We start from the raw sequence: 115,343 nt of genomic DNA, 5'->3' as shown, positions 1-115,343 counted from the left end.
TGTGCGGCATACTCGCGTATCGATTTATGCGTGTTCTGTGCAGCAAAAAGTTGCGGTGTACGTGCACGCATTCGACTGTGTTCGCCGTCTAAATCATCCGACAATTGCATGTTGTCGCGACTGTCTGGCTGATAACGTTGAGCAAAATCTAGTGATTGGGAAGTCTGGATATCATTGTTCTGCGCCTTGGTCGCAGCGCTGCGATTGCTCGTGGCCATATGCGTTGATTCAACTGGCTGTGCTGTTTCATCAGGTGGATCAAAAACCGCCATCATTTTATCGGTAATAGCACAACCGGTGAGCAACCCACAGCTTAAAACAAAAGCGTAAACATTCACTAGACGTCCCATTGCACTTATCCTCGCGTCAATCTTACGCCATCCTGCATTTCATCTGATTGACGTTCGCTGGGGATCAGCGCATCAACCACATAAAAAGGCACCAACGATTGTGCACTAGCGACTACCGCCTTAGAGCGCAACCCCAAGATCCGCGCATTGACCAAATACCCCCCTTGGTGCTTCGTTAGCGTACCAGTCAACACGTATTCCATTGGCAAGTTCGCGCTAAGTTCTAGATAATCGCGCGTTAGTAAAAAATCGCCTTGTTCAGTAACACGCACATAATCGGTAGCTTTAAAGTCAATCACAGGGATCCGGAATTTGTGCAACTCATGCACAAATGATTCAGCCATTTGATGCCCCAGTAAATTGGTTTCCTGTAAATCACTATCCAGTAATGCAAAGTGAGTTACCGCAATCGGGGTTTTGGTCGTGATGTATTCCATATTACTGATCATGTCCTGCGTCATGTTCTTGACATAATCGCCGATGTGCTTGGTCAATGGACGTCCTTTATAGGCCCCCTGCACACTTGAATACACTGGTGGCTGACCAAATGCGCCAAAACTATCGGCTTCACCAGAACTCTCCCCCATCGTATCATCAGCTGGCTGAATTCCAGTTATATCAATCACTTGCATATTGGCTGGCGTATCACCAACACGCTGCATGGCCGTAGTCTCTTGCTCTGAGCTAAACATCGAGCAACCGCTCACGATTGCCGTAAGTGCCATCATCGCGACCCAATTGCGTGCTGTATTTTTCATAGAAACACCATTCTTTATTCGTTGTACTGCTATGCACTGACTTTTCATAAACTTGCCTCTGTGCGATAAATCCTGCCATTACGCGTAGTGACTTGCTCCCGTTGCCAAAAAAGCTCCGCGGGGAAAAAGCGTGTTGCAGCAGCGATGACATCTTTATTCTGTGCATTAATGATGCGGGCGTTGACCACTGCGCCTTCTTGCTGATAAACCAGCGTCCCGGTGATGTAGTAGTCCACCGAATTTGATGAAGTCAGACGCTCAATATCGCGAGTTAGTACCCGATCAGAAGTATCATTAATTAATATATCGTTGGAAAGCTTAAACTCTTGAGTGATAAAGCCACGCCGCGCTGCCTCTGTCATCATCCCCTGCTCGAGTTGGTGGCCCAAATACATCAATGGACTTTGCCAATCGGGATCATGTTGTAATGTGTCGACGGGCACAAATCCCACGACTGCGTAGCGCGAGTTACGGTTACTCCGTACCCTACTGAATAATTCATTGGCTAATTGATGGGTATGCAGCTCAACATTACCGAGAGCGGAAGAAATTGTCGGGGCTGGATCCACGAGATTATCATCTGGCGTTTGTGAGCAGCCATAAAGGAGGTACAGGCTACATAAAACCAGCAGTATGTGTTTTTTAAGCGCGGCAACGGGTAACATAATTTTGCTTCTGGTTAACTTTCCTGACGTAATCTAAGCAAGAAGTTAGCCAAAGCGCTTATCAATAATCTTCTTTTGGCGTCCCGCTGGTATGGCGAGGGTTAGCTGATATATGCCAACGGCTAACGTACAAGCTGGATACGTTCAGCGGCAAGTCATTGCCGCTTAGCCACTGGTTGTTAGTAGTGACTGCCATAATGCATACACCTGACCTTGCTCAGTTAACGCTAATTCATCATTGCTAAATGCAGCTTTTAAACTGGCTTGCATAAATTCATCCAAGTGCACAATGCTTGCGTCTGGCAACTTTTCAGTTTGACTCACCACTATATCAAAGTGGCCATGCAGATAACTTGCGATAAATAACTCATGATCATCAGCATGATTAACTGCATCAAGCAGTTTGTCTTCAATTTGATCAATTTTATGCTTTAACATTTGGTTTATTTTCCGTTGATTGTTGGCCAAGACTTTGGCGCATCAATGTATGGCCTTTGCCAGCCCGTTAATCATCGACCTGTAATCGAGGATTAACTTAAACTGTTCCAGCAACCGGATAAAGTACGTGATCTCGATAACCGGTCGTTACGCGGATGGTTCCAGCTAATGCCTGATCAAGCGATACATCGCCCGTATCAACCTGAATAGCTCTTCCCTGCAATCCCTGCAACTTGCTCTTACTGGCGAGCACAATGATGTTTGCCTGACCTGCATGGCGAATCAGTGGTGCCGAAATTTGTTGGTTTCCACGCCCAAAAATATGCCCTTGGCCACCGATCAAAGTCACTACGATTTTGACCGGTTTATTGCCTATCGCGGCGAGTAATTCCTGCGCAGAGAGATCCTTACCAATCACTGCATTGTTGAGCACCAAATCAATCCCTAGCAACGAATTATCCAAACCAATACTCTGCATTGCACCATTGATCGTTGAGCCTGAACCGATCACAAACATATGTTCAGGAAATTCATCAAAGAGTTCCTGCAAGTAATCGCCAAATTCCATAATGAGTAGTTCATCACTTTCCTTACCCCCCATTTTTACTGCTTGAATGTATTGCAGTTCTTCAGGGACTTGCATTTCCCCCACATGTTTAGCAATCACTTGACCTTGCCGAAAAGCAATTTCATCTATATCGCGAACCTCAGCTTCTTTTACGCTGACTAATTCGCCATTGACTAGCTTTTCTAGCACAACACCTGCTGCACTTGGTGAAACGGCATAAACGCCAGAATGAATTTTACACCCCGCAGGGATCCCCAAAACTGGCAGTTTATCGCCAATTATTTGATAGATATCGGTTGCGGTACCATCCCCACCAGCGAAAACCAAAGCATCGATGTTCTCTGTTAACATACGCTTAGCTGCCGTTTGCGTATCTTGGGCTTCGGTTTGTGCAGTTTGCGGCGAATAGATGACCTGTACTGCAAAACCCAATTCACGCGCCGTGTACTCGCCCATATCTCCGGCAGCGGTTACAATTTGCACCTTATCTGCGCAGGGTTGTAATCGCTCCAGCGCTACGGCTGCACGGCTATTGGCCAAGGGAATGGCACCTTTGGCTAATGCCTGTTCGCGGGTCGCTTTGCCATCACTGCCTTTAAGTGCAGTCGCACCGCCAATACCGGCAAACGGATTGATAATTAAACCCAATCTAAACTGCTGTGGCATGGACGAGATCCTTACTCAAAGCGAGGCAATTTTGCAGCGTTAATGGCGGTGTTTGATAATACTTATGTAGTGCCATTACGAGTCGCTGTGCGCGCGGTGGAAAACCACCCAACAGGTAGCTTTCTAACTGTTTTTTTACCTGTTGAGCGAAGTTGAAACGATCAGGTTCAGCGCCATTTAAGTTATCGGTACTGACCCCAAAACATCGCCCACAAGCGACGCTAAACGCCCATTCTAGTGCCTGCGGCTTTACTTCTACTTTTTCAAATTCAGCTTGCTCGTGTGCGTTGCGCCCATCAGGACAATACCAGTAGCCATAGTCAATTATTTCGCGACGCGCGCGACCCGCAATACACCAATGCGCAATTTCATGCAAAGCACTGCTAAAGTAGCCGTGGGCAAATTCGATACGATGATAGGCACAAGAAGCGTCAGCAGGTAGATAAATAGGCTCACCTTTACCGCGGACTAAACGCGTATTCTCGCTTACAAAGAGCGCATTAAAGAGTGCGATCAACTCATCAACGGCTTGCGTTTCGTTGCCAATCGATGAATTGTGCATGACGGGCCCTAATTCTGCCTGCCACTCAGGTGCCACATTTAAACTTTTCACGATACTTTCACGTCATTTGAGAATGCCGCGCAGTGTACCAGAAACAACGTGATGCTTGTAATAGGACATAACTTGCGCCAACCTATAGCCATGTTTCATTGTCGCTATACTATCCAGTGTCATTAAGTGCAGACAAAATTATCCAACATATTCATACGGTAAACGCTCGGCGAGACCTTGCGGCCAAAATGGGCAAGCTTGATACGGTCATGCGTTTACAAGAATGGCAGTGTCGTCGTTTGCTTACCACACATGCAGATTTGCGCGCCGAGCCGACCTTTGCCGATGCCATGCAGTTTTTTGTTGATGAACTCTACGGCCCTAAGGACTTTAGTCAACGCGACAAAGATCTCACTCGTGTGATCCCAAAGCTCGCAGCAGTGCTGCCGGAAAAAGCACTCAAAGCATTGGATGATGCACTGCGTTTAAATGCGCTGTCATTCGATCTCGACCTCGATATGGTTGATGCTTTAGACCAGATTGGCGTGCATGAAGCGCTCAACGGCGGCACATTATCAGCGCATGACTATGCGTTGGCCTATCGACAAGTGGGGCGCCCAGAACAGCGTGCTGAACAAATTGATATTGTTGAGCAACTCGGCTTGCAATTAGCCGACGTAGTGCATGTTAGAGGGATTAGTTTATTGATCAAAATGGCGCGCAAGCCTGCTGAGCTTGCAGGCGTTTTAGCGCTCCATGAATTTCTTGCTGAAGGCTTTTCGGCATTTAAACAATTAGGCGATGTTCGCGCTTTTCTCGATCCGATTGTGTCGCGTGAAAGAGCCATTATGACGCAACTATTTGCTACGAATTTCAGTAGTGAAAACAATCCATTACCGCAGAATGTTCACGTATGATAGCAAGCGACTTATGGCAATTGCCTAATCCATTTATTGAATCTTGGCACATACCGTCAGACGTAATTGACCATTATGGTCATGTCAACAACGTCGCCTATATCAGCCAAATTGAAAAACTGGCTTGGGCACATAGTAATGCTTTGGGGTTAAGTATTGAGCAGTATCAAGAGCTGGACCGCGGTATGGCGATTCGCCGCCATGAAGTTGATTACCTTTTACCCTGTCACGAAGGCAATACCATTGCCTGTGCAACATGGATAGTAACCTGCGATCGTCGCTTGACGTTATCACGCCGTTTTCAATTTATTTGTACGACTCGGAAAAAAACGGTATTTACTGCCCAAACTGACTTTATCTGCATTGCATTGTCCACGGGTATGCCAAAACGCATGCCTGAAGCCTTTCAACAGGCTTATGGAGGCGCCATGATAGCGCTCGAGCAAACGCAAGGTTAAGCACAGATGACTTGGGGAATAAGGGTTGTTTATTGTGCACTCATTGTTTCGTTAGCGCTTAACGTCTATCTATTGTTCTTTACTGGCTCCCCCCCAAAAAAAAGTGAAACCCTATCTGCGGTGCAGGGAGAGGCTTCCCCTCAGGCAACGTCAGCCCCTCAAATAGAGGTTGACGTTGGTGCGCCCTCCCCCGGGAAAACGACTATTTATGATGAGCCCACCGTCACACCATCGGGTCCCTCCTCGACTGTAACTCTCGCTGATCTCAATGCCTATTTTCGTGCGGAGGACTGGCCGCAATTAACTATCGCACTGCGCGAATACTTGCGTGACAATCCAAATGATTTAGAGGCGCATCTACTAGAAGCTGAAATGATTGCGCGTACCAAACCTCTGAATGTTGCGTTAGTCAATTTTTACACGCTCTTAGATAAGCCATTTGATACCGAGGTCCGCGCTTCATTACAAGAGAAAATCGAGCAATTATTTGAAAATGCAACAGAACAACTGCGATTCGACCGAGCCTGGGACTTATTAGCTGAACTACTTGAGCCTTTGGTACAAATTGCTCCGAATGAGCGCCGCTACTTGATCTTGTTGGCTGAAGCTTATGCCCAACAAGCCAACGAAGTCATGATGGAAAATGCACTGGCAGGCCTGCCATTTGACGACCCAGCAGCTGACGCCGTGCGGCAAATATTGGCGCGTAAGCAACAGTTCAGCAATGACGGCAGTGAACTGGCTGGCACAGATGCTTTATCTGAAGCCGTCGACTTTGGCCGGGCAACACGGATCCCGCTTGAGCGGATCGGTAATCAATATATGCTTGAACTATCCGTGGATAGTAACCCGGTCAAACTGATGATCGATACGGGCGCGTCTACTACGGCTATTACCACTCGTACCTGGTCACGCTTAAGCCGCAGAGTCGCGGCGAAATACATTGGTATCTTTCGGGTCAATACTGCAGCGGGTTATATTCAGGCGCCCATGTTTTCAATTAAGAGTGTACAACTAGGGCCGTTGCAATTTGATGATGTGTCAGTCATGGTGATACCGTCCAGAATGATGGGCGATGACCCAGCAATGTCGCCGCAAGGATTGTTAGGCATGAATATTTTGAGTCAGTACAATTTTCAAATTGATCAGCAAAATGCGGTCTTGCTTTTACGTAAACGCATTATAGACTGAAATAAAAGCTTGCGGGTTGCATCTGCTCGCTTTGGTCGAATTTCGTCGCCCCAATTCTCTGAGAACATTTATTATGCAAGCATTTGTCTTGGTCATTTTTATAAGCTTTTTCAGTACTTTTAGTTGGGCGAATATCAACGCTAAAAAACCATCATTTACCCAGCTTTCTCGCGCAGTCTATAAAGACCAACTCGAAGGGTTTTGGTTAGGGCAAAGTCTGGCAAATTGGACTGGATTAGTCACTGAAATGGACAAAATTGGTGGCTCTGGCATACACGGTATTTTTTACACCCGTGATGATTGGGGGGCACCTGACCAGCCAAGCATATGGGGACAAGGAGTACCCAGTAATTTATCCGATACCATTAACTGGGTATTTGTCAGCCCAGAGGGGATCTGGGGGGCAGATGACGATACGGATATTGAATACATGTATCAATTTCTATTAGCTCAACACCAAGCAACTGTGCTTACCCCTGAACAGATTAGCGCTGGCTGGTTAAGTCACATTTATTCAGAACAAAACACACCTTTTTTAACCCCTGAGGGCACAGCTGAGAATTACTTGTGGGTTTCAAACCAACGTGCGCACGAGTTGATGCAAGAGGGCATTCTTCCCCCAGCAACAAGTTCACCTGAGTTGAACGAACATTTTGAAATGATTGATGCGCAATTAACCACTGAAATTTTTGGCTTATATGCGCCAACAAGACCAGACGTTGCGCTGATATTGGCTCACTTGCCGATCCGCACTACGGCGCGAGAAAATGCGGCTTGGGCAGCTGAATTTTATGTCATTATGCATGCTCTTGCGGCGTCCCTCCCGCCGCAGCAATCGCCGAAAAAAAATATTCACTTATTAGCCAATCAAGCGCGAAAACATCTACCGAATGATTCATACACAGCGGCGATGTTTGATTTTGTGAAATCCCAATATGAGCGAGGGAGTTCGTGGGAAGAAGCGCGTGACAGTCTCTACCAACGTTACCAGGTCGAACAACAGGATGGCTATGATATGACAGCTAGAAATCTGTATTGCAACGGATGCTTCGCTTCTGGCATCAATTTCGGCGCTAGTATTATTAGTCTGTTATATGGGGAGGGAGACTTTAAAAATACCATAAAGATAGCCGTATTATGTGGTTGGGACTCGGATAACCCTGCTGCTACGTGGGGAGGCTTACTGGGTTTCATACTCGGAAAACAGGAAATAGAGCGTATCTTTAAGCAAACATTTTCCTCGCGCTTCCATATTCATCGCACTCGAGGAAATTTTCCTAACGATGGAGTTGATGACTTTAGCTCAATGGCCGACGTTGGTGTGGCCATTATAGACCGGGTTGTTGAGCAAGAAATTGGCGGGTATATCGATAACGATTATTGGTTTATACCCGCTTTGCAGCATGCACATTAGCGCAGTAAATCGCTGCCCTCAGCCAAGCGCTTCGAGCTGCCCCCGATTAAAACGCAGCGGCCAATCTTGTTCCCTGATCAATAGCGCGCTTAGCATCCAGTTCAGCCGCTTCGTCTGCGCCACCAATTAAGTGATACGGTTTCTGCAATCCATCAACTAACGCCCGTAAAGGCTCCTGACCGGCACAAACGATGATATTATCAACCGCTAACACTTGCGGCTCATCATTGACTTTAATGTGTAAGCCTGCGTCGTCAATTTTCTCGTAACTGACGCCGGCTAGCATGTGAACGCCTTTCATCATGAGACCCGCTCGATGTGCCCAGCCGGTCGTCTTACCTAGGCCGGCCCCCACCTTGCTGCTTTTACGCTGCAATAAATAAATTTCGCGCGGCGACGGCTCTGGTTGCGGCTGCATACCTTCTACACCACCACGAGCCTGTAGGCTCATATCAATCCCCCACTCGCGCATAAATTCAGCAATGTTTTGACTTGGCGAGCGTTCGCCATGGGACAAAAACTCTGATGTATCAAAACCAATGCCGCCAGCTCCGATAATGGCAACGCGTTTTCCGACCGGCTTTTTGTGCTTAATAACATCGATATACGACAATACACTCGGATGCTCGATACCTTCGATGGCAGGTGTACGTGGAGAAATCCCTGTCGCCAGAATGACTTCATCAAAACTACCGTCATTCAAATCATCAACCGATACGCGCGTATTTAAGCGCACATCAACCTTGTAGATTTCCAATTGCTTCTTAAAGTAGCGCAGCGTCTCGTAGAACTCTTCTTTGCCGGGGATCTGCTTGGCGATATTAAATTGCCCGCCAATTTCCGAATCAGCGTCAAACAAGGTAACTGAATGCCCGCGCGAGGCTGCTGTTGTCGCAGCCGCCAGCCCCGCTGGGCCAGCACCGATGACGGCAATGTGCTTGGGGCTGGTCGTCGGTTGGATCACTAATTCAGTCTCATGACAGGCACGCGGATTCACTAGGCAACTCGTCATCTTGCCGGCGAATACATGATCGAGACAGGCTTGATTACACCCAATGCAAGTATTTATTTCATCTGCGCGCCCTTGTTCAGCCTTGACTACAAACTCCGCATCGGCCAAAAATGGCCGCGCCATTGAGACCATATCAGCATCACCGCGCGCCAAAACCTCTTCGGCGACATGCGGCATATTAATCCGGTTAGACGTGATCACCGGTACATTTAGAGCCTCGCGAAATTTTGCAGTTACCCAAGTAAAGGCTGCTCGTGGAACCTTAGTCGCAATAGTCGGGATCCGCGCCTCATGCCAACCAATCCCAGTATTGATAATGGTTGCGCCAGCTGCTTCAATGGCCTTACCCAAAGTCACCACTTCTTCATAAGTTGAGCCACCTTCTACCAGGTCGAGCATAGATAAACGGTAAATGATAATGAAGTGCTCACCCACAGCCTCACGCACACGACGCACAACTTCGATAGGCAGGCGGATCCGATTCGCATATTCTCCGCCCCATTCATCATCGCGGTGGTTGGTGCGTTGGGCAATAAACTGATTGAGGAAGTATCCTTCAGATCCCATGATTTCAACACCATCGTAGCCAGCACGTTGGGCTTGCTTGGCGGTGTAGACAAAGTCATCGATCTGCTTTTGTATCCCTGCTTCGTCCAGCGCTTTCGGTTTATAAGGATTGATGGGCGCCTGCACAGCACTTGGCGCTACGAGCGCTTTGTTGTAAGCGTAGCGACCAGTATGCAGAATTTGCATGCAGATTTTACCACCAGCCGCATGCACAGCGTCTGTCACCTCTTTATGATTGGCGACCGCTTGATCAGAATCCAAACGCCGCGTTACCGCATGTGTGGCCCCTTCATCATTGGGCCCAATACCGCCAGTTACAATAAGGCCAACACCGCCACGCGCCCGCTCAGCGAAAAACGCTGCCATGCGCTTGTGTCCATCAGGCAATTCTTCTAACCCTGTATGCATGGACCCCATCAATATCCGGTTCTTGAGCGTGGTAAAACCTAAATCTAAAGGCCGAAACAAATGTGGGTAATGAGGATTGGGTGTTGCCGTAGCTGTTGATTGCATAAAAGTGTTCTCTTATTGCGAAATTTCAAAATAAATTACGTTTAGATTCAGTTATTCTGCATGCGACTATGCAGCGGATGAAGTTCATCAAATGAGGCAGCCTCGCCCGATTTTTGTGCATGCATCGCTGCTTCGATGTCAGGCATTTGAAACATTCCCGCTTGCCAAGTTGCCATGTGATTTAGGCTGTCTTGCACATTGTGGTCGCGCGCGTACGTGATCATGTGTTTACACCCATGCACGGCAAGCGGTGAATGCTGAGCGATTTGTTGAGCTATCGCCATAACTCCCTCTAGCATCTCCTCTTGTGAAGCAAATACTTGGTTAACCAAGCCACAACGCAAAGCCTCTGTCGCCGAGAGGTTGCGCCCCGTATAGGCAAGCTCGCGCACGAGCCCCTGTGGGATCAAGTGCGGGAGGCGCTGTAAGGTTCCCACATCAGCGGTCATACCAATCGCAGTCTCCTTAATACAAAAAAAGGCATCTTCGGTGCAATAACGCGAACAACACGCACTGATCATATCGACCGCACCGCCAATAACGCCCCCTTGAACCGCGACTAACACTGGCATTCGCACCTCTTCAAGTGCGTTAAAAGCATCTTGCAGCTCAAACACCATTCGCCGTAAACGCTCAGCGCGACGTGCCGGCTCGCCTTTAAAATCCTTGGCCATATTGGCAAAAACAGCAAGGTCCATCCCAGCACTGAAATGGCGGCCTTGAGAGGAAATGACAATGACTCGCGCTGCAGCATGCTCATCAATCTGGCGCACGGTTTCAGGCAATTCCTGCCAGAATCTCGGTACCATGCTATTGAGCTGTTTAGGACGGGCTAATTGAATGTGTGCAATGTGTTCGTCAATACTGACCTTCAGCGTGGTCAAATGACTAAAATCGAGTTGCGTAGATTCGCTCATAAGGCTGCTCGCTATAAACTAGACAGCGTCAAGATAGAGGGTTATATTGACAGTGTCAAGATCAAGCTTAGCCAGGAAATAATAAGCACATGTCACAGGTGCATAGTAAAGCAAACTATCATCACGGTAATTTACGCCAATGTTTGGTTGAGCATGCATCCCGCATGCTCAACGAAGGGGGCGTTGAGAGCCTCTCAATGCGCAAATTAGCCGATGCAGTTGGGGTTTCTCGGACGGCGCTTTATCATCATTTTGCGGATAAAAATGCCTTACTTTGTGCGATTACGGAGCAAGGTTTCACACGTTGGCGCGAAGAAGCTGAGCGTATTTTTTCCCGCGACGACTTATCTGCACACGAAAAAGTTCGTCAATTTGTACGCGATTACATTTACTACGCGGCTGATAATCCCCAACTGTACGAGCTCATGTTTGGTCGTACTATTTGGAAAAATGCCAGTCCAACAGACTCGCTGAAAGCGGTGGCTTATCCAAGCTTTCAACAACAGGTCGAAATGACGCGTCACTGGCAAGCCATAGGCATAATGCCTGCCAGTGAAGATACCCTGCGCCTAGCACAAGTGACCTGGGGAACCATGCACGGGATTGCGCGACTATTAATTGATGGGATATACGCTGATCGCTCTCACATCGATGAAATGTGCGATTGTGCAATGCATTTATTTACCTCACGTACCAACCCGGTATAGTAAACAAAAAAGCTCTCTGCTGAGACCACTCGAATATGCCCGATAACCTAGTAAAGCAGCTGCGAACAATCGTCGGCCAACGCCACGTGCGCACGGGTCGCGGAGAAACCGAGCATTTTCGCCGCGGTTGGCGCTCGGGTGGCGGTCATGCTTTGGCCGTGGTTTTCCCGCAAGATTTCCTCGCTCTTTGGCAAGTATTGCAGGCTTGCGTTAACGCCAATGCGATTATCATCATGCAGGCAGCTAACACAGGATTAACCGAAGGCTCTACCCCAAGCGCTGATGGATATGATCGCGAAATTGTCATTATTAACACCCTCGCCATGGATGGACTGACTGTGCTTGGCGAGGGGCAACAAGTGTTGTGCTATCCGGGCACTACTCTGCACCACCTGGAGACAACCTTAAAGCCCTTGCGACGAGCCCCCCATTCTGTGATTGGTTCGTCTTGTTTGGGCGCTTCGGTGATAGGCGGCATTGCGAACAATTCGGGCGGTGCTCTGGTACAACGAGGTCCCGCTTACACCGAAATGGCACTATTTGCCTGGGTTAATGAGCACGGAGAGTTGCAGCTCGTCAACCATCTGGGTCTTGATTTAGGCGCAACCCCTGAAGAAATGCTTAGTAATTTGCGCGCTGGCAACTTCTCTACCGCGATCGCAGCACATACTGAAAAGGCATCAGCTACTGATTATCCGGCCCGTGTGCGAGACGTTAATGCCGACAGCCCGAGTCGCTTTAACGCTGATCCAACTCGGCTATATGAAGCCAGTGGATGTGCTGGAAAAATTGCAGTATTTGCTGTTCGTGTAGACACTTTTGCCGTTCCTGCCAAGGAACAAACCTTTTACATTGGAACCAATCGTGCTGATGTGTTGACCGAGCTCCGTCGCCACATGCTCCAGCATTTTTCTGCATTACCGGAAGTGGCTGAGTATTTACATCGAGATACGTTCACAATAGCTAAGCACTACGGCAAGGATACCTTTCTCAGTGTGCAACACTTGGGCACCCAACGATTACCGAGCCTCTTCGCGCTTAAAGGGCGGTTAGACAGTACCTTAAACAAACTGCCATTGCTGCCGGATTGCTTAACCGATCGTGCGATGCAGTATGCTTCCAACCTGTTGCCGCAACATTTACCGCCACGTATGCTGGCATTTGAACATGAGTTTGAACATCATTTGATTATAAAAATGAGTGATGCTGGGATACACGAAGCTGAGCTGTTTTTACGTGACTATTTTGCTGACGAGTCGCATGGCGCCTACTTCGAATGCTCTGCTGATGAGTCTAGCAAGGCCTTTTTACATCGCTTTGCCGCCGCTGGTGCTGCAGTTCGCTACCAGATGATGCATGCTGATGAGGTGGGTGACATCCTAGCCTTGGATATTGCGTTACGCAGAAATGATCGTGACTGGGTCGAACAACTACCCAGTTTGTTAGATGCTATGATTGCGAAAAAACTGTATTACGGCCATTTCTTTTGTCATGTATTCCACCAAGACTATATCTTAAAGCCCGGCGTCGACCCTAAAGTCGTGAAAGACTTGCTATTAAAAGAACTTGATAAACGCGGGGCCAAATACCCTGCTGAACACAACGTGGGGCACTTGTACCAAGCGGAATCGAGTTTACAAACCTTTTATAAGAGCCTTGATCCCACCAATACCTTTAATCCCGGCATTGGTGGATTAGATAAACACAAACGCAACTGTGGGTGCTGCTAGCCGTACCTAATTGCTTAAAGCGCCGTTTCCTGTTGAATAAACTCTGCCGCACGCTCTGCAATCATGATAGTTGGGGCATTGGTATTACCACCGACTAGGCTTGGCATTACTGATGCGTCGACGACACGCAAGCCTTTAACCCCATAGACACGAAGTTGGGGATCCACCACTGCCATAGGATCTGACTCTTGCCCCATTTTACAAGTACCAATCGGATGATAGATGGTTTCTGATTTTTCCCGAATGAAGGCCAGGATCGCTTCATCACTCTGCGCCTCTGCTCCTGGTGCATGTTCGGTACTCTCAAACTCTTCAAATCCGGCAGAAGCCATGATTTCCCTAGCTTTACGCACACCTTCGATCATGACTTTTTGATCATCAGGATGAGACAAGTAATTCGGTTCAATTAGTGCATGGTCGGCTGGATGATTGCTCTGCAATCGGATCTCTCCTCGGCTTTTAGGGTACAAGCAACATACGTGCACGCCATAACCGTAACCTAATACAGAATGACGACCGTGGTCTTCTAGAATTGCAGGTAAAAAGTGAAATTGAATATCTGGACCGGATTGCGCCAATGAAGAGCGCATAAAACCACCAGCTTCAGCAATATTTGAGGAAAATAGCCCCTTACGTTTAAACAAGTATTTAAACGTTGCAGCGATATACTTAGGTAGTGCAGAGAATGCCACAGCATATCCCTCGCGTGCTTTACACTTATGCTGCACAATCGCGTCTAGGTGGTCTTGCAAATTTTGCCCTACCCCAGGTAAATCAACCTGTACGTGGATCCCCTTTTCACGCAAATGCTCAGCCGGTCCAATCCCTGAAAGCATCAGCAATTGTGGCGAATTAATCGCGCCACCGCATAATATAACTTCCTGACTTGCCTTAAGACGTTGAGCTTTGCCGCCAATACGCGCTTGTACGCCTGTAGCCTGCCCATCCTTTAACAAAACACGCTCAACCATCACGCCAGTCATAACCGTAAGATTATTGCGCTGTAAAGCGGGTTTTAAAAATCCTTTTGCCGTCGAGCAACGCTGTCCACCCACTTGGGAAACTTGATAAAAGCCTAAACCTTCGCGCTCTTCCCGATTAAAATCATCCAGAATATTGAAACCGACAGCATCTGCGGCGGCAACAAAGCGATGCGATAATTTATCCTTATGCCGTAAATCATCGACATTCAGTGGACCACCGACACCATGATACTCGTCAGCCCCGCGCTGGTTGTTTTCGGACCGTTTGAAAAACGGCAATACTGAGTCCCAGTCCCAACCCGTCGCACCCTTGGCGGCCCAATCGTTGTAGTCGTTTATATCACCGCGAATGTAGCACATCGCATTAATGGAACTTGAACCGCCTAACGTCTTGCCACGCGGCCAGAATAATTCTCGATTATTTAACTGCGCTTGTGGTGCTGTGTGATAGCCCCAACCAATCCCCTCGACACGGGAAAGCAGTGATAAACCAAATGGAATGTGGATTAACGGGTTACGGTCTTTACCACCCGCCTCTAATAGACACACTTTGCACGCAGGATTCTCGCTCAAACGCGCCGCCAGCGTGGCGCCAGCTGAACCTGCACCGACAATAATAAAATCAAAGGCGTCAGTTGTTGTTTGCATCATTTTTACTACCTAGAACTGGATCCCGAACTGCTCGGACATCGTACCAGTGTACCAAAATTGTTTATCCAAGAGTTAGCAGAATGTTAATAAAAATTAGAAAAAACAACCTAACTAAAAACACATATATAGCAAACGATGAGCGACGCAATTATTAACCTGCAGCTCATCGCGAGCTGTTTTATTCTTTCGCCAAAAAAGAAATAAAAATCATTGCGTTCATAGCGGTTGTCGTTTTGAGCATTAATGATGCTTAGTTGGTTATAAACTGAAGATGCTACTGCGGTTACATCGATACCGTTGCACGCAGGATCTGCGCAAATTATCGAAATTTCAATATCAATTGCGCATTGCGCACTTGGTCAAAGGTGTTCTACACTTAGCGTAACAAGTCATTCAGCGTGATTGTAGTGTTCAAAACTCTCGTTTTTATCATCTTCAGCCTGCCTATTTTCTGCCTTACCGCGAAAGAGTTTACAATTGCTATCAATGAGCGCCAAATCTATCGCTATGTCGATGCACAAGGCTTTTGGCAGGGCCAAGATATAGAGTTAATTCGTGCTGTGTTTAAACGCACTCCATACACGCTCACTTTCGTCGCTATGCCTTGGTCGAGGGTATTAAAAAGCATTGAGTCAGGCTTAGTCGATATGACACTGGCAGCGAGCATATTACCTGAGCGACAAAACTATGCGTACTTTTCCTCGCATATTTTTAGACACAGCCACTACGTACTTTTTGTCAATAAACAACGAATGGACTCCTTTGCAGGTATCAAATCGTTGGCCGATGTTGCTGCCTCAAACGTGTTGATTGGCGCATTACGTGGGGCAATTTACTCCGACTCATATGCACACTTAGTGGAAGACAAAAAATTTCTGGAGCGCATGGTTTTTATCGACAATGACCAAAACCTACCCCAGTTAGCGGCTCTAGGACGTGTGGATGGCTATATTGAATCAGAGATTGAAGGCCGCCACTATTTACAAAACTGGGATTCAAAACAACACCAGATGGTGCCACTCTTTCGTATCACCAGTGATCAGGAGGCGAGCAATTATCTCATGTTTAGTAAACAAACGATTGACTTGGCTACGGTCGCCGAATTTGATGCAGCGCTCAGCGACTTACATGCGAGCGGTGAATACCTCAGTATCGTTGCCAAATACTTACCTAGCGTGCGTCACTGAGTCTCGTTCTATACCATCACACGCAAAATTTACTCAAGAAGCATCCGACCGACAACCCGCGTGAAAAAAGCAAGAGCACCAAACAGTCTCAATCAATCGCTATCTAATGATGAGTGTCAACTTTCTTTACATTTATCGATTTTCGGCCAAACTAGAAACCACGTAAATAACTGATTTAAATAGACCAATTAACGCAGGCACGGTTTATGCAAAGCACAAAATGCGCAACTTTTATTTAACTCGCGCAGAACCACTCAACAAGGAACAGGTATGAAAAAACTTTTAACAAAAGCATTTATGCTAGCTGCTATGTTCAGTATTGCGCAAAGTGCTACTGCTGCAGTTATCTATTTGGACTTCGAGAATATCGCGCCTTATCCCAATGACAGTACTGTCCAAATTGCAGGGTATTACAATGGCGGCACTTCAAGCTTTGGCACCACAGGAACTAATTTTGGCGTAGAATTTAGTAGCGGTGCTACGCTATTGTGCCTGAATAACGTCGGAGAAACTTGCAGCAATACCTCGCGCGGCGATGTGGGTATTAGCACTTCACGCAATGGAGCGTTGTATTTCCCTACAACTAATCCGTTTATGAATGTTGCTGCTGGTTTTACTAACGGTTTCTCGTTTGTCTACTCAGATCCGTTTGCAGCCGGTAGCTTCTTGAGTATATTCGACGGCTTGAATGGCACAGGCAACTTACTAACTACAGTCGTGTTACCAGGAACATTGAATGGTAGGTCCGGTGGATGTGATGCCGCGTATGACGCAAGCTACTGCCCATTCAACAGTTTTGGCGTCAGTTTCTCTGGTGTTGCTCAATCAGTATTATTTGGCGGCTCAGTGAATAGCCAAGTTTTCGACGATATTACTTTTGGCAGCTCGACGGTTGGAGGAACTACGGTTCCTGAGCCATCGACCCTTGCCATTTTGATGCTTTCTGTATTAGGTCTTACGTTAAAACGTAAAAATCGCTAGGCAGCACGCAACAATTCTACTCAAGACTATTGCGCCTGAATACAGGCGCAATTACGTTTTGGAGTCCATAAATCTGAAACTCTACTCCCTACATTTTTTGTAGCCTACAAACAAAACTATAGGGGAAGCAATACTTAACATTTATCCGGTTAACAGTTAGCTCATCCTCTATCAAAATACCTTGCAATCGTAAAAACCAAGCCTCTGGTCTAGTACAACTTATGTAGGACTATTCATAACTGTCAATTGACTCTGCCTAGTTCTGATTTAATCTACTGTCAAGTTCTCAGTCACAAATACAAATGATTGGATTTTCGTAATTCTAGGCACTTAACCGGATGATCGCAGTATGCAAACAAAAGCTTTATTCAGCCCCTTTATACACCCCAAATTAACCCTCAACAATCGCGTCGTTATGGCACCTATGACGCGTCAGTTTTCACCTAATGGGATCCCAACAGAAGCTGTAGCAGGCTATTATCAACGTCGGGCGCAAGGTGGCACCGGGTTGATTATTACTGAAGGTACTACTGTTAATGATCCGGTAGCAACTATGGCTGAGAGCATCCCGCAATTCCATGGTGAAGCAGCATTACAAGGTTGGCAACAGGTAGTGAATGAGGTGCATGCTGCGGGCGCTAAAATAATGCCACAACTATGGCATGTTGGAATGGCACGTGTGGCTGATAAAGCTCCCTTCCCTGAATTACCGAGTGCCGGTCCATCGGGCCTTTTTAAACCAGGTAAGCAAGGAGCTGAACCAATGACCGTTAAGCATATCGAGCGCGTCATTGCGGCCTTTGCCAGCGCTGCCGCTGATGCCAAACGCTTAGGCTTCGATGGCGTTGAAATACATGGTGCGCACGGCTATTTAATTGACCAATTTTTCTGGGAAGGTACCAATCAGCGCACTGATGCATGGGGCGGCGATATGCAACGCCGGTCACGCTTTGCAGTGGAAATAATCAAAGCGATCCGCGCCGCGACCGCCCCCGACTACCCTATTATTCTGCGTTATTCACAGTGGAAACAGCAGGACTATGCGGCCCGCTTAGCTCACTCCCCCCAAGAACTTGAAGCATTCCTGACACCGCTTAGTGATGCTGGAGTGGACATTTTCCATTGCTCACAACGTCGCTACTGGGAACCTGAATTCGAAGATAGTGCATTGAACTTAGCCGGATGGACTAAGAAATTAACGGGGAAGCCAACCATCACTGTCGGCTCTGTGGGTTTGGATGGTGACTTCTTTGAAGCATTTCAAGGCAAAGGTTCAGGTACCCGCTCAATTGATGACTTGCTGGCTCGCATTGAGCAAGGCGAGTTTGATTTAGTCGCGGTCGGCAGAGCACTACTGCAAGACCCTAACTGGGCTAATAAAATCAAGAATCAGCAATTAGATGAGCTCGAACAATACTCCGGTGATGCATTAGCGACCTTATCTTAAGTTACGCTTAGAGGTAGCGTGCTAGCCAATCCAGAGTTTCTGCTAACATGGCTTGTCGATTTTTCTGCAAGCCATGATTATCGTCAGGATAAATCACTAATTTATGCGCATGTTCATGCTGTGCAAGAGCCTCTGCAAGCATTTCAGACTGTTTAACATTCACCCGCTTATCTGCGCTACCATGCATGAGTAGCACCGGCGCTGAGGGTAATTGATCAATCCAATGAATAACTGAGCGCGATTGCAGTGCTGCGGCTCGATTGTTAGCAAAATCTGGTACGCGTTTTTGATACACCTTTTCCATTGCTGGCCGCCATGCCAGCGCTTGCTCTGCGTCAGCATCTCCTGCAATAGCGACAATCGCCTTGAGGTTTGGCATCTGTTTGGCCGCTAAGTAACTTTGCATCGCACCGCGGCTCCAACCCATCAATGCAATTCGCGTTGGATCAGCTGCCGGGATCTCGACTAATAGCTGAGGTAGCGCCAATACATCATTCACGTCCTTACCGCCGAATTCATCGGCACCGTTGTTGGCAATAAAACGGGTACTTGCGCCCCGATATTGACTGCCAATAACCACGTAACCAGCCAGAGCTAAATCAGCTAAGAGACTGATTTTCTGAGCGAAAACCACTGCACCAAAATCGGCATTTCCGCCACGATTGAATATCACTACGGGCAGAGAACCCGTTTCTGCAGATTTGGGTTTAAGGTAATACCCTGCCACGGTCAACCCATCAACGCTATAGGTAAAGTCGACACAATCAAGCTGTTGTTTCTTGGTGTCAAAGTCTGCCTGATTAAAGCGGATGAGAAAGCGCTCTTTATTAAACTGCTTTTTATTGGCTTGCAACGCGTTTACCCATGAGTCAAAGCTTGTGAAGCCTCCTCTGAAACAAGTGTTTTGGGTGAGTAATTGGGTCTCTGCAGATACATTAGCAGTGGTCAAAAGACCAAAGAAAAGTAACCAAACGGTTTTCATAAACATCCTTGTGTTTTTAATTATAAGTTCTGTGGGTAACAGTATACTTAACATTGTTTTGCAGATATACGGTCAATCACCAAGCGCTTCACCAGATATGCTTAAACAGCATACCTCCCAACACGAGCTAATGTTGCATTGCAAAAAATAAAAATTAAAAAATATTCAAAGCTTAAGTTTTCCATAAGGTTGACAACTTAACCTACCTCTGAAATTTATGCGAGGTAGTTACAATGCATTCACTTTACAGTCAGCCAGGTAACACAACTTTAAACTCCCTGAGTGAACAACCAGCGCAAGGAAAAAAATATCATTTTGATATTGCAACCTATGCCATTGGTGATGCGGGGCGAATAGCCGCCGAGCGCTTTATTGAAAGAGGTTTTCAGGGTGCTTATAACGCCTCGGTTAAAGTATCAACACCGTGGATCTTGGCCATAAATAATGGTGCCTTTAAAGCTGCTTTGGGTATTCGTGCAGCGAATGCCCCCTTGTTCTTAGAGCAATACCTGGACGTACCCATCGAAACCCTGCTCAACCAATACTTGCCCGTGCAACGCGCAGAAATCGCTGAGATTGCTCACCTATACAGTAATTCAAGCAAATTTACCTTACCGTTATTTTTAATCAGTGCGGTTTCACTGTTTACGAATGGTTTTGCCGCAATGACGTTTTCTGCAACATCTCAAGTAAAGTCATTGATCCAACGTGCAGGGATTATCACCCATGAACTGGCTGATGCAGATCCTAGCAAATTACAACAAAGCACTGCTGACTGGGGTAGTTACTATCAAACCGAGCCCAAGGTTTTAGCGGTATCTTTGAGCAACGTAATGCAGGTAATAAACCGTTCCGAGCGTTACCACAAAATGTTTGAACTGCTTACAGATAAGATCGCACAAACCGCGAAGGCACTGCCAGCTGGAGCTGTCATATGAATTGGCTCGCCCAACAGATTGAAAGCCATGGTAGCAAGGTTGCGGTGCAAGATTCGGTAACATCCTTAACCTACACGCAACTGGTTGACCATAGCAACGAACTAGCAAAATGGTTAGTTTCACAAAACGTGCGTTCTGTCGCTTTATTAGCCGATAATTCGGTTGCTTGGATAGTGGTTGACCTTGCCTGTCAAATAGCTCAGGTTATTTGTACGCCAATACCCGTTTTTTTTACCCCAGCACAAAGCCAAGCCGTTATCGCATCGGTGGCTGCAGAGCTAATCTTTAGCGACCAACACGATACTGAACAGCCATCACAATCCTGTGCTTATACCTCTCTGAATGTTACTCGCCTGCATCCCACAAATACTATTTATGCGCCTGAAAAAACGTCAAAAGTAACCTATACCTCAGGTAGCACGGGAACGCCCAAGGGCGTTTGCTTAAGTACCGAGCAGCAACTTACCGTGGCTCACTCGCTGGCTCAGTTTATCGACGTAAATCATCCAAAGCATTTATGTCTTTTGCCATTACCGGTGCTACTAGAAAATATTGCAGGCGTTTACGCACCACTGTTAGCTGGCGGCACGGTTATTTTAAACTCTCAAGAGGAAAAAGGGTTTGCCGGCAGTACGCTGGCAAACCCACTGGCATTAATACAGTGCATTGAAACACACCAACCCAACACTCTGATCCTCGTACCCGAGCTTTTACAAGTGCTCGTAAATGCAGCAGGGCATGACTGGCGGCCACCAAAATCACTCCAATTTGTTGCCGTAGGTGGTAGCCGCGTCGCACCAACACTAATATTGCGCGCACGCGCACTCGGCATACCCGTGGTGCAAGGGTATGGATTATCCGAATGTGCATCCGTGGTGAGTTTATGTGCACCAGACGATGACGTGACCAGCGTCGGTCATATTCTCCCTCATTTGAGTGCGCGCCTTGAAAATAATGAGTTGGTGGTATCGGGTAACACCTTTTTAGGTTATCTAGAACAACCCGATAGTTGGAGTCAACAAGAGGTATACACCGGTGACCTGGCGCAATTAACCGGTAATCATTTACAAATAATAGGACGGCGCAAAAATACCTTAATTAACTCACTGGGGCGGAACATTTCTCCCGAATGGGTAGAGGCCGAAATTCTCGCGACAGGCTTATTTTTACAAGCAGTTGTTGTGGGTGATGCAATGCCATTTTGCACGGCAATCTTAGTTCCAGCCCGTGCCGATCTGAGTGCTGCACATATCACCCAAGTGATCACAATGGTCAATCAGAGTTTACCGGATTACGCCAGAGTATATCACCCCATTATCCTGCCCAATGCAATGCGGCCTGATGAAGGATTGTATACGCAAAACATGCGCCCCCGCAGAGCCGCAATACAAAAGCATTTTAAACAACGAATTGAACAAGTGTACGCAAGTGCATCAAATGTGGAGTTGACATTATGAAATTATTTGAGCGTTTACAAACTGAAACTATTCAAGAGCGTGATTATTTACTCTCTTCGCCTATCATCGCGCGGTGTTTTCAGGGCGATATTGTTACCCAAGACTATGTCGCTTTCTTGACCCAAGCATTCCACCATGTCAAGCACACAGTACCGTTATTGATGGCAGTAGGTGCCCGCTTAGGTGACGATCAAGAATGGTTGCGTGAGGCCGTGGCTGAGTACATCGAAGAAGAAATTGGTCATCAAGAATGGATCCTGAATGATATTGCTGCATGCGGCGTAAACAAAGCTTCCGTGCGGGTCAGTCAGCCGGCCTTGGCGACGGAATTAATGGTCTCATTTGCCTACGATCAGGTCAATCGCGTTAACCCACTAGCATTCTTTGGCATGGTGCATGTGTTAGAGGGTACAAGTATTGCTATGGCAGACAATGCTGCTGATAATATCCAGCAAGCCCTAGGATTGCCGAACTCAGCATTTAGTTATTTGCGCTCGCACGGCGCTCTTGACCAAGAACACGTGAAGTTTTTCACTGACTTAATGAACAAAATAGAGTGCCCAGTAGAGCAAGACCTCATTGTGAATAGCGCGAAAAAGTTTTATCGCTTGTATGCTGAAATTTTCCGCACTTTGCCGGTCTCTACCAGTCAACAGCAGGCGGCTTAAGACAATGACTGAGCAAATTAAGCGTTGTCTGGTAACTGGGGCCTCCGGCGGTATTGGTGGCGCTATTGCCCGCGCTCTTGATGCGTCGGGTTACAGTGTGATCATTCAGGGGCGCAATCAGCAAAAACTGACTGCCTTGCAGGCAAGTATGAGCGAGCGCACGACCATCGTCACTGGCGACTTACGATCAGCTACAGAGTGTGAATCTGTGCTCAAAAATGCATTTTCAGATGGTGATATTACGCTGCTGATTAATGCCGCTGGCGTGTCAGAGTTTAGCGCTTTTGCAAAGCAAAGTGCTGAGTCAATTGAGGCGCAGCTGAGCACCAACCTTGTTGCGCCGATTCTATTCACACAAGCCTTCTTAAACCATGCACAGCAAGATCCTTCTGCAACACAAGAGACGATTATCGTGAATGTCGGCTCTGCGTTCGGTTATATCGGCTACCCCGGTTTTAGCACCTATTGTGCAAGCAAGTTTGGCCTGCGTGGATTTACCGAAGCTCTGGCCAGAGAATACGGCGATACTCGTTACAAATTCATTTATTTTGCCCCGCGCGCAACCCAAACGGGTATCAATTCTGCCAACGTCGATGCCATGAATGCAGCCCTGGGGAATACGGTTGATGCCACTGAAACTGTTGCCGCAGCACTGATCCAATTACTTAAGAGTAAACGAAGAGAAACTGTTGTTGGTTGGCCAGAAAAACTGTTTGTCCGAATTAATGGTGTGTTACCTAACATCGTTGATAACGCCATAAACAGCAAACTAGCAACTATAAAGCGCTACCTACACGCTTAACACGTAATGCTTTTAAACGAGGTTAAATCTATGCAATTTAAAACAATATTCTCCCTAATTTTAAGCCTGAACATGCTCGCAAGTGTTGCTGACGCGGCTGATCCTGTTAGCTTTGATGCACAGTTGCTTGCACTGCAAAAACAATGGGCAGTAGTGAATTATACGTTATCCGATAACGCACAAGAGGCTGCTTTTGAGCAATTGGTCAATGATGCAAAATTGCTATCTGAACACTATCCGGATCGCGCGGAACCCTACGTTTGGTTAGGCATTATTCAAAGCAGCTATGCCGGTGCTAAAGGTGGCATTGGCGCGCTATCATTGGCAAAAGAAGCGAAGAGATCGCTAGAGCAGTCAATAACCATTGATCAAACTGTGCTGCAAGGTTCTGCATATACCAGCCTTGGTACGTTGTACCATAAAGTGCCCGGGTGGCCGCTAGCCTTCGGTGATGATGATGATGCAAAAGCATTTTTGGAAAAAGCCATTGCACTAAACCCCGATGGTATTGATCCCAATTATTTCTATGGCGAATTCCTATTTGATGAGCGTCAATACAGCGCAGCGAAGGCCCACCTTGAGCATGCGCTTGAGGCTCCTGCACGAATAGAGCGCCCCTTAGCAGATGAATCACGACGCGCGGAAATTCAAATGTTGTTAGCTAAAGTGAATAAAAAGTTGGCTAAGCAGAAACACTAATTCCCGACTGTAATTAAATTATGCAAACCACTGCATTGTGAGCAGTGGTTTTGGATTTTCGGCTTGACTCTCAGAGTGAGCCCTGCATTATTTAGGGCAACGTCCCTCTTCACTGTTTGTGCATGCATATTCCTTGGCACCCACTATCGTTTTCCGATCGCTTAAAAGTCGCCGCGGCGTTAGTCTTGGTTAAGTTAGGAAAGCTCAAATATGACCAGTTTACCGAGCAGGAATTAAATGAGCTGCTTACACCTTACTTCCCGCAGCAGATGCCTATTCCGGTGCCCATTGGCAAGGCGACTTTAAGTCTACTTGAGGGCGAATTACGTATGCCTGAATCCACCAATCGTTTGCAGTTACAGCTACTCTGTGGCATGGAAGTGCGCGCTCTCGGCAACCCGATATATCGGGCCCATTTAATAGTGGTTGTTTCAGCGTTACCGCATTACGACATTGCAACGAAGACGTTAAGCATCGATAATATCCAAGTCGATGATATTGCGCTTGTACACGACGAATATTCACTTCTCAAAGACACCACAAAAATCATTGATAGCTTATCTCCTGTGCAGTTAAGTAGTCTCTTTACTAGTCCAGTCAAATCGGCGTTAAGCGTATTAACCGCCGGTTCATCAACAACCGCGATGGGATACCTCAACCTGTATATCGGCGGCAGCAAACAGCGCATTCTCGACTATCACAAACCACAAATTGAGGAACACATTATCAATGCGGTGACTGAGGCTGATCTCAATTTTACCCTAGACCCAGCTGAATGGCGTCAAAACTTATTCTCACGCAAAGGCAAGACTGTGGTTGTAGAAGGTCGAGAACTGCGGTTTTATTTTTGATCAGGCACTGCGTTTTAACATCTCCCGCGCATGATGAGTGAGAGATACCATAGCTTCTCGAACTTTGCTAACAGCGTTCAAGGGTTGTTGAAAAGGAATAAACACCACGCCATCTTTGTGCTGAACATGGAACCCTTCAGCAAAGACTGTCAACATTTTCACTTCGTCAACCTGAGCATAGTTGCCACTGTATTCTTGCAGTATCACGTGTAATGCCTCTTCATGATCCTCCTGCATATGAGCAACCACATTTGCCTCACTTTCTCGCATATCAGCAAAATTATCCTGCCAATCGGATGCACTAAACCAATAAATTTGTCCAAATCCACCGATATAACGCACCCGCTGTGTGGTTAAACGATAAAATCTAAAATCATGCGCTTCTACATATTGCTTAGCTTGTGGGAACAACCGGAAATAGCGTTGCTGTGATGCATGATCTACACAATCTGCCTGCGCCTTTGCCAATACGGTCACACGAGCACTGGCTTGGCTATCTGTTGCCGTATTATCGTATACACACAAGCTGACATGCGCATCGGCTTGCATATTGCGTGAATGCTGAGCGATATCGGAGGCATAAATCACTAAATCGCCATCATCCGTTAACAGAAATGGCGTTACGGAACCAAACGGAAAGCCTTTGATAGACAAGCTTTGAGTGGCAAGAACACCTGAGTGTAAACGTCTTAGCAAAAGCCGTGCTGCATGAATATGATATTGTTTCTGGGTATTTTCCATAGCAAATTTCTCCTAGCTAATAAGTGGTTGGTAAAACAAACGGGAGAGCGTGTTGTTATGCGCAGAATGACTTAGCACGGTGCCTTCAGTCGCAAAACAGGCATTAATATTGGTTGTAGTAAAAACCTGTTTGGTTGGGCCGTGGGCAAGCACTTTTCCACCGGACATGAACAACATGAAATCGCTGATGCGCGCAGCTTCATTCAGATCATGTTCAATCAGGATGGCACTTCCGCCAAGCCTTATGAAATCGCGTAAATGGGAATACAAGAGCTGGCTTTGGCGAATATCTAACGCACTACATGGCTCATCTAAGAGCAAAACACAGCCCTCATAATCTGCTCTTTGAGTAAGCTGTACTAACGCCCTGGCATATTCAACCAGTTGGAATTCTCCCCCCGACAAGGTAGTGATATCACGCATCAATAAACGGCTCATCTTTAGGGCATTAATAACATCCACAATATGCCTGTCGCTCTGCTCGCGAGTTTCAGAAAACTGACTACGCGCTAAGCGCAGATATTCAATAACCGATAAACTAAATGAAGGACGTGCAGCTTGCTCAACGTAAGCTCGACAGCGACTCAGTTCTAACAAACTGAAGGTATGCAGTGGGCGACTGGACAATGACACAGTACCACTGCTCAAACTTTCTGGTTCTAGTAATACCCGCATTAAGGTTGATTTTCCGGCGCCATTGGCACCGACTATCGTGGTGAGTGCGGCACTGGTAAACCGTAAAGTTCCAATCTGTAAAAGTGTACGCTGACCTTTGCAAAACTGAACATGCTCGAGGTTAAACATGCCTTCCTCCTATTTGTTGGCGCCAAATCAGGTAAATAAAAAACGGTACTCCTAGGGCTGAGGTGAGCAAGCCAACGGGTAATTCAGCGGGAATAATGAGTGTTCTTGCTAAGGTGTCTGCAGTCGTCACTAATAGGCCACCAGTGACCGCGACTACTGGCATGAGTCGCCCGAGGTGACCACCTAGCAATAGCCGGCATATATGCGGAACCACTAAACCAACAAAGCCCACGATTCCGGTAAAACTTACGCAAACAGCGATCACTGCCGCGCAGATCAGCAAAGTTTTGCGTTTCAACAGAGTGACATTAATCCCTTGGCAACGGGCCTGTTGTTCACCGCAACTCATTTGCATTAAGGCGTGGCGTTGCTTAAACAAAAAAGCAAGACTCAAGGTAACCGTCAGCAGAGTGAGCCAAACCATCGACCAGGACGCCCCTGCGTAACTTCCCATACTCCAGAAGGTAATTTGTCGTAACGTTTGATCATCGGCGATAAAAGTGACCAGCCCCAAACATGTCATGGCTGCAGCATTGATCGCAACGCCCGCCAGAATCAGCAATAGATTGCCACCCGCCTGCTCGCGCTTGGAGATAAGCACTAATAGCAACATCGCCACCGCGGCACCAGCAAACGCCATGGCGGGCGTAAACAGTGTTGGCGCAGCGTGTAAACTGAACAGTTGATTGCCAAGTAACATCGCGATACCAGCAAACAAAGCCGCACATGCAGACACACCCAACAAACCAGGATCTGCAAGCGGATTGCGGGTCAGTGCTTGCAAGGTCAATCCACAAATGGCTAATCCCGCCCCCGTGCTTAATGTCAAAAGTACGCGGGGTAATCGAATGTCAAATAAAATGGCGAGGTCAAAACTTGTATCGTCTGGGGCATGCAGAACCTGCCAAAGCGCCACCGGATATGCTCCTGATCCCAAAGCCCAGATAATAGCTATGGGTGAAACTATCGCAAAAAAGAGCAGTATTAAGCGCCCAACACGCGACTGTGCATGGTGATGCTGGCGGATAATTGCTGCGGGCGAAATTCTACTTGCTTGCATAGCCGAGGATCCACTAAAGACTACGGACTTCGCGCACAGCATCTGGCAAGCGCGGCGTTAAGCCAAGAAATAGCAAGGGATCAACAAATACTATCCGGCACCCCTTGAGCTGTGCCCATCGTCGCAATGCAGGCATTGCGCAAAATTGCTCAGCCGGTTTTCCTTGACGCTGATGCTCGGGTAGCATTAACCAATCCGGAATCCGTTGTAAGAATGCCTCACTCGATAATGGTTTAAAGCCATCAATATCGTCGAAGACATTTGTCGTGCCTGCTAATGAGTAAATCAGATGAGGCACCGTATCGTGCCCAGCGACCAGCATGCCGCGCTCACTAATATTCATTAGAAAAGCAGCACGATCACCTTGACTGCTTTGCGACGCTACTTCTGCTAGCGCCGTATTTATCTGGCTAACCAGCGCTTCGCCTGCATCTTGGCTATCGATGATATGGGCAATCTGCCGGATCATAGACATCAAGCCATCGACGGATTTTTCCGCACGGACCTGCTCAACCCGAACTCCTAGCGTGGCTAACTGTTGCAAGACTCGTGCAGGCCCCACCCCATCTACGCCAATGACTAGATCCGGCCGCATCGCGACAACCCCCTCTAAGGGAAGTTGGCGATAGTAACCCACTTTGGGTAAGTGATTGGCGGCTGCCGGATAAGTGCTGCTGGTATCTGTAGCGACAAGCCGCTCACCGGCTCCAAGGGCAAATAAAATTTCGGTCACACTGCCACCTGCAGCAATAATGCGCAGTTCCTCTTTGGATTGCTCAGCAGATACTGAACGTGTCAGCGTGAGTAGGAGCGCGGCAACAAAGATTAATATACGTTGCATAAACATGACTTTCCTTGCGATCGAATTCACTTGTTGCAAATAGTAATCATTCTCATTAGCATTTGCAAAACAATTTACTCAAAAAGGAAAAGCCTGTGTTAAAAAACAATCACCTCGCCCTTTCGTTAATTGCTACAACGGTGTTCTCTTCATCAGTGTTAGGGGCTAGCGAAAGCGTCAGAGAAACCCAATCACCTGACAGTGGCATTGAAGTGATCACAGTTACTGCGACCAAAAGTCTGCGAGAAATAAATGAAATCGCTGCCAACGTAACACAATTGGATCATCTAACCATCGAGAGCCTTGCGGCCGGCGACATTCGCGACATGCTGCGTTACGAACCGGGCGTTAGTGTCGAGGGTGGTGGCAGATTTGGCTTATCCAGCTTTAATATCCGCGGGATTAACGGGGATCGGGTATTGATCCTGATGGACGGCGTACCATTAGCTGATGAATTTAGTTTTGGTCCAGCGCTATCAGCACGGCGGGATTTCATTGATGTGGATATGCTCGAATCTGTCGAGATTATACGTGGACCAGCATCAACTCTGTATGGAAGTGACGCTATTGGCGGGGTCGTGGCCTTTTCTAGTAAGCAACCGGCTAGTTTAGTTAATCGAGACGGCGAAGTTGCTGGCCGATTTAAATTGGCAGGCCGCACCACTAGTGAAGACCTAGCTGCCAATATTCAGCTGGCAAGCACTCATAAAGATTGGCAATGGTTAATCAATGCTGGTGTGCGCCAAGGACATGCAACCCAAACTTTCTATTCAGATTCAGCAATAGGAACTGAGAGAAAATCGGCCGATCCCATGGATGTCGCAAGTGAAAACCTATTAGGTAAACTGATCTACACACCTAACGCAATGCATCAGTTTCAGCTTACAGCCGAATGGTTTGGTAGTGCGACTGAATCTAACCTGTTGTCAGAGTATGGTTCCGTAGTTCGCGGTGTACGTATTCTCGATAGTTTTGGCGACGATAAACGTGAGCGTGGTCGCCTCTCAATAAACTACCAATATTCGCCAACCATGCTGAGTCATTTGTCTAAAATTAATGCTTTGGCTTACATAAACCATTCAGAAACCCAACAGGATACTCGCCAAACACGACGCAGCTTAGCGCCTACCAGTGTGGCCTTTGAGCGGCAGCGATCAAGTCTGTTCGAACAGCAGGTCATTGGTGCTCAGTTGCAACTTGATCAGCAGTTTTCTGGTTTTGGTGAGCACTATTTAATCTATGGCATGCAGTGGGAGGAAACCCGTTCAGAGAGCCTGCGACGAGGGCAATCCATCCAGTCCGAAAGCGGGATCCAATTGCCCGAATTTGAACACTTCCCCGCACGCGACTTTCCACTTTCTACGCTGCGTGAAATTGCCTTTTTCGTACAAGACGAAATTACTCTCTTCAATGGGAACTGGCTATTGAGCCCTGGCGTGCGTTTTGACAAATTTGAACTGACACCACAGGAAGACCCTATTTTTGACGCTGCAAATCCCAATGTAGCTATTACTGACTACAGTGACCAGCAATGGTCGCTCAAATTGGGCAGTGTCTACAACATCACTCCTGATTTGAATCTGTGGTGGCAGTTTGCGCAAGGCTTCAGGATCCCCCCCATGGATGATGTGAATATTGGCTTTACCAGCTTTGCCGGCGGCTACACTTCGCTACCCAATGCTAATTTAAAACCAGAGTCTGTGGATAGTCATGAAGTCGGCATCCGCTATTCAAACCGCCATGTAGACGTTAACTTAAGTGTCTACCAGAATAACTACGACAATTTTATTGAATCACTTGCAGTGGTTGGCTTTAATCCCGTCACGAATTTATTGGAATTTCAGGCGATTAATATTGATGAAGTCAGTATTGAAGGTATTGATCTGCAAGTTCACTGGTATCTAGGGGCAAGGTTTCCGCAATTACAGAATTTGCAAGTGCGCTTCTCAACCAGCACTCAGCAGAGCGAAGACAAGTCTACCGGTTTAGCCTTAGATTCTGTTCTCCCTAATCAAACTGTGATTGGTCTGCAATACGGCGAATCGGATGCTCCTTGGAACTTAAGTTTGATTGCCACATATACAGGTGCCGCTGAACGGGTGGAGACGGGAGTAGAGGAAACGCCCATGTTCCGAGCGCCGAGCCATACGACGGTTGACGTAATCTTGAATTACAACCTGTCCAAGGATTTAAAATTAAACCTCGGGATATTTAATTTAACCGATGAGGAGTACTGGTATGCATCCGAGGTGCGCGGGCGCACGGTCGATCAAAACCTAGCCCGCTTTTCCGCGCCGGGCAGGAACTTGTCTGCAAACCTCATCTATTCATTCTAAGCCATGCAGAGATCAGACTCTTGAGCATGGAGTCTGATCCTGATCAATCTTCAAGAATGAGTATAGTGTTAGCCTGCATAGGTGATCTGAGAGGATTTTCTTATGACTGATGCCCGCCTGCTTCGCCTGTTAAAAATCGTAATGCTTTGCGGAATTGGGTTAATTTTGCTGGGCATCTACCTGCATAACTTCAGTGACGCCATCGAAGCCATGGGCGTGACAGGTATCATTATCAGTGCGGTGTGCGTTGCCGTGGGTATGGCGATGTCGCTGCCAACCAAAATGTATCTCACTTTCATCTGGGTTAAGCATGAAAGTGACGCTAAAAACCACCAAAAGCCCAACGAGACTTATTGACCTACGGCCTTTTTACTATCCTGGGTATCGAGTGTTTCAGTGACAATGGATACCGGCATTTCTGCGAGATGTTCGCCCATATCCGCAATATTAACTGTTGGATCATCGATACTTTTCTCAAGTAGGTCGAATGCTTCTGCGCAATAATCAGCTAGCGGTTGTAAAGATTTAATATTCTTATTGCAACAAACCATACCAATATTCGCCACGCCGTTATAAGTCATAAGCGTGATATTCACGCCGCCACCGGGTGTCATGGTAGAAACCGGATAATTAGCCAAGAGCTCGCTATCCTTCAAGTACCGTTTTTCCGCGGGTCCAGGCACATTCGACACCAATAGGTTAGCAATTGGCCGGGTCACGTTCGACAGGCGTAACACTTCAAAAATCAAGGCAAATGACTGAATTACGACAGTGTAATAACTAAATGCCCCCGGGCTGGCTTGCTGCGCCGCCTGCTTGACGATACGATGATTGGCGATGATTTGTCGTAAGCGGACGTAAGGGTCTGTTTTCCCGTGTGCAAGCTCCACTGGCACAATGGCTATCTTATTCCCTGAAGTTTGTTCGCCTGGTTTGCGCAAATTAATTGGCATATTGGTAAATAGTGCTTTCTCGAAAGTGTGGCCATAGTCCTGCAGAAAACGGTGGATACCGATGTCGAACACACATAACAGCACCTCGTTTGCAGATGCTCGGGTTTTCTTTCCCACTTGGCGGACGCGCTCAAAATCGATATCCATGGTCGCTACCGCCCTACCCGATTTTACTTGCCCCGTTAATACCGTGCGGGTACCACTAAACGGCACGGGCATATAATGCCGATTAATCCAAATGATTTTAAAAAACAGACGAATAAAGATAACAAGTAAGTCCTTAAGACCCACCAAAAAGCTCCATAACTGGCGTACAACTTTACGCCATAATTTAACGCGCGGTCGACTGGAACGCTTGCGGCGAACCGCCCATACAGGAACAAAACTCTCATCCGTTTTTTCGGTATGATAGCCCTCTTGGAACCAGCGCACCAAAGTGGCACCATCGCCATACATATGGTGAACTTTGACATAAATGCCGTAGGTATCACTCTTACCATCATGAATAAAATGAAATTGCCAGAGGGGCTTGTCACGGTCTAACAAGACTTCATGCATCTTGGCGACATAATCATCCAACGCTTGCCGATCGTGCATGTCTTCAATCACATGGATCTGCACGTGATAATTCATGTCCAAACGCTTGACTGGTTGCAATTTAACTGGAAAGCCAAGAATACTTTTCACCCGACAATTAAACGGATTAGAGGCTTTATCGTATTGCACAACCTCTTGATAAAGCGCGTCGACATAATCGTTGCCTTGAGCATCCTTTGGCTTTTTGAGTAACTGCAAACTAGCGACATGCTTGGGATTATCGACAGATTCGGTGATCCAAAAGATTTTATCTAAAAAGGTCAGGGTTTTCGCTTTTTCTGGCTTTTTCATCACTTCACCTTATTCGTCACCGCGCGTAAATGCGTGCACAGCGATGCTTTGCTGCAATTGGGCGAGATTATCCACCGCGACTTGCATCCTTGGCATCAACATCGTTAATAGTAAATTCAGCGTATCATAAATCTGAGTGTCGTCATCAAAACGCTTTTTCATCTGGAAATACTGACAAGACTGGATCATGACCAGACTACACACTTCGACCAAGGGTTTAAGCTCACTGGCTTCTACGCGAATATGCTGATGCTTGATAGCGTGCGAAAACATGGCCTCTAGTCTGGCTTCAATCAATTTAACTAAACGCTGCATGCCTTTTTCTACGTCTGGATACTTCTCCATCAAGTCCATCGGTGAGCGATATAAAAAGCGATAAAGGTGAATTTTTTCGAGTAATATGTAGATGTAATAAAACTGTTCTTCGAGTGACAGCTCACCGGTATTTTGCACATTGAGCAACTTTTCCATTTGCGCAACGTGTAACTCAAACAGAGCGTCGACGATAATTTCCTTACCCTTAAAGTGGTAATACAGGTTGCCGGGACTAATATCTAACTCGTTGGCAATATCCACGCTGGTTACACTGGCTTCACCTTCCTGATTAAAAAGCTCTAGTGAAGTTGCTAGTATTCGCTCTGCCGTTTTCATACCGTAACCTTAGCCAAACACAAAGTACAATTGTGCAAATCCTGCCAATCCTCCCAGAATAGCGCCAGTTACGATCAACTTCCACTCATCAGCTTGATATGCAGGTCTTAACACACCCTCGAACTCTTCTGGACTTAATTGCTGCATACGAGCACACAAATCGTTGCCCACTTGCAGCGCATTATTTGCATAATCATAAGCATACATCAGGTATTTATCTGAATGAGAGAATATCTGCTTTACCGCTAACTCTTTCATGGCAAAGTATTTATCAGAGCCTACGCCCAGTGCAAAATAAGGCTGGGCAATGGCCACATAACGCTCGATCGCATCGTTGACATGCAACTCGATCAGTTCTAATAACTGTGCTGAGCCCGAACCATGCAGGATCATATTGGTAATGTTCTTAGAATTAATCAGCTTCTCTTCAATAATATCAGAGTAAACCCGCGCAACTTCGTTTTGCCGCTTAAGAAACATCCCCTGGATTTTGAATGGTCCAAGATTAATGGGTTGCTTTGGTTCAAAAATAATTTTAATTGCGATCCAGTTGGTCGCGTACCCGACTAATAACCCCCCAAGAGGTAAGATCCACCATGCTTGATAAAAATGCCACAGCAGCATAGTCGGTAATCCGAATAGAAAACCAAAATAAAACCCTGACTTAACAATGAATGGGAATTCTTTCTCACCGGATTTTAAGAAAATCTCATTAATTAATTCGGGTTCGTTAACCAACTGTTCAACCACCAGCTCTTTGATGTTCAATATTTCATTAATGTTATATTGAAAATCATTCACCATTTTATGCACAACATTAGGTATATCGGCTTCAATTCGGGCGTAAACCAGATTTTTACCCTGCACAGGTAAACCTGCCCAAAGTTGTGGCGCTGATTCGCGCATAACTTCGTTGACGATTTTGCGCACAACTTGCTTTAAGCGCCGCTGGATCGCATTGGTTAACTCATCGGGATCTAAACGTTCGGCTAATTCTTCAACGCTGAGTAACTTACCCAATACCAACTCAACTTCAATTTCAGCCATTTCCCGACGTTTGGCAGGAATTAGACCTTGCCAGCCAAAGAAAGGTTTTATGCCAAAGAATTCGATGGGATAAAACATCATCTTAACCGCAAGAAAATTAGTCACCCACCCTACGATGGCACTAACCAGGGGAATCGATAACAATGTTAGGGTGGCGAGGTTCCATTCCATAGTGATGAATATGCGCTTTATTATTATAAATTGAACTTCAAGGTTTGAGTGTACCCTAAACATTCGCCTGCGTAACCTCCTTGCCGGCTTAATTTCACGCGTTTTTTAAGCATTTATTTAGATTCGTGGGTATTAAGAAATTGGGTAGTGGTTTCTAAACATTTTGTTTACACTGAGAACAATATAATCAACTTTAAAGGTGCAGTATGCCTTTGTTTGATAACCGTTTGGCGCAACTCGAAGACGCCATTGAACATGCCGACTCATATACTGAGTATCGTGAGGCGTGCGCGGCACATGATGAACTCTCTGGCGCAGACGAATGGAAAGCCAAAGACCCCTGCCGAGATTATGATTACCGCTTGATCCGCAAGCGGGTACAACGAATCAAGTTGGCCCGTGGACAGGGTGACATTCTTGGACTGATGTCCATTTTGCATGAAGGGCTTCACGGAAATTTGGGTAATATTGCCAATCCCGTGTTGCAGCATCAATCAAAGCTAGGGACAAAAACGCTCATTGAAGAATTTATTGAGCAAGTCGTGCTGGCATTGGATGATATTTACGCCGCGGATGAAGCAGAAATCGACTTTTACGAGAAGTTATCCTTTTTTGAGGAAACTGCCCATGCCTTTGGTCGCAGCTGTTTGATGCTAAGTGGTGGTGCCGGTTTAGGCTTTTTCCACTGCGGCGTCGTGAAATCTCTGAATGAACGGGGGGTATTGCCCGGTGTCATTTCTGGTGCAAGTGCCGGTTCAATTATTGCTGCGATGTTGGGTACCCGAACGCATGATGAATTGTTGGATGTTCTCAGTGCTGAATTTATTTACCATAAATTCCGCGATTGGCGCATTTTTAAAGGTGTGCGGGGCAAGAGTTTATTCGATTCAACCAAGCTTGAAAACGCGCTTATAGAGTTATTTGACGTAATGACCTTTGAAGAGGCCTTTAAGCGCACCGGCCTGCATATAACAATTACGGTTTCAGCGGCCGACCTCCACCAATTTTCACGCTTACTAAACGCTAAAACGTCACCGAATGCGATCATTACGCAGGCAGTTCGGGCCTCTTGTGCAGTCCCTATCGTATTCAGTCCAGTGCAATTACGAGCCAAAGCGGCGAATGGCGATATCGTGCCTTATATTCCGAATCGACGCTTTGCCGACGGTTCACTCATGGCTGACTTACCTTTTGAGCGCTTGGCCAGGTTGTACGGTGTCAATCATAGCATCGTCAGCCAGACCAACCCTTTAGCGGTACCGTTTTTATCGCGTAATCGCAAAGATGCCAATTCTGCGCTGGGAATTACCCTGCGGCATTTAACCAATTTGACTAAAGTAAACAGCATTTACGCGTTTGATTTACTCGAATCCGCAATTGGTAATAAGGCTGCCAAATTGGCCATTCATAAAGTCCGTTCGATTATCGACCAGCAGTATGTTGGCGATATTAATATTTTGCCCGAACGTGGAGTGAGAAGTTTAGCTCACTTATGGTCCAACCCTAGTGTCGACAGTATCGCAGAACTTATTCGTAGTGGTGAGCGGGCAACTTGGCCGCAATTGGATTATATCGAGCGTAGCACTCGTGTAAGCCAAACCCTCAGACGTTACTTGAAGCAACTGAAAGAGCGCGAGGCACGCGTATTAGCGAAAAGTAATAACTTGAGGTTAGTGGAATCAAAAACGGCATGACGCCACAAATTAAAGACGCTTACTTAACCCAAGTACAAGCAATTGTTGACGAAATCGCGCATGCCACCGATAGCACAAATTCGGTCATGAGCGATGTGTCGTACTATTTTATTAATTCTGCCCGACGCGCCAAGCAACAACTTGAACTAAAAGTAAAAATCGCCGAATTACAAGACCATGAAGCGCTTGCGGAACAGCAGCAAAAAGAGCTGGATGCGCTTATCGCACAGCTCGATGCGCTGCAAAGCCAAGCGGACAAAGACAGACAACAAAGACTGCAACGGACGAGAAACATTTGTCAGTCGATTTATGACTTATGTGAAGGCAAGAATAGGCAACAAAGCCGAAACAAAACCGCAAAGTTTCTCGCCTCGCTATGGATGTTGTCAGACTTACAGAACGAGCGTCTTCAAGACTTCCATCAGCGCCTAAAAATTCCGTATAAGATGGCTCTTACCCTGCGGCTGGTTGATGAAGTTATCGAGCAACAATTATTGCGCGTACCCAATTGGTCTGCATTTATCGATCCTGATATCCGTTTTCACGGGACTGAGGCTGAGCGCCAAAAGTGGTTTGCTTTAGTCGCCGTTCCGACGCTTACCGCAGCTTTATTTCAAGATGCAGGGCTTTTCCACCCGCTGGCGATAAAGCTTTTGCGTGGCAGTGACAAATCCAAAGACCCATTTCGAGTGCTTGATAATGAAGAGCGCACATCACTGTTAAAGATGAACTATCGCTTCAGTATTGATTATGTAACGACTGGGTTAGACGTCGATTATGGCACGGCGTACGCAACACCAGAAACACAAATACTCGCCCATGCCACACTGTTAGAGCTAGTCAAAGATGCATACAAACCGGTGACGGGTATCGGTGAACTGCTAAAGATCCCACAAATATATGCTTCGGTTGTATTTTCAACCAAGCAGGACTTTAAACGTTCTGAAGTACCCAAGGGTTGTATGCTAATTGATCAACTCGCAAAGAAAGGCGCGATTAGCGAGCCTTTAGCACAGGCATTTAACCGAATTGTTGGTGCCTTTCCGCAAGGATTTGGGCTTTTTACAGCAACTGCGAAAAACTTAGTCTTTGGCTTATATCCGCAACAAATGCATGAGCCGACCGTGATCCCACTGTTGAACTTGGACAACGAGCCATTAGATCAAGAGTCCAGTACGTTGGCCATGCAGCAAAATTATTATTTTACGAGTACACGCGAGGCAGAAGGTCATACCGAGCAATCGAAACAAAACAGAATTTGGCGCGCGAGCGAGGACTTCACAGACTGGTGCCCTAAATGGAAAAAGTTATAGCCGTCAGTGCATTGAAGAACAGTTACGAACGTTAAAAGATAAGTAATAAAAAAGGAGCCAGCGCTCCTTTTCTGTTAATTATTCACCCGCTTTTGGTGTACTTTTCGCTGCAGGCTTTTTCGCTGCCGGCTTGCGTGTTGTCGTTCTTTTGGGCGCAGGCTTCTTGGCTGCAGGTTTGCTCGCAGTCGTTGCGGCTGGTTTAGACGCGGTGGTCTTAGCAGCAGTAGTTTTTGCCGCAGTCTTTGCTGGCGCTTTGCGAGTCGCAGCCTTTTTCTCTGCAGGCGCTTTGGCTGCTGCGTTTGCTTCTCTGGCCTTACGCTCAGCCAATAGTGCAACTTGCTCAATCAGGTCGTCAACTTTCTTGGATAACTGATTGAGTTGCTTGTCTCGTTTGGCGCTACCAAAACTAAAAGCATCAAACCAGTTTTTGATCGATTGGTTCATTTTATCGCTCCGTGGCATCGATTTTTTTAAATCAGCCTCAACCGCTTCACCGCGACTAGCTAATTCATTAAATAAATCGTTAGATTTAGTCACAGCCTTATCAAACTCAGCCGACATATCACTTAACTGGCTTGCAACCAATCCACAATATGCATTTACAAAACTAACGAACGGATTCTTTGTGTTAGAAGACATACGAACTCCTGTTTTTAGATTTTTGGCTGTGAACCATTAGAAGTGTAGACGTTACCTAGTTGAGTGCAAAAAAAACCAATCAACAAGGCAAAACGCACTCCTAGGAGTGCGTTTTTAAAGACTTACTTAGCAGCGGCTAATTTAGCGACAGCTTCTGTCAACGCATCAATCTTGGCCGAAAGCTCTTCGATTTTCTGGTCAGCGTTGTCGTTATCCAAGCCAAGCTTCTTACGAACGTCAGCTACGCGACCTTCAACTTCAGAAGTTGTTTGCTTGAATTTACCTTTTGCATCTTGCTCAAGCGCTTCACCCTTAACCACTAATTCTTCAAAAACTTTTTGAGTTTCAGTGCTTAATTGCTCGTAACGACCTTGTGCTTCGTCGATGCTCTTACCGTATGCACCTAAACCTGCCAACCAGATTTTACGTGCGAATTCTTCAGCTTCGTTAAATTTAGCTTTGATTTGATCTGTCTTAGTCATGTTGCTCTCCAGTGACCGATTAGTTAATTCCGGTATAGATTACAAATAACAATTAGAAACCGCATACTAACTGGGATTATTTTTCGATCTATTTCGAAAAATAAAAATATGCGTTTGATTTTTATAATAATTTTATTTTAGTCAACCAAGTCAGATGGCATTGCGTCACGCACTTCGGCCCAAACCTTACCGCTTTCAATCCCATATTTTCGGAGTAAATTTGGCACACTCTCATAATCGCCAGTCTCGGCCGCGTTAAGCAAATTCTGATAAAACTGCTTGGCGACGTCACGCGCTTTTTGATGGGAGAAAAAGTAACCACCGATACGTGCATACATGTTGCGGAAACCGTTCATCATCAACACAAAGACAGGATTACCTGACGCTAAGGCCAAGTCATGATTCATCTGATAATCAAAATTAGCGAATTCAGGCCCATCTTCCGCAATAGTGGTATAACGGCTGATAATTTCGATGGACTTTTCTGGATTGTTGCGCAGCGCACCGCGGATAAATACCGCACTTAAATTAGTCCTCGCCGCGAGCAAGTTGTCGATTAGATCCGAAATCCCCGCTTGATCTAAGCGCGCTAGCGTTTCCAAGATGTTAAGCCCGCAGGTTTCCCAGAAGTTATTCACCCGCGTTGGCTTACCATGCTGGATTGTCAGCCAACCATCACGCGCTAGACGTTGCAAAACTTCACGCAGCGTTGTGCGGGTTACGCCGATCAACTCTGACAATTCACGTTCGGCAGGCAAAATTGTACCCGGCGCAAAGCGACCACTCCAAATGGATTCTACGATATATTCTTCCGCGAAGCCTGCGGGGCTCTGTGCCTTATAAATCATGTACGACGCACCTGTGAATTGTTTTTATTTTTAACTGATTGTACCAGTCAATATTGGCAGTATTCCAGCCTAACGTAAACAAATAAATAACATATTCTCTGTCTACCGTTGGCAAGCTGCAGCATTATAGCACTTAATCGATTTATAACTGACTGATTTTACGTTTGATTCACTCCTTAATGACCTACTGACTGTGCCACCCAGCGTGTGCCAATTCTTTGTTGTCGTTCCTTTTAAGTATCGCTGCCTTATTCGCGGACTTTTTAGTCGGTCACTTAAAAGCTTCTCCGCAGAGTTCCATAGCCTAACTCGACCTTGCCCCCTAAATTCAACTAACTCATTATTCTGATGCCCTGTTGATAACGAAAAGGTTAAATTACAGCGGAACTAACAATTCATGTTCAATTCATCAATAATCAGGTTTATGATGATGAAACTATCAGTATTTTCTTACACTTTACCGTGTTTGCCCTCAAGGAAATCCTATGCAAATTTCGATGACAACGGCGATCTACCGAAACTTTTTAGGCCATGCGCCAGATTGGTACAAGCAAACAATCATTGTCTTCTTGTTACTTAATCCGCTGTTATTCCTCTGGAACCCCTATATTGCAGGGTGGGCACTCATTGCTGAATTTATTTTCACCTTAGCAATGGCGTTAAAATGTTACCCACTGCAACCGGGAGGCCTACTGCTGATCCAAGCCTTGTTTATTGGGCTGACGTCCCCCGAACACATGATGCATGAGATCGCGTTAAATATTGAAGTGATCCTGTTGCTGGTGTTCATGGTGGCGGGTATCTATTTTATGAAGGACTTATTGCTGTTTTTATTTACCAAATTGGTCATTAAAGTCACCAATAAGACCGTGTTGTCATTATCCTTTATTGCTGCCTCTGCATTTTTATCGGCTTTTCTTGATGCCCTGACAGTCGTGGCCGTGATTATTGCGGTTGGTTTAGGCTTTTATACGATTTACCACAAAGTCGCATCGGGTAAAGATTTTCATCATGATCATGACCACACCTCTGATGATGGTGTGAACGAACAACCCGGTGCCAACGACCTAGATGATTTTCGGGCATTTCTCCGCAACTTAATGATGCATTCCGCGATTGGTACTGCTTTAGGTGGCGTAATGACGATGGTGGGTGAACCGCAAAACCTGATTATTGCTGATAAGGCCTCTTGGGGATTTGTCGAATTCTTTATTCGCATGTCACCAATCACTATTCCGGTTTTTATCGCCGGATTACTGACTGCCGCATTACTAGAAAAATTCAAATGGTTTAGTTACGGGGCGCAAATGCCAGCTGTGGTGCGCAACATCCTTGTCGATTATGATAAACACATGGATGCGCAACGCACGCCTCGCGATAAAGCCAAATTGCTGGTACAAGCATTAATCGGTATTTGGCTAGTTGTTGGTCTGGCATTCCATTTAGCTGCGGTCGGACTTATCGGATTGAGTGTAATTGTGCTGGCAACTTCAAGCAGTGGGGTTATCGAAGAACATGCATTGGGTAAGGCCTTCGAAGAGGCACTGCCGTTCACTGCATTGTTATGCGTCTTTTTTGGCGTGGTCGCCGTGATAATTGATCAAGGCTTATTTCAGCCGGTTATTCATTGGGTTCTCACGTTCGATGGTACCAACCAATTAGTGATGTTCTATCTCGCCAATGGCGTGTTATCGATGGTTAGTGATAACGTGTTTGTCGGCTCGGTATACATTACTGAGGTCGCAACGGCGCTACAAAACGGTGAGATCACGCGTGATCAGTTCGATCTATTAGCGGTCGCCATTAATACTGGAACAAACCTACCCAGCGTGGCTACGCCGAATGGGCAAGCCGCCTTTTTGTTCTTATTAACGTCTGCCATCGCGCCATTGTTACGTTTGTCGTACGGCAAAATGGTCTATATGGCGTTGCCTTATACTATTGTTTTAACCATTGTTGGTTTACTTGCCACCTATTATGGTCTAGCCGGCGCAACTGATTATCTTTATGATATGCACTGGATTAACCACCACACTGAAATTCCTGGCGGAATTTCAGACGCTAGCCATTAATAGGATGTCGTTGGTATGGTGAAATTGTTAAGTGAATGGTCGAAACAGCGTTCTAGCTGGGCACTACTCTTTGTTTCTGCGTTGAGTTTAGAACTCACCGCACTTTACTTTCAACACGGCATGGGCCTGGAACCCTGTATAAAGTGCATTTACCAACGTACGGCGATGTTCGGAATTTTGTTTGCAGCGTTGATCCCGCTGTTGCTGAATACCCCATTAACTAGACTAATAGCCTACATTGTTTGGGGTATCAGTGCAGTCTGGGGCTTTTTGATTGCTTACGAACACGTTGATATATTAACTGCTGCAAATCCATTTTTTGCCACTTGCGACATCGTCCCTAATTTTCCAAGCTGGTTACCGTTACATGAATGGTTGCCGGCGATATTTGCTGCGCCCGGTGACTGTTTGGATAATTCCTGGCAATTCGCTGGTTTTGGTATGGCGCAATGGATGATGGTGATTTTTGGCTTCTACAGTAGTTTACTGTTGGTAGTGATTGGCGCTCGTTCAATTGATATCTTCAAGCGGCCATAAGGCAATGTAGTCCTCAAACGCATCTAGATTTACGTCGGACTCGCACACGGTTTTCCCACGGACCGACATTCCTGCGGCGTGCATGGCGGTTTTCTTGCCTCGATTCAACAATGGGTGCCAACTGGGCAACCCACGGCCTTCATGCAGCCGCCGATAAGAACAACTGGGCGGCATATAATATATCTTGTCCAGGTTATCTTTGGTCAACTTAACACAATCAGGCACGCGAATTGTACGGTTCTGGTAATCGGAACAACTGCAGGTTTTAGTGTTCAGTAGCTCACAGACAATATTGGTAAAATGTACCTGTTCACCATCGTGAATTGTCTCGCTACCGTCAACTTCATAGACCGATAACTCTTGGCTTTGATCGTCGATAAATTTGTGCAAGCAGCACTTGGCGCAGCCATCACAAATAGATTCCCATTCTGACGCTGACATGTCTGCTAGGGACTTAGCTTCCCAAAATGGCTTGTTCTCGCTATCCGTCATTACTTGCTACCTACTGCTTAATGCAGCATTGGGTGGTTACCTTTAGTTTATCACCTAACGATAAACCAAGTTTATCTTGATCATGCAATTCACCGACACCCGCAGGCGTCCCAGTCAGCACAATATCGCCAGGTAATAAGGTAAAGTTTTCACTAATTTCACTTAACAGCTGGGCTATAGGAAACACCATATCGGCGCTATCACCCTGCTGTACTAACCTATCATTAAGGGTAAGTTGAAATCTAATCTTGTGCCAATCAGACAAAGCGCTTGCGGGCAAAAATGGGGTAACAGGACAGGAACCGTCAAAGGCTTTCGCTCGTTCCCAAGGGTGTTGCGCGTGTTTTAATTGATTTTGCGTCGTGCGCAAGGTTAAATCCAACGCCAAGCCAAACCCTACGACAGCATCACGCGCATGCTCAGGTGTTGCGTTGGTCAACGGTTCCCCAATTAACACTGCCAACTCTGTTTCATAATGATAGGCTTCTTCGCGTTGCCTTAAACTAATTGTCCCTTCAATCAACTGTAAAGAGGTTGCAGGTTTCATAAATAACACGGGCATATCGGGTACTTGATTACCAAGCTCTTGTGCATGTGCCACATAATTGCGCCCTACACACACGACTTTACCAACGGGTAAAGACGAAATTGGGCTGCGCTCAGAATACCAATAATGCTGATAGTCCATTAATGCCCCTTCTGGATCCGTTCAGATAAATAGGCCACTGAAACCCCAAAATAACTGGATCGGTTCCATTTCATTAACGTCTGAAAATTGTTATACACTAAATACGCTCGTCCTGAGGGACCATCTGGCATGATCAAATTGGCTAGCACATCTGCCGTAGGCAAGTTGTCGCCGTTAAATCTTCTTACTCCCAGCGCTTGCCACTCTGCCAGTGATTTTCTTGCGCTAAGATTTAAACTCGCATGCTGAGATAAATCGGGATCTAAAAGAGAGACTTGACGCCCCCAAGTTTGGTCATCTCGCCACCCTTCTTGCGCAAGGTAATTGGCGATAGAAGCGAATACATCAGCATAAGAGGACCAAATGTCTGCTCTACCATCTTCATCGAAATCCACCGCGTAGGTCAAAAATGAACTGGGAAGAAATTGGCTTTGCCCCATGGCACCAGCCCAAGAACCTGTAAAGCGTTCTATCGGCACATGCCCCTGTTTTAGAATATCTAAAGCAGCAAAAAACTGCTTACGAAACAGTGCTTCTCGACGCCCCTCAAAGGCTAACGTTGCTAATGCAGCCAACACGGGCACATTGCCTTGGATCCTACCAAAGTTACTTTCGTTGCCCCATAGCGCCACAATAAAGCGCTTTTGCACCCCAAACTGTTGTTCTACCCGAGTCAACAACGCTTGATGTTCTGCTAATAAGTCGACCGCTTGTTTGACTTTCCAGTCTGGCACGCGCGTTTTTAAATATTCAGTCAAGGTGATTTTACGTTCAGGCTGATTGCGGTCGCTACGGATGACTTTCTCACGCAGCGCAATAGTTGCAAACGCGGGTTCAAGTAATTCAGAGGCAAAACCACGCTCAATTGCCTCTTGCTTAAGACCGTTGACATAGTCATTGAATGCTTGATTATCGCTATTATCGGCGGCAATTGTTGATCCGACTGAACTCCAACATAGCGCCAAAACAACGAGTAAAGAGAAAAACTTATTCATTACAGAAATTACTTTTTGTCGTGGGGTGGTTGCGGTGTTAACCCTAACGCCGCGCGATGTTCAGCCAACCAATTTTCTTGTTGTGGCGGCATTTGCAGGTAAAACCCATCGCGTTCAAATGCATCTAGCAGCTCCGCCCTACTAACGGCATGCAACCGCTTTTCGCTATGTGCGGGGATGTGCATCACCAATAGAGGCACACCAAACATGTTCATCAGTGCTTCAGGTACTTGACTGAAATCGTCGACCTGAGGGATATACAAGTACATCCCGGCCTTTTTCCGTGTCTTATACACACTGCAAAGTAATGAAGGTACCGTCATTCTATTTCTCTTACTGGTTGACCTAATAGAGCGAGTAATTTGTCCTTAAACAATGGTTTGCGCCAACCCGACAATAAATCTGGTTGTAATCCCTGCACTGCCGTTTCATCAATTTCAAACCACCACCATTTAAGCAGTTGATTAAGCTGCTTTTTCGACGCGATGATAGCCTCATCAATGCCAGTTTGCTCCGCAACTAATTGGCACAGAGATTTTAACTCAGCTAACTGCTTTTTGTACTTTGCTAAATCATTTAACCGAACAATCTTAGCCACTTGTAAGTGATCATTATTGTTCTGCCATGCCGATACTGCATCACACACTATCCGCACCAGTGTATCACCATGCCGCCTGATTTCTTGCGGCAACAACGTTTTCATCGCGTGCAATTCACTTTTAGATTGTGGCAAACGCATCGCAACTGCAATCAGATGTTGCTCCTTAACAGTAAAGTTAATGGCAATATCATGCTTGCGCGCTTGCGTTAGACGCCAAGCTGCCAATTGTTGCAATACAAAGCGTTGGGTGGCATTCAGTTTCCATGCATTACCAAAAAACAGGTACGCGAAATCCGCAGGTATTTGACTGGCTTTTTTGGCCGCCAGTATGGCTATCTCGCTATAAACAATACTTAACCATTGTTTTGCTTCAATTCGCGGCTGTAATTGTTGGTAAATCTGATACAAATAGACCACATCATTGGCCGCGTATACGAGCTGTTTATCTGATAGCGGGCGGGCCAACCAGTCGGTTCGTGATTCGCCCTTATCAAGCTCAACACTGCATTCCAGCTCGACTAATTTGGAATACCCAAGGGTTGGGCCTAGACCCAACATATTCGCTGCAAACTGCGTATCAAACACAGGTGTCGGAGCAACGCCTAAATGGCTAATAAAGACTTCAAGATCTTCGGAACACGCATGTAAAACCTTGACCACATTTGGGTTAGTTAAAACACGAGCCAGAGGCGCTAAATCATTGAGCGGTAACGGGTCAATCAAATAGGTTTGTTTGCCATCATTTATTTGGATTAAACCCAGTTGCGGTAGCAGTGTACGCGTGCGCACGAATTCCGTATCGATGGCTATCGCAGAACATTGAGTCAGTTGTTGGCAGAGCGATGAGAATGAGTCCTGATCGGTGATATGCCGATAGCTGGAACTAGCAGCTATCGACATTGTGTACATCCATTAATCGCGTAACTCACGACGTAAAATTTTACCCACATTGGTTTTCGGTAAATCCTCTTTAAATACCACGTGCTTTGGTACTTTGTAACCTGTTAGATGCGTCCGACAGTGTTCAATCACCATGGTTTCGGTTAATTGTTCGTCTTTTTTCACTACGAAGAGTTTCACTACTTCGCCTGAAACTTCATGCGGAACACCTACAGCAGCGGCTTCCAACACCATGTCATGCATCGCGGCGACTTCTTCGATTTCATTGGGGAAAACGTTAAAGCCAGAAACCAAGATCATATCTTTTTTGCGGTCAACAATATAGAAATAACCTTCTTCATCCATCCGTGCGATATCTCCCGTTGCCAACCAACCATCTTTAATAATTTCAGCGGTTGCTTCAGGACGATTGAGATAACCCAACATAACTTGTGGCCCTTTTACCCACATTTCGCCGACTTCACCCGGTCCTACCTCATTGCCGTCTTCGTCCACTAATTTAATATCGGTGGATGGTACTGGCATACCAATACTCCCCTTATACTCTTTGAGCTGAGGAGGATTGACTGTAACTACCGGTGAACACTCAGTGAGGCCATAACCTTCTAACAACACGGTTTTAGTCACCTTGTGCCATTTTTCAGCGACTGGGCGTTGGACCGCCATGCCACCGCCAAGACCAAACTTAAAGTGACTGAAATCAAGTTCACTAAAACCTGGAGTGTTTAACAACCCGTTAAATAAGGTGTTAACTCCTGGCAATACCGCGAACGGATATTTACTGAGTTCGTTAACAAAGGCTGGCATGTCTCTCGGGTTGGTGATCAATAGGTTGGGACAGCCAAACTTCATGAACAGCAAGCAGCTGCCTTGTAACGCGAATATATGATACAGCGGCAAAGCGGTGACAACTAAATCCTCGCCTGGCGTGATTGCAGTTGAGAGTAAACCAGAAATCTGCTCAAGATTAGCAACCATGTTGCGATGCGTCAGCATGCCACCTTTCGACACCCCAGTGGTACCGCCGGTATATTGTAAAAAAGCGATTTCACTGTTCTTAATGTCAGGCCGCGTATAACTTTGCGATGCCCCTTGCTTCAATGCTTGGGTAAAACGTTGTGCTCCTGGAATGTCGTACGCAGGTATTAGTTTTTTAACATGTTTAATCGCAAAATTCACAAACCAGCGCTTTGGCGCCGGTAACATATCACCGACCGAGGTCAAAAGGACATTCTCGACCGGTGTATTGTTGATAACCTGCTGCAATGTAGTCGCAAAATTCTCGACGATGACAATGGTTTTTACATTCGCATCAGTTAGCTGATGTTGCAATTCACGCGGCGTGTAGAGTGGATTAACATTGACCACAACCATTCCCGCGCGCAATATTCCGAAGATCGCGACAGGGTACTGGAGTAAATTCGGCATCATAATAGCGACTGAATCACCACGTTTTAAACCCGAGTTTTGCAAGTAGGCTGCAAACTGTTTTGATTGCTGATCAATCTCTGCAAAGGTCATCGAATGACCCATATTAATATACGCGGTCTTGTCGCGATACTTTTCAACGGATTGCTCAAATACATCAACCAATGATGAATAGACATCCGGATCGATTTCAGGCGCTATACGAGGGTCATAGTGCTGCAGCCAAATTTTTTCCATGGTTATTCCAGCTTTTAGTTTTTATTGGTTATTAATGTTAGGCCGTCGTAGCTTTAGGCATCTGCGATGGCTCTTTACACATGGTAGTCAAAGTTAACACAAAGTTAAATCCATGCGGTGAAGTAATTTACATTTACGCAGCATTTGTCGACAAAAAAACCATAATTTCCTGACTAATCACGGCAGGATGTTGCATGTGACAATGATGTCCACCCTCAACTTCTGCGCAGGTAGCCGTGGTAAACCAAGCCATCTGTGCTGCACGCGTTTTATCAGCATGGATGAAGCCTTTTTTTGCAATAAGTATTAACACAGGACACTCGATTGCAGACACAATCTCGCGCGCTTGCCGCTCACTTAAGCGCAGTAATGATTGATTGCGTAGGCGTCTGTCCGTACGCCACTGAACATCCCTCTCATTGCTGCTGTTGGGAGCGTCGACATTCCTTACCGAGCGTTGCAGCAGCAATTCAATCTGCGCCGGTTCCAAATCACTGTGAGTACTGCGCTGCTTTACTGCTTGTATGAAAGGCAAAGTGACTGGGTTGGATTGGCGTGTCCTGCGTTTACTACGCTGCTCAATACCAGCCTTTATGCTACTGACGGTTTGCTGTGAATGTAATGGTCCACAGGCATCAAAGGAAACAACTGCGCGCACATGCTCAGGAAAAATTGCCGCAAAAATACTCGCCAGAATACCGCCCATACTATGCCCCAGCAAGGTAACACTTGACCAACTTTGGGTTTGCATTAATTGATACAAGTCGTCGATATAGTCCAACTGGTAATATTCGCTGCCCGTCGGCCGATGCTGTGAATGGCCGTGCCCAGGCCAATCGATAGCAATAAAATGAAAATTATTAAAAAACGGCGCGATTGGCACGAAGCTATTGGCGTTATCCAGCCAGCCATGCAGCGCTAAAATCAAAGGTTTGCCCTGCTGACCGTTGCTCAGCCCAGCCAAGCGAATATGGGGTAACTCAAATACTACTGGCTGTAGGTCAATATCTGTCAAGGTCAACTCCAAGAATAAGTAAATCGTTGTCAACCAATCACTCGGCTTGCCGCAAATGATTATCGAAGCGACGATGGAAGCATATTTTCATCGCTAACTGCAAGGCTGCAATAGCGAGCTTTTTCGGCAAGTTAACAGCGGCAATTTCTTGCCGCAGCAAATGCCATTATGGGGAAAAGTAGCACAAAAGGTGGCAAGTAGTTGCCGCCTACGCGTATAAATCAATCCCCAACATGCCGCGCACTTCTTCACGACGTGATTCTCGTTCGAGGCTTTGATAAGCATCCAAGGCTGACTGCACTTGCAAGGGCGGGTTATCGTAGCCGGCGCGAGTGTCTTTGCGATATTGATCTGCCCGCTGATAGGCTTCAGCGGATGCTTGTCTTATAACGGTTTGCTGGGCGGGTAACTCTGTTTGAGCACGCTGTTGCTGCTGCGTACGTGAGTCTGCTTCACGTTCAGGCTGGCGCGCGGGCGTATTAACCACCAATGCGTTTTGTGCGGCAACAATTGATGACTCAATATCCAAAGGCTAACTCTTCTGTCCGTTTTACGATGAACAACTGAATAATAAAACAAGAATTGTTCCAATTACTCCCGACCCGGCAATTTTTTCCAAGTAACGGTGTCGCGCAAATACACTGGCTCAACATCCATAATCGAACGGGTAAGACCTTGTTCTGCCGCATTAACCACAAAGGGCAACATAAATTTCGCGTTTGGTAACGTTACTGCTGGTTGTGGTAAAGCATGACCATACAGTGCGGACAACTCAGGATATGCGTCCCAACCAGTGCCAGCGGTCAGTACATCTGTTAACGCACGGTCTTTGCACAGACTGTTCACCTGATGTGCTGCCGCAGAAGGTGCTAATACTTGTTCATCATTGCAAGGCTGCAAGGTGCCTTGCTGCCATTGATAGGCAGCAAAATACACTTCATTCATGCGTGCATCGATTGCAACAAAGGCACATGCCCCCTCAATACCATGCTGAGATAAACTCTCATAAGCCATAGCAGCCAAAGTTGAGACGCCAACCACGGGGGTATCCAAGGCGAACGCTAACCCTTGCACTGTCGCCATAGCAATCCTGACACCAGTAAAGCTACCCGGCCCATGACCAAACCCTATGCTGTCAACTTGCTGTAATTCAATTCCGGCCTCACCACAAACCGCTTGGACCATAGGAAGTATGCGTTGACTGTGCTGCTGGGGACACACTTCGAACCGTGAGAACACAGAGGTCCCCACTTGCAATGCCACAGAACACGCCTCGGTTGCTGTATCAATAGTAAGAATCGTAGTAGGTTTGGCTGCCATATTAATTCACTTCTGTGGCTGATTGACTATTTATGGAAGTTGCCTCAGCACGCACCGAGGTCAAAAACTGCAGGGTTTTATCCCAGTCACGACTGCGTAACATGGGCGGTAAACTACTAATAAAAATCTTACCATAGTCTTTGGTTACTAGGCGATGATCACAAATCACCAACACCCCTTTATCACGCGCATCACGGATCAAACGCCCTGCCCCCTGCTTCAACGTTATCACTGCCTGTGGTATTGAAATCTGGGCGAACGGATTACCGCCACGACGTTTACAATCCTCACTGCGTGCTTGCAAGAGTGGATCATCCGGCGCCGCAAAAGGCAATTTATCGATCATTACACAGATCAAATCTTCACCACGCACGTCCACGCCTTCCCAGAAAGCGCCCGTCCCTAGTAAAACCGTATTTTTCTCATCCACATAACGTTGCAATAATTCACGTTTGGAGGTAGTGCCTTGAACTAACAAGGTTTTATCCGTCAATCCAACCAGCGATTCAGCTACCGCACGTAGCGTGGCATGGCTGGTAAACAATAAAAAACAGCGCCCGCCACTGGCGCCAATAATATCCAATGCGATGTCAGTTAAACGCTGGTTTCTCTGCGGGTGGTTAGGCTCAGGTAAATAGCGTGGAACGCATAACATTGACTGTTTTTGATAATCGAACGGACTGTCCAATAACAACGTTTGTGCTGCTTCCAATCCCATGCGAGCCTGGAAGTGTTGAAACCCTCCATCTACCATCAGGGTGGCAGAAGTAAAGATCCAAGCTTTGTCAGAATTTTCAACAAATGCGCGAAATTTACCTGCGATTGATAACGGGGTTAAATGTAAAATAAAGTGACGTGGTGTAGTTTCAAACCACAAACTCACGCCCGATTTCTCGGTGTCCAATAGGCGCTCAAGGCGCTCCCGAGCCTGACTTAAGCGTTCATAAAAAGTATCTAGATCCTTATCTCGCCCAATGTGCAACTTCATGACTTCCTGTAATACACCAAGCGCATCTTGGACTCGACTGATCGCACTGAAAATCTCGCCTTCATTCAGCTTTTTGCGCCAATCGCCGCGCTGCGATGCCTCACCTAATAGTAACCGGAAATCCATCAACAACTGGCGGCACTTCTCGGCCGCTTTATCGAGTTGTTGGGCATCTTTCAAAACTGTTCGATACAACGTATTAATATCTCGACACATGTCCATCAATTGACGACTGGATAATGCTTCACCAAAGTACTCACTGGCAATTTCTGGAATTTGATGGGCTTCATCAAAAATAACGGCGTCAACATCAGGAATGAGCTCACCAAAACCGGTATCTTTAAGCGCCATATCGGCAAAAAACAGGTGGTGATTCACGACCACAATATCTGCTTCCATTGCTTTCTTACGTGCTTTAACCAGATAACAATCAGCGTACTCAGGGCAGTCCTTGCCAGCACAGTTATCTACCGTAGAAGTAATTAACGGGAGCACTTTCGCGTCTTCAGGTATGGTTGATAGTTCACCAACATCCCCCGTACGCGTGGTCGTTGACCATTTACGTACATGGGTCATTTGTTCCAACGTTTCGGCGTCTAATAATGTGGTAGCCCGATTGTTTTGTGCCAAGCGGTGAATACATAAATAATTGGCGCGGCCTTTTAACAAGGCGGTTTGCCTTTCCCCACTAAGTACCCGTTTGATAACGGGTAAATCTCGATGATAGAGCTGCTCCTGCAGATTCTTAGTCCCAGTGGAAATGATGACTTTACGTTGACCACTCAATGCAGGAGCCAAATAGGCAAAGGTTTTCCCCGTTCCAGTTCCCGCCTCAACGATCAAAGACTCGCGCTGCTTCAGGGTGCTGCTAACGGCAAGCGCCATTTGGGTTTGCGATTCACGGGGTAAAAAACCCTCAATGGCTTGGGCTAAAAGACCGTCTGGTGAAAATATCTTGGCAATACTAGGCATTCGAGGCGTTTACTCATTTATCGACACCGAATTATGCCAAATAAATCAAGCAAGGTCGCCCTTATAAAGTACAGGAATATGAGGATTTGACGATAAATCAATGAATTATCCATCAGTATTTTCGTTGTTATTATCATTAAAAATCGGATCAAAGACTGCAATATTCCTAATTTCTATGGTAAAAATAATTAGCCATTAACATTTTACTTACAAAAATGAAGTAAGGAGATAGGGTGAAATACGCACTTCGACTGGCGATTATTCTAGCGTTATTGTGGTTATTGCTGTCCGGCTACTACCACCCTTTAATGTTAACCTTTGGCGCATTTTCTGTGCTCTTTGTGGTGTGGTTAACTGGCCGTATGGATGAAGTGGATAAAGACCGCTTCACCTTATTCGTGACAGTTGATTTTGTTGTTTTCCTATTCAAACTATTCAAGCGAGTCGTCTTATCCAATATCGATGTAACACTACGGATCATTGGTGTTAAACCAGTCCAATCACGTTTTATCGAACTTGAAATGCCGTTTGACGACGATTTAAGCAAAGTACTCTATGCCAATGCAATTACGCTGACCCCCGGCACCTCTAGCGTCTCAATGGAAAACGGTAAGTTATTGGTGCATGCGCTTAGCGAAGCAGGAGCCGAGGATCTCAAAAATGGCGATATGCTAGGGATAATGCCGCGCACGAGCGAATATCGCAAAGCCATGAAACAACAACGGGAGCAACAAAAATAATGGAGCTTTCCATGACGACTGTCTATTTAGTTGCAGGTATCGCCATCATGATCACAATGGCGCTTGCGGTTGCGCGAGCATTATTAGGGCCAACGGTGTTCGATCGTATTCTGGCGGTAAATATGTTTGGGACTAAGGCGGTTTTGCTGGTCTCAGTATTTGCGTTTTTTTCGGGGCGCCCCGATCTGTTAGACATTGCATTACTCTATTCGCTACTCAACTTCATCGGCGTGGTCGCTGCTCTGCGGCTCGTTGAGCGCGGTAAGTTTTTTGCTGATAGTCGTGAGCATGAGCAGTCTGGAGATCCATTATGATCCTTGATGTGTTAAGTGTTTTATCGATTGCTTTGGGATGCTTCCTCAGTCTCGTCGGTGGAATTGGCATGTTTCGCCTTCCCGACATGTACACTCGACTGCATGCCGTTGGGATTACCGATACCTTGTGCAGCTTCCTTATATTTTTTGGCTTGGCGATTCAAGCTGGCTTAAGTTTAGTTATCTTTAAGCTTATTTTTGTCTTCATGTTCTTACTGTTTACTTCACCGGTATCTTCGTTTGCATTGGCCAATAATGCATGGCGCTATGGGTTGCGCAGCACAGACGAAGCAATGCCAACCAAGGGAGGTGATCAAGCATGAGTCTGATAATCAATCTGATCTTGCTCATCTTTTTACTGATTATGGCTATCGCTATTCTGCGTGTACGTCATTTGCTCGCCATGGCTATGTTGTTTGGTCTATACAGTTTGCTGGTTGCGGGTGTATTTGTTGTATTAGATGCCCCAGACGTCGCTTTTACGGAAGCAGCAGTGGGCACCGGTATTTCTACAGTACTGATGCTGGTTACATTAGCCTCAATCCGCAATGGTCATGAAGCCAGAACTGATTCGCACACGAAAAAAGGTCCTTTACTATTATCCTTCGTAATGGGTGCCGCACTGGTTTATGGCACCCACGACATTGCTGAGCTTGGCGATCCCGACGCTGCACCGCACAAAGAAGTGGGAAGCTATTACATTCGTGTTGGGCAGGCCGAAACCGGTGTACCCAATTTGGTTACCGCAGTATTAGCCAGTTATCGTGGCTTCGACACGTTAGGAGAAGTGACCGTAGTCTTGACTGCCGGACTAGCGATATTGATGCTACTCAGTCGGCGCGAAAAAGTCCGCGTCAAACCAAGCCAGCCAAAGCCAAATGATGCTGGAGGTGAACATGACGCCGGATAATTTGATCCTAAAAGTCATTACTAAGTGGTTGGTTCCAATTATTTTACTCTTCGCCTTCTATGTTCAGTTTCATGGTGACTATAGCCCTGGCGGCGGGTTTCAGGCCGGCGTGATATTTAGCTCTGCGTTTTTACTCTACGCATTGGTGTATGGATTAGATGCAACTGCACGGATCTTACCCGATGAAAAACTGCGTATCGCTGCCTGTATTGGGGTCTTGCTATACGCAGGTGTTGGCATAGCGTCGATGCTTAAAGGGGGTAATTTTTTGGACTACAGCGTACTGGCTGATGAGTCGGTCAATGGCCAGCATGTGGGCATTATCCTCATTGAACTCGGCGTCGGTATTACCGTTGGTTCAGTGATGCTACTGATTTTCTTTACTTTTGCCAGAAGGATTGCGCCTAAATGATCGAATATATCATTGGTCACATTAATTACTGGCTAATTATTGCAGTCATGATGGTCGGGCTATATACCCTGATGAGCCGCTCAAACATGATAAAAAAAATGGCAGGGCTAGCTGTTTTCCAAACTGCCGTAATCCTGTTTTATGTCAGTTTAGGTAAGGTTGAAGGCGGCACCGCTCCAATCGTCGCGGAAGGTTTTACCATTTACTCTAACCCACTGCCGCAAGTATTAATGTTAACGGCGATTGTGGTTGGTGTTGCGACCACCGCGTTGGGCTTCTCTCTCATCATTCGGATAAAAGAAGCTTACGGTACGATTGAAGAAGATGAAGTACTACAAAAGGATGCTGAAGAATGAACGCACAGTTAACGGTTTTACTGGTTGTACTGCCCTTAATCTGTGCCCCCATTACCGCAATGTTAAGGGGTAAAGGGGTTGCATGGTTTTTGTCGTTTGTCTTAAGTTTAGTGTGCTTCGGATTGTCCTTGTGGTTACTGGCTGACGTGGTCGGGGGTAAGGTCCTGCATTACGAACTCGGTGGTTGGCGGCCGCCATGGGGCATTGAATATCAAATCGATGCGCTGAATGCTTTAATCGCTGTGATCATCTCAGCAATGGCCAGTCTTGCCATGCTGTATGCACCCAAGAGTGTCGAAAAAGAGATATCTGAGCATGTTGTGCCACTGTTCTATGCCACATTTCAATTGTGCTTATTAGGCTTACTCGGCATTGCATTAACGGGTGATATTTTTAATTTGTTCGTATTCCTAGAGATCTCATCACTTTCATCCTATGCATTAATCGCCATGGGTAAACACCGCAAGGCCCTTACCGCTGCTTTCTACTATCTCGTGCTGGGCACCATGGGAGCGACCTTCTTTTTGATTGGGGTTGGGATGCTATATGCCGCTTCAGGCAGTCTTAACATGGCAGATATTCTCGCGCGATTTGGCAACTATCAGGACCAACAGCTTGTGACTACATCACTCGCATTTATCCTGGTGGGAGTCGCACTCAAAGCAGCTATATTTCCGCTCCACAGTTGGTTGCCCTCGAGCTATAGTCAAGCACCATCGGTAGTCAGTGTGTTTTTAGCGGCTAGTGCGACCAAAGTTGCTATCTATGTTCTGATCCGTTGCTTATTTAACGTCTACCCCATGGAGTATTGGACCACCATTGTACTCCCCGATCTATTAGTGGGTTTGGGCTGCGTCGGTATTTTGTATGGTTCGTTTAGAGCCTTTGGGCAACTCGATATGAAACGTTTACTCGCATATTCGTCAGTCGCTCAAATTGGCTATATGGTGGTTGGTATTGGATTGGTCAATCAAACGGCGATGACAGCCAGTTTGCTGCATTTGTTTAATCATGCCTTAATGAAAGCTGCCTTGTTTATGGTGGCTGGCATCCTTCTTTATCGCGCTAACACCACGTATCTAAAAGATTTACGTGGCTTAGGTCGGGATGATCCACGCACGTTGTTAGCCTTAGCTATCGCTGGCTTAAGCCTGATTGGAATGCCCGGAACTGTTGGGTTTATCAGTAAGTGGTATCTCATCTCTGGCGCCTTGGAAGTCGGCCGTTGGTATGTAGTTTTAGTTGTCCTTGCCGGCTCAGTACTCGCTATCCTTTATGTTTGGAAGATGATTGAATCCTTATACTTTGCCCGCGCTGAAAAACCTCATGTTCATCATGTGAGTCCAGGTACTGAAGATGTTGCGCATACCCCAGCCAGTATGAGTATCGCCTTATGGTTAGCCGTTATTGGGTGTGTCTACTTTGGGCTCGACACGGACTTTTCTCGACACGCAGCAGAAACAGCGGTCAAGGCGCTGTTTAGTCAGCAAGGAGGCTTGTAATGGGAGCCCTATTTGCATTGGACAATTTGCTCTTGCTTAGCTTTATAGTGCCGTTAGCTGCGGCGCTGATTATTAGCCGTCTCGATCAAGAGCCGAATGTCCGCGAAGGCGTAACTATCATTGCTGCAGTGCTACTGTTTACGCTTAACATCCTTATTTATTTAGCATTGCCAGAGGCCGAGAATTTTAGCGTAACGCTTGCCGAGCCGATGCCTGGCCTAGCCATCGCTTTTGGCGTTGAACCATTCGGGGTAATGTTTGCACTTATTGCGAGTGGTTTATGGATCGTTACCAGTATTTACGCGATTGGTTATATGCGTGGTCATCATGAGGAAAATCAAACCCGGTTTTTCATGCTGTTTGCGATCGCGCTCGCGGGTGTGATGGCGATCGCTTACTCAAACAATCTCTTAACGTTATTCTTATTTTATGAAGTATTGACGGTATCAACCTATCCGCTGGTTACCCACGCTGGTACGAGCAAAGCGCGTAAAGGCGGACGCACTTATTTAACCCTACTCATGGGTTCTTCCATTGTCTTCTTTTTGCCCGCCGTTATTATCGTTTACAGCATCACTGGTACCCTCGATTTTAAGGCTGGCGGTTTTCTCGCCGGTCAGTTAGATCCTGCTTGGTTAGCGCCATTAATGCTTTTATTCCTGCTCGGAATTGGCAAAGCCGGTATGATGCCAATGCATAAATGGCTGCCAGCAGCGATGGTTGCGCCAACCCCTGTGAGTGCTTTACTGCATGCTGTCGCGGTAGTGAAAGCCGGGGTATTTAGTATTCTGAAAATTGTTATGTTTGTGGTTGGCCCTGACTTTCTAAGTCAAACCACCAGCACCCACTGGTTGCTCTGGTTGCCAATGATCACGATTGTCGTTGCCTCATTAATAGCCATGACCAAAGACAATCTAAAAGAGCGTTTAGCATACTCCACTATCAGTCAGTTGAGCTACATAATCCTCGGTGCATTACTGGCTAACTCAATGGGTTTGCTGGGCGGTTCATTGCATATTGCAATGCACGCCTTTGCTAAAATAACGTTGTTTTTTGCCGCAGGTGCTATCTTGGTCGCTACACATAAAACGCAGGTCAGCGAACTGGATGGTTTAGGCCGTTACATGCCAGTAACGTTTACCCTGTTTTTCATTGCTACGCTGTCAATCATTGGCATTCCTTTGTTCGGTGGCATGTGGAGTAAATGGTATTTAATCTCAGGCGTTTCCAACTTTACTGGGAATGCGATTATTGGTTGGGGGCTAATGCTGACCTTAATGCTGAGTTCGCTGTTGAATATTGCCTATTTATTGGTCATACCGGTGCGCGCATTCTTTGCTCAGCCGCTATCAGAAAAGCAGTATAACGAGGCACCCTTACCCTGCTTGATCGGCATGCTGATCCCGGCCGCATTGTGTGTTTATCTATTCTTTGCCCCAGAGCTGTTTTATCAGCTAGCTAACGCCGCATTACCCAATGATCTTCAAGTCGTGCTACCGACTACTAGTCTAGGAGCTTCGTCACAATGAATTTGCATGAAAAACCCTCTCAGACGCACCCAGAGACTGATGGAGACCATCCTGGATTTTTTGATAAACCCGACACAATAAAGTGGATATTGCGCGTATTTTATGGATTATGTGCGGTGTTGGTAATCCTCGATTTCGTGGTTCACCGGCATATCTATGTGAGCTTTGAAAACATCCCTACCTTTTACGCGCTGTATGGCTTTATCGCGTGCGTTGTGTTGGTTTTACTGGCAAAGGTGATGCGCATCATGCTGATGCGGGGTGAAGACTATTATGAGCCCGCTAATACTGACGAAAACAGTGCGGCAGGTAGCAATGGGAGATTAGATTAATGTGGATTGATAATCTTCCGCCCTTTGTCATCTTTTTTATCGCCGCACTATTTGCCGGTATTCTGACTGGGCGAGCGCGGTTATTGCTTTTGCTGGTGCCGATTTGGGGCGCTCTGAATATGCACTTGACGTTGGACGCAGTGAGTGCCGTTAACATTGAGGTATTGGGCTTTGAATTAGGTTTACTCTCAGTCGACAAACTCGCCATGATGTTTGGTTATCTTTTCCATATTGCGGCCTTACTTTCGCTTATTTATTCCCTGCATGTTGAAGACAAAGTACAACAAGTAGCCGGATTATTATATGCGGGTAGCGCCTTGGGAGCCGTTTTCGCTGCAGATTTTATAACCTTATTCGTATTCTGGGAGTTACTTGCATTAACGTCGGTCTTTTTAGTCTGGGCACGGCGTACGTCATCGGCTTTGCGCGCTGGAAACCGTTATCTCATTATTCAGGTACTTTCCGGCGTACTCCTGTTAGCCGGTGCTATTATGCTCGCACAACAGGGTAATAGCTTAGCCATTCAGCATGTGGGTTTGTCTGGCACTGCCAGCTGGTTGTTATTTATTGCTTTCGGTATCAAAGCAGCCTTCCCATTTATGCATACCTGGCTGACTGACGCCTATCCAGAGGCCACTCCGACCGGTACTGTATTCTTATCAGCGTTCACAACCAAAGTAGCTATCTACGCGCTTGCCCGCACCTTCGCGGGTGAAGAGTTGTTAGTTTATATTGGAGCGGCAATGACCTGCTTCCCGATATTCTATGCGGTAATTGAAAACGATTTACGTAAAGTATTGGCTTACAGCCTAATTAACCAGTTAGGTTTTATGGTATGTGGGATTGGCATTGGCACAGCACTTGCGCTCAATGGCGCGGTGGCACACGCTTTTAATGATGTGATATTTAAAGGCTTGCTGTTTATGACCATGGGCGCGGTGCTCATGCGGGTCGGTCATGTGAAAGGCTCCGACCTGGGTGGATTGTATAAAACCATGCCCAAAACCACAGTATTTTGTATTGTTGGGGCTGCATCAATTTCTGCGTTCCCATTGTTTAGCGGATTTGTGAGCAAAAGTATGGTTATGGCGGCGATGATAGAAGCCGGCCATGAGTATCTCTGGTTAATGCTATTGTTCGCGTCTGCTGGTGTATTCCACCACGCAGGGATAAAGATCCCGTTCTTCGCATTCTTCGCCCATGATTCAGGACTGCGCCCTAAAGAGGCGCCCACTAACATGCTTATAGCTATGTTCATAGCCTCGGTATTATGTATCGCCATTGGCTCATACCCGCAGTTGGTATATCAGCTGCTGCCGTGGGAAAATTCCTATCAGCCTTATGACATAACCCACACATTAACGCAATTACAGTTACTCTTCTTTTCTGCCTTGGCGTTTGTTTGGCTCAATCGTCAAGGTTTGTATCCACCAGAGCTGCGCAGTGTTAATTTGGATGTGGAATGGTTGTATCGAAGATTACTACCGTCCTTTAGTATGGCGATCCGCTCCACCCTGTCGGCGACCAAACGAGTGATTAATCAGCAGTGGAATACCATTCTCGATCAGTTACCCGATATGGATACCGAAAGCAGTGCAACCGGCACCGAGCTGACGCGTCGCATGGCCTATTTGTTTGTTATCGTGATCGTCATTGGGATTTTGGTCGAACTGTTCAGCAAATAGTATTATCTCGAATGCAGTTCGCGCCGGCGAACTGCAAATTTTACTCAACAACCGATAGCTTTGGTGAGAACTGTGCGATTGAAACCGATGCTTATTTTTAGAGCTGTAATGTTGCTTATTGGCATTGGTTCTCTGGCATTCGTGCCTTGGGCATTCTTGTGGGCGTGGTTAACACCCACGTCAGATTCTATCCAGCAACAGGTTAACCAAGTACACAACTACCAGCTCGATGGAATAATTGTGTATGTTGACCGACCGAACACTGAGCCCGAGTTGTATGTCGCTGGATGGAAAAATAGAGCGCAAAAAATTCCGATTGACCCTCAGGGATTATTTAAAATTGCCAGTATAAGTAAGCTCTACATTGCTGCCGCAACGAGCAAATTGATTGCTGAGCAGCAGCTAAGCTTAGACACTACATTAGCCGAGTTCTTTCCTGAGTACGCCGACCGTATTGCTAATGCACGTGCAATCACTTTGAAAATGCTGATCAATCACACCAGTGGTCTTGCAAACTATACAGACCATCCAGACTATCCTTGGAGTGACCTGTATAAACACACTGATGAAGTGATGGCATTGATTCTTGATCAACCCGAAAGCTTTAAACCTGAAGCTGATTATGGCTACTCGAATACGAATTACTATTTTCTTGGCAGAATACTGGATAACACCTTAGGTTATAGCCATCACCAGTATATTCGGACTCACATTGTTGAAAAACTCGGCCTAAGTAATACCTACAGCTTGCTGAGTGAAGTCGATACCCAAAAACTGACGAGTGGTTACTTTGTCGGCTATGAGCCCGATTTAAAGCACAACAATCATGTGCATGCTGGCGGATCGATGATAGCCACTGCGAGTGATGTGGGCATATTTATTCGCGCATTAAATGATGGGTCTTTACTCAATAAAACGGAACAAACGATTTATAATCAATTATATCCTCGAGGTCATACCGGCTCCTTACCCGGTTACTCGAGCCAAGCTTGGTACCATCCTGAAATCGATACCGTGATCGTGCAATTCGTCAATACCGGAGGAGGTATGTCGTGGAGCTTTACCGAATTGATGTACAGTCGGATCCTAGCTATCGTTGAGCAGCAGCAATCTGCAGCCAAGAACTGAGTGTTCACCGGTAAAGTTTCAAGCCCAGTTAAGACTTAAGCCAGACTCTTGCGTGCCACGGCATTAGGGCTATATGGGCCACTGCATGATTATCAATCGCCTGATGCTCAACCGCTGCATTCTTAGTTTTCAGCCTTATCTCGCGCCACTGCCCTGTGATTAAATCGCTAGCCAGCGTCGTTTCCATCTCTTCTGAACTCAAATTTAACACCACCAATACCGCGCAATTTTCGTCCTGTCGTACAAATGAGAAAACCCTGTCCATTTGATCATTTTCTACTTGTAGCATCGTTGCCCCGTGTGTACCGTTATGCAAGGGGGTATGGGCTTTTTTGAGTGCCATTAGCTGGGTATACAAGTCGCCAATATAGTGCGCTTGCCAAGCAATAGGATCGCGTTCAAAGAAAGCTAATCGTTTAGTTTCACCAGCCTCTTGACCATTATGGATCAGAGGCATGCCCTCCCCTAATACGGATAACACAATAGCAGCATCTAAGGCTTCACCAAACTGTTCATATTGCGTACCATCCCAGGCATTCTTATCATGGTTGCTAACGAACGTCATGCGCAGGGCGTCTCTAGGCCAAGCGCGTTCATTCCACGAATAGTATTGACGTAGTTTATTCAATGTTACCTTTTGTGCCGCGATGCCGTGCATTATCTCATTCCAGGACCAGGCATACGTCATATCAAACGCATACTCATGTAAGTCACGGGCTTCCCATTCGGCTAGCATGAATACGGGTTTTATCCTATCCAACGCTGTCCTGGCTTGACGCCAAAAGTCATTCGGTACGTAGCCTGCCACATCGCAGCGAAAGCCATCAATATCATAGGTATTAATCCAATAACACATCGCCTCGATCATATATTCGCGCAGTGCCGGTTGGCGATAATCAAACTCAATAATGTCAGACCAGTCCCACCAAGGTGAGGGGCGAAAGTCCCCTTTGTGATCGGTGGCGTACCATTCTGGGTGTTCCTCGACTAATGGATTATCCCAGGCACTGTGATTGGGCACCCAGTCGATAATGATCTTCATGTCGAGCTGGTGAACGGCATCGACCAGTTGTTGGAGCTGGGCAGCATCACCAAATTCTGGATTAATCGCGCGAAAATCTCTCACCGCATATGGACTACCCAAAGTGCCTTTGCGATTTTTTTCGCCAATGGGGTGGATCGGCATCAACCACACAATGTCGGCGCCTAGACGCTGAATTCTTGGCAACTCAGGAATAATGCTGACAAAATCACCGAGTGGCGAAAATTGCCGGGTATTGATTTGATAGATACCTGCGGTATAACTCCATTCTGGGTGCGTAACGTGAGAATACTCTGAAACAGGAAAACGCGGTATCGACATTTATACAAGCAATTATGGAACAATACTCTAAAGCATAGGTCATACAGACAGTTTTAACAGTGACGATTACAAATATGGAAAAATCACATAAGCGACTAATGTTAGTTTTTTCTGCATTCTATCTAATTCTCTCAGGATGCAGCTCAAAATCCTTGTACGATGCAGCACAACAAAACCGCTTACAAACCTGCCAAACGCTTTATGGTGCTCAAAAAGAAGAATGTGAAGCTCGCTACCGCAAAGACTATGAAACCTATGAGCGCGAGCGACAGGAAGTTGTAGGTAAAGAAAATCCGTAATCGATTAGCTCAGTACAGACGGCAGCCCACTTAGGCCTAAAATTAGCACCCACGTTGCAAAGAAGACCTTGAGTTTGGTCGCGGAAAACATTAACACCACACGTTTAGCGATGATGCCACCAATTACAGCGCCGGCTCCCGCAAACAACACAACAGGCCAATAAACGGCTTCTGTGGCGAATATGTGGTAACCAATGGCTGACCAAACCGTCAGCGCGCTGAGTATCACGGCGACGGCGATAGCAAATGTCACATTGAAGCCTCGAATAATAAGATACACGGCAACCAATTCACCAACACCGACCGATAACCATGCGGTAATTGCACCACCAACTACCCCCGTGATGGCGAGTAATAGTGAGTCATACCGCTGCAGGTGTTGACTAAAGACTGTCCTTTTAAGCAAAGGGATGGAAGCATAAATCGCGAGAGCTAGCAGTACGGAGAACACCCCAAACCACAGATGCAATTGATCGACACCACTGGCATGCAAATTAAACCAGCCACGAAATTCCGCATATTGGACCATTGCAATACCTAACCAACTGGTAGGCACAGTAATTAATAGTGTTTTCGCCAACATTTGCCAATCTGCAGACTGGCGCTGAGAATCAAGATAATAACGATACCAAGTAACAGCGCCCGCTGTCATTCCACAACATTGGATCGCGAAACTTGTGGCTACAATCGTCGTGGCAGAAAAGCCCAAATGATTAAAAAAGGGGACGAAAACTACGCCACCGCCCGCACCCGTGGCATTGGCAAAGATTGCGCCGGTAATACCCAGCGCAGCAAAGCTACCGTAGCCAGCAATTAGCTCTAGGGTATTCGGTATACTGAACAATAAAGTGAGCCAAGCCAGCAATAAACATAAGCGAACGGGATGGCGTTTAATGAGGTTGAACAACGGCAAATTTATCCTTTATTTTCTGTGGCGCTGAATGTGCCAGAAATTTTCTTCGCTGCCAATACGTATAAGCTTGATCATTTGGTTCATAATGCCTGTAATAACTGAATGGTAGAATTCATGCAAAACGAAAGTGGCATAACCACGATTCGACTGACGCCAAACCGCTCAGCGACTTGGTTAAACACCAAGTGGCTTATGCTGACAATGACGCTTTTAGTACTCCTAATAGCGACCGCTTGGGCGCTTGTGGGTGCTTGGGTTATTTTACCCTTTGCAGGCCTCGAAGTTGGGCTATTGGTGTACATTATGTATCGAGTATCGCAAAAAACCTATCGCAGCGAGACGGTTAAACTCGGCAAAGATGAAATAATCGTAGAAAGCCGACTGTCAGCTAAACAACGACAGCGGATCACATTACAGCGCGATGAATTGCATTTGGAGGTGGAAGAGACTGAACAAGACTGGCACCTACCTGACATTCAGTTAGTCACTCCCCATCGCACCATACGCATCGGTGCATTTCTCAGTCTCAGTGATCGTAAATTATTGATTGAGCGTTTACGCAATACTGGAGTGCCAATGTGTCGTACGCATTGGTGGAAAAATCAGTAGTTCGTTCACGCGAATCGCATTACATGCATCACTGATGGGTCAATATGACCGTCCACAAAGGCCTGATATTGTTGCACTATCGCTGGTTCGCCGACATGTTCTTCCGTGCTCAGGATCGTTTGAAAATGCTCAATAAAACTCTGCCAATGGCGCACATAGCGTTGTTGAAATTCTTTCGGGCCCCACTCTTTGTTGAAGCGACGAACTTCGTCGGGCGCAAAAAATACATGTCCGACAGTACTCGTATTTGCGATACTTTGCGCCCCCACGTCCGTGGCACCAATCAGCAAAGTGAGCGCTTTGGCATTCGCATGACTTGCGCGCCATTGCGTCAATCGCGCTTGGTCACCCGCAAAGTCTAAACACCAATCATTCGCCCCCATCGCATCAGTAGTGACCGCCGCATACTCCATAACCGAATCATAACAGCCAGTGCCTTCAACAAAACCTTTCTGTTTCGTCGACGTCACTCCGATTAGCTGAGCGTTAGGTAATATCTCGCGCAGAATTTGTGCAGTCCCGTAGGCTGTCTTGCTTGAGGCGCTGGTAAACCAAATTACCGCGTCATCACCACACTTGCGTTCCTGTAACGCATAGGCCAACACGAACGACGTTGTGAACAAAGGTCTGAAATTAAGCGTCCAAGCGGATAGCGCCTCATTATGTGTGGGATCACTGTTACATCTGATGTATTGGTCGTAAACCGGTGAAATAGATTTTCGCTGCGGATGGGCATCCATAAACGAATGTTCAGTGATTTTGTCGGCGTGGATCACTAGGTGACTAGCCATGGGCAAGTAACCGTATACTTTCTCACCTACCTCCAACTCGGGCGTATTACTCTCTAGTACCGTCGCAAATCCCCAAACGGGGGTAATACCATAGCCTTCTGAGGCTGGGAAAAACCCCCAATAACCAAACTTGTCGCCTAATAATGCATAAGTAATATTGTTGGACGAAAAGCCAAATTCATCGATTTTTAGAACTACCGCGCGCGGGTCTGACTCATTATGCAGTGCCGAGTCAACTTGACGTAAATTCTTTAAGGCATCCTTCTGCACTTCTATCTCACTGCGTGAATATGACATTACTCGTTCTCCTTAATGATCGAGGGAACCCGCTTTTGGGTATTATTTGATAATCGATACTTTAGGCACATTTACTTCGTACCGCGCTCACTTTTATGAATAGTTGGGCTGCACCACGATTTATTCGAAAAAAACTGCTTAAACGCCTACTATGAACAAAAGCTTAGATGGAGAGATGCTAAATGACCAAATCTTTTGACGTTGTTGTCTTCGGCGCGACCAGTTTTGTCGGCAAGATCACCTGCCGATATCTCACAGAAAATTACCGTGATGGTTCATTAAACTGGGCGATTGCTGCGCGCTCGCAAAGCAAATTGGACGACCTCGCAACAGAATTAGGGTTAACCGATACTCCACAAATTATTGCTGATGCTGAGGACCAAGCATCTATCGATGCACTTGCCGTACAGACCAAAGTCGTCATTTCAACGGTCGGCCCCTACGCCCTTTATGGTGAGCCCATGGTAAAAGCCTGCGCTGAAAATGGCACAGATTATGTCGATCTGACGGGCGAACCGCAATGGATCAGGGCCATGCTAGATAAGTACGAAGGGGTGGCAGCGAATAGTGGCGCTCGTATCATCAATTGCTGCGGCTTTGATTCGATCCCCTCTGATTTAGGTGTTTACTATCTACAGATGGCCGCGAAGGAGAAATATGGCGAATATTGTGACCATGTCAAAACTCGCGTCAAAGCGATGAAAGGTGGCGCATCGGGGGGGACTGTCGCATCGTTAATCAATGTTGTTAAACAGGCATCCAGTGATCCAAAATTACGTAAACTGTTGGCCAATCCCTATGCATTGTGTCCGAGTGGACATCCATTTAAAGCCTATCAAAGTAATCTTTCACACGCGAAGTTTGAGCAAGAAACTGGCAGTTGGATAGCCCCATTTATTATGGCAAGTATCAATACCCGAGTGGTCCACCGCACGAATGGTTTATTGGGTGCTGCGTATGGTGAGCGGTTTATTTATGACGAAGCCATGATGACGGGTAAAAATGCAAAAGGTGGCATTATGGGTTGGACTGTCACTGCTGCCATCTCTGGCCTTATGATTGGTGCTGCAATCCCCCCTACGCGCTGGGTTCTAGAAAATACGATTTTACCTAAGCCTGGTGAAGGCCCAAGCGAGAAAGAACAGGAAAACGGCTTTTTTGATTTTCGCATCTTTGGTCTAACTCCCAGCAACAAAAAAATAGTCGTTAAGGTTACTGGGGATCGTGACCCAGGGTATGGCTCGACCGCCAAAATGCTAGCTGAATCAGCAATATGCTTAGCTAAAGATGACGCTATGCAGGAAGTACCGGGTGGGTTCCATACGCCTGCGTATGCGTTCAAGGAACATTTAATCGTGCGCTTGCAAGATAATGCAGGATTGACGTTCTCAGTTATTGACGGCGCATAAACCGCGTTATCGCTCCTGAGTTGATTGAACCTGACAAAGCCTAGCCTGAGCATTACAGGCTAGGCTTTGTCGATTAACTAGCTGCCAGCAACTCGCGGCTCACACTGCACAACTTCAAAGGCATAACCATAATCAGCTGCCGGATCCTGCGTGATCATCAAAGCGAGATTCTCGTCTAAAATTGCGGACCGCTGATCCGCACGTTTTACGCACTTGCTGTGAGGGTAAGCCTCTAAATTGTATAGGAAAACTGCAATAACTTTACCTATCGCCTTTGATTTTTCGGCAAGTTTCTGGTCTTCACTATCAAGCTCATTCAGCTGTTCATTCAGTAAGGCCTTTTCTTCCTCGGACAGCTTCGCTTGCACGCTGGGATGAGCGAGCATGTTTTTTACCCCAGGCGCCGCAGCAATTTCCGCTAATGCCTCTTCATCGGTGGATTCATCTTTTTCCACTACGGCGACGTCAAATGGCATTTGCACATAAACATTTGAAAAATAGGGTGTCGTGAGATGAAACATGGATATCAAGACGATTGGTATTAATATAATTCGCAATACCATAGTTAACAGAGGTCGACGCCGATCCTCCCAATGGATCGCGGTTTTAATACCAAGTAAACGCAGTGGTAAACGGACAATTAACCAAACGTTTGCTGTTACCATCGCCAAGCCAAAAAACAACGTTGACGCAATTGTTAACCAAAAAGGCAGCAAAACCAGTGTGGTAAAACCCAAAGTAAACACGAATGATGACGGCTCAACGCCAGTGATTTGATTGATTTGTAGCGCGGAGTAAGCAATCGAAATGTTGGCTGTACCAGCATACAAAATCAAAATAAGTGATTTACCTAACGTAGTGGCCCATAAACGATGAAATACGTTGACAAGTTCGCGCAACAATCCAACAAAGGCCACGAACCCGGGCACCAGTAAGCTCACGTTATCGCTAAAAACCAATTCCGAAATAATCAGCAAAAACGCAACGAAATAGCATAACTGAGAGAAATTGTAATCGTGCCACCACAGCGTTCTGGTTTCCGTAGTATCCGATTTGTCAGCTCGATTAATGAGTGGCAGCTCGAACCGTGCTAAGAATCTATTCAATAATCCGCGCTGTTCAATTGCCTGCCGTTCTGCATTGTGCTTATCTTCATTCGTTGTCAGTGAGTTATCCATGCATTATCTCAGTCAACACTTCTCTCTTCCATCCTATGCGATATTGCGATGTGCGCCAACCGATAGTTGTGGCATGACAATACTCACAGGTTGAGCGAACCTTCAACGGTGCTCCAATCCTGGTGAGCTAAAAGTAAACAGCGTTTTTCAGATTTACTCCGGTAACGGAATAAACTCCTTTTCATCACCAGGTACTTTGGCAAAGCGACCGGCTTGCCAATCAGCTTTCGCCCGCTCAATGCTTTTCGTGTCAGTTGAAGCAAAATTCCAATACATTTTTCGTGGTGCCATTTTTTCACCGCCAATAACCGCTACTCTAGCCGCTGTTAACGCCAGTATATCAACGTCACTTTCAGATGATAAAACCGCCATTTGGTATTGCTTTACTATCACATCATCAATACTGATTTCACCTTCGGCCACGTAGATTGCACGTTGTTCAGCAGCTGCTACCGAAAGTCTTTGTGTCGCTCGCAAGTGAGCTTCGAAATAAAGTGTCTTCGCCAGCGTCTTAACGGGTGAAACAACCCCATATGCTTCACCCATGATGACCCTTACAGTAGCACCATCGACATTAATTTGCGGTACAGTTTCTTCGGGATAGTGAATAAATTCTGGCGCCATGTCCTGATCTTCTTCGGGCAACGCCAACCACAATTGCAAACCATGGAGTTCGTGTTCAATGCAGGTAACCTCAGGACTTTCACGCTCCGAGTGTACAATCCCAGAACCGGCAATCATTAAATTGATATCGCCGGGTTTAATCGCTTGTAATGAACCTAGTGAATCTCGGTGCAATATTTCACCGGTAAACAAATAAGTGACCGTGGCTAAATGGATATGCGGATGTGGTCGTACGTTGATACCCTCGCCGGCGGGAAAAACGACTGGCCCCATATGATCAAAGAACAACCAGGGGCCGACCATGCGTTGCTCACGGCTTGGCAATAGCCGCCGTACTGAAAAGCCACCTAGCGATTTTTCTTTCGGCGTGATCAAAATTTTGATTTTTTCACACCCCCCTGACTTACAGCTTGCCTCTTCCTTTAACTTACCTTCAAGGCTCATGGCTCCCCCTACCTGATTTTTATACCATTTATGCATTTATTTCAGCTTGCACCGCTGCTGTGCTAACCGCCTGCTTATAGTGTAGTGATCTTTCCATATTAAGCAGCGTTTAAAATATCAACAGGAGGCAATGCATGAACTTATTTATTGAATCAATTGAGGGCGGTACATACCTCGTAGCGCTTGAACACGACTCTCAACGCCAGGTCATTATGGACAATGCTAACCAACCATTGGTGTTCCATTGCCTAAACGAAATTCGCTCCCACTTTGCGAACAAGAATTTCGCTAAAGTTATCTTAAAACAAGCGACGCCCTATGATGAAATGTGCGGTATGGAGGCCGGTAGCGAACCTTTAGAAATGGAAATTGACTGGTAACCTGTACCAAATTGCTCTTGCTTGTTAGCGCCCCGGTGTTTAGCCTTGCAGAAAAAGGACCACAACACAGGAAAGTCATATGCGCCTAAAATCATTATTGTTTTCGTGTTTACTTATTTTTTCTCTCCCAGCCTTCTCTGCTTCCGTGTGGAAAGTCACACATCAGGGCAACACAGTTTACATTGGGGGCACTGTACACATCCTTAGCGAAGACGATTATCCGTTGCCGCGGGAGTACAAAACGGCTTATGAGCAGGCGCAAAAACTCATTTTTGAAACCGATATGGCTGCGATAGAGTCACTGGAGTTTCAACAAAAAACACTCAAGGAAATGACGTACCAAGATGGTCGCACCTTTAAAGATACGTTATCAGCACCGGTGAGTAGTGCGGTTGAACAACACTTAACTGCACGCGGCGTGCCGGTAGAAAATCTCTTATCCTTCAAGCCATCGTTACTTTCCATCACGCTTAGCATGCTCGAGTTTCAAGTTATTGGCCTAAATTCGCAAGGCGTTGACAAATACTTCTCAACACTGGCATTAGGAGACAACAAAGCAACCGGGTGGTTGGAGTCGCCCGATCAACAACTGGCATTTTTAGCCGGGTTGGGACGTGGTCAGGAAGACCAGTTGATCACCTATACATTGGCCGAAATAGACACACTAAAAGCGTCTGTAGATGAACTCCGTGAACAGTGGCGAGCCGGAGATATGGAGGGTTTAGCCGCTGCAAATATCGATGAAATGGTGACCAAGTTTCCAGCGATATATAACGACTTATTGGTTGCACGAAATACCCAATGGATCCCACAAATAAAAGCCATGCTTGAAGATCAAACGACTGAGTTTGTGCTAGTTGGAGTACTTCATCTTGCCGGGCCTGACAGTGTCCTAAATATGCTTAACGCTGACGGCTACATTATCGAGAAACTATAAAAAGTTAAGTTAGCCAGTTTGCTGCGGTCGCCTTTTTACTCAACAGTAATAAGGCGATGGCAGTTATTAAAACCAGCCCTTGCATCACCAGTGGAGTTGTCGCAAACGCGTCGAGTTTATTCATTGCCATTAAGATCCCTGCGTCCTGCACGACAATACCGACAAGTGACACTAAAAATAATGCAGTTGCAGCGGATCGCTTGAGTAATAACGCCAAGCATCCTAATGCACCGCCGACCACAGCCAGTAATGACGCATAAGGCAACCAAACAGGGCTTTCAGTAATCATGGATTGCTGCTCACTTGGCAATGCCGCAATCTGCTCTGGTGTTAGTGTTAGATTCATAAGCACCGCTACCAAACCTAAAATATTCCACAGCAGAGCAATGATAACGACTGGTGAGAACCATTTGGCCGGACTATGCATAACTAACTCCCTAAACCCTGCATCAGTGCGCTGGGCTTTCCTGTTTGATGACCGTTGCAGAAGTAAGCATAGTGCAAAAAAAAGCCTGAGCAAATGTATGTCAGTTGCACAGGCTTCACTATAACAAGTTGTAAAGGTATCGCTACGCTGCTCGCATCTCAGCGTCTTCGTCTGCATCAACCTCATGAGTGAGTAAATATTCAAACGCAGCAAGTGACGCTTTTGACCCCTCTCCCATTGAAATCACAATTTGCTTGTACGGAACAGTGGTCACATCGCCGGCAGCAAAAATACCGGCTTCTGACGTATGACATTTCTCATCAATGATGATCTCACCGTATTGAGTCATATCAACAACCCCTTTAACAAATTGACTGTTGGGCACTAATCCAATTTGCACGAATACACCCGATAGCCCTAATGTATGGACTTCTTCTGTTTGTCGGTCTTGATACTCAATCGCGGCGACTTTACCATTTTCAGCAACAATCTGGCGCGTCGCTGCGTTCTTGATGATACTGATGTTGTCACGTTTCAAGGCCTGGTCAATCAGCACCTGATCAGCCTTCAGTTCTGGTAAAAATTCAAATACCGTCACTGACTTTACAATTCCCGCAAGGTCTAATGCCGCTTCGATCCCTGAATTACCGCCACCAATAACAGCAACATCTTTGCCTTTGAAGAATGGACCATCGCAATGTGGACAATAGGCCACGCCATTGCCTAAGTTTTCTTTTTCACCCGGCACTCCCAGCTCGCGCCACCGCGCACCTGTAGCAAGAATGATAGAACGGGCTTTAATCACTTCACCCGACGATAATGTAATGGTCTTAACGTTACCAGAATCGATGGATTCCACCCGCACATGCTCTTTCAAGGTAATATCGTAATCTTGCATGTGCTGCATCAGATTACCAACCAACTCAGGCCCCGTGGTTTTAGGCACAGAGATTAAATTTTCAATCCCCATGGTGTCTTTTACCTGCCCGCCGAAACGGTCGGCAACCACAGCCACCTTCAATCCTTTGCGAGCACTATAAATCGCCGACGCGACGCCTGCAGGACCGCCGCCCACGACCACGACATCTTGGAGCGGCAAGGATTGCCCACTATTCGCAGATTTTAATGCGGAGTCTCGCTCGATTAACTTGTCAATAAGTGTCGCAGCATCAACTTTACCGTTAGCGAATAGCTGACCATTTAAATAAACGCTCGGTACACCTTGGATATCACGCTCTTCGATCAGTTGCGGATAAACGCCGCCATCAATCATTTCTGCACTAATTTTTGAGTTTAAGAGTGCAAACTGATTCACTGCTTGTACAACGTCTGGACAGTTGTGACAACTTAGACTAATAAATACCTCAAAGTGTAGTTCTTCATTTACCGCTTGAATGATGCGCTTCAAGCTGTCGTCAATTTTTAACTCTGTACCAGACGCATGTAAAATTGCCAACACCAGTGAGTTGAACTCATGTCCACCTGGTACACCTGAAAAACGGATCCCGGTGTCTTGGCCATCGGCCTCAATCAGGAAGCTAACCGGGCTACGCAGTGTTTCACCTGTATCACGCTGGTCAACTGAAATTTTGTCACTTACTTCGGCAATCGCTGACAGAAAAGACACAAGCTCATCGCGCTTGCTATGCTCACCGGTTTGCACGACGAACGTAATCTGTTTCTGCATTGACTCAAAGTAGCCTTTTAATGCATTTAAAATATCTTGGTTTAACACGGTAATTCGCCTTTTATTCGTCAGTTTGAGAAAGGGAGTGGAGAACCACTCCCCCGCTTATCATGCCGCTAGTTTGCGCGCTTAAATTTTACCGACAAGGTCGAGTGAAGGTGCTAATGTTGCTTCACCTTCTTTCCATTTTGCCGGGCATACTTCACCTGGGTGCGACGCGACGTATTGCGCAGCCTTAACCTTACGAACTAAGTCATCTGCATCACGACCAATACCTTCAGCGGTGATTTCCATTGCCTGAATGATGCCATCAGGATCAACCACGAAGGTTGCACGGTCAGCTAGACCCATGTTCTCACGCATACAATCGAAATTGCGGGTGATCTCACCGGTTGGGTCGCCGATCATCGCGAACTTAATTTTACCGATTGTATCTGACGCTTCATGCCATGCTGCGTGAGTGAAATGCGTGTCAGTTGATACTGAGAACACCTCAACGCCGCGTGATTGAAGTTCTTCATATTTGTCTGCAACATCACCTAATTCAGTTGGACATACGAAGGTAAAATCAGCCGGGTAAAATACAAACACAGCCCATTTTCCTTTGATATCATCACTACTCACTTCAACAAATTCACCATTTTTGAATGCATTCGCTTTGAATGGTTTGATTGCTGTATTGATTAACGCCATATTTTTTCTCCGTTAGACTTAAGAAATTGGTGGCCGACGACCACGAGATTAAATTGCTGTATTTCTACACGCATTCACTAGCGTGCGATCATTTCGTATTGAAATTGCTGACTATAGTAAAAAGGTGGACGTAAAAAGGATAATTGGGAAAGTTGAAACGCTTAATCAATTTTATCAATCAACCGTAACAATGCGGCAGAGAATACTAATAAACCAAGCGATAGAAGGCCAGCGGCAAGCAGCTAAGACAGACGTTCTCAGTCAACAACCAAGGTTTGCAGCGCGTCTCGGATGGGAACTGGGATTGACGTGCTTTGCCCGCTTACCCGGTCGACAAATACATGCACAAACTCACCAACTGCGGCAGCTGATTGGCTTTCATCGGAAAAAATACCAAGACTGTATGTAACCGAGCTCCTACCCAACCGGCTAACTTTGACTCCAACGTTGATGGTTTGTGGATAAGCAATCGGAGAAAAATAATTACAGTGTGAATTGACAACGTAAGCGACTACAGCACCCTGATGAATGTCTAAACCCGCGCGATCGATAAGAAAGCGATTCACTGCGCTATCAAAATAGCTGTAATAAACAACATTATTAATATGCCCATAAATATCATTGTCGCTCCAGCGTGAGTCAATTGCATAAAACTGTGCAAAAGAATTGCGCGTCGCTGTTGCTTGACTACTCATTAATATGCCTCTTGATAAATCTTTAATGCATCCTCGCGGGTAATTGTGCGCGGATTATTAACCAGCAAGCGTTGCTGCAACATAGCATCATCAGCCAGCTGAGATAAAAAGTTTTCTGGCACACTGCAGTCACGCAATCGAGTAGGTAATCCGAGTGCTTTGCTGATATTTGAGCAATAATCTATCAATGCCATCGCAGCTTCAGTTGGCGGCGTTGCAGAAGTGACTGAAGAACACACCAGGCTGGCTAATTCGGCGTAAAGCCGCGTAGCATGACTGTAGTTAAAATTTAGTACATGAGGTAATACCAGCGCGTTACTTAAACCATGTGAAATGTGAAAATGGCCCCCGAGAGGATAAGCCAGTGCATGCACTCCTGCAACGGGCGCATTAGCAAAGGCCTGTCCAGCAAGCATGGCACCATATAACATATTGGCTCTGGCTTCCCGGTTTTCACCCTCTCTAACCGCTGTATGTATGTTGCGGCTCAATACATGTAATGCTTGCCGCGCAAGCATATCTGAATACGGATTTTTACGAATTTTACTGGTATACGCTTCTATTGCATGCACCATCGCATCGATGCCGGTAGCCGCTGTAATATGAGGCGGTAAACCGAGCGTTAATTCAGGATCTAAAATAGCCAAGTCCGGCTGCAAGCGTTCGGAAACTACTCCTGCTTTAGTGGTCCCCCCCGTTGTAACGATGGCAATCGGCGTTACCTCGGAGCCAGTACCTGCCGTCGTGGGAACTTGAACTAAGTTCAAGCGCTGTCCATGTGCTTGTTCAACACCAAAAACCTCTTCCAATGATTGCTGGTTGTTTGGATGTGCAAGTAATGCAACCAACTTAGCGACATCCATCGAACTGCCACCGCCAAAACCAATCACAACTCTAACATCTGCCGACCTAGCTTGCTCTGCTGCGTTCAATACTGTCGTTGCTGATGGGTCTGGTTCGACCGCATCAAATACCACTGCCGTTATACCTTGATTTTGCAATTCAGCTAGCGTTGAGGACAATAGGCCCGCAGCTTGGATCCCAGCATCTGTAACTAGCATTACACTTGATAGTCGCTGCCGTGCACAATACTCTTTCAGCACTTGCGCGACTGGCTGGCCCACAGTCATTCTCGCAGTGGTAGCAAAACTAAACTCGTGCATGATCTAGCTCCCAACGTCATCTGAAATACGCCAATGGCGGCTGATTTTTATTGCTTCAATGAAAGCAGATCAGCTAAGGAAGTCAAATCATTGAAATTAAGTTTGCTGAATTAACCATGCACATATTATGACTAACGTTTACCAGCTATAGAGCCAATAATAATCATAGCGATGGCCTCAGACTGAGGCCAAAAACAAAGCTCTACTGGATATATTTTTCGACAAACGATGCGATAGCCTGCATCGCTTGCATGCGGTTTTGCTTGCTACTCAGAAAATGGTTGCCGTCCTCAAGCTCTAAAAACTCGACCGTTTTGTCCGCGTCCTCAAGTGCATCTAGCATTCTTTCCGACTGCTGAATGGGCACACTTTCGTCATACTCGCCGTGGATCAATAAAATTGGCGCTTGGATCTGATTAACATGATTAATCGGTGAAATTGCGGCCAAATGAGACTCATCTACATCGCCTCGACTAATAGCGTCCTCCCAATACGCGACGACCCAATGGTCACTACCGTAATCTTTCCGTTCATCCTTTAACATTCGTTCCACATCTGCAACACCATTGATTGATACCGCACAACGGTACATATCAGGGGTAAATGCTGCCCCTGCTAATGCAGCGTAGCCTCCATAGCTACCGCCCACTATGCAAATCCTGGAAGCATCGATTTTCCCCTCCGCAATCAAGGCTAAAACGCTATCAGTTATATCATCTTGCATTTTACGCCCCCATTCACCGTGTCCAGCATAACGAAACGCCCGTCCAAAACCCGAGCTACCGCGAAACTGAGGTTGTATCACCATAAAGCCGCGATTAGCGAAAAACTGTGCCATATAGTCAAAGCCTTTGGTGTCATGAGCAGCTGGTCCGCCATGCGGCATGACAATTGCTGGGAGCTTATCTGCCGTTTGACCACGAGGGATAGTAATCAGGGTTGGGATACTCAACCCGTCACGCGCAATGATCGCTAGCTCAACTACCGGACTGACCGAATCTACTGGGATGTCAGGGCGACTTGACGCAAGTAACTGTAATGCACCTTTTGTATACAGAATATATTCACCGACACTCTCTTTACCCTGCATGTAAAAAATGATGTTTTGCCAATTATCGGAGTAATCCTGAATAGCAAAGGAATTATCCGGCATGGCTTTATTAATACCCCGCATACGCGCGTTAAGCTTTTCATCAAAGAAATAATAACTCGGCTCAAAGCCTGAAAATGCGGCACCATGCACGACCCGCTGTAAATCAGTTACTAGGTGGCTAACATCTTTGTTGTCGTCATGAAACAGTGGCTCAGAAATTGCGCCGTCGGCTAATGCCATGGTGTAATAGGCGCGTCGGTCGCTGGTATCCGAGTATGAGCTAAACACAAGGTGTTGTTGATCGGGCGTTACTCCGGAAAACCCCTTGGTGCGAATGTCTGTTTCTTCGCGATAAATTTCAACCCATTCATCGTCAATCCGCGCCTCGATACGGTGCAAATTTTCTTCGTTGTTAAAGCGCTCGCGAGCGATAACCTCGCCTTTACCATTGAGGAAAAAATCGTCGGTATCAGCGGTGCCGCGCTCATAGACTCTGGGTTCGCGTTTCTTCTCCAAACTGACTTTATACAAATTGTATCTGCCCGGACTTTCATAGGCTGGCATAAATGCATACTTCTTATCCTCAGAAATCCCAACAATACGGCCCAGCTGAGTTTGGCCCTTGTAGATCCCAAATCCCTGCTCTAAGAGGGCGTTTATCATGCCGGTTTCCAAATTGAAGGCGTAGGCCCAGCTGGAATCATGACGACCTTTGTAGCCGCGCAGTTTAATGTTCTTTGTCGCGACTAAAACAACCACATTATCGCTGGCAAAGTAGAGCGTGTTTGGATTAATCCCATCGATACGGGCAGCTCGTATAAGTTCACCATTGGTTCTGTTTTGTACAATTAATAGATCGTGCTCTCCAGACACATCGCGATAAGCAACCAGTTCCCCACTGGGAGAGATAGAAAACAGACTAGTAGAGGGCAACGCACCGTAGGCATCTACGGGAATGAGCTTGCTATTCGCATAGACGGGAAAGATAAAAACAAGTAAACACAGTGCAACAAAGCACCTTAAAGTCCGTTTCATAGAGCAATCCTAAGTAAAGATACGATTTTGGCTAATTCGCCAACGTTTTAGGGCTCTAATTTTACTTAGCTAAAGCGAGTTAAACAAGCAAAAGCAGATTTATGCAACTATCCGCTCGTTGTATATAGCTTACTTTTTCATTTTGAGAAAATCGGTTAGCTTGAGACTCATTGTTTAATGGCTGATATACGCCAGAAGGCGCGATGTATCTGTGACTTAACCCAAGCAAAACTTCGCTAAACCGTGATATCTAAATGCTCCCCCTCGCCAGAGTCTTTAGCATTTTCATCACGGTCCTTCGCCTCATGCAAATATTCTTGTTTATTGTGAATAAGCGGCTCATCATCGGCGGCGACACATTCGTCAGTAGTATCAATGATTAACCCCATATGCTCGTCGCTGTAATCTTTCGACTCTTGATGCTCACGCTGATTCTGGTGGCGTGCTTCTTGTTCGCGTTCGCGCACTCGAGGCAAATTCTCTTCTTCAGGCGTAGGATGCACAGGCGTTTTCTTGACAACCTTTTTCACATTGCCGCGATCTTCTTTTATCGGTACTGTTCCTCTGCGCGGAAGTACTGAAAATAAAAGGTCGTTACTCATCCGTTACCCTCGTCATTCATCGCCGTCTAGCGTTGTTGGGTTAGACGCTTTATATAACTAAAAGTTTTACATTATAGCCAACAAAAGTGATTTAATTATCAATGTCAGCCGTAAAACCATTGCAAAATTGCTGCCACTTAGTTAATGTTTCGGCTCGTTAACGGTCCAGCTTTATATTTTTCAGGGCCATATTGGATTAAATACTACATGAATTTTATTTGCGCCGCTCATCACCACCATAAAGCATAGCCTTTCAGGTTCGTGCTGGAAGGTTTATTGTCCTTCCGGCGGCGTGAAAATAATAACACCCTCGGAGGACACTTCCGGGGGTTTTTTGTTTGTGCGCGTCAATAATTACACACTATATAAGAGGATAGGTTTCCATGAGTGACGTTAAACGACTGCGAATCGCTGTGCAAAAGTCAGGTCGATTAAGTGATGACAGCATTGCATTATTGAAAGCAATCGGGATCAAATTACAAATTCGCGATCGTCTTCTCATTGCTCATTCTACCAATCAGCCTATCGACCTATTATTGGTGCGCGATGACGATATTCCCGGTTTAGTCATGGATGGCATCGTTGATCTCGGCTTTATCGGTCAAAATGAGCTTGAAGAAAAGATGCTCGAACGCGCAGCTGCAAATCGCCCTCACGAGTTTAAAACTCTACGTGAGCTAGACTACGGTGGTTGCCGGTTGTCAATCGCGATCCCAAATGAAATGGAATATGCCGATATGCATGCGTTGCAAGGTAAGAAAGTTGCGACAACCTATCCTTTCTTACTGGAGCGTTTCTTCAAACAAAACGCGATTGATGCCGCAGCAGTCATGCTAACCGGTTCGGTAGAAGTTGCACCGCGTGCGGGTGTTGCTGACGCTATTTGTGACTTAGTCTCGACCGGAGCCACGTTGGAAGCCAATGGTTTGCGCGAAAAAGACACGGTATTTGAATCCAAAGCTGTATTAATTCAATGCGCGCGTCCACTGAGCGACGAAAAGCAAGAATTAATCAATCGACTGTTACCTCGTATTGACGGTGTTACCCAAGCGAAAGAAAGCAAGTACATCATGTTACACGCGCCCAAGGCCTATCTTGAGCAGGTTAAACGGTTACTGCCAGGAGCTGAGAATCCAACAGTATTACCATTAGCCAGCAGCGATGAAATCGTCGCCGTGCACGTGGTAAGCCCGGAAACACTATTTTGGGAAACCATGGAGAAGTTAAAATCATTAGGCTGCAGCTCAATTCTCGTGATGCCTATCGAAAAAATGATGGGTTAACGGGGTAAAGCAATGATTAAGTGGAATCAACTCAATCAGGAAGCACAAGCGAAAGTCCTTGAGCGGCCTGCACTGGCCGATAGCGATTCACTGACGGCAACTGTTAAGCAGATTATTGACGACGTGCGACTCAACGGTGATGCAGCTATTTTGGCACTCACGCGTCAATTTGATGGAGCCGAGCTCGATCAATTAGCACTTAATAGTGGCGAGATAGAAAGCGCAGGTAAGCGTCTCGCCCCGGCAACAAAACAGGCGATTGATACAGCTTATAGCAATATTAAACGTTTTCATGAAGCACAACAGCCAAGCGCAGTCGATATCGAAACAATGCCCGGTGTACGCTGCCAACAACTGACTCAAGCCATAGCCAAGGTTGGTTTGTATATCCCAGGCGGTACGGCTCCCCTGCCCTCTACGGTATTGATGCTAGGCGTACCTGCACAAGTTGCTGGTTGTCAGACTGTTGTGCTGTGTACACCGCCAAACAAGCAAGGAGAAATTGCTGCTGAGATCCGCTACGCAGCTAGTCTCTGCGGCATTACCCAAATATTCCTATGCGGCGGAGCGCAAGCGATCGCAGGCATGGCATTTGGTACTACTAGCATTCCTAAAGTCGATAAAATTTACGGTCCTGGCAATAGTTTTGTGACCGAAGCTAAACAACAAGTTAGCACTCTAGTAGGGGGCGCGGCTATTGATATGCCTGCAGGGCCATCAGAAGTATTGGTTCTCGCTGATGAAAATGCTAATCCAGATTTTGTGGCTGCAGATTTACTCTCACAAGCAGAGCATGGTAAGGATTCACAAGCGGTATTGGTCAGCAACTGTGAGACTCTCATTCGCGCGACTGAGCAGGCTGTTGTTCAGCAATTGGCTAATTTATCGCGCAATGAGATCGCAACCGCGGCGATGCAACACAGTCGCTATATTTTAACCGAAGACTTTGCTCAAGCCATTGCTGTCAGCAACGAATATGCCCCTGAGCACCTAATTATACAGGCAGAAAATGCCCGTAACTGGCTGCCTTCGATCAGCAATGCCGGTAGCATTTTTGTGGGCGCTTGGTCGCCTGAATCTGCCGGTGACTATGCCAGTGGTACCAATCACGTATTACCCACGTATGGATACTCTCGCATGTATTCCAGTCTAGGCCTACTCGATTTTATGCGCCGCTACACGGTGCAAGAGTTATCGCGATCGGGTTTCCAAGCACTTGCACCAACATTATTGTCATTAGCAAGTGCAGAAGGACTTGACGCCCACGGAAATGCGGTAGCGATCCGACTCGATGCACTCAATCAGGAGGCTCAATGAGTACTTTATTGTCTCGCCTAACCAATACGAATATCGCAAAGTTAAAACCGTATGAGAGTGCCAGACGCCTCTATAGCGGTGGCCAAGATTGGTTGAATGCAAATGAGTCACCATTTAGCAATCCTTATCAACTAGATGATACTAGGCTCAATCGGTATCCCTCTTGTCAGCCTGGCGCAGTAGTCCAACAATATGCAGACTATGCTGGCCTTGCGGCGGAACAGGTGCTAGTTACCCGTGGCGCCGATGAGGGTATTGAATTGTTGATCCGCGCTTTCTGTCAGCCGGGTCAGTCAAAGATTATGATTTGTCCACCCACATACGGCATGTATGCGATTAGCGCTGAAACCTGTAATGTCGGTGTCATCAGCGTACCGCAGACCCACGACTTTGAGCTCGATATCGATGCGATGCTAGCACAACGAGATCAAGTCAATCTGGTATTTATTTGCTCGCCCAATAACCCTACGGGGAATATAGTGGCACAAGCACAGATTGAAACGATTCTCGCTGCCTTTGCTGATTCGGCGTTAGTCGTGGTTGACGAGGCCTATATTGAATTTGCCATGGGCAATCAATGGGCGCAGCGCTTGGCTGAATACCCGCACCTAGTCGTGTTGCGCACGCTTTCTAAAGCTTTTGCACTGGCTGGGCTTCGCTGCGGTTTCACGCTAGCTTCAGAGGACATTATTCAAACTCTCCTCAAGGTCATTGCGCCCTATCCTATCCCAGAGCCAGTAGCACAAATAGCAGCACAAGCATTGGCTGAAGGGCCAGTAAACCGAATGCGCGAACAGGTCGCAATCATTGCTGACGAGCGACTGCGCCTGACCCGTGCGTTGATTAAATATAAGGCGATCGAATTAGTCGGTGCACAAGAGGCCAATTTCATCTTATTCCGCTGTCCACAAAAAGATAGCTTAATGGCCCATCTAGTGGGAAATGGTATGCTCATCCGCGATCAATCGAAACAATTCAAACTCGATGACTGTTTGCGTATATCAATCGGTACAGCCGCACAAAACGACCGACTACTCGATCTTATTGATTCATTCTTTTCCGCCGAGGAGCAGCACTAATGCAACAGGCTATTTTATTTATCGACCGCGATGGTACCCTCGTTGAAGAGCCGCCGATTGATAAGCAACTAGACAGTTTAGAAAAGCTCGTCTTTGAACCTTATGTGATCCCAGTCCTGCTTAAATTACAGCAAGCAGGCTTTACCTTAGTGATGGTCAGCAACCAAGATGGTCTTGGCACTGATAGCTTTCCACAAGCCGATTTTGATGCTCCGCATAATGCCATGATGAATGTATTTACGAGTCAAGGCGTACACTTTGCCGATGTGCTTATCTGCCCCCATTTTGAGAGCGATGATTGCGCTTGCCGTAAACCAAAATTAGGTTTGGTCAAGGACTACTTACAGCAGGGTAAAATCGACTTCACGCGCTCCTATGTGATTGGGGACCGTCACACCGATATGCAACTGGCTGAAAATATGGGGATCCGTGGTTTGCAATACGCGCGAGACTCCCTCGATTGGCAAGCTATCGAGCACGAGTTACTGCATTCATCACGAACCGCTGAAGTGGTTAGAAGAACCTCCGAAACCGATATCCGGGTTCAGGTGAATTTGGACTCCACTAATAAATCAACAATCCATACGGGGATCGGCTTCTTTGATCATATGCTCGATCAAATTGCCACCCACGGTGGTTTCGAATTAAATGTCAACGTTGAGGGCGATCTACACATTGATGACCATCATAGTGTCGAAGACACCGCGCTTGCTATTGGTGAAGCATTGAAAAAAGCCTTAGGTAATAAGCGTGGTATTGGTCGTTTCGGCTTTGCTTTGCCCATGGATGAGTGTCGCGCTGAGTGTATATTGGATATATCTAATCGTCCGCACTTGGTGTTTAAGGCTAATTTTACCCGCGAATCTGTCGGCGAAATGGCCACTGAGATGGTGCAACATTTCTTCTATTCATTGGCGCAATCGATGGGCTTGAGTTTGCATTTATCAACCACCGAAGGTAATGCACACCATCAAGTCGAAAGCCTCTTTAAAGTATTTGGCCGAGCCCTGCGCCAAGCCATTCAAAAAAGTGGTGATGCATTACCCAGCAGTAAGGGAGCATTGTAGGCATGCAACAACGAATCGTGATCGTGAATACGGGCTGCGCCAATATCTCCTCGGTTAAGTTTGCCTTTGACCGACTGAATGTTGCGGTGGCCGTCAGTGACGACCCAGCCATTATCACACAAGCGGATAAAGTCATTTTGCCTGGCGTAGGAAGTGCCAACGCCGCCATGGCGAGTATCCATCACAAGCAGCTGGCGCCGACCTTAAAATCACTAACTCAGCCAGTACTTGGGGTGTGTTTAGGCATGCAATTGATGGTCAGCTGGTCAGAAGAAAGTACGAGTGAACGGACGGATTGCTTGGATCTCATCCCTGGTGAAGTTCGACGGTTGCAAGTCGGCGATTTGCGCCTCCCGCATATGGGCTGGAATGCTGTTGACGCCGTTCAGCACAATGACTTGTTCAAACACATTCCAAATGGCAGCTTCTTTTATTTTGTGCATAGCTTCGCGATTGCGCCGTTTGAGCATACGCTTGCTACCTGCGAATACGGCCAGCGTTTCTCTGCTGCAATTCAACGCAATAACTTTTTCGGTGTTCAATTTCACCCTGAACGTTCAGGGGATGCCGGCGCACAACTATTACAGAACTTTGTGAGTTTATAATGATCATTCCAGCTATCGACTTAATTGATGGAAATGTAGTTCGTCTTTATCAAGGTGACTATACGCAAAAAACCGATTATGCCTTCGACCCAGTGGCTGTAGTCCACAATTATGCCGACCAAGGCGCCGAATGGCTGCACATTGTTGATCTCACGGGCGCTAAGGATACCAGTCAACGCCAGTTGGGTTTAATTGAGGCAATGGTAAAAACCCAACGCATGCAATTTCAAGCGGGTGGTGGGATCCGCTCTGAATCAGATGTAGAACAGTTATTATCTATCGGTGTAGCGCGTGTTGTGATCGGTTCACTAGCAGTCAAGGAGCCAGCTCTGATCAGAGAATGGCTGGCACGTTATGGCGGCGATAAAATTGTGTTGGCGTTAGACATAAACATCGACTCACAAGGCAACAAATTTATTGCCACTCATGGCTGGCAGGAGAACAGCGGTGTCTCTATCGAGCACTTGCTCAACGACCTTTTAGACGCAGGCGCACAGCATGTACTATGTACCGACATTAGTCGCGATGGAACCCTGCAGGGAGCTAACCACCAGCTCTACAGCGAAATGAGTGACTTATTCCCAAATATTCAATGGCAAGCCTCAGGCGGCATTGGTTCGATTGCTGATATTGAGATATTAAAGCCGACTGGCGTCAATGGCGTGATCCTCGGGCGCGCTTTACTTGAGGGCAAGTTTACAGTGAAGGAGGCGATCCAATGTTGGCAAGGCGCATAATCCCCTGTCTTGATGTAAAAGATGGACTTGTGGTCAAGGGAGTACAGTTTCGCAATCACGAAATTATTGGTGATATTGTCCCTCTCGCTGAACGCTATGCGGCTGAAGGCGCAGACGAATTAGTGTTCTATGATATCACCGCATCAAGCGACCAGCGTGTCGTAGACAAAAGCTGGGTTAGCCGTATCGCAGCAGTGATTGATATTCCATTTTGCGTCGCCGGCGGTATTAAATCCATTGACGATGCGGGCCGAATTCTGGAAATGGGCGCCGACAAAATATCGATCAACTCACCTGCCCTCAATGACCCCAACTTAATTAACCAACTGCATGATATTTTCGGTCAACAGTGTGTCGTAATCGGCATTGATAGTTTCTACAATGCTGAAAACCAATGCTATGAAGTGTATAAATTCACTGGTGACGAATCTCGTACGCAGCAAACGCAGTGGCAAACCATTGATTGGATCAAAGAAGTGCAGTCCCGTGGCGCCGGTGAAATAGTGCTTAACTGCATGAACCAAGATGGTGTGCGCAAAGGCTATGATCTCACCCAACTGTCTGCAGTTAGAGCCGCTTGTCAGGTGCCTTTAATTGCGTCTGGCGGCGCCGGCGAGATGCAACACTTTGCTGACGCCTTTAAGCAAGCCGACGTGGATGGCGCCTTGGCTGCATCAGTGTTTCATAAATCGATCATTGATATTCGAGAGTTGAAGGACTTTCTGCGCCAGCAAGGCGTGGTCATTCGCCAAGATTTTTCTGCCCAACGGTAAGGTACTAAACATGCAAATCACTCAACAAACACTTAATGCCGTGGACTGGAATAAAATGCACGACCTTGTGCCAGCAATTGTGCAAGATAGTGTCAGCGGAAAAGTATTGATGCAAGGCTTTATGAACCAAGCGGCGGCGGCTAAAACCCTCGAGAGTGGCTTAGTGACCTTCTTCAGTCGTTCAAAAAATCGTTTGTGGACTAAAGGGGAGACATCGAATAATACCTTGCAATTAGTCAGCATCCATAGCGATTGTGACAACGACTCATTATTAGTCCTCGCCGAACCTCAGGGCCCTACCTGTCACAAAGGTACAGAGAGTTGCTGGGATAGTAGTGGTACAGCGGACCTAACTTTTTTAGCCGATTTAGAGCGTTTATTGGCTGCCCGTAAAGATGCTGATCCAGATTCCAGTTATACTGCAGCACTGTATGCCAAGGGGATCAAGCGAATCGCCCAAAAGGTAGGCGAAGAAGGTGTAGAAACTGCGCTGGCCGCAACCGTGCAAGATATAGAAGAACTAAAAAATGAATCCGCTGATCTGCTGTATCATTTGATGGTTTTGTTGCAGGCAAGTGGCTTAAACCTATCGGATGTCATTGGGGTATTGAGGCAACGGCACAGCTCGAAGTGATAAAATCCAGCATGAAAGTAAACTATATACCCTTCGCACCCAAACATTTCTCTGCCGTTATTGCACTGGGCAATCACGTGCATGGTGATAATTACCTCGATCAAGAGTCGCTGACGGTGATTTATCACAAAGGCTGGCAAAATGGCATTAATGCCAGCTGGGTTGCTCTCATTCCACACGGCGAGTTTGCAACTGACGCCGTTGAGCCGACGCATCTGACTGACGACGGTCTGTTAGTCGGTTTTCGCCTCACTTATGCACCGCAGCAGTGGGATGCCGATGAATGGTGTTCGCCTCAGCGATGGTCACACCCCAAAGAGCAGGTTTGCTACTTTAAATGCAACACAGTTGATGCTAGTTTTCGCGGACTAGGCATCGGCGCGACGTTACTTAAGCACTCGATCGAACAAGCAAAATTGCAAGGTGCAGCTGCTGGGATCGCACATATTTGGCTGGCGAGTCCAAATAACTCAGCGTTTGGATATTTTAGTGCCTGTGGCGGGGAACTGGTTAAAAAACACGCCAATCGTTGGCAACAACTGGCATTGGAAGAAAACTATCAGTGCCCTGTTTGCCCGGGCATATGCACCTGCACCGCGGCTGAGATGATATTACCATTTAACCGGGTATTATAAGGCTATATGTACGATCCATTAGTTGATCCGCACCCGCCATCCAGTGCAGCGAAACCTGACAGCTTTTGGGCTGATAACCATCCTTCCACCAGCACTTACCCTAAGCTGACTGACTGCCAAGACGTGGATGTAGCAATTATCGGTGGCGGCTACACGGGGCTCTCAACGGCATTACATCTAGCACAAAGTTATGACGTGAAGGCGTGTGTTCTGGAGGCCAATCAACCTGGCTGGGGATGCAGTGGTCGCAATGGTGGCTTTGTTCTGCCTGGCACCGGACGATTGGGCGCTGAGCAATTACGCAAACGCTTTGGTGATAAGATAAGTTCAGCACTGTACGCAGAATACTTAAACTCAATTAATGATGTTGCTAATCTGATTGACGCTGGGATAGAGTGTGACCGAGTGCACGGCGGCTATCTTAAACTCGCTCATTCAGCGGCAGCCATGCAACCCCTTAAGCAGCACGCAGAGTTTGCCAGACAACGCTACAGTGAGAGTATTGAAGTACTCGACGCACAGATGGTTACCGCTAACTACTTGGCAGGTACGCATTCATATGGTGGGATCTATTATCCATCGGCTTTCGCCATCAACCCTTGGCGATTCTGTCAAGGCTTGGCACAACTAGCCGCTACCGCGGGCGCTACAATCTATGGCAATAGCCCGGTAAGTCAGGTTTCTTCCACCCATGGCATGCACATATTGCAGACTCCGGCAGGAACACTGCGCGCCAAGCATCTGATTGTAGCCAGTAATGCTTATGGACAACGTCATCTGGTACCACAGCTGAATAATAAGCTCTTTCCGGTGATATCATCGATTGTTGTAACCGCCCCGTTGACCCCACGACAATTGTTAGCGCTGGGCATGCGGAATGGTTTAATGACCATGGACACTAGACCTTTAAAATACTACTACCGGTTATTGCCCGATAATCGGCTGTTATTCGGTGGTCGCGGCGCAGTCAGAGGAAAGCATGCCTCAGCTAAAAAATATAAAGTCGCTTTAGTTCAGGGGTTGCAAGACACCTTTCCTACCTTACGTGATATCGCCATATCTCATTTTTGGAGTGGCTGGGTTGCCGTTTCCTATGATGATTTCCCGCGCATTTACCATGCCAAGCAGGATAGATTGCTCTACAGCGCAGGTTATTGTGGTTCTGGCCTGGCGTTTTCAGTGCTGGCCGGTAAACGTCTGGCACAATTGCTAATGGAACCAGAATCCTTGCCTGATTTCCCATTTTGGCAAAGCCCGTTAAAAACCTTTCCGCTTGCATTTGCCCGCCGCCCGGCCTTGCATGCGTACTATGCCTGGCAAAAATTCAAGCAGAGCATGAGCTAGCAGCAAATTACGGCAATACGTTTAGATTGCTTATCAGCGCAAACACTAGTTTTGTGCTCGCGTGACATAATCGGTGTTTACGACTAAATTGATAGTAGCGGTAATCCAAGAGCCAATTATGCAAAGCAAAATTTCCGACCCCATCCCAAATTTTGTTGTCAACTCAACCAAAAATATTGCTTTGATCTCATGCGTCATCCTGTTTCCATTTATGGTTGTCGACTTACTGCAAGGAAACTATCTTTTAGCCGCCGGTATTGCGGGATTATTAGCCTTATACCTCGCCACGGCCTATCGCTGCCATCATAATAATTACAGTCTCAAGATGAGTCTCTTCGGGATTGCACCAGTGATAACCTGCCTGTCAGTCTATTCACTTTACAAACTAGGCATTTCGGCATCCTTTTGGTCATTTGCCGCACTTTTTGTGTTGTATTTCGTTTTACCATTAAGGCTCGCTGCCTGGATCAATGGTGCGTTCATTATAATCATAACCCCCTTCGCCTATAACATAATGCAAATCAACGAGTTCTCTCGATTTATGTTAGTTCTAATTGGCACTAGCGGATTCGTATTTATGTGTATGCGTGAGATTTACAACCAAAACAGGCTATTGGTCACCCTATCCTACACCGATGCTTTAACCGGTCTAAATAATCGAGCGACATTAAATGACTCAATCCTCCAAGTCATCAATATTGAACAACGCTATCAAACGCCAGTCACGATGTTGATGATCGACGTGGACCACTTCAAAACGATCAACGACCAGTATGGTCACAACGTGGGTGATGACACATTAAAAGGTATTGCGGCATTGATGCATAAAAATTCTCGCGAGCCGGATAAGTTATTTAGGATCGGTGGGGAGGAGTTTTTAGTCTTACTGCATGACACTGATGCTGACTCGGCTAAAGCTATCGCTGAGCGATTTAGGCAAGCCGTCGCCAATGCCAAGCTACTCTCAACCCAGGAAGTTACTGTGAGTATTGGCGTGTGTCAAAAAACGAGCAACATGTCAGCGCAAGAATGGATGTCAATGTGTGATGAACAGCTATACAAGGCAAAAGCTGAAGGCCGTAACAGAACCGTATGCAACTAAAATAGTTGTTTAACTCCAAATGGATAATTTGAACAAGTCTTAACTTTATCTGTCAGATTCGAACTACTGGACTCAATCAAATATGACAGTCGCATAAGTGCCATTTGCAGATCGTCGAAAGCTTGTCCCTGAGCGATCCCTTCGTACGTAAAGCGGAAGTTGAAACACTGGACATTGCACGTCGCAATGAGCTTCTGAATTACGTCTATTTATTGTTCTGATATGTGCAATTACCCTTTCAAACATTTTTCATGGTATGGTCGAGCACAGTGAAATTTCAACGTTAATCACTACCAGATTATTACACAGGATGTCGTAAATGAAGTTAGTTCATAGCTTAGTTGTTTTTGGCTTTGCTACATTATTGGTAGCCTGTTCTGATAGCCCTCAACAACCTGACCCTGACTTCAGACCTAAACATAGAGTTGCACACTTTTCCCCTGAGAGTAGTCCACTTGTTTTAATTGACGAAGCCCATAATAACTTTTTGACGTTAAGCGGCAGATATAAGCCATTTGCACAAGTTCTAAAAAGTGACGGGTTCAGAGTCGATTCGAACGATAAACCAATTACAGAAAATCAGCTAAAGCAAGTGGATATTTTAGTAATTGCAAACGCGCTTGACAGAAAGCGACATGACTGGCTTCCACCTTATGGAGATGCGTTTGATGACAATGAAGTTGAAGTGCTCAAGAGCTGGATATCGAACGGTGGTTCACTTTTTTTAGTTGCTGATCACACACCGTTTCCCAAAGCTATAGATAATCTGGCACTAGCACTTGGTTTTCAATTCATCAATGGACATGTTGGAAACGCAACCTTTAGCAAAGTGAATCATTCGCTCACTGAACACGCTACAACTTACAATAAAGAAATTTCGCAAAATATAGATGAAAAATCACAGCCTCTTTTTCTGCAAAGTATTAATAATGTATCACCAGATATACTACAGGTAAGATCGTTTGGTGGCTCAGCATTTAAAGCTCCCGAAAAAGCAATATCTCTACTGAGATTAGGGAACGGTATCACTGCTACAGAACCCAAAATACCGTTTCAAGTTAACGCGGATACACCAAAGATTCCAATGTCAGGATGGAGTCAAGGTGCTGTTTTAGAGCTAGGCAAAGGACGTGTAGCAGTTTTTTCTGAAGGCATGATGTTCTCTTCGCAATTAGTTAAAAGTACAGGCAAAACTATGGGGTTACGCTCTGTTGGTGCGGAACAAAATGAAGAGTTTTTACTGAACATAATGCGCTGGCTAGCTGACTCGCAAGACTGATAATTGACTAGCTGTCTACAGGTTCAAAGGCAGCCTATTGCTCTGGGAAACGATTTTGCGTAAACAAATTTCGATTCTGGCTCATGCCAGAAACTCAGAGTCTCAAACCAAACAGTCCGCTATTTGTCTATTGATGCCCGTCAGCGCTCGTTGTTGGGCAGCTCCGTACGTAAACCGGACCTTGGTGCTATGCACTTTCCACCCTCTTGTTCTGTAGATTTACATGAAAATCATCTACACACTGTGATGCCAATTCACGGCAAGGACGCCATTGCCAGCAACTCACTCTCATACCTATAATCGACATCGGCCAGAGCAAACATTGCTGTATCAATTAGTCGAACGTCACTACCCGGAATTTCTGGAGCAGCTTTCACGCCAAGGTAAATCGCTGCCACGTCATGTAGAAAGAGAGTTTGAAGAATTTCTCAAATGTGGTCGATTAGAGCATGGTTTTTTGCGCGTAGTATGTGACGACTGCAAACATGAGAAACTGGTCGCGTTTAGTTGCAAGAAACGAGGTTTCTGCCCAAGTTGCGGGGCAAGACGGATGGCTGAAAGTGCCAAATTGTTAGTTGATGATGTTCTTCATGGCTACCCGGTACGCCAATGGGTATTGAGTTTACCCATCCCGCTTCGTCTATTACTTGTCAGGTACCCCAAACATTTAAGCAAAATCATGCAAATCATCCACCGTGCTATTGCAATAGACATTATTCATCGAGCAGGGTTTCTAAAAAAAGCAGGCCAAGACAGGAGCGGTAACTTACATTCAGCGTTTTGGCAGTGCGTTGAATTTAAACATTCACTTCCACATGCTGTTTCTAGAAGGCGTATTCACGCAAGAACGAGAGAGTACAAATTTCAAACGAGTTAAAGCCCCCAACCATGGCAATATGGAGTGCCTTGTTCATACTATCAGCCATCGAATTGCACACTACCTGGAAATATCAGGCTTGATTGAGCGTGATATGGATAACACGTTTCTCGATTTACCTATGGGTGATGAAGATAGTTTACTGCCCTTGCAGGCTGCCTCAGTAGATTACCGCATTGCTGTAGGACTAGATACAGGCAAAAAAGTCTTTGCCTTGCAAACCTTACCTGCCAAAGATGAACAACATTACGGTCAATTAGCTCAAATAAACGGTTTTAGCTTACACGCTGGGGTGTTTGCAGACAGTCACCAAACTGACAAGCTGGAACGTTTGTGCAGATACATAGCGCGGTTCGCAATTAGCGAGCAACGATTGAGCCTGACCGATTCAGGAAAAGTGCGTTATGAACTCAAGACACCCTACAACAATGGCACGACTCACGTGTTTTTCAGCCCGCTGGATTTTGTTAGTAAACTCGCCGCGTTGGTGCCACCACGCAGACTAAACCTCATTCGTTTTTATGGCGTCTTTGCTTCTAACAGCAAGGTGCGAGCTGAGGTTACGGCTTCACAGCGGGGAAAGAATAGTCCTCGCTTGGCAGAACACCAACATGAGTCTGATAAACCCTACCATGCGCGCAGCATGTCGTGGGCGCAGAGGTTAAAAAGAGTATTCAATATTAACATTGCATTTGCGAAGTGTGTGAGAGCAACAATGTCAAAATAATCGCCTGCATAATAGCGGGTGACCGCTCAGGCCTGAAATCATCGCGAAGATATTAACGCATTTGGATAAGAATCGCTCTGCTACTACTGCCAACACATGCCGGGCACCACCACTAAATTAATCTACCCAACCAGCACGACTTAGTGATTTTTTCATGCAGCGAGATTTCGAGTTCGGAGCTTAAAAGTCCTACCACCAATATCGTTTAAACAATAACTTGTTGAGGCGCCATTTTTAACATCTCAAGAACAAGTCTTTCAGTACCAATGGCCAGCCTATTGACTTATGTTAATGACATCTACTTCGTTATGGTCAGCGATTTTTCAATTTCATACACACGAAACGAGCTTTCAATTCAGCTGTCACAGTGTGTAATAAATGGCTTTAATTTTTCTTATACTCCGATGAGCATTTTTCTATTCAATACACCCGTCGAGCGCTTATTGAGGCTCGACGGGTATGAATAGCCCTTCCAATTCTACCGGCTTAACAATCACACCAGTTCACAAACCGCTCAAAATGTAATCTAATGAGATATCACAACTAACATTGCGGCGATTTCATACTGAATACCGGCCTGCAATCTTAAAAGGAATTGAAGTTGGTCTTATTTAAAACATGGTTACTGCAGGGCATTTTTCACAGCGCGCCAGGCTACATAGAAATAGATGGTGACCAGGTTTCATTTACGCTCATTGACACCGGCACGTTTGGCAAAAATAAACTCAACGAATTACTCAACAATAACGAAGCCTTTGACTGCATAGCCAGTGGCGAAACAGTTAAAGTGTTTGAAGTCTCACGCCAGGATGCCCGGTTCGAATCTCCCTGGTATATGTTCAGCGGCGGCGGTGTACTGTCGTTTTCAGGCCAAGCATATAAGCTGTCTTTTATGCAGCCACAAAATACCAAGTTTCCCTACCAGCGATTGGGTGTTATCCGTGAATCAGACTTTGCTGACTTTAGTGACGGGCGCAAGTTCGGCAAGCGCTTTCAATCATTTATAGATGACCCGGATACCGACTGGTGAGTACTGATTAAGACTCTCTACATTACATAGCGGACTTAACCTAAATAAAACAACGCATTACTTTGCTTTTGTTCCACCCCAAAAACAATATCGATACCTACCGCCCGATGAACCGATAGCACATCAGATTTTGTCACGCTCTTATACACAGCTTCAGGCACATCCAGCGCGCCATCATCAGTAAGCAACCGATAGCGGGTTTTAGACCGGTTAGAAGTTAGGGTTATTTTATCCTTTACCCTGACAGATGAGATGATTTTGGGCCGCGCAGCGTGTAAGAACTTTCGATACTGTAATAGCGGTACCAGCAGCTTGTACGCGTTGATAATCAATACGACCGCCAGCGGCACGGTAAATAAGATAAACCCCGTGGTAAAAACGGATGTAAAAAATAGCGCGATCGCCATAAAGAAGAAGAGTTTTTTTCGCCACGCTCTAAAGAAGATCCGCTGCACAATTAATCGTTCTTTAGCAGATATTGCGCACTCTTTGTCCCGCATCGGCTCATATACAGTCGAGCTGACATTGAACCTGGGGGAGTGCTGTTGCGGTTGCGCCGCTAATATCCGAAACTGCAGTACTTGCTTCTTTTGCGGGCTGATTTCAAGATAAACTTTGTCGCCTGCAGAGGCCTGATTATAAACACTCAAATCGACACTAAATTCCTTGTCGTCAAGGCTGACATAGTAAGTTGTGTGAGTTGTTCTTCGTCTTGAGCCATAGCCAGCCCTGACGTTAGTTGAATGACTGCCGGTTGTTGACGTGTGCCGGTTTACCCGTTTATTGGTCACAACACCGGTATAGCAATGTTTTACTCCGTTTTTAAGTTCGAGGTAATTCTGGCGCAGCACCACAACTATCACTGTTGCAAAAATGGCGGCAAACACACCAAATATGTATAGCGGGGCCTGACTCATATGAGGACCGGATAGTACGTTGGAGAAAATTACAAAAAAAATGCCGCCGGCAAACAGGGTAAACCCGGCTATTAACCAATATTGTTTTTGTAGTTGCTGACGGTCTTTATCTGATAAAGGCTTTACATCGTAGGTACTTGGCAAGAGTCATTCATCCATAAACTGAGCACTGAATCCGAGCAGGTTTTTTATGAGGTTTTGCGCGGCACAGCAATAGTTTTACGTCAGATCAACCGTATACACAAGCTTAATTTGTTCGAAAATAACACAAACATATTGAACAAAAACCGAACTACACTTAGTATGCAAAAAATTAACACGGAGTATCGTTATGAAATATATTCAAGGACTGAAGTACGTTGTTCTGCTCTCGCTATTTACCCACTTTTGCGCGCTGTCTCAAACATCAACCTCTGAACAAGCCTGTATGAAAGGCAGCCCAGACGCCTGCTTTAATACCGCGCTCGATTACTACGACGGTGCTGGTATTCCTCAGGATATTAAGAAAGCCGTCTCGTTTTTTAGCAAAGCCTGCGAAATGGGTTTATCCAATAGCTGTATGAACGCTGCGATGATTGCAAAAGGTGGCGGTGGTAACCTGCCCGCAAATATTGAACTGGCGACCGTCAATTTTGAAAATGCTTGTGCATTAGGTGTAAAACAGGGCTGCGACAATGCGTTTTATTACCGTAGCAATGAAAAATCACCCGTTTACAACCCGGCTAAGGGCATGCTGGTGGTTAAAAATGCCTGTGTCATTGGCAATGAAAAAGCCTGCTTTTGGGGGCTATACCGCGCATACGATGGCAGCCAGGGTAAACATCCCGAGTTAATTGATAAGGAAAAAGCCGCCTGGTTTGGCGAGTTTACCTGCCGAAAATACAATGATGCTCTCGGTTGTCATGCCGCAGAGCTTTACTACGCCAATCCCGAGTCACCCGGCTTTGATGCCGAAAAAGCGTTAATTTACTCCAAGCTTAGCTGTGATAGCTATTCGTCTAAAGCCAGCTGCTATAATGTGGGGAGTATTTACTGGCAGATAGAAGAAGATAAATTAACAACCCATTACCTAAAGAAAGCTTGTGAACTGGGTCACGAAAGCGCCTGTGAGTATGCAAAAAAATGGCGCAAATATTACGACGAAAAAGTGGCCTACGAAGAACAAAAAGCGCGCAATGATGCGATTATAAACAGTGCTTTGGCCCAGGGACAGTATGGGCAAGCTGTCTATGCTGCAATTCATCAGTTACGTTCACAAGCGCATCTTGAACGGGCCGTTATGGCCACAAGTCACGCCGGTGCTATGGGTCAGGTTAACACCAATGATTTATACGTTATAGCCTCATGGTTCTCATCAGGCCCGGTTCGCAGTGCCGCCAATGCCGAAATGTCAGCCCGCGGGACCTGGCTGGAAGGCACATTTGGTGAAGGCACTAACACTGCCGGCGCAGCCAGCGCCAGATGGCAGGAAGCCTATGGCAGTACGTTACCTTCGCCTTCCTCATCATCGTCTTCACCAAGCGCTATTGCAATACCCAGTGCCGCCCAAATATCAGCCGAAACCCGCGAAAAATACCGTTATGCACATTGTACAATGGCCGGTAGTAATACCAGCGCCAGTGTATGTAGGAATTAAGCGGTAATGTCCCCCAATATTAAAGACCTCATTCAGAATTATTCACCACTTCGATGTGGATAATTCCTGTTCTGATTAACAATAGTTAAGAAATTAATATGATTAAGAAGTTTTTGTTTGTTTTAAGCATTATGACATTGTTTTCATCGAGCACCATAGCGCAAACTGTTGTTCGCGGTTGGACACCGTACGAGCAAAACAAACAATGTATGGTCCACGAGACTTATTACAATCCAAAGTATCGAAAAGATGGTACAAAAACCTGGATTTTCCAAGATCATACGATGGCGACTATGATCCTCAAATGGCATATCAGTGGCGACCAGATCCTTAACGAGCTCCCTTATACTAATCGACGACAATTTGCTGCTTGCTTTAATGGGGAGCGGGAGTGCGGGATACCGCTAAATCATGATATCGCAAATGAACTTGATACACACGAAGTGCCTAAAAATGGCCTTTGGAAAGATTATTTTAAAAATCCGCCTCCCAAAAGCGCTATACGTAACGCAATGGCTGTTGTTGGGGATTGTTTCGGATCTGCTGGCGAGGGCATCTATCTCGATGAGCTGGGGCTTACAGAAACGGACCTTCCCGTAGACATATGTTATCGCGCCGGACAAACGATGTGGTGGTCAGGCGAAAGATATCGTAACGAAGCACCAAGTCTGACTGACGCACAGCTCGCTAAATATAAAGAATGGGGTGTTCTCGCCTACTTTTTAGTTAATCGATTTTATGACAAACCCGATGGCGCTCCGACACGCTGCGGCTTTGCTCCGGTCGAGCTGATTCCATCGCTGATGCAATATTATGACGACAATGGGTATGCAGCACTCGAAGACCCGGTACAGATTGCTGCTCGCAAAGCGGAGGAAGCTGCTGCCGCTAAAGCTGCGGCAGAAGCTAAAGCGCGTGAAGAAGCCTATTTACGCAAGTCAAAACGTGAACGTCTTATGTCAAGAAACGACTATGAGCGCTTCGGCACGCTGGACGGTTGCCAGATCGCATATTCTTATGTGTTTGGTGGTATTAACCGAGACAATATGAGTTTTATTGTAGATCCGGTGCCTGATACTGGCATTAGCTGGGCGCTTGAGTTCGAGAAGACCCAGGCCGCCGGGCAGACGTGTCCGGCTATGCCGCAAGAACTGGGGGACTGGGTAGCCTCACAAGACCCGCAACTATTCGAAGCCTATGGTGCCGAGGAGGAATTCCGGAACACCAAGCCGAGTATATTCAACTCCAAGGACTGGAGAGCATTTGTTGAACGTTGGATGTGGCGCAATCAGACCTTTTCAGAGAGCTATGTCCAAGGCGGCAACTGTCAGGCGGCAATATGGTATTCACGCAACATAGCCCATGATTGGAATGCTTTCAATCAGGCTCAATTGGATTTTGTAGGCCTCGCTCGCGTTTTTGGACGTTGGGGAGCACCAGATAGTGCATTGTGTGCTGCGATCCCACCAGATGTGCTGCCGCTGGCTCGCAAGACTTGGGAGCGAAATTACAATCAGGTCATGCGTGAAAAGGCCAGACAAGAGGCACAGTGGAATGCCGCTAATCGCCGGGAAGCCGCACGCCGAGCAGAAATAAATGCCGCATACGATAAGCTACTGAACTGGAAGCCGTCTAATAATAAAGTTTCCGAATTGCGCTGTTACAATGTCGAAACAACGAAATATGGAACACGTCAAAACTGCTTCAGCGGCTAGAATGTTCAAAACGGGTCAGAGCCTTTTTTATTTTTCAGCTCTGACCATTTTTATTATTTGCTTTAAGTCTACTGCCGTTTGATATGGAATATTCATTGCTCCAAGGTCCGGTTTTTGTCTTCAGCAGACTACCGCCTTCGCGGAAGTGACGGTCAGGTTTTCGCTCATTGCAGATCCGATGATCTGTACGCTTAGGTCGAATCCAGAATAAAAAAGTGTCAGATTAAATATGAGCTACTACAGATAATTAGCGCTAATTTCTGCTCAATTAATTGGCCTCACATTCGGTCTTTGTATTGTCCTGAAGATATAATAAAATTCTGTTGTTATACCAATTCGCGTAAAGCTGAGCGAGTGCACCGAAACGCTGATAGTCGTAACTACCATACTCGAAAGACTCATTGCTTAAGGTGCGATAACCAACCATTGTTACCCAGCAGTTATTAATATTTAGCGGCATTTTCAGGTGATGATTATGCACAGCAATAAATCGTAGATCCTTTTGTTCAATCGCTTGTTCTGCATCCAGCACAGGATCTGAATTTACTATCCAAGTTAATTTCTCGGGCGTCGCTTTGTGCGCTAAGTCAAAACAGCTACAGAGTCCAAGTACTAATAAAATCGCGGTACTAAATTTGATTATGTCATTCATCCTCAGTTTCCTAGTGCACACCGCAACACGTAACAATCCTTTACAGTTTAGCGCTGGTAATACTCGCGTTCGGGTTTAGATTAAGTTGGGTCTGACAAAGGAGAGTTCAATGACTGGGCTTAAAACATTTTTCCGCCAAAATAATGGGTTTTTGATTTTTCTCGTGCTTTTATTTGCTTGCCGCAGCAGTATTGCTGATTGGTACCACGTGCCGTCCGGCTCTATGTTGCCAACAATTGTTGAAGGCGATCGAGTATTTGTTGAAAAAATGGCCTACCGTTTGGACATTCCGTTCTCTGATATTCCTATCATGCAAATCGCCACACCTCAGCGCGGCGATATCGTTACCTTTGAATCCAGTGCCGCAAACGAGCGTTTAATAAAACGTATCATCGGATTACCCGGCGACCAAGTGGCCATGGTCAACAATCAATTAGTGATCAATGGTGAGATCCAAGCTCAGTTGGGTGACGGAGATGATCGCCTCGAGCAGTTAACCGGCCACCCGCATGCCTTACGCTTGAGCTCAGCACGCACCGAATTGGCAAGTTTCCCGGTTGTTACGGTGCCGGAGGGACACTATTTAGTACTCGGCGACAATCGCAATCATAGTGCCGATTCACGCGTCTATGGTTTTGTCCCATTGGAGGAAATCAGTGGCAAGGCAACACTGGTTATTACCTCGCTAGACATCGAGAACTACTATATTCCGCGTTCGGACCGGTGGTTTGAGAAGTTGATATAGCTTTAAACTAAACGTAAATGTTGCGTTGATAGAACTGCGTAGGACAAAAAAATATTAAATTTGTCGAATGAAATGACTGAAATCAATTGCCGCAGTTGAGATGCCAAAGCCTTCTCTCAACTGCGATAAGCGTCCAATATTATCGCGCGATTAAGCCGCTAATCTAGCTGACTGACTGGCCATTTTACGAATAGCACTAAGCATAAACTGCTGTCGCTTATCTAATAACAACTCTTGTTCTGCGCGCGAACGTGCCCAGTTGAATCTTTCGGTTAATTGATTAAAGCCACTGACAACACTGTCGTGGAATTCACGTCCGCGGTATTGCTTACTTAGCCCCTCACCGCTGACCAAGTGTTGCTTAGGAAGTAATTCATAGCCTGAAAAATAACGTTGATAATTCATAATGTACCCTCTCTCTCAGATACTATATCGTCCAACGCTAGCAAAACTTAAACCGGTGCCAATGTGAATAAAAACAAACTGTCGCCGAACCAGGGTTTTGATATTTTTAACTAAAATAAAACAATTAAAATCAATAGGATAAAAATAATTTCAATATTTATTCTTGAAAAACATTCGAGCGTTCCTACATATGTATTGTCGATGCTCAACAGAGGTCGACACAACCGCCGCCGAATAATCGGGGCATATTAACTAACATATTGCTTTATTTTGAGGATATGACTATGCGTACTATCGATCTATCTCCACTTTACCGTTCATTTATTGGTTCTGACCATTTAGCTTCACTCGTCGACGCCGCGACCCGCGCCGAAAAACAGAGCGCCTATCCACCATACAATATTGAGCTTGTCGGCGATGATAAATACCGAATTACAATGGCTGTTGCCGGTTTTAGTAAAAACGACGTATCCATTGAGGTTCAAGAAAACTCAATGACCGTTACTGGCAGCAAAGAAAGCAAGGATGAAGAGCGCAAGTTTTTACACAAAGGCATTTCTGAGCGTAACTTCGAGCGTAAATTCCAACTTGGCGACCACGTCAAAGTGCTCTCTGCCGATATGGAGAATGGCTTGCTACACATCGATCTTGAACGTGTGATCCCAGAAGCGAAGAAACCACGTAAAATCGAAATAGGCAGTCAATTACTCGAAAACAAATAATCGAGTGTAAATATTCTCCCTGTTAACTGAAAACGGCGCCGTAAGGCGCCGTTTTTCATTGCTTTGCAGTTAGAAATGCAACCACATCAAATTACAAATACTGAGTAACAAAATCGCACCAAAGGTTAACAGCATACCAACGATCCGCTGCCAACTTGCACCTATGTGATGACGTAAACCATACGCGTGGGTCAAGCGACCAAACAATAATGCCGCACAAGCGATATGGACGATTAAATTGAAGTCAGTATTCAATTCAACGCAAAGCGCCAAGATCAAGGTGATTGGCACGTACTCAGCGAAGTTGCCATGTGCGCGTGATAAGCGTTGTAAGGCGGTATCTCCGCCATCGCCTAGACTCACCCGCGAGGCACGCCGAGCCTTAACCACCAAAATCGACAAATACAGGTAGCAGATAGCGAGCAAACTCGCGTAAAACCCGGTAATCTCGACGCTCAATGATTGCATTGCAATTAACCTAACAGTTCAGCTAGCTGCTGACTAACTGCACTAACAGCCTGGGTCCCATCAATTTTGTGGTAGTGGCATTTTCCAGCTGACGCGGCTGTTTGATAAAAATCGACCAACGGTTTGGTTTGCTCATGATACACACCAAGGCGCTTGCGTACCGTATCTTCTTTATCATCATCACGAATAATAAGGTCTTCACCGGTAGCATCGTCTTTGCCTGCCACTTGAGGGGGGTTGTAGTCGACATGATAAACTCGCCCCGACGCAGGATGCACACGGCGCCCACTCATACGATCAACAATTACGTCGTCAGGCACATCAAATTCAATAACGTGATCTACCACAATACCGCCGACTTCCATTGCCTCAGCTTGTGGGATAGTGCGAGGAAAACCATCGAGTAAAAAGCCGTTCTCACAATCTGACTGAGCGACACGTTCTTTCACTAAACCGATGATAATATCATCAGAGACAAGCTGACCGGCATCCATGACTTTCTTTGCCGCGATACCGAGTTCTGTGCCAGCCTTGATCGCTGCTCGAAGCATATCTCCGGTGCTGATTTGAGGTATATTGTATCGCCCCATCAAAAACTGGGCTTGTGTTCCTTTGCCGGCGCCTGGCGCGCCCAAAAGAATGATCCGCATGCTGCGTACTCTCCGCTAATTTTTATTTTCTGCCAGCACTTTACACATTCAGCTCAAGGCTGACAAGGCAAAGCCAAGGATTATCCATACGCATTAGACCAAAAGCGTATGGAAATCCAAACACCGCTCGCTCCAAAAGGTTTCAAATAATCTAAACTCACAATAATTAACGCTAAAATTCAGGCGGTTATAAATAGAAGTTAAACTTTCATTAGAGATATAAAAAAGCGAGCTATAAAGCTCGCTTTTTCTCACATTAATCAAACAAAATAGGCTTATTTTGATAAGCTCATTAATAAACTGTTTAATTTGCGTACAAATGAAGATGGATCTTCTAAACTGCCTTGCTCAGAGAGCGCAGCTTGATCATAAAGTACTTCAGCCCACTGCTTAAATGTTGCTTCATCTTGAATATCGGCAACATGTTTAATCAATTGATGCTCAGGGTTAATCTCAAAGTGATATTTCACCTCTGGCACAGGCTGCCCTGCAGCTTGCATTAACTTCATCATTTGCGTAGTCATGCCATTATCATCAGCCACAATCACCGCCGGAGAGTCAGTAAGACGATGGGTATATTTCACCTCCATGACCTTCTCACCCAGCGCGGTTTTTAGCCGCTCGGTTACGCCTTCGACTTGCTTTTCCGCTTCTTCTTGGGCTTTCTTGCTTTCTTCGTCATCTAGCTTGGATAAATCAACATCACCGCGCGCAATTGATTGAATTGATTTTTCTTTATACTCGTTTAAGTGCGACATCAACCATTCGTCAATGCGCTCAGACAGAAGCAGCACTTCAATGCCTTTCTTACGGAAGATTTCTAAATGTGGACTGTTTTTAGCAGCTTGATAGCTATCTGCAGTTACATAGTAAATCTTATCCTGACCGTCCTTCATTCGCTCAATGTAGTCGTCCAAAGAAACGGTTTGCTCATTGGAATCATTGTGCGTTGACGCAAAGCGCAATAGGCCGGCAATTTTCTCTCGATTCGCAAAGTCTTCTGCCGGGCCCTCTTTCAACACGTTACCAAATTCGCCCCAGAATACTTGGTAGTCTTCTGGATTATTCTTGGCCATGCGCTCTAGCATTTGCAGCACACGTTTAGTACAACCCTGACGCAGCGCTTGCGACACCTTATTGTCTTGCAGGATCTCGCGCGACACGTTTAATGGCAGATCATTGCTATCCAATAAGCCCTTCACGAAACGCAGGTAAGTTGGCATAAATTGCTCAGCGTCATCCATAATGAAAACGCGCTGCACGTACAGCTTCAAACCATGTTTATGTTCACGATTCCATAAGTCAAAAGGGGCTTTACTCGGGATGTATAACAGACTGGTATATTCTGTTTTCCCTTCCACTCGATTATGAGACCAGCTCAACGGGTCAGCAAAGTCGTGCGAAACGTGCTTGTAAAACTCTTTATATTCCTCGTCTGACACTTCAGATTTATCGCGTGTCCACAGTGCAGTCGCTTTGTTAACCGCTTCCCATTCGCCGGGTTGAGCTGGGATTTTTTCACCATCAGGGCCATCGCGTTCATCAACCGGTTCTTTCCACATCAGTACTGGAATGCTGATGTGATCGGAATATTTGCCAACGATTGAGCGTAATTTCCAATTGTCGACATACTCTTTTTCATCTTCACGCACATGCAGTACGATTTCTGTTCCGCGTGTCGGCTTTTCGATATCGGCAATTGTAAACTCACCTTCACCGGCAGATGTCCACTCGACACCTTGGGATGCCTCGACTCCGGCTTTGCGAGTACGCACAACAACCTTGTCTGCGACGATGAATGCAGAGTAGAAACCAACCCCAAACTGACCAATCAACTTAGAATCTTTGGCCTGATCGCCGGTCAACTGACTAAAGAAGTCTTTAGTGCCTGACTTAGCGATAGTGCCAAGGTTCTCAATGACTTCATCACGCGTCATACCAATACCGTTGTCACTGATAGTGATGGTTCCAGCCTCTTTATCGACACTGAGTTTAACATTCAGGTCGCCGTCATCTTCGTACAGTTTGTCATCGGATAACGCTTTAAAGCGTAACTTGTCCGCCGCATCAGCAGCGTTAGATACAAGTTCTCTGAGGAAAATTTCTTTATTGGAATACAGTGAATGGATCATCAACTGTAGTAACTGTTTTACTTCAGTTTGAAAACCATGAGTCTCTTGGTGTGTCGCCTGCGACATAAGACCTCTTCTCCTTTAACGTGCAATTACAACGCCAGAAGGTATCTCTGGCAAAGCCTCTAATAACATTGCCAGAGGTAAGGTCTTGTTTTAAAAATTCAAGGTATGAAAATGCTTTTTGCTGTTTTTACAGGGTTTTTCTGCCACTCAGTGCATGCCCAAGTGTATTTCCGTCAATATATTCCAACTCGCCACCGACCGGCACTCCATGAGCGATGCGGGATGCAGCAATAAGCCGCTTACGACACATCTCTGCAATGTAATGTGCTGTTGCCTCCCCCTCTACCGTGGGGTTCGTGGCAAGGATTAACTCCTTGATCCCACCTGCATCAAGTTGCTGAGCTAACTCATCCAGTCCGATATCCTCGGGACCAATCCCATCAAGTGGCGACAAATGCCCCATAAGAACAAAGTAGCGACCATCAAACTGGGCTGTTTGCTCAATCGCGAAGACATCTTGCGGAGCTTCCACAATACAAATAGTGTCGGCACTGCCCCGCGTTGGATGGGCACAGATATCGCAGCGTTCTTGCTCGGTAAATGTACGGCACTGTTGACAGTGACTTATGTGCTCCATCGCATCGTGCAGCACTTGACTCAAGCGCAACGCTCCGTCGCGATTACGCTCTAGAAGACTAAACGCCATGCGCTGCGCACTTTTTGCGCCGACACTGGGCAGCACGCGCAGAGCGTCGATTAATTCATTGAGCAATGGGCTAAATTGCGCCGGCATCGCTAATCGGCCTTAAAACGGCATCTTAAAACCCGGTGGCATCTGCATCCCACCGGTAATCGAAGACATTTTTTCTTGCGTGGTGCTTTGCACCCGACGCACTGCATCATTGATAGCAGCAGCGACTAAGTCTTCGAGCATCTCTTTATCATCATCCATGAGCGAGGGATCAACCTCAACGCGACGTACATTGTGATTGCAGGTCATAGTCACTTTGACCATACCCGCACCTGACTCACCAATAACTTCGATGGATTGAAGCTCTTCCTGCGCCTTTTGCATTTTTTCCTGCATCTGCTGCGCTTGCTTCATGATATTACCCATACCACCTTTAAACATGTACCACTCCTAAATTACTGCGGCTTAATACTGTCTTCTAGTACGTTGCCGTTAAATGTTTTGATTAAATACTGAATACCTTCATCACTCTGCACAATCTGCTCAGCATATGCCTGTCGCATCGCGTCTATTCTCTGCTGTAGCTTGTAAGGTGTAGATGCCGACTCGGCAATATTCACTCGCAACGTGACGTTTTCACCTAGCGCATTAGCCAGCGCGAGTTGCAAATGTTGTTTTAGCCCATCATTCAATAAATGTTCTTGTGCTGGATCCAATTCGAGCTCAACCACTCCATCAGATTTTCGATACGCGGAATGAATGGCTACCTGCTTGGCCAACCCCGCCAACTGTGCCTTGCTAATCAGCTCAGCCCAATAGTCCAACTGACTCGCCATCACCAATTTAGTGCCATCCGGTAGCTTTGGAGATAGGGGAATATTCTCTGAGTTAATTGACTGTTCTGGCTGTAATTGAGACTGCGTTGTTGTGCTTGCTACAGAGGAATTAGTCGCAAGAGTTTGTGTAGAATCCACATACTCATTCATTGGCGTCTGAGTTAAGCCGTCATGTTCACCCGACGGGTTATCTTCTGCTAAATCGAAGGGCGGCTGCTGTTCGGCAGGAATACCATCCCTATCATCAGATACCGATTCATTGGACGCCACTGCCGATGTCTGCGCCCCAGGCGCATTGCTTTCGCGAGTATCGGTTGTATCTGGTGTCAGCAACGGTTGGCTAGTTGAAGGCGTAATGTTTTGCGCTAACTCAACCTGCGCCTCGGCCTCAACGGACTTTTTTACTGGTGCTGCCACCTCAGTAGGCGACATTTGTGACATGCGCTGCTGCATCTCCAGCATGGCTTTGGTGCGCGCAAGGTTAGCTTCTTCTTCGGACTGAGCGGTTGCTGACTCTGCAGCCTCAGCTTCGCGATATTGCTCAGCTTGTGCTTGGATAGCAGCTTGCTGAGCGAGTAATTCATCGTGACCATCATCCACCGGAAGCTCATCTTTACTTGCAGGCGATTGAATATCGGCGACCGGCTCATCCTTATCATCCGATTGTACACTACCTGAAAAACTGTCTGGCTCAGATATCGCTGCGCTATCGTGCGCTTGCACAGTCTCCGGCACAGCAATTTGTGGCGGGTTTTGAATAATCCCTTCAATCGCCGCAAGGGGAGCTTTAGGCGCAAATGCCAGCATGCGCATTAGGATCATTTCTACACCCGTTCGTGGATCAGGTGCATAATTTAAAGTACGGAGTCCATCAACGCCAATTTGATAAAGTAACTGCACATGCTCAGGCGTGAAACCTTTTGCTAACTGATAAATGACCTTGGCGTGATTCGTCTCTAAACGACAGGCGTCTGGCACGATCTGGGTTAGCGCTACCTGATGTAGGGTCGCGTTTAGTTCATGCAAGATTTGCGCATAATCGGGTGCGTGCTGACTAAGTTCTTCGACCAGTTCCATCACCACATCGACGTCATGGTTTGCCAAACTTTGGGCTAAGCGCAAAACATGGTTGCGATCAAGCAAGCCCAACATAGATACTACCGTTTGCTGGGTAACGGAGTTATTCCCTTGAGCGATGGCTTGATCGGTTAAACTCAACGCATCACGCATACTCCCTTGCGCTGCACGAGCAATTAACGCGATGGCAGTAGATTCAAAGCTGATAGCTTCTTGCGTCAATACATGTTCAAGCTGTTGGCTTATCTGCTCTCGCGATAGGGCTTTTAAGTTGAACTGCAAGCACCTTGATAAAATGGTCACTGGCAGCTTTTGCGGATCCGTGGTGGCGAGTAAGAACTTAACGTGCGGGGGCGGTTCTTCAAGGGTTTTTAACAATGCATTGAAGCTGTGCTTTGATAGCATGTGGACTTCGTCTATCAAGTAAACCTTGTACTCGCCTCGGGTGGGGCGGTATTGCACGTTGTCCAACAACTCGCGAGTATCTTCGACTTTAGTCCGCGACGCTGCATCAATTTCCAACAAATCGACAAACCGGCCTTGCTCGATATCTTGACAGGTATTGCATTGACCACAAGGGTTAGAGCTCTGCCCGGTCTCACAATTCAAACTCTTAGCAAAAATACGTGCAATTGTGGTTTTTCCAACTCCACGTGTTCCGGTAAATAAATACGCGTGATGCAAGCGGTTGTTGTCTAGCGCATTGGAAATTGCGGAAACCACATGTTCTTGCCCGACTAATTGGGAAAACACTTGTGGTCGCCATTTACGCGCTAGAACCTGATAGCTCATTACCCGTTATTCGCCTTCAAATTCACACAATGTAAACGACGTTATTCCATGCTCAGCAAGACGCTTTTCTCCGCCAATATCTGGTAATGAAATAACAAACCCCGCATGCTCGACGATACCGCCCAACTGTTTGATCAGTTTCGCTGTTGCCAGCATCGTGCCGCCAGTAGCCAGCAAATCATCGATCATCAAGACCCGCTCACCCGGCTTGACCGCGTCTTTGTGCATTTCCAAAGTATCCATACCGTACTCTAGTTCATAGCTTTCTGCTATAACGTCACGCGGCAATTTCCCCGGTTTACGGACCGGTATAAAACCAATCCCAAGTTCAATTGCCAAGGGAGCCCCAAATAGAAAACCACGCGCTTCAGTTCCAGCTACTTTATCGAAATTCATCGGAGCGAAATGCTCGACCATTAACGCTAAACAGCTAGAAAAGGCCTTGTGATCTTCCAGGACGCTGGTCACATCACGGAACTGGATCCCTGGTTTGGGATAATCAGGAATAGTCTTTACAACAGATTTTATATATTCAGTAGTCACAACAAGTCTTAACGGCTAAAGAAAAACACAATCCACCCCAAAATGACATGCATTAAGGGCAAAGCGACGAGAGTACCGACCGCAGCAAGAAAATACCACCAGTTGAAAACTTCTTTAAACTCAGAATGATCAGCCATTTGCGATACCATTTAGTTGACAAATAAAACAGCCGCAAATGGTACTGTAATGAACGCAAAAATGACAGCGAAAATCGACGTTGTTCCAGCGATTATTGCGTCGAATACTGCCCTACAACCCGCTTGTCGGAAAAATCATTAAGGATATCAATGGTGGCTTTGAGTAATTGGTGTGACGTCATCTCAGGTAATTGTGGTGCCAAAGCATCGACTAGATCCTGAACGCTCGTTCCGCCTGACTGTTCCAATAAGTGAAGTAATACTGCTGTCACCTGATTCAACAGTATGAATTCTACTTGATCGTGTGCATTACGATAAACTAAGAGAAATACTTGGTCTGCGGGTGCTTCCGGTTGAAAATCTGGGCCAATTTGATGTACCGGATACTGATAACTAACCAATGAGGCTAACGCTGACATATGCAGCTCGGTACCAGCATGTATGGCTTTAGCGGGTTGCTGTGGCAAGTCGCCTTTGCGTACCGAGACATCTAATTCTAACCACTCATAATGCGCTAATTCTGCTAGAAAGTTAGGATCAGACTGGGTTTGTGTATATTCATTGGCAAGATACTCAACGAATTCTTTACTGATGTCGACAAATAGCGGCGAACGACAATGATGATGGCTGAAAAACTTACGCGCAAGGCTTAACCAATCATCTTCTTTATACAATGATTTCAAAACCGGAAAGCCACTGTCTAAAAAGCCCAGAATATTATTAAAAAAAAGCTCCCGATAGATAGCCATTCTGCGATCGTCGATCCCGCCGTCAAATGCATGTTTTTCCGGGTCGCGAATATGTGCGGTGAATGTCTGTTGAATTTCAGTAAACGATTTCATGCTCGTTGACTTGTGCGCGAAGTATCACTGAATTCTGCTTGAATGCTTTTGATCGTACTCACCTCAAGCATCAACGCATCCATACTGGGTATATTAAAGTCACGCTCCAGTAACGTTGGGAAAACTCCATGTGTTTGATAAGCGAAACGCAACAACTCCCAAACCTCAGGTTTAACGTCTGCGCCATGGGTATCCACTTTTAAGTCATCCGCTTCATCATAATGACCAGCGATATGACCATAGACTATTTTCCCTGTTGGCATTGCCGATATAAAATCGCGTGCTGAGTAACCATGATTGATCGCGTTTACAAACACATTATTAACGTCCAAGAGAAGCTCACAGCCAGAGCGCTGGAGTACTTGCTGCGTAAACTCGACCTCTGACATTTCTTGGCCTGGCGCGGCATAGTAAGAAACATTTTCTAATATCAATGGCCGTTGCAAGATGTCCTGTACCTGAACAATTCGACTGACCACATGATCAATCGCATCCGCCGAAAACGGGATTGGCATTAGGTCGTACATATGCCCCTGATGCGAACAGTAACTCAGATGCTCGCTGTAATAGTCAATACTGTGTTCAGCCAGAAAATTTTTTATTTGTTTAACAAAATTGATATCTAACGGATCAGAGCTGCCAATAGAGAGAGATAGGCCGTGGGTTGTAAACCTGTTTTTAGCGGTAAGTGCCTTGAGTTGACGCTGGTATTGACCACCAAAACTCATCCAGTTTTCGGGTGCAACTTCCCAAAAGTCGACATCAAGCTCGGGACTAGCAATCACATCATCTAGCATCTCGCGTCGTAATCCTAAACCTGCACCGCTCAGACTTGTCATATCTGCCTCATTATTCTATGCCTAAATGGTGATAAAAAAGCCGGTATTGTACCGGCCTTTTCACTTTAAGCGATTCTCGCTTGCTTATGCTTGGCCACCACACTTGCCTTCGCCACATTTACCTTCTTTGGCTTTCTTAGCTTTGTCGCCGCCACATTTACCTTCTCCGCACTTGCCTTCTTTCTTGGCTTTGTCGCCGCCACATTTGCCTTCTCCGCACTTACCTTCATGCTTGGCTTTGTCGCCACCACATTTGCCTTCTCCGCATTTACCTTCTTTCTTAGCTTTATCGCCACCGCATTTGCCTTCGCCACACTTGCCTTCATGCTTGGCTTTATCGCCACCGCATTTGCCTTCGCCACACTTGCCTTCTTTCTTAGCCTTGTCGCCGCCGCATTTGCCTTCACCACACTTACCTTCGGCTTCTTTTTTAGCTTTGTCACCGCCACACTTGCCTTCACCGCATTTACCTTCAGCGGCAAAAGTCATATAGCCTGATTCTAACTGCTGCGCTCCAAACGGCGAAGCATTGGCCTGCAGACTCACGGTACTTAGTGAGCCAATAACAACAGCGCCTAACGCAGTAGCAATAGTCGTTTTTTTAACCTGTTTCATAAATTCTTCCTGTAGTTTGTGAGTCATCGTGCTGTAAACGCACTTGCTAATTAAGACCTTCGTTATCAGTTAATCATTTCATTTTTTTAAAAAAAATCAACGTTAGTAACTAACACATTAATAAATAAACACTTTTTTTATTTCAAACTGTCAACTGGATGTACCAGCCGTCAAAATCTCTGCGGTTTCTTCAAATCGTACTTTTTGCCCTTCGCGTAAGCGTTCAGCGCCACGCACAACGACAGGTAATGCATCACTTATGTCGCCAAACACTTCTATCCGGTTATATTGTCCTACCCCTGTCTCTACCGGAATTCTCCGAGCTTGATTTTCATCATCCACTTGGAAAATAAATGTACCTGATTTACGCAATACCAGTGCATCACGCGGTACGGTTAAACCTTCATGCGCAGTACTGTGCGGCAGAGCGACGCGTACGGCACTACCAATCGCAAACGAATCAGCCTCCAGCGCGATTCTTACCTCCATTAATCGTGATTGTTCATCACCAACTGGCACAATTGCTCTAATCGGATGGTGAGATTGCTGATTACGTTGCTCGATTGCCACTTGAGTCCCAGCATTTAGATACGGTAGCGTAGTTAAAGGAGCCCGCACAACCACCTCAATATTTTGGGTGTCTACCACACGTAATAAGGTTTGTCCTGTCGAGGTATATTCACCTGGTGTTTGAATGCGTTCGACAACCATAGCGGTAAAGGGCGCTCGCAACTGACTTTGATCGATTTGATATTGAATAAGATCTCTATCGTAACGGGACTGATTCAACTCTTGTTTAGCCATCTCAAGCTCAATACTGATATCGTCCAATTGATCCTTTGACGTATTGTTTAATGCTGCCATTTGGGTAAATCGCGCAACTTTGCGCATCAGCAGCTCCACACGCGCTTGCCATTTGTCCATCGCGACTTCGTGCTGCCCTTTGAGTAATTGCAAACGTTTGTCATCAAGCTTAGCAATAACCTCACCCGCGGCAATAATATCCCCCACATCTGCCATCCATTGGATCCGACCTGGCACCTCGGCAGCTAGGTTTGCGTCAATCCGACTCATCACACTTCCCGGCATCCAAACATGCTCTACTATCGATTCAGATTTTACTTGTTCTACGTGCACCAGAGATGCCTCTGCTGGATCTTGTAAGGCCAAAACACCACTCGACATTGAGGCCGTTAATAGTCCGAGTACGGCAACAGACTGAGTTAAATAATTCATCGTCAATGTCCTTTGTTTTAAAGTTTGTCTTCTAATTTATTCAATTTTATTGATTGCGCACTGCCTGCAGCCTGCACGGAGTTAAACCGTCGCTTAAATAGCGAGAAATCTAATTGCAACAAGGTGGGAAGCAGGACCAGGGTAAACAATGTACTGACTAACATACCGCCTACAATAACGGCTGCCAGACCGCGATAAATTACACTTCCAGCACCTGGCATTAGCAGTAATGGCAACATGCCAAAAATTGACGTTAAGGTGCTCATAAAAATCGGTCGCAGGCGGAGCAGTAATGACTGATGCACGGCTTCACGACGCGACAATCCTTCACGTTCACCACAGCGGGTTTGGTGTACCAGTAATATGGCATTATTAACCACGAGACCGAGCAAAATGATGAACCCTATCATAGTGAGAAGATCCAGCGGTTGGAATGAAACTAAATTCAAAAGCCGAATTGCAATAACACCGCCGACCGTAGCCAATGGTATCGCCAAGACCACCAATACACTGTCTTTTAAGGAGCGAAACAACCCTGCCATCAAGACTAATAACAAACCCATTGCAAACAGAAAGTTTTGGCTCATGGTTGTTACTGCTTGTTTCAAGCTATCGGCACTACCACCATAGGCAATATGGCCATCTGTGGGCATCGACGCCAAGAGTGCAGGTTCTACTTCCGCAGTGATAATGGCCATGGCTTCTTCAAGTGTCATGTCTTCGGGTGGGTTTAAACTCAGCGTGAGCGTCCGTTTCCGTTCAATCCGCTGGATCTGACTTGGCCCGACCGCGCGCTCAATGCTAACGAGTTCACCTAAGGGTACGACCTGACCACTGGGCGTCATTAAGGGCGTTGTTGCAAGTGCTTCTGGCGTTGCCCAGTCTTGCGAACGCAGAATAATATTCATGCGCTTAATACCATCGAAATATTCACCCACATAAACCCCATCTCCCATGGCGCGGACTAAGCTAGCGACTTGGGCCCGATCAAAGCCGACTTCCATCATGCGGGCGTCATTCGGATAAAATTGCAGCTCAGGTTCAGCCTGCTCCAACGCGGGATTGGCGCGCACATTGGCGCCCGGAAAGGCCTCGCGTAACAGGTCCATGCCGCGTTGAGCTGCGATAGCAAGACCATCTTGGTCCGTTGCCTGTAACCGTAAGTCGATTGAGCGTCCATTGCCGAACCCGCCAAATAAATTACCCTGCATAGCAAATGCTTGAGTATCGGGTAAGTCCTTCAGAATTTCATCGCGCATTAGGGTTTCTAACGCTTTTACTTGCGACTGATCTTTCGCTCGAACACCGATAGTTCCCCCATTACCCCAAACGATTATGTAATAGTTTTTAAGCGCCGGCTCCTTGAGTCCATCCATATAAGGTTGGAGTCGCTCTACCACTAATGACATGACTTCTTCTTCAACAAACGCCTCACTAGCACCGGCAGGAAAATTAAAGAACGCGTCAACCGCGTCTCGTTTTACCGGCGGAAGATAATCAAGTTTGGGGATCAACATAATCGTAGCGAACAAAGGTACGCCCATTAACAGTGTGGCTACGGCGAGGCGCTTAGGGTTACTAGACGACAACCGCATGATCCCTGCTGCAAGACGCTGCCAGGTTTTGGTATGCTTATCTTCTGGCAATGCTTGGTTCAGAAAGCGTTGGGCAATGACGGGTAAAACCGTAACCGCAATCACAAAGGATATCGTTACGGCTATTGCAATGGTTAGGGCCAGATCAGCGAACAGTTGACCCTCTACATCACTTAAGAACATCACCGGGATAAAGATCGCGACCGTGGTTGCAGTAGAAGCCATCAACGCCCCAAAAACCTGACTTGTAGCAATTGCTGCCGCATCTTGCGAGTCATGCCCCTTGCTGCGCTGCCTTACAATATTTTCCAACACAACAATGGCAGCATCGAGTACCATGCCAACGGCAAATGCCAAGCCAGCCAGTGAAATGACATTGAGTGAACGGCCGGTGATCTGAAGCACAATAAACGTACTTAACAGTGAAATGGGAATAGTCAGCGCAACGATCAATGTGGCGCGAATTTGACGCATAAACCACCATAAGATCCCGATAGCTAACAAGACGCCAATAAATAAGTTACTGGTCACCAGATTAACCGCGCGGTATATGAATACCGACGCATCGAATGACTGAACCATGGTGAGTTGCTGTGGGTTGAGCATAGTAGCGTTGATTTCAGCGACTTTGCTTTTAACCGCTTCTAGCGTGGTAAGTACATTTGCATCATTTTCACGATCAATGCGTATAGAAATCGCTGGATTACCATTTTGAATACTGTAATTAGAACCGTCTGCTCGTTGAATTCTAATTTCCGCGATATCGGCGAGAGTAACCGGACGCCCATCTCGCCATTCAAGAATCATCTGCCCCATTTCGTTGGGTGTGTAGCGCCCTTCAAACCGCAACGTGTAACGTCTTCTGCCCACGTCGACAAAACCACCAGACACATCATTCGAGGAGCCAAGCATGCGCGTGATATTGGTTAGATCGATCCCTAGCTGGGCGGCAAGAAACGGGTCAAATACAATTTGGAATTCTTGTGGGCCGCCAATCCCGCTTTCCATACGTGCACGCGAAACTCCTGGAATCGCCTCTAATTCTGGCCGTATTTCATCCTCAAAATACGTCAAATAGCTATCTATGCTGCCCTCATTTCCGGGTAAACGCTGTAAAAAGAAATACGTTAAAGCGGGCTGACCACCGCCCCAGCCGCCGAGCATAATATTGGGTGACAACGCATCTCTGGGTAATGGTGGGATCCGATTCATACGGCTGATCACATCGATCAACGTTTGTTGCATATCAGTATTTAAGTCGAATTCTAGGTTGATCCATGCATTTCCTTGATTAGCCCAGGCTGACATGCTGTGCAACCCTGGGATCCCTTGCAGCACCTCTTCTTGTGGTTCAAGGATTTCTGATTCAATTTCCTGCGGCGACGCAGCTCGCCAAAAAGTTTGAATAGAAATTCTCGGCCGTTCGATATCAGGAAACAATTGAATAGGTAATTTAAATAGACTGTATGCGCCAATTAAACTCAGTATCGCAACGACAATCGCGACACCTGAAGCATTTTTTATAGCTGCTCGCGTTATATCCATGGGACGATCCCAACGATGAAATGTGCGTTAACTATAGGTCGCTAAAAATATCGAAAAAGTTTAAAACTACAAATGGATCATTTAATAAGCCCAACGACAGTAGGGCTATGTAGTTGTTTCAGAGTGTGTCTGCGCTGCGTTTATTGGGCGCAATCAGCAGTAGATTCAACGCTTCGTCGCACAACGGATTGCAACGCATATCCGCGTCAGCATGTAAGGTATTTGATCGGCTTAACAGTTTTAGAGAGCGTTACAATGATGAACCTATAGCGAGCGTTAGGTGGTTCCCGCGTATGTGGAACTGGCGCAGCATTTGTTTGAACCAATAAAAAAGCCCTTCTCTTTCGAGAAGGGCTTTTTTATTTAAATAGGAGTCTGGCGATGTGCTACTCTCACATGGGGAAACCCCACACTACCATCGCCGCTAACGTGTTTCACTTCTGAGTTCGGAATGGATTCAGGTGGTACCACGTCGCTATTGTCGCCAGACATAAACTGTTGGTGCAAATTCATGATGATTGCGAAGCTTTCATCGTGACATTTGCGCAAGGAGGACTCACAGTACTCTCGAGGAGTATGCCAAGTCAGCCTTACTTAAATCTTAACTATTCGGAATCACTGATATCTTTAATCTAAGAGCGCGTTTTATATGGTCTTACGATTGTCACCACAAACACATTAGGTGTTGTATGGTTAAGCCTCTCGGGCAATTAGTACAGGTTAGCTTAACGCCTTACAACGCTTCCACACCCTGCCTATCAACGTCATCGTCTATAACAACCCTTCCAGGACTTACGTCCAGGGATGACTCATCTTGGGGCCGGCTTCCCGCTTAGATGCTTTCAGCGGTTATCCGTTCCGAACGTAGCTACCGGGCAATGCCTTTGGCAAAACAACCCGAACACCAGCGGTTCGTCCACTCCGGTCCTCTCGTACTAGGAGCAGCTCCCCTCAATCATCCAACGCCCACACCAGATAGGGACCGAACTGTCTCACGACGTTCTAAACCCAGCTCGCGTACCACTTTAAATGGCGAACAGCCATACCCTTGGGACCGACTTCAGCCCCAGGATGTGATGAGCCGACATCGAGGTGCCAAACACCGCCGTCGATATGAACTCTTGGGCGGTATCAGCCTGTTATCCCCGGAGTACCTTTTATCCGTTGAGCGATGGCCCTTCCATTCAGAACCACCGGATCACTATGACCTACTTTCGTACCTGCTCGACGTGTCTGTCTCGCAGTTAAGCTAGCTTATGCCATTGCACTAACCTCACGATGTCCGACCGTGATTAGCTAACCTTCGTGCTCCTCCGTTACTATTTGGGAGGAGACCGCCCCAGTCAAACTACCCACCAGACACTGTCCACACTCCGGATAACGGAGCAATGTTAGAACATCAAACATACAAGGGTGGTATTTCAAGGACGGCTCCACGTCATCTGGCGACAACGCTTCAAAGCCTCCCACCTATCCTACACATGTAGGGTCAATGTTCAGTGCCAAGCTGTAGTAAAGGTTCACGGGGTCTTTCCGTCTAGGTGCGGGTACACTGCATCTTCACAGCAATTTCAATTTCACTGAGTCTCGGGTGGAGACAGCGTGGCCATGGTTACACCATTCGTGCAGGTCGGAACTTACCCGACAAGGAATTTCGCTACCTTAGGACCGTTATAGTTACGGCCGCCGTTTACCGGGGCTTCGATCAAGAGCTTCGCTTACGCTAACCCCATCAATTAACCTTCCGGCACCGGGCAGGTGTCACACCGTATACGTCATCTTTCGATTTAGCACAGTGCTGTGTTTTTAATAAACAGTCCCAGCCACCTGGTCACTGCGACCCCCATCAGCTTACGGAGCAAGTCCTTCACTAACAGGGGCGTACCTTCTCCCGAAGTTACGGTACTATTTTGCCGAGTTCCTTCACCCGAGTTCTCTCAAGCGCCTTAGTATTCTCTACCTGACCACCTGTGTCGGTTTGGGGTACGGTTCATATAATCATAAGCTTAGAGGCTTTTCCTGGAAGCAGGGCATCAACCACTTCATCACCGTAGTGACTCGTCTCGTGTCTCGGCCTTAGAAACCCGGATTTACCTAAGTTTCCAGCCTACTCACTTTCACGTGGACAACCAACGCCACGATGGCCTAGCCTTCTCCGTCCCCCCATCACTGATTATATAAGTACGGGAATATTAACCCGTTTCCCATCGACTACGCATTTCTGCCTCGCCTTAGGGGCCGACTTACCCTGCCCTGATTAGCATGGGACAGGAAACCTTGGTCTTCCGGCGTGGGGGTTTTTCACCCCCATTATCGTTACTCATGTCAGCATTCGCACTTGTGATATGTCCAGCATGCTTCTCAACACACCTTCATCCACTTACACAACGCTCCCCTACCCAGCGTACAAGTACGCTGCCGCAGCTTCGGTATATTGCTTAGCCCCGTTACATCTTCCGCGCAGGCCGACTCGACTAGTGAGCTATTACGCTTTCTTTAAAGGGTGGCTGCTTCTAAGCCAACCTCCTAGCTGTCTTAGCCTTCCCACATCGTTTCCCACTTAGCAATATTTTGGGACCTTAGCTGGCGGTCTGGGTTGTTTCCCTCTCCACGACGGACGTTAGCACCCGCCGTGTGTCTCCCGGATAGTTCTCATTGGTATTCGGAGTTTGCAAAGGGTTGGTAAGTCGGGATGACCCCCTAGCCTTAACAGTGCTCTACCCCCAAT

General features: G+C 46.4%; 112 protein-coding genes, 2 rRNA genes, 1 pseudogene and 1 other annotated feature (2 of these 116 cut by a window edge). Of the genes and pseudogenes, 55 read left to right on the top strand and 60 right to left on the bottom strand.

Going from position 1 to position 115,343, the window contains the following annotated elements; all coding sequences use genetic code 11:
• From AC121Z_RS05850 to AC121Z_RS05825, 6 genes are all read right to left on the bottom strand, one after another.
• Positions 1–350, bottom strand: the beginning of a protein-coding gene (locus tag AC121Z_RS05850; RefSeq protein ID WP_498127348.1) for a FlgO family outer membrane protein. Its footprint begins 421 nt before the window's first position; 350 of the gene's 771 nt are visible here — the first part of the coding sequence; it begins with the start codon at positions 348–350; its stop codon lies beyond the left edge, outside the window.
• 5 nt (positions 351–355) lie between these two features.
• Positions 356–1,108, bottom strand: coding sequence for a FlgO family outer membrane protein (locus AC121Z_RS05845; protein WP_498127347.1), 753 nt, complete (start codon positions 1,106–1,108; stop codon positions 356–358).
• A gap of 44 nt (positions 1,109–1,152) precedes the next feature.
• The gene (locus AC121Z_RS05840) at positions 1,153–1,773 is read right to left on the bottom strand and encodes a FlgO family outer membrane protein (RefSeq protein WP_498127346.1); all 621 of its coding nucleotides are present in this window, start codon (positions 1,771–1,773) and stop codon (positions 1,153–1,155) included.
• Between the two features lie 165 nt (positions 1,774–1,938).
• Complete coding sequence (locus tag AC121Z_RS05835; protein ID WP_498127345.1) at positions 1,939–2,211, bottom strand: YfcL family protein; 273 nt, start codon at positions 2,209–2,211, stop codon at positions 1,939–1,941.
• A gap of 97 nt (positions 2,212–2,308) precedes the next feature.
• A complete protein-coding gene (locus tag AC121Z_RS05830) occupies positions 2,309–3,445 on the bottom strand; it encodes an ATP-NAD kinase family protein (RefSeq protein WP_498127344.1) in 1,137 nt (378 codons plus the stop codon).
• The gene (locus tag AC121Z_RS05825; protein ID WP_498128159.1) at positions 3,429–4,007 is read right to left on the bottom strand and encodes an elongation factor P hydroxylase; all 579 of its coding nucleotides are present in this window, start codon (positions 4,005–4,007) and stop codon (positions 3,429–3,431) included. Before AC121Z_RS05825 ends, AC121Z_RS05830 begins: the two co-directional genes overlap by 17 nt.
• A 149-nt stretch (positions 4,008–4,156) precedes the next feature.
• On the opposite strand from AC121Z_RS05825, the gene AC121Z_RS05820 reads away from it, so the two are divergent.
• The 4 genes from AC121Z_RS05820 (at position 4,157) to AC121Z_RS05805 (ending at position 7,978) form a co-directional block, all read left to right on the top strand.
• Positions 4,157–4,915 carry a DUF8198 family protein gene (locus tag AC121Z_RS05820; RefSeq protein ID WP_498127343.1) on the top strand — a complete coding sequence of 253 codons (759 nt, stop codon included), beginning with the start codon at positions 4,157–4,159 and terminating at the stop codon, positions 4,913–4,915.
• Complete coding sequence (locus AC121Z_RS05815; protein ID WP_498127342.1) at positions 4,912–5,373, top strand: acyl-CoA thioesterase; 462 nt, start codon at positions 4,912–4,914, stop codon at positions 5,371–5,373. The genes AC121Z_RS05820 and AC121Z_RS05815 overlap by 4 nt, the downstream gene beginning before the upstream one ends.
• Before the next feature lie 6 nt (positions 5,374–5,379).
• Complete coding sequence (locus tag AC121Z_RS05810; protein ID WP_498127341.1) at positions 5,380–6,564, top strand: retroviral-like aspartic protease family protein; 1,185 nt, start codon at positions 5,380–5,382, stop codon at positions 6,562–6,564.
• A 73-nt stretch (positions 6,565–6,637) separates the two neighbouring features.
• On the top strand, positions 6,638–7,978 hold the full coding sequence (locus tag AC121Z_RS05805; protein ID WP_498127340.1) for an ADP-ribosylglycohydrolase family protein: 1,341 nt from the start codon (positions 6,638–6,640) through the stop codon (positions 7,976–7,978).
• 46 nt (positions 7,979–8,024) lie between these two features.
• On the opposite strand, the gene AC121Z_RS05800 is transcribed toward AC121Z_RS05805, so the two are convergent.
• Together AC121Z_RS05800 and AC121Z_RS05795 are read right to left on the bottom strand one after the other, a co-directional pair.
• On the bottom strand, positions 8,025–10,070 hold the full coding sequence (locus AC121Z_RS05800) for an NADPH-dependent 2,4-dienoyl-CoA reductase (RefSeq protein ID WP_498127339.1): 2,046 nt from the start codon (positions 10,068–10,070) through the stop codon (positions 8,025–8,027).
• A gap of 47 nt (positions 10,071–10,117) precedes the next feature.
• Positions 10,118–10,987, bottom strand: coding sequence for a crotonase/enoyl-CoA hydratase family protein (locus AC121Z_RS05795; protein ID WP_498127338.1), 870 nt, complete (start codon positions 10,985–10,987; stop codon positions 10,118–10,120).
• Between the two features lie 89 nt (positions 10,988–11,076).
• On the opposite strand from AC121Z_RS05795, the gene AC121Z_RS05790 reads away from it, so the two are divergent.
• Both AC121Z_RS05790 and dld read left to right on the top strand, forming a co-directional pair.
• On the top strand, positions 11,077–11,694 hold the full coding sequence (locus AC121Z_RS05790; protein ID WP_498127337.1) for a TetR/AcrR family transcriptional regulator: 618 nt from the start codon (positions 11,077–11,079) through the stop codon (positions 11,692–11,694).
• A 35-nt stretch (positions 11,695–11,729) separates the two neighbouring features.
• Positions 11,730–13,424: a D-lactate dehydrogenase gene (gene dld / locus AC121Z_RS05785; protein ID WP_498127336.1), complete on the top strand. Its 1,695-nt coding sequence runs from the start codon at positions 11,730–11,732 to the stop codon at positions 13,422–13,424.
• Positions 13,425–13,438: 14 nt separating this feature from the next.
• On the opposite strand, the gene AC121Z_RS05780 is transcribed toward dld, so the two are convergent.
• On the bottom strand, positions 13,439–15,058 hold the full coding sequence (locus tag AC121Z_RS05780; RefSeq protein ID WP_498127335.1) for a GMC family oxidoreductase: 1,620 nt from the start codon (positions 15,056–15,058) through the stop codon (positions 13,439–13,441).
• Between the two features lie 407 nt (positions 15,059–15,465).
• On the opposite strand from AC121Z_RS05780, the gene AC121Z_RS05775 reads away from it, so the two are divergent.
• From AC121Z_RS05775 to AC121Z_RS05765, 3 genes are all read left to right on the top strand, one after another.
• Positions 15,466–16,245, top strand: coding sequence for a substrate-binding periplasmic protein (locus AC121Z_RS05775; RefSeq protein WP_498127334.1), 780 nt, complete (start codon positions 15,466–15,468; stop codon positions 16,243–16,245).
• 270 nt (positions 16,246–16,515) lie between these two features.
• Positions 16,516–17,226 carry a PEP-CTERM sorting domain-containing protein gene (locus tag AC121Z_RS05770; RefSeq protein WP_498127333.1) on the top strand — a complete coding sequence of 237 codons (711 nt, stop codon included), beginning with the start codon at positions 16,516–16,518 and terminating at the stop codon, positions 17,224–17,226.
• 349 nt (positions 17,227–17,575) lie between these two features.
• Positions 17,576–18,673 (top strand): NADH:flavin oxidoreductase, encoded by a 1,098-nt coding sequence (locus tag AC121Z_RS05765; protein ID WP_498127332.1) that lies wholly within the window; start codon positions 17,576–17,578, stop codon positions 18,671–18,673.
• Between the two features lie 7 nt (positions 18,674–18,680).
• Here the strand turns inward: AC121Z_RS05765 and AC121Z_RS05760 are convergent, their stop codons facing one another.
• Entirely contained in the window at positions 18,681–19,655 is a 975-nt protein-coding gene (locus AC121Z_RS05760) for an alpha/beta hydrolase family protein (RefSeq protein WP_498127331.1), read from the bottom strand.
• 233 nt (positions 19,656–19,888) lie between these two features.
• On the opposite strand from AC121Z_RS05760, the gene AC121Z_RS05755 reads away from it, so the two are divergent.
• The 6 genes from AC121Z_RS05755 (at position 19,889) to AC121Z_RS05730 (ending at position 25,070) form a co-directional block, all read left to right on the top strand.
• A complete protein-coding gene (locus tag AC121Z_RS05755; protein ID WP_498127330.1) occupies positions 19,889–20,593 on the top strand; it encodes a thermostable hemolysin in 705 nt (234 codons plus the stop codon).
• Complete coding sequence (locus AC121Z_RS05750) at positions 20,590–22,050, top strand: AMP-binding protein (protein ID WP_498127329.1); 1,461 nt, start codon at positions 20,590–20,592, stop codon at positions 22,048–22,050. Before AC121Z_RS05755 ends, AC121Z_RS05750 begins: the two co-directional genes overlap by 4 nt.
• Positions 22,044–22,718 (top strand): iron-containing redox enzyme family protein, encoded by a 675-nt coding sequence (locus AC121Z_RS05745; RefSeq protein ID WP_498128158.1) that lies wholly within the window; start codon positions 22,044–22,046, stop codon positions 22,716–22,718. Before AC121Z_RS05750 ends, AC121Z_RS05745 begins: the two co-directional genes overlap by 7 nt.
• Before the next feature lie 4 nt (positions 22,719–22,722).
• Positions 22,723–23,520 carry an SDR family oxidoreductase gene (locus AC121Z_RS05740; RefSeq protein WP_498127328.1) on the top strand — a complete coding sequence of 266 codons (798 nt, stop codon included), beginning with the start codon at positions 22,723–22,725 and terminating at the stop codon, positions 23,518–23,520.
• Between the two features lie 30 nt (positions 23,521–23,550).
• Positions 23,551–24,219, top strand: coding sequence for a tetratricopeptide repeat protein (locus AC121Z_RS05735; protein ID WP_498127327.1), 669 nt, complete (start codon positions 23,551–23,553; stop codon positions 24,217–24,219).
• Positions 24,220–24,341: 122 nt separating this feature from the next.
• Positions 24,342–25,070, top strand: a complete 729-nt coding sequence (locus AC121Z_RS05730; RefSeq protein ID WP_498127326.1) for a YceB family lipoprotein — start codon at positions 24,342–24,344, stop codon at positions 25,068–25,070.
• On the opposite strand, the gene AC121Z_RS05725 is transcribed toward AC121Z_RS05730, so the two are convergent.
• The 4 genes from AC121Z_RS05725 to AC121Z_RS05710 are packed head-to-tail and all read right to left on the bottom strand — an operon-like array spanning position 25,071 to position 28,516.
• Entirely contained in the window at positions 25,071–25,811 is a 741-nt protein-coding gene (locus tag AC121Z_RS05725; RefSeq protein ID WP_498127325.1) for a HugZ family pyridoxamine 5'-phosphate oxidase, read from the bottom strand. It lies immediately after the preceding gene.
• 12 nt (positions 25,812–25,823) lie between these two features.
• The gene (locus tag AC121Z_RS05720; RefSeq protein WP_498127324.1) at positions 25,824–26,615 is read right to left on the bottom strand and encodes an ATP-binding cassette domain-containing protein; all 792 of its coding nucleotides are present in this window, start codon (positions 26,613–26,615) and stop codon (positions 25,824–25,826) included.
• Positions 26,608–27,675, bottom strand: a complete 1,068-nt coding sequence (locus AC121Z_RS05715; RefSeq protein WP_498127323.1) for a FecCD family ABC transporter permease — start codon at positions 27,673–27,675, stop codon at positions 26,608–26,610. Before AC121Z_RS05715 ends, AC121Z_RS05720 begins: the two co-directional genes overlap by 8 nt.
• A 13-nt stretch (positions 27,676–27,688) precedes the next feature.
• Positions 27,689–28,516 (bottom strand): heme/hemin ABC transporter substrate-binding protein, encoded by an 828-nt coding sequence (locus tag AC121Z_RS05710; protein ID WP_498127322.1) that lies wholly within the window; start codon positions 28,514–28,516, stop codon positions 27,689–27,691.
• A gap of 95 nt (positions 28,517–28,611) precedes the next feature.
• Here AC121Z_RS05710 and AC121Z_RS05705 point away from each other — a divergent pair, with 95 nt between their 5' ends.
• Complete coding sequence (locus AC121Z_RS05705; protein ID WP_498127321.1) at positions 28,612–30,852, top strand: TonB-dependent hemoglobin/transferrin/lactoferrin family receptor; 2,241 nt, start codon at positions 28,612–28,614, stop codon at positions 30,850–30,852.
• A gap of 102 nt (positions 30,853–30,954) precedes the next feature.
• Positions 30,955–31,209, top strand: coding sequence for a hypothetical protein (locus AC121Z_RS05700; protein WP_498127320.1), 255 nt, complete (start codon positions 30,955–30,957; stop codon positions 31,207–31,209).
• On the opposite strand, the gene AC121Z_RS05695 is transcribed toward AC121Z_RS05700, so the two are convergent.
• The 3 genes from AC121Z_RS05695 to AC121Z_RS05685 are packed head-to-tail and all read right to left on the bottom strand — an operon-like array spanning position 31,203 to position 34,562.
• Positions 31,203–32,693 carry a wax ester/triacylglycerol synthase domain-containing protein gene (locus tag AC121Z_RS05695; protein WP_498127319.1) on the bottom strand — a complete coding sequence of 497 codons (1,491 nt, stop codon included), beginning with the start codon at positions 32,691–32,693 and terminating at the stop codon, positions 31,203–31,205. The genes AC121Z_RS05700 and AC121Z_RS05695 overlap by 7 nt on opposite strands.
• Positions 32,694–32,702: 9 nt before the next feature.
• Entirely contained in the window at positions 32,703–33,344 is a 642-nt protein-coding gene (locus AC121Z_RS05690) for a TetR/AcrR family transcriptional regulator (RefSeq protein ID WP_498127318.1), read from the bottom strand.
• 9 nt (positions 33,345–33,353) lie between these two features.
• Positions 33,354–34,562, bottom strand: coding sequence for a DUF445 domain-containing protein (locus AC121Z_RS05685; protein ID WP_498127317.1), 1,209 nt, complete (start codon positions 34,560–34,562; stop codon positions 33,354–33,356).
• Between the two features lie 206 nt (positions 34,563–34,768).
• Here AC121Z_RS05685 and AC121Z_RS05680 point away from each other — a divergent pair, with 206 nt between their 5' ends.
• The gene (locus tag AC121Z_RS05680; RefSeq protein ID WP_498127316.1) at positions 34,769–36,256 is read left to right on the top strand and encodes a DUF3336 domain-containing protein; all 1,488 of its coding nucleotides are present in this window, start codon (positions 34,769–34,771) and stop codon (positions 36,254–36,256) included.
• Entirely contained in the window at positions 36,253–37,569 is a 1,317-nt protein-coding gene (locus tag AC121Z_RS05675) for a hypothetical protein (protein WP_498127315.1), read from the top strand. The genes AC121Z_RS05680 and AC121Z_RS05675 overlap by 4 nt, the downstream gene beginning before the upstream one ends.
• Before the next feature lie 78 nt (positions 37,570–37,647).
• Here the strand turns inward: AC121Z_RS05675 and AC121Z_RS05670 are convergent, their stop codons facing one another.
• The 3 genes from AC121Z_RS05670 to fadR form a co-directional block, all read right to left on the bottom strand.
• Complete coding sequence (locus AC121Z_RS05670) at positions 37,648–38,208, bottom strand: hypothetical protein (RefSeq protein WP_498127314.1); 561 nt, start codon at positions 38,206–38,208, stop codon at positions 37,648–37,650.
• 122 nt (positions 38,209–38,330) lie between these two features.
• Entirely contained in the window at positions 38,331–38,690 is a 360-nt protein-coding gene (locus AC121Z_RS05665; protein ID WP_100656808.1) for a phasin-related domain-containing protein, read from the bottom strand.
• Between the two features lie 137 nt (positions 38,691–38,827).
• Positions 38,828–39,538, bottom strand: a complete 711-nt coding sequence (gene fadR, locus AC121Z_RS05660) for a fatty acid metabolism transcriptional regulator FadR (protein WP_498127313.1) — start codon at positions 39,536–39,538, stop codon at positions 38,828–38,830.
• A 485-nt stretch (positions 39,539–40,023) separates the two neighbouring features.
• Between fadR and nhaB the strand changes: the two genes are divergently transcribed.
• Entirely contained in the window at positions 40,024–41,610 is a 1,587-nt protein-coding gene (gene nhaB, locus AC121Z_RS05655) for a sodium/proton antiporter NhaB (RefSeq protein ID WP_498127312.1), read from the top strand.
• A 15-nt stretch (positions 41,611–41,625) separates the two neighbouring features.
• Entirely contained in the window at positions 41,626–42,147 is a 522-nt protein-coding gene (gene dsbB, locus AC121Z_RS05650) for a disulfide bond formation protein DsbB (protein WP_498127311.1), read from the top strand.
• Here the strand turns inward: dsbB and AC121Z_RS05645 are convergent.
• The 10 genes from AC121Z_RS05645 to yoaA form a co-directional block, all read right to left on the bottom strand.
• The gene (locus AC121Z_RS05645) at positions 42,121–42,639 is read right to left on the bottom strand and encodes a YcgN family cysteine cluster protein (RefSeq protein WP_498127310.1); all 519 of its coding nucleotides are present in this window, start codon (positions 42,637–42,639) and stop codon (positions 42,121–42,123) included. The genes dsbB and AC121Z_RS05645 overlap by 27 nt on opposite strands.
• A gap of 10 nt (positions 42,640–42,649) precedes the next feature.
• Positions 42,650–43,327, bottom strand: coding sequence for a fumarylacetoacetate hydrolase family protein (locus tag AC121Z_RS05640; RefSeq protein WP_498127309.1), 678 nt, complete (start codon positions 43,325–43,327; stop codon positions 42,650–42,652).
• A complete protein-coding gene (locus AC121Z_RS05635; RefSeq protein WP_498127308.1) occupies positions 43,327–44,322 on the bottom strand; it encodes a lytic murein transglycosylase in 996 nt (331 codons plus the stop codon). The genes AC121Z_RS05640 and AC121Z_RS05635 overlap by 1 nt, the downstream gene beginning before the upstream one ends.
• An 8-nt stretch (positions 44,323–44,330) precedes the next feature.
• A complete protein-coding gene (locus AC121Z_RS05630) occupies positions 44,331–44,645 on the bottom strand; it encodes a YcgL domain-containing protein (RefSeq protein ID WP_498127307.1) in 315 nt (104 codons plus the stop codon).
• Positions 44,642–45,823: a ribonuclease D gene (gene rnd / locus AC121Z_RS05625; protein WP_498127306.1), complete on the bottom strand. Its 1,182-nt coding sequence runs from the start codon at positions 45,821–45,823 to the stop codon at positions 44,642–44,644. Before rnd ends, AC121Z_RS05630 begins: the two co-directional genes overlap by 4 nt.
• Positions 45,824–45,835: 12 nt before the next feature.
• Positions 45,836–47,488: a long-chain-fatty-acid--CoA ligase FadD gene (gene fadD / locus AC121Z_RS05620; protein ID WP_498127305.1), complete on the bottom strand. Its 1,653-nt coding sequence runs from the start codon at positions 47,486–47,488 to the stop codon at positions 45,836–45,838.
• A 133-nt stretch (positions 47,489–47,621) separates the two neighbouring features.
• Complete coding sequence (locus AC121Z_RS05615) at positions 47,622–48,503, bottom strand: alpha/beta fold hydrolase (protein ID WP_498127304.1); 882 nt, start codon at positions 48,501–48,503, stop codon at positions 47,622–47,624.
• A gap of 208 nt (positions 48,504–48,711) precedes the next feature.
• Positions 48,712–49,032 carry a hypothetical protein gene (locus AC121Z_RS05610; protein ID WP_498127303.1) on the bottom strand — a complete coding sequence of 107 codons (321 nt, stop codon included), beginning with the start codon at positions 49,030–49,032 and terminating at the stop codon, positions 48,712–48,714.
• A gap of 62 nt (positions 49,033–49,094) precedes the next feature.
• Positions 49,095–49,823: a tRNA (adenosine(37)-N6)-threonylcarbamoyltransferase complex dimerization subunit type 1 TsaB gene (tsaB, locus tag AC121Z_RS05605; RefSeq protein WP_498127302.1), complete on the bottom strand. Its 729-nt coding sequence runs from the start codon at positions 49,821–49,823 to the stop codon at positions 49,095–49,097.
• A 1-nt stretch (position 49,824) separates the two neighbouring features.
• The gene (gene yoaA, locus AC121Z_RS05600) at positions 49,825–51,783 is read right to left on the bottom strand and encodes a DNA repair helicase YoaA (protein WP_498127301.1); all 1,959 of its coding nucleotides are present in this window, start codon (positions 51,781–51,783) and stop codon (positions 49,825–49,827) included.
• 233 nt (positions 51,784–52,016) lie between these two features.
• Here yoaA and AC121Z_RS05595 point away from each other — a divergent pair, with 233 nt between their 5' ends.
• The 11 genes from AC121Z_RS05595 (at position 52,017) to AC121Z_RS05545 (ending at position 60,691) form a co-directional block, all read left to right on the top strand.
• The gene (locus tag AC121Z_RS05595; RefSeq protein WP_498127300.1) at positions 52,017–52,523 is read left to right on the top strand and encodes a Na+/H+ antiporter subunit E; all 507 of its coding nucleotides are present in this window, start codon (positions 52,017–52,019) and stop codon (positions 52,521–52,523) included.
• Between the two features lie 11 nt (positions 52,524–52,534).
• Positions 52,535–52,837, top strand: coding sequence for an MrpF/PhaF family protein (locus AC121Z_RS05590; RefSeq protein ID WP_498127299.1), 303 nt, complete (start codon positions 52,535–52,537; stop codon positions 52,835–52,837).
• Positions 52,834–53,160: a monovalent cation/H(+) antiporter subunit G gene (mnhG, locus tag AC121Z_RS05585; protein ID WP_498127298.1), complete on the top strand. Its 327-nt coding sequence runs from the start codon at positions 52,834–52,836 to the stop codon at positions 53,158–53,160. The genes AC121Z_RS05590 and mnhG overlap by 4 nt, the downstream gene beginning before the upstream one ends.
• Positions 53,157–53,747 (top strand): DUF4040 domain-containing protein, encoded by a 591-nt coding sequence (locus AC121Z_RS05580; protein ID WP_498127297.1) that lies wholly within the window; start codon positions 53,157–53,159, stop codon positions 53,745–53,747. Before mnhG ends, AC121Z_RS05580 begins: the two co-directional genes overlap by 4 nt.
• The gene (locus AC121Z_RS05575) at positions 53,734–54,159 is read left to right on the top strand and encodes a Na(+)/H(+) antiporter subunit B (RefSeq protein WP_498127296.1); all 426 of its coding nucleotides are present in this window, start codon (positions 53,734–53,736) and stop codon (positions 54,157–54,159) included. The genes AC121Z_RS05580 and AC121Z_RS05575 overlap by 14 nt, the downstream gene beginning before the upstream one ends.
• The gene (locus AC121Z_RS05570) at positions 54,156–54,515 is read left to right on the top strand and encodes a cation:proton antiporter subunit C (RefSeq protein WP_100656790.1); all 360 of its coding nucleotides are present in this window, start codon (positions 54,156–54,158) and stop codon (positions 54,513–54,515) included. Before AC121Z_RS05575 ends, AC121Z_RS05570 begins: the two co-directional genes overlap by 4 nt.
• The gene (locus AC121Z_RS05565; RefSeq protein WP_498127295.1) at positions 54,512–56,017 is read left to right on the top strand and encodes a monovalent cation/H+ antiporter subunit D family protein; all 1,506 of its coding nucleotides are present in this window, start codon (positions 54,512–54,514) and stop codon (positions 56,015–56,017) included. The genes AC121Z_RS05570 and AC121Z_RS05565 overlap by 4 nt, the downstream gene beginning before the upstream one ends.
• Entirely contained in the window at positions 56,017–57,546 is a 1,530-nt protein-coding gene (locus AC121Z_RS05560) for a proton-conducting transporter transmembrane domain-containing protein (protein ID WP_498127294.1), read from the top strand. Before AC121Z_RS05565 ends, AC121Z_RS05560 begins: the two co-directional genes overlap by 1 nt.
• The gene (locus tag AC121Z_RS05555; RefSeq protein ID WP_498127293.1) at positions 57,543–57,878 is read left to right on the top strand and encodes a hypothetical protein; all 336 of its coding nucleotides are present in this window, start codon (positions 57,543–57,545) and stop codon (positions 57,876–57,878) included. The genes AC121Z_RS05560 and AC121Z_RS05555 overlap by 4 nt, the downstream gene beginning before the upstream one ends.
• On the top strand, positions 57,878–59,563 hold the full coding sequence (locus AC121Z_RS05550; RefSeq protein WP_498127292.1) for a Na(+)/H(+) antiporter subunit D: 1,686 nt from the start codon (positions 57,878–57,880) through the stop codon (positions 59,561–59,563). The genes AC121Z_RS05555 and AC121Z_RS05550 overlap by 1 nt, the downstream gene beginning before the upstream one ends.
• Before the next feature lie 87 nt (positions 59,564–59,650).
• The gene (locus AC121Z_RS05545) at positions 59,651–60,691 is read left to right on the top strand and encodes a serine hydrolase domain-containing protein (protein ID WP_498127291.1); all 1,041 of its coding nucleotides are present in this window, start codon (positions 59,651–59,653) and stop codon (positions 60,689–60,691) included.
• 28 nt (positions 60,692–60,719) lie between these two features.
• Here the strand turns inward: AC121Z_RS05545 and AC121Z_RS05540 are convergent, their stop codons facing one another.
• Positions 60,720–62,054 carry an alpha-amylase family glycosyl hydrolase gene (locus AC121Z_RS05540; RefSeq protein ID WP_498127290.1) on the bottom strand — a complete coding sequence of 445 codons (1,335 nt, stop codon included), beginning with the start codon at positions 62,052–62,054 and terminating at the stop codon, positions 60,720–60,722.
• Positions 62,055–62,128: 74 nt separating this feature from the next.
• Between AC121Z_RS05540 and AC121Z_RS05535 the strand changes: the two genes are divergently transcribed.
• A complete protein-coding gene (locus tag AC121Z_RS05535; RefSeq protein WP_498127289.1) occupies positions 62,129–62,353 on the top strand; it encodes a hypothetical protein in 225 nt (74 codons plus the stop codon).
• 4 nt (positions 62,354–62,357) lie between these two features.
• Here the strand turns inward: AC121Z_RS05535 and AC121Z_RS05530 are convergent, their stop codons facing one another.
• On the bottom strand, positions 62,358–63,260 hold the full coding sequence (locus AC121Z_RS05530) for a sulfite exporter TauE/SafE family protein (protein WP_498128157.1): 903 nt from the start codon (positions 63,258–63,260) through the stop codon (positions 62,358–62,360).
• Positions 63,261–63,380: 120 nt separating this feature from the next.
• On the opposite strand from AC121Z_RS05530, the gene AC121Z_RS05525 reads away from it, so the two are divergent.
• Positions 63,381–63,875 (top strand): DUF2244 domain-containing protein, encoded by a 495-nt coding sequence (locus AC121Z_RS05525; RefSeq protein WP_498127288.1) that lies wholly within the window; start codon positions 63,381–63,383, stop codon positions 63,873–63,875.
• Positions 63,876–63,880: 5 nt separating this feature from the next.
• Here the strand turns inward: AC121Z_RS05525 and AC121Z_RS05520 are convergent, their stop codons facing one another.
• Positions 63,881–64,963: a DUF2855 family protein gene (locus AC121Z_RS05520; protein WP_498127287.1), complete on the bottom strand. Its 1,083-nt coding sequence runs from the start codon at positions 64,961–64,963 to the stop codon at positions 63,881–63,883.
• Positions 64,964–65,145: 182 nt separating this feature from the next.
• On the opposite strand from AC121Z_RS05520, the gene AC121Z_RS05515 reads away from it, so the two are divergent.
• On the top strand, positions 65,146–66,372 hold the full coding sequence (locus AC121Z_RS05515; protein ID WP_498127286.1) for a saccharopine dehydrogenase family protein: 1,227 nt from the start codon (positions 65,146–65,148) through the stop codon (positions 66,370–66,372).
• A 77-nt stretch (positions 66,373–66,449) separates the two neighbouring features.
• On the opposite strand, the gene AC121Z_RS05510 is transcribed toward AC121Z_RS05515, so the two are convergent.
• Positions 66,450–67,550, bottom strand: a complete 1,101-nt coding sequence (locus AC121Z_RS05510; protein WP_498127285.1) for a hypothetical protein — start codon at positions 67,548–67,550, stop codon at positions 66,450–66,452.
• Between the two features lie 153 nt (positions 67,551–67,703).
• Complete coding sequence (locus AC121Z_RS05505; protein WP_498127284.1) at positions 67,704–68,654, bottom strand: pirin family protein; 951 nt, start codon at positions 68,652–68,654, stop codon at positions 67,704–67,706.
• Between the two features lie 98 nt (positions 68,655–68,752).
• Between AC121Z_RS05505 and AC121Z_RS05500 the strand changes: the two genes are divergently transcribed.
• Both AC121Z_RS05500 and AC121Z_RS05495 read left to right on the top strand, forming a co-directional pair.
• Positions 68,753–68,998 carry a DUF6482 family protein gene (locus AC121Z_RS05500; protein ID WP_498127283.1) on the top strand — a complete coding sequence of 82 codons (246 nt, stop codon included), beginning with the start codon at positions 68,753–68,755 and terminating at the stop codon, positions 68,996–68,998.
• A 79-nt stretch (positions 68,999–69,077) separates the two neighbouring features.
• Positions 69,078–69,935 (top strand): TraB/GumN family protein, encoded by an 858-nt coding sequence (locus AC121Z_RS05495; protein ID WP_498127282.1) that lies wholly within the window; start codon positions 69,078–69,080, stop codon positions 69,933–69,935.
• Positions 69,936–69,939: 4 nt separating this feature from the next.
• Here the strand turns inward: AC121Z_RS05495 and AC121Z_RS05490 are convergent, their stop codons facing one another.
• The 7 genes from AC121Z_RS05490 to AC121Z_RS05460 form a co-directional block, all read right to left on the bottom strand.
• Positions 69,940–70,362: a hypothetical protein gene (locus AC121Z_RS05490; RefSeq protein WP_498127281.1), complete on the bottom strand. Its 423-nt coding sequence runs from the start codon at positions 70,360–70,362 to the stop codon at positions 69,940–69,942.
• Positions 70,363–70,504: 142 nt separating this feature from the next.
• Positions 70,505–72,097, bottom strand: a complete 1,593-nt coding sequence (ahpF, locus tag AC121Z_RS05485; protein ID WP_498127280.1) for an alkyl hydroperoxide reductase subunit F — start codon at positions 72,095–72,097, stop codon at positions 70,505–70,507.
• 81 nt (positions 72,098–72,178) lie between these two features.
• Positions 72,179–72,742 carry an alkyl hydroperoxide reductase subunit C gene (ahpC, locus tag AC121Z_RS05480; protein ID WP_100657447.1) on the bottom strand — a complete coding sequence of 188 codons (564 nt, stop codon included), beginning with the start codon at positions 72,740–72,742 and terminating at the stop codon, positions 72,179–72,181.
• Between the two features lie 257 nt (positions 72,743–72,999).
• Entirely contained in the window at positions 73,000–73,437 is a 438-nt protein-coding gene (locus AC121Z_RS05475) for an acyl-CoA thioesterase (protein WP_498127279.1), read from the bottom strand.
• Complete coding sequence (locus AC121Z_RS05470; protein ID WP_498127278.1) at positions 73,437–74,600, bottom strand: iron-containing alcohol dehydrogenase; 1,164 nt, start codon at positions 74,598–74,600, stop codon at positions 73,437–73,439. Before AC121Z_RS05470 ends, AC121Z_RS05475 begins: the two co-directional genes overlap by 1 nt.
• A 202-nt stretch (positions 74,601–74,802) precedes the next feature.
• A complete protein-coding gene (locus AC121Z_RS05465) occupies positions 74,803–76,728 on the bottom strand; it encodes an alpha/beta hydrolase family protein (RefSeq protein ID WP_498127277.1) in 1,926 nt (641 codons plus the stop codon).
• A 236-nt stretch (positions 76,729–76,964) separates the two neighbouring features.
• Positions 76,965–77,330 carry a hypothetical protein gene (locus AC121Z_RS05460; protein WP_498127276.1) on the bottom strand — a complete coding sequence of 122 codons (366 nt, stop codon included), beginning with the start codon at positions 77,328–77,330 and terminating at the stop codon, positions 76,965–76,967.
• A 227-nt stretch (positions 77,331–77,557) separates the two neighbouring features.
• Positions 77,558–77,669, top strand: a sequence feature (His leader region).
• 44 nt (positions 77,670–77,713) lie between these two features.
• Between AC121Z_RS05460 and hisG the strand changes: the two genes are divergently transcribed.
• The 14 genes and pseudogenes from hisG to AC121Z_RS05390 all read left to right on the top strand — a co-directional run bounded on the left by hisG (position 77,714) and on the right by AC121Z_RS05390 (position 91,819).
• Positions 77,714–78,613, top strand: a complete 900-nt coding sequence (hisG, locus tag AC121Z_RS05455; RefSeq protein ID WP_498127275.1) for an ATP phosphoribosyltransferase — start codon at positions 77,714–77,716, stop codon at positions 78,611–78,613.
• A gap of 12 nt (positions 78,614–78,625) precedes the next feature.
• Positions 78,626–79,930: a histidinol dehydrogenase gene (gene hisD, locus AC121Z_RS05450; protein ID WP_498127274.1), complete on the top strand. Its 1,305-nt coding sequence runs from the start codon at positions 78,626–78,628 to the stop codon at positions 79,928–79,930.
• Positions 79,927–81,009 carry a histidinol-phosphate transaminase gene (hisC, locus tag AC121Z_RS05445; protein WP_498127273.1) on the top strand — a complete coding sequence of 361 codons (1,083 nt, stop codon included), beginning with the start codon at positions 79,927–79,929 and terminating at the stop codon, positions 81,007–81,009. Before hisD ends, hisC begins: the two co-directional genes overlap by 4 nt.
• Positions 81,009–82,076 (top strand): bifunctional histidinol-phosphatase/imidazoleglycerol-phosphate dehydratase HisB, encoded by a 1,068-nt coding sequence (gene hisB, locus AC121Z_RS05440; protein WP_498127272.1) that lies wholly within the window; start codon positions 81,009–81,011, stop codon positions 82,074–82,076. Before hisC ends, hisB begins: the two co-directional genes overlap by 1 nt.
• Before the next feature lie 2 nt (positions 82,077–82,078).
• Positions 82,079–82,681, top strand: coding sequence for an imidazole glycerol phosphate synthase subunit HisH (gene hisH, locus AC121Z_RS05435; protein WP_498127271.1), 603 nt, complete (start codon positions 82,079–82,081; stop codon positions 82,679–82,681).
• Positions 82,681–83,418: a 1-(5-phosphoribosyl)-5-[(5-phosphoribosylamino)methylideneamino]imidazole-4-carboxamide isomerase gene (gene hisA / locus AC121Z_RS05430; protein WP_498127270.1), complete on the top strand. Its 738-nt coding sequence runs from the start codon at positions 82,681–82,683 to the stop codon at positions 83,416–83,418. The genes hisH and hisA overlap by 1 nt, the downstream gene beginning before the upstream one ends.
• On the top strand, positions 83,400–84,191 hold the full coding sequence (hisF, locus tag AC121Z_RS05425) for an imidazole glycerol phosphate synthase subunit HisF (protein WP_498127269.1): 792 nt from the start codon (positions 83,400–83,402) through the stop codon (positions 84,189–84,191). Before hisA ends, hisF begins: the two co-directional genes overlap by 19 nt.
• A 10-nt stretch (positions 84,192–84,201) precedes the next feature.
• A complete protein-coding gene (hisIE, locus tag AC121Z_RS05420; RefSeq protein WP_498127268.1) occupies positions 84,202–84,825 on the top strand; it encodes a bifunctional phosphoribosyl-AMP cyclohydrolase/phosphoribosyl-ATP diphosphatase HisIE in 624 nt (207 codons plus the stop codon).
• An 11-nt stretch (positions 84,826–84,836) separates the two neighbouring features.
• Positions 84,837–85,460 carry a GNAT family N-acetyltransferase gene (locus AC121Z_RS05415; protein ID WP_498127267.1) on the top strand — a complete coding sequence of 208 codons (624 nt, stop codon included), beginning with the start codon at positions 84,837–84,839 and terminating at the stop codon, positions 85,458–85,460.
• A 6-nt stretch (positions 85,461–85,466) separates the two neighbouring features.
• Entirely contained in the window at positions 85,467–86,804 is a 1,338-nt protein-coding gene (locus tag AC121Z_RS05410; RefSeq protein WP_498127266.1) for an NAD(P)/FAD-dependent oxidoreductase, read from the top strand.
• Between the two features lie 118 nt (positions 86,805–86,922).
• Positions 86,923–87,906: a GGDEF domain-containing protein gene (locus tag AC121Z_RS05405; protein ID WP_498127265.1), complete on the top strand. Its 984-nt coding sequence runs from the start codon at positions 86,923–86,925 to the stop codon at positions 87,904–87,906.
• Positions 87,907–88,225: 319 nt separating this feature from the next.
• Entirely contained in the window at positions 88,226–89,185 is a 960-nt protein-coding gene (locus tag AC121Z_RS05400) for a DUF4350 domain-containing protein (RefSeq protein ID WP_498127264.1), read from the top strand.
• 271 nt (positions 89,186–89,456) lie between these two features.
• Positions 89,457–90,910, top strand: a pseudogene (locus tag AC121Z_RS05395) (transposase).
• Positions 90,911–91,390: 480 nt separating this feature from the next.
• On the top strand, positions 91,391–91,819 hold the full coding sequence (locus AC121Z_RS05390) for a hypothetical protein (protein ID WP_498127263.1): 429 nt from the start codon (positions 91,391–91,393) through the stop codon (positions 91,817–91,819).
• Between the two features lie 35 nt (positions 91,820–91,854).
• Here AC121Z_RS05390 and AC121Z_RS05385 read toward each other — a convergent pair whose 3' ends face one another.
• On the bottom strand, positions 91,855–92,880 hold the full coding sequence (locus AC121Z_RS05385) for a DUF2500 domain-containing protein (protein WP_498127262.1): 1,026 nt from the start codon (positions 92,878–92,880) through the stop codon (positions 91,855–91,857).
• A 187-nt stretch (positions 92,881–93,067) separates the two neighbouring features.
• Between AC121Z_RS05385 and AC121Z_RS05380 the strand changes: the two genes are divergently transcribed.
• Together AC121Z_RS05380 and AC121Z_RS05375 are read left to right on the top strand one after the other, a co-directional pair.
• On the top strand, positions 93,068–94,372 hold the full coding sequence (locus AC121Z_RS05380; RefSeq protein WP_498127261.1) for a tetratricopeptide repeat protein: 1,305 nt from the start codon (positions 93,068–93,070) through the stop codon (positions 94,370–94,372).
• A gap of 98 nt (positions 94,373–94,470) precedes the next feature.
• Positions 94,471–96,087, top strand: coding sequence for a hypothetical protein (locus tag AC121Z_RS05375; protein WP_498127260.1), 1,617 nt, complete (start codon positions 94,471–94,473; stop codon positions 96,085–96,087).
• 268 nt (positions 96,088–96,355) lie between these two features.
• Here the strand turns inward: AC121Z_RS05375 and AC121Z_RS05370 are convergent, their stop codons facing one another.
• Positions 96,356–96,739: a hypothetical protein gene (locus tag AC121Z_RS05370; RefSeq protein WP_498127259.1), complete on the bottom strand. Its 384-nt coding sequence runs from the start codon at positions 96,737–96,739 to the stop codon at positions 96,356–96,358.
• A gap of 109 nt (positions 96,740–96,848) precedes the next feature.
• Between AC121Z_RS05370 and lepB the strand changes: the two genes are divergently transcribed.
• Entirely contained in the window at positions 96,849–97,484 is a 636-nt protein-coding gene (gene lepB, locus AC121Z_RS05365) for a signal peptidase I (protein WP_498127258.1), read from the top strand.
• Positions 97,485–97,634: 150 nt separating this feature from the next.
• Here the strand turns inward: lepB and AC121Z_RS05360 are convergent, their stop codons facing one another.
• Positions 97,635–97,889, bottom strand: coding sequence for a hypothetical protein (locus AC121Z_RS05360; RefSeq protein WP_498127257.1), 255 nt, complete (start codon positions 97,887–97,889; stop codon positions 97,635–97,637).
• A gap of 284 nt (positions 97,890–98,173) precedes the next feature.
• Between AC121Z_RS05360 and AC121Z_RS05355 the strand changes: the two genes are divergently transcribed.
• Entirely contained in the window at positions 98,174–98,611 is a 438-nt protein-coding gene (locus tag AC121Z_RS05355; RefSeq protein WP_498127256.1) for an Hsp20 family protein, read from the top strand.
• A 69-nt stretch (positions 98,612–98,680) separates the two neighbouring features.
• On the opposite strand, the gene AC121Z_RS05350 is transcribed toward AC121Z_RS05355, so the two are convergent.
• The 15 genes from AC121Z_RS05350 to AC121Z_RS05280 form a co-directional block, all read right to left on the bottom strand.
• Positions 98,681–99,070 carry an MAPEG family protein gene (locus AC121Z_RS05350; RefSeq protein WP_498128155.1) on the bottom strand — a complete coding sequence of 130 codons (390 nt, stop codon included), beginning with the start codon at positions 99,068–99,070 and terminating at the stop codon, positions 98,681–98,683.
• A gap of 14 nt (positions 99,071–99,084) precedes the next feature.
• Positions 99,085–99,729, bottom strand: coding sequence for an adenylate kinase (adk, locus tag AC121Z_RS05345; RefSeq protein WP_498127255.1), 645 nt, complete (start codon positions 99,727–99,729; stop codon positions 99,085–99,087).
• A gap of 275 nt (positions 99,730–100,004) precedes the next feature.
• Entirely contained in the window at positions 100,005–101,927 is a 1,923-nt protein-coding gene (gene htpG / locus AC121Z_RS05340) for a molecular chaperone HtpG (RefSeq protein ID WP_498127254.1), read from the bottom strand.
• Between the two features lie 127 nt (positions 101,928–102,054).
• A complete protein-coding gene (gene recR, locus AC121Z_RS05335; RefSeq protein ID WP_498127253.1) occupies positions 102,055–102,660 on the bottom strand; it encodes a recombination mediator RecR in 606 nt (201 codons plus the stop codon).
• Positions 102,661–102,672: 12 nt separating this feature from the next.
• On the bottom strand, positions 102,673–102,999 hold the full coding sequence (locus AC121Z_RS05330; protein ID WP_498127252.1) for a YbaB/EbfC family nucleoid-associated protein: 327 nt from the start codon (positions 102,997–102,999) through the stop codon (positions 102,673–102,675).
• 14 nt (positions 103,000–103,013) lie between these two features.
• A complete protein-coding gene (gene dnaX / locus AC121Z_RS05325) occupies positions 103,014–105,263 on the bottom strand; it encodes a DNA polymerase III subunit gamma/tau (protein WP_498127251.1) in 2,250 nt (749 codons plus the stop codon).
• A 6-nt stretch (positions 105,264–105,269) separates the two neighbouring features.
• Positions 105,270–105,806, bottom strand: coding sequence for an adenine phosphoribosyltransferase (apt, locus tag AC121Z_RS05320; protein WP_498127250.1), 537 nt, complete (start codon positions 105,804–105,806; stop codon positions 105,270–105,272).
• 8 nt (positions 105,807–105,814) lie between these two features.
• Positions 105,815–105,943, bottom strand: coding sequence for a hypothetical protein (locus AC121Z_RS05315; protein WP_498127249.1), 129 nt, complete (start codon positions 105,941–105,943; stop codon positions 105,815–105,817).
• Positions 105,944–106,035: 92 nt separating this feature from the next.
• Entirely contained in the window at positions 106,036–106,785 is a 750-nt protein-coding gene (locus tag AC121Z_RS05310) for an HvfC family RiPP maturation protein (RefSeq protein ID WP_498127248.1), read from the bottom strand.
• Positions 106,782–107,624, bottom strand: a complete 843-nt coding sequence (locus AC121Z_RS05305; protein WP_498127247.1) for an HvfB family MNIO-type RiPP peptide maturase — start codon at positions 107,622–107,624, stop codon at positions 106,782–106,784. The genes AC121Z_RS05310 and AC121Z_RS05305 overlap by 4 nt, the downstream gene beginning before the upstream one ends.
• Positions 107,625–107,708: 84 nt before the next feature.
• Positions 107,709–108,239: an HvfA family oxazolone/thioamide-modified RiPP metallophore gene (locus AC121Z_RS05300; RefSeq protein ID WP_498127246.1), complete on the bottom strand. Its 531-nt coding sequence runs from the start codon at positions 108,237–108,239 to the stop codon at positions 107,709–107,711.
• 150 nt (positions 108,240–108,389) lie between these two features.
• On the bottom strand, positions 108,390–109,475 hold the full coding sequence (locus AC121Z_RS05295) for an efflux RND transporter periplasmic adaptor subunit (protein WP_498127245.1): 1,086 nt from the start codon (positions 109,473–109,475) through the stop codon (positions 108,390–108,392).
• Positions 109,476–109,492: 17 nt separating this feature from the next.
• The gene (locus tag AC121Z_RS05290) at positions 109,493–112,615 is read right to left on the bottom strand and encodes an efflux RND transporter permease subunit (RefSeq protein ID WP_498127244.1); all 3,123 of its coding nucleotides are present in this window, start codon (positions 112,613–112,615) and stop codon (positions 109,493–109,495) included.
• 373 nt (positions 112,616–112,988) lie between these two features.
• Positions 112,989–113,104 (bottom strand): 5S ribosomal RNA (gene rrf, locus AC121Z_RS05285).
• A gap of 200 nt (positions 113,105–113,304) precedes the next feature.
• Positions 113,305–115,343: ribosomal RNA gene (locus AC121Z_RS05280) — 23S ribosomal RNA — on the bottom strand (it continues 829 nt past the right edge of the window).

Source organism: Alteromonas sp. DYW1, assembly GCF_059752595.1.
This window is presented reverse-complemented; position numbering and strand designations above follow the sequence as displayed.

Coding starts and splice junctions, on each gene's coding strand:
- AC121Z_RS05330 (WP_498127252.1), bottom strand. CDS start 102,999: ATGTTTAAAGGTGGTATGGGTAATATCATGAAGCAAGCGCAGCAGATG.
- AC121Z_RS05360 (WP_498127257.1), bottom strand. CDS start 97,889: ATGAATTATCAACGTTATTTTTCAGGCTATGAATTACTTCCTAAGCAA.
- AC121Z_RS05720 (WP_498127324.1), bottom strand. CDS start 26,615: ATGTTTAACCTCGAGCATGTTCAGTTTTGCAAAGGTCAGCGTACACTT.
- ahpC (WP_100657447.1), bottom strand. CDS start 72,742: ATGGCGTTAATCAATACAGCAATCAAACCATTCAAAGCGAATGCATTC.
- AC121Z_RS05645 (WP_498127310.1), bottom strand. CDS start 42,639: ATGACGGATAGCGAGAACAAGCCATTTTGGGAAGCTAAGTCCCTAGCA.
- AC121Z_RS05370 (WP_498127259.1), bottom strand. CDS start 96,739: ATGAATGACATAATCAAATTTAGTACCGCGATTTTATTAGTACTTGGA.
- AC121Z_RS05700 (WP_498127320.1), top strand. CDS start 30,955: ATGACTGATGCCCGCCTGCTTCGCCTGTTAAAAATCGTAATGCTTTGC.
- AC121Z_RS05710 (WP_498127322.1), bottom strand. CDS start 28,516: ATGCAACGTATATTAATCTTTGTTGCCGCGCTCCTACTCACGCTGACA.
- AC121Z_RS05375 (WP_498127260.1), top strand. CDS start 94,471: ATGATTAAGAAGTTTTTGTTTGTTTTAAGCATTATGACATTGTTTTCA.
- AC121Z_RS05630 (WP_498127307.1), bottom strand. CDS start 44,645: ATGACGGTACCTTCATTACTTTGCAGTGTGTATAAGACACGGAAAAAG.
- AC121Z_RS05290 (WP_498127244.1), bottom strand. CDS start 112,615: ATGGATATAACGCGAGCAGCTATAAAAAATGCTTCAGGTGTCGCGATT.
- AC121Z_RS05800 (WP_498127339.1), bottom strand. CDS start 10,070: ATGCAATCAACAGCTACGGCAACACCCAATCCTCATTACCCACATTTG.
- lepB (WP_498127258.1), top strand. CDS start 96,849: ATGACTGGGCTTAAAACATTTTTCCGCCAAAATAATGGGTTTTTGATT.
- AC121Z_RS05460 (WP_498127276.1), bottom strand. CDS start 77,330: ATGAGTAACGACCTTTTATTTTCAGTACTTCCGCGCAGAGGAACAGTA.
- AC121Z_RS05640 (WP_498127309.1), bottom strand. CDS start 43,327: ATGGACTATCAGCATTATTGGTATTCTGAGCGCAGCCCAATTTCGTCT.
- mnhG (WP_498127298.1), top strand. CDS start 52,834: ATGATCCTTGATGTGTTAAGTGTTTTATCGATTGCTTTGGGATGCTTC.
- AC121Z_RS05805 (WP_498127340.1), top strand. CDS start 6,638: ATGCAAGCATTTGTCTTGGTCATTTTTATAAGCTTTTTCAGTACTTTT.
- hisF (WP_498127269.1), top strand. CDS start 83,400: ATGTTGGCAAGGCGCATAATCCCCTGTCTTGATGTAAAAGATGGACTT.
- AC121Z_RS05515 (WP_498127286.1), top strand. CDS start 65,146: ATGACCAAATCTTTTGACGTTGTTGTCTTCGGCGCGACCAGTTTTGTC.
- AC121Z_RS05635 (WP_498127308.1), bottom strand. CDS start 44,322: ATGAATAAGTTTTTCTCTTTACTCGTTGTTTTGGCGCTATGTTGGAGT.
- AC121Z_RS05565 (WP_498127295.1), top strand. CDS start 54,512: ATGAACGCACAGTTAACGGTTTTACTGGTTGTACTGCCCTTAATCTGT.
- AC121Z_RS05415 (WP_498127267.1), top strand. CDS start 84,837: ATGAAAGTAAACTATATACCCTTCGCACCCAAACATTTCTCTGCCGTT.
- AC121Z_RS05500 (WP_498127283.1), top strand. CDS start 68,753: ATGAACTTATTTATTGAATCAATTGAGGGCGGTACATACCTCGTAGCG.
- yoaA (WP_498127301.1), bottom strand. CDS start 51,783: ATGCCTAGTATTGCCAAGATATTTTCACCAGACGGTCTTTTAGCCCAA.
- AC121Z_RS05735 (WP_498127327.1), top strand. CDS start 23,551: ATGCAATTTAAAACAATATTCTCCCTAATTTTAAGCCTGAACATGCTC.
- AC121Z_RS05490 (WP_498127281.1), bottom strand. CDS start 70,362: ATGCATAGTCCGGCCAAATGGTTCTCACCAGTCGTTATCATTGCTCTG.
- tsaB (WP_498127302.1), bottom strand. CDS start 49,823: ATGGCAGCCAAACCTACTACGATTCTTACTATTGATACAGCAACCGAG.
- AC121Z_RS05475 (WP_498127279.1), bottom strand. CDS start 73,437: ATGAGTAGTCAAGCAACAGCGACGCGCAATTCTTTTGCACAGTTTTAT.
- hisB (WP_498127272.1), top strand. CDS start 81,009: ATGCAACAGGCTATTTTATTTATCGACCGCGATGGTACCCTCGTTGAA.
- AC121Z_RS05730 (WP_498127326.1), top strand. CDS start 24,342: ATGCATATTCCTTGGCACCCACTATCGTTTTCCGATCGCTTAAAAGTC.
- AC121Z_RS05410 (WP_498127266.1), top strand. CDS start 85,467: ATGTACGATCCATTAGTTGATCCGCACCCGCCATCCAGTGCAGCGAAA.
- AC121Z_RS05505 (WP_498127284.1), bottom strand. CDS start 68,654: ATGCATAAATGGTATAAAAATCAGGTAGGGGGAGCCATGAGCCTTGAA.
- AC121Z_RS05790 (WP_498127337.1), top strand. CDS start 11,077: ATGTCACAGGTGCATAGTAAAGCAAACTATCATCACGGTAATTTACGC.
- htpG (WP_498127254.1), bottom strand. CDS start 101,927: ATGTCGCAGGCGACACACCAAGAGACTCATGGTTTTCAAACTGAAGTA.
- nhaB (WP_498127312.1), top strand. CDS start 40,024: ATGCAAATTTCGATGACAACGGCGATCTACCGAAACTTTTTAGGCCAT.
- AC121Z_RS05495 (WP_498127282.1), top strand. CDS start 69,078: ATGCGCCTAAAATCATTATTGTTTTCGTGTTTACTTATTTTTTCTCTC.
- AC121Z_RS05400 (WP_498127264.1), top strand. CDS start 88,226: ATGAAGTTAGTTCATAGCTTAGTTGTTTTTGGCTTTGCTACATTATTG.
- AC121Z_RS05840 (WP_498127346.1), bottom strand. CDS start 1,773: ATGTTACCCGTTGCCGCGCTTAAAAAACACATACTGCTGGTTTTATGT.
- AC121Z_RS05670 (WP_498127314.1), bottom strand. CDS start 38,208: ATGTCTTCTAACACAAAGAATCCGTTCGTTAGTTTTGTAAATGCATAT.
- recR (WP_498127253.1), bottom strand. CDS start 102,660: ATGCCGGCGCAATTTAGCCCATTGCTCAATGAATTAATCGACGCTCTG.
- AC121Z_RS05295 (WP_498127245.1), bottom strand. CDS start 109,475: ATGAATTATTTAACTCAGTCTGTTGCCGTACTCGGACTATTAACGGCC.
- AC121Z_RS05380 (WP_498127261.1), top strand. CDS start 93,068: ATGAAATATATTCAAGGACTGAAGTACGTTGTTCTGCTCTCGCTATTT.
- AC121Z_RS05675 (WP_498127315.1), top strand. CDS start 36,253: ATGACGCCACAAATTAAAGACGCTTACTTAACCCAAGTACAAGCAATT.
- AC121Z_RS05665 (WP_100656808.1), bottom strand. CDS start 38,690: ATGACTAAGACAGATCAAATCAAAGCTAAATTTAACGAAGCTGAAGAA.
- hisIE (WP_498127268.1), top strand. CDS start 84,202: ATGCAAATCACTCAACAAACACTTAATGCCGTGGACTGGAATAAAATG.
- AC121Z_RS05465 (WP_498127277.1), bottom strand. CDS start 76,728: ATGAAACGGACTTTAAGGTGCTTTGTTGCACTGTGTTTACTTGTTTTT.
- hisC (WP_498127273.1), top strand. CDS start 79,927: ATGAGTACTTTATTGTCTCGCCTAACCAATACGAATATCGCAAAGTTA.
- AC121Z_RS05755 (WP_498127330.1), top strand. CDS start 19,889: ATGCATTCACTTTACAGTCAGCCAGGTAACACAACTTTAAACTCCCTG.
- dld (WP_498127336.1), top strand. CDS start 11,730: ATGCCCGATAACCTAGTAAAGCAGCTGCGAACAATCGTCGGCCAACGC.
- AC121Z_RS05355 (WP_498127256.1), top strand. CDS start 98,174: ATGCGTACTATCGATCTATCTCCACTTTACCGTTCATTTATTGGTTCT.
- AC121Z_RS05300 (WP_498127246.1), bottom strand. CDS start 108,239: ATGAAACAGGTTAAAAAAACGACTATTGCTACTGCGTTAGGCGCTGTT.
- AC121Z_RS05695 (WP_498127319.1), bottom strand. CDS start 32,693: ATGAAAAAGCCAGAAAAAGCGAAAACCCTGACCTTTTTAGATAAAATC.
- AC121Z_RS05525 (WP_498127288.1), top strand. CDS start 63,381: ATGCAAAACGAAAGTGGCATAACCACGATTCGACTGACGCCAAACCGC.
- AC121Z_RS05845 (WP_498127347.1), bottom strand. CDS start 1,108: ATGAAAAATACAGCACGCAATTGGGTCGCGATGATGGCACTTACGGCA.
- AC121Z_RS05815 (WP_498127342.1), top strand. CDS start 4,912: ATGATAGCAAGCGACTTATGGCAATTGCCTAATCCATTTATTGAATCT.
- AC121Z_RS05780 (WP_498127335.1), bottom strand. CDS start 15,058: ATGATGCAAACAACAACTGACGCCTTTGATTTTATTATTGTCGGTGCA.
- hisA (WP_498127270.1), top strand. CDS start 82,681: ATGATCATTCCAGCTATCGACTTAATTGATGGAAATGTAGTTCGTCTT.
- AC121Z_RS05535 (WP_498127289.1), top strand. CDS start 62,129: ATGGAAAAATCACATAAGCGACTAATGTTAGTTTTTTCTGCATTCTAT.
- dnaX (WP_498127251.1), bottom strand. CDS start 105,263: ATGAGCTATCAGGTTCTAGCGCGTAAATGGCGACCACAAGTGTTTTCC.
- hisG (WP_498127275.1), top strand. CDS start 77,714: ATGAGTGACGTTAAACGACTGCGAATCGCTGTGCAAAAGTCAGGTCGA.
- AC121Z_RS05685 (WP_498127317.1), bottom strand. CDS start 34,562: ATGGAATGGAACCTCGCCACCCTAACATTGTTATCGATTCCCCTGGTT.
- hisH (WP_498127271.1), top strand. CDS start 82,079: ATGCAACAACGAATCGTGATCGTGAATACGGGCTGCGCCAATATCTCC.
- AC121Z_RS05575 (WP_498127296.1), top strand. CDS start 53,734: ATGACGCCGGATAATTTGATCCTAAAAGTCATTACTAAGTGGTTGGTT.
- AC121Z_RS05470 (WP_498127278.1), bottom strand. CDS start 74,600: ATGCACGAGTTTAGTTTTGCTACCACTGCGAGAATGACTGTGGGCCAG.
- AC121Z_RS05545 (WP_498127291.1), top strand. CDS start 59,651: ATGCTTATTTTTAGAGCTGTAATGTTGCTTATTGGCATTGGTTCTCTG.
- AC121Z_RS05680 (WP_498127316.1), top strand. CDS start 34,769: ATGCCTTTGTTTGATAACCGTTTGGCGCAACTCGAAGACGCCATTGAA.
- AC121Z_RS05750 (WP_498127329.1), top strand. CDS start 20,590: ATGAATTGGCTCGCCCAACAGATTGAAAGCCATGGTAGCAAGGTTGCG.
- AC121Z_RS05540 (WP_498127290.1), bottom strand. CDS start 62,054: ATGTCGATACCGCGTTTTCCTGTTTCAGAGTATTCTCACGTTACGCAC.
- AC121Z_RS05765 (WP_498127332.1), top strand. CDS start 17,576: ATGCAAACAAAAGCTTTATTCAGCCCCTTTATACACCCCAAATTAACC.
- AC121Z_RS05520 (WP_498127287.1), bottom strand. CDS start 64,963: ATGTCATATTCACGCAGTGAGATAGAAGTGCAGAAGGATGCCTTAAAG.
- AC121Z_RS05305 (WP_498127247.1), bottom strand. CDS start 107,624: ATGACAAGTCTGAGCGGTGCAGGTTTAGGATTACGACGCGAGATGCTA.
- AC121Z_RS05570 (WP_100656790.1), top strand. CDS start 54,156: ATGATCGAATATATCATTGGTCACATTAATTACTGGCTAATTATTGCA.
- AC121Z_RS05580 (WP_498127297.1), top strand. CDS start 53,157: ATGAGTCTGATAATCAATCTGATCTTGCTCATCTTTTTACTGATTATG.
- AC121Z_RS05825 (WP_498128159.1), bottom strand. CDS start 4,007: ATGCACAATTCATCGATTGGCAACGAAACGCAAGCCGTTGATGAGTTG.
- dsbB (WP_498127311.1), top strand. CDS start 41,626: ATGGTGAAATTGTTAAGTGAATGGTCGAAACAGCGTTCTAGCTGGGCA.
- fadD (WP_498127305.1), bottom strand. CDS start 47,488: ATGGAAAAAATTTGGCTGCAGCACTATGACCCTCGTATAGCGCCTGAA.
- AC121Z_RS05555 (WP_498127293.1), top strand. CDS start 57,543: ATGAATTTGCATGAAAAACCCTCTCAGACGCACCCAGAGACTGATGGA.
- AC121Z_RS05315 (WP_498127249.1), bottom strand. CDS start 105,943: ATGGCTGATCATTCTGAGTTTAAAGAAGTTTTCAACTGGTGGTATTTT.
- adk (WP_498127255.1), bottom strand. CDS start 99,729: ATGCGGATCATTCTTTTGGGCGCGCCAGGCGCCGGCAAAGGAACACAA.
- rnd (WP_498127306.1), bottom strand. CDS start 45,823: ATGTCGATAGCTGCTAGTTCCAGCTATCGGCATATCACCGATCAGGAC.
- AC121Z_RS05510 (WP_498127285.1), bottom strand. CDS start 67,550: ATGGATAACTCACTGACAACGAATGAAGATAAGCACAATGCAGAACGG.
- AC121Z_RS05810 (WP_498127341.1), top strand. CDS start 5,380: ATGACTTGGGGAATAAGGGTTGTTTATTGTGCACTCATTGTTTCGTTA.
- fadR (WP_498127313.1), bottom strand. CDS start 39,538: ATGATTTATAAGGCACAGAGCCCCGCAGGCTTCGCGGAAGAATATATC.
- AC121Z_RS05560 (WP_498127294.1), top strand. CDS start 56,017: ATGGGAGCCCTATTTGCATTGGACAATTTGCTCTTGCTTAGCTTTATA.
- AC121Z_RS05725 (WP_498127325.1), bottom strand. CDS start 25,811: ATGGAAAATACCCAGAAACAATATCATATTCATGCAGCACGGCTTTTG.
- hisD (WP_498127274.1), top strand. CDS start 78,626: ATGATTAAGTGGAATCAACTCAATCAGGAAGCACAAGCGAAAGTCCTT.
- AC121Z_RS05770 (WP_498127333.1), top strand. CDS start 16,516: ATGAAAAAACTTTTAACAAAAGCATTTATGCTAGCTGCTATGTTCAGT.
- AC121Z_RS05690 (WP_498127318.1), bottom strand. CDS start 33,344: ATGAAAACGGCAGAGCGAATACTAGCAACTTCACTAGAGCTTTTTAAT.
- AC121Z_RS05590 (WP_498127299.1), top strand. CDS start 52,535: ATGACGACTGTCTATTTAGTTGCAGGTATCGCCATCATGATCACAATG.
- AC121Z_RS05795 (WP_498127338.1), bottom strand. CDS start 10,987: ATGAGCGAATCTACGCAACTCGATTTTAGTCATTTGACCACGCTGAAG.
- AC121Z_RS05550 (WP_498127292.1), top strand. CDS start 57,878: ATGTGGATTGATAATCTTCCGCCCTTTGTCATCTTTTTTATCGCCGCA.
- AC121Z_RS05830 (WP_498127344.1), bottom strand. CDS start 3,445: ATGCCACAGCAGTTTAGATTGGGTTTAATTATCAATCCGTTTGCCGGT.
- AC121Z_RS05760 (WP_498127331.1), bottom strand. CDS start 19,655: ATGAAAACCGTTTGGTTACTTTTCTTTGGTCTTTTGACCACTGCTAAT.
- AC121Z_RS05835 (WP_498127345.1), bottom strand. CDS start 2,211: ATGTTAAAGCATAAAATTGATCAAATTGAAGACAAACTGCTTGATGCA.
- AC121Z_RS05310 (WP_498127248.1), bottom strand. CDS start 106,785: ATGAAATCGTTTACTGAAATTCAACAGACATTCACCGCACATATTCGC.
- AC121Z_RS05405 (WP_498127265.1), top strand. CDS start 86,923: ATGCAAAGCAAAATTTCCGACCCCATCCCAAATTTTGTTGTCAACTCA.
- AC121Z_RS05715 (WP_498127323.1), bottom strand. CDS start 27,675: ATGCAAGCAAGTAGAATTTCGCCCGCAGCAATTATCCGCCAGCATCAC.
- AC121Z_RS05740 (WP_498127328.1), top strand. CDS start 22,723: ATGACTGAGCAAATTAAGCGTTGTCTGGTAACTGGGGCCTCCGGCGGT.